The 115,343-nt window shown below is 44.6% G+C and carries 109 protein-coding genes, 1 tRNA gene and 5 pseudogenes (2 of these 115 cut by a window edge); 82 read left to right on the forward strand and 33 right to left on the reverse strand.

Going from position 1 to position 115,343, the window contains the following annotated elements:
- From QUE24_RS10445 to QUE24_RS10480, 8 genes are all read right to left on the reverse strand, one after another.
- Positions 1-3,075 carry the 5' portion of an efflux RND transporter permease subunit gene (locus QUE24_RS10445; RefSeq protein WP_286303775.1) on the reverse strand. 60 nt of this gene lie to the left of the window's left edge, so only the first 3,075 of its 3,135 coding nucleotides appear in the window; it begins with the start codon at positions 3,073-3,075; the stop codon falls past the left edge of the window.
- Positions 3,076-3,084: 9 nt separating this feature from the next.
- The gene (locus QUE24_RS10450) at positions 3,085-4,311 is read right to left on the reverse strand and encodes an efflux RND transporter periplasmic adaptor subunit (RefSeq protein ID WP_286303776.1); all 1,227 of its coding nucleotides are present in this window, start codon (positions 4,309-4,311) and stop codon (positions 3,085-3,087) included.
- A gap of 10 nt (positions 4,312-4,321) precedes the next feature.
- Positions 4,322-5,575 (reverse strand): TolC family protein, encoded by a 1,254-nt coding sequence (locus QUE24_RS10455; RefSeq protein ID WP_286303777.1) that lies wholly within the window; start codon positions 5,573-5,575, stop codon positions 4,322-4,324.
- Between the two features lie 26 nt (positions 5,576-5,601).
- Entirely contained in the window at positions 5,602-5,928 is a 327-nt protein-coding gene (locus QUE24_RS10460; RefSeq protein ID WP_286303778.1) for a hypothetical protein, read from the reverse strand.
- Positions 5,929-6,494: 566 nt separating this feature from the next.
- Positions 6,495-9,575 carry a type I restriction endonuclease subunit R gene (locus QUE24_RS10465; protein WP_286303779.1) on the reverse strand — a complete coding sequence of 1,027 codons (3,081 nt, stop codon included), beginning with the start codon at positions 9,573-9,575 and terminating at the stop codon, positions 6,495-6,497.
- 25 nt (positions 9,576-9,600) lie between these two features.
- The gene (locus tag QUE24_RS10470; RefSeq protein WP_286303780.1) at positions 9,601-10,932 is read right to left on the reverse strand and encodes a restriction endonuclease subunit S; all 1,332 of its coding nucleotides are present in this window, start codon (positions 10,930-10,932) and stop codon (positions 9,601-9,603) included.
- The gene (locus QUE24_RS10475) at positions 10,929-12,890 is read right to left on the reverse strand and encodes a type I restriction-modification system subunit M (protein WP_286303781.1); all 1,962 of its coding nucleotides are present in this window, start codon (positions 12,888-12,890) and stop codon (positions 10,929-10,931) included. The genes QUE24_RS10470 and QUE24_RS10475 overlap by 4 nt, the downstream gene beginning before the upstream one ends.
- A 1,156-nt stretch (positions 12,891-14,046) precedes the next feature.
- Positions 14,047-15,270 carry a site-specific integrase gene (locus QUE24_RS10480; protein WP_286303782.1) on the reverse strand — a complete coding sequence of 408 codons (1,224 nt, stop codon included), beginning with the start codon at positions 15,268-15,270 and terminating at the stop codon, positions 14,047-14,049.
- A gap of 119 nt (positions 15,271-15,389) precedes the next feature.
- Between QUE24_RS10480 and QUE24_RS10485 the strand changes: the two genes are divergently transcribed.
- The 5 genes from QUE24_RS10485 (at position 15,390) to QUE24_RS10505 (ending at position 19,475) form a co-directional block, all read left to right on the forward strand.
- Positions 15,390-15,707 (forward strand): DNA binding protein, encoded by a 318-nt coding sequence (locus tag QUE24_RS10485; protein ID WP_286303783.1) that lies wholly within the window; start codon positions 15,390-15,392, stop codon positions 15,705-15,707.
- 57 nt (positions 15,708-15,764) lie between these two features.
- Positions 15,765-16,685: a restriction endonuclease gene (locus QUE24_RS10490; protein ID WP_286303784.1), complete on the forward strand. Its 921-nt coding sequence runs from the start codon at positions 15,765-15,767 to the stop codon at positions 16,683-16,685.
- 363 nt (positions 16,686-17,048) lie between these two features.
- Positions 17,049-17,411, forward strand: coding sequence for a hypothetical protein (locus QUE24_RS10495; protein ID WP_286303785.1), 363 nt, complete (start codon positions 17,049-17,051; stop codon positions 17,409-17,411).
- Between the two features lie 234 nt (positions 17,412-17,645).
- Positions 17,646-18,068 carry a hypothetical protein gene (locus tag QUE24_RS10500; protein ID WP_286303786.1) on the forward strand — a complete coding sequence of 141 codons (423 nt, stop codon included), beginning with the start codon at positions 17,646-17,648 and terminating at the stop codon, positions 18,066-18,068.
- Positions 18,069-18,476: 408 nt separating this feature from the next.
- A complete protein-coding gene (locus tag QUE24_RS10505) occupies positions 18,477-19,475 on the forward strand; it encodes an ankyrin repeat domain-containing protein (RefSeq protein ID WP_286303787.1) in 999 nt (332 codons plus the stop codon).
- A gap of 585 nt (positions 19,476-20,060) precedes the next feature.
- Here QUE24_RS10505 and QUE24_RS10510 read toward each other — a convergent pair.
- Positions 20,061-21,416, reverse strand: a complete 1,356-nt coding sequence (locus QUE24_RS10510; RefSeq protein WP_286303788.1) for a reverse transcriptase domain-containing protein — start codon at positions 21,414-21,416, stop codon at positions 20,061-20,063.
- Between the two features lie 285 nt (positions 21,417-21,701).
- On the opposite strand from QUE24_RS10510, the gene QUE24_RS10515 reads away from it, so the two are divergent.
- Positions 21,702-21,778, forward strand: a tRNA-Arg gene (locus QUE24_RS10515).
- 413 nt (positions 21,779-22,191) lie between these two features.
- On the opposite strand, the gene QUE24_RS10520 is transcribed toward QUE24_RS10515, so the two are convergent.
- Positions 22,192-23,559, reverse strand: coding sequence for an acetamidase/formamidase family protein (locus QUE24_RS10520; protein WP_286303789.1), 1,368 nt, complete (start codon positions 23,557-23,559; stop codon positions 22,192-22,194).
- Between the two features lie 233 nt (positions 23,560-23,792).
- Entirely contained in the window at positions 23,793-24,023 is a 231-nt protein-coding gene (locus tag QUE24_RS10525; RefSeq protein ID WP_286303790.1) for a sulfurtransferase TusA family protein, read from the reverse strand.
- A 95-nt stretch (positions 24,024-24,118) separates the two neighbouring features.
- Between QUE24_RS10525 and QUE24_RS10530 the strand changes: the two genes are divergently transcribed.
- From QUE24_RS10530 to QUE24_RS10640, 25 genes and pseudogenes are all read left to right on the forward strand, one after another.
- Entirely contained in the window at positions 24,119-25,567 is a 1,449-nt protein-coding gene (locus QUE24_RS10530; RefSeq protein ID WP_286303791.1) for a beta-barrel assembly-enhancing protease, read from the forward strand.
- 5 nt (positions 25,568-25,572) lie between these two features.
- A complete protein-coding gene (locus QUE24_RS10535; RefSeq protein WP_286306109.1) occupies positions 25,573-26,058 on the forward strand; it encodes a thiosulfate oxidation carrier protein SoxY in 486 nt (161 codons plus the stop codon).
- Entirely contained in the window at positions 26,058-26,375 is a 318-nt protein-coding gene (gene soxZ / locus QUE24_RS10540) for a thiosulfate oxidation carrier complex protein SoxZ (RefSeq protein ID WP_286303792.1), read from the forward strand. The genes QUE24_RS10535 and soxZ overlap by 1 nt, the downstream gene beginning before the upstream one ends.
- Positions 26,372-28,090: a PAS domain-containing protein gene (locus QUE24_RS10545; RefSeq protein ID WP_286303793.1), complete on the forward strand. Its 1,719-nt coding sequence runs from the start codon at positions 26,372-26,374 to the stop codon at positions 28,088-28,090. The genes soxZ and QUE24_RS10545 overlap by 4 nt, the downstream gene beginning before the upstream one ends.
- On the forward strand, positions 28,087-28,731 hold the full coding sequence (locus QUE24_RS10550; RefSeq protein ID WP_286303794.1) for a response regulator: 645 nt from the start codon (positions 28,087-28,089) through the stop codon (positions 28,729-28,731). Before QUE24_RS10545 ends, QUE24_RS10550 begins: the two co-directional genes overlap by 4 nt.
- 144 nt (positions 28,732-28,875) lie before the next feature.
- Positions 28,876-28,947 (forward strand): pyrroloquinoline quinone precursor peptide PqqA, encoded by a 72-nt coding sequence (gene pqqA / locus QUE24_RS10555; RefSeq protein WP_081443609.1) that lies wholly within the window; start codon positions 28,876-28,878, stop codon positions 28,945-28,947.
- A gap of 213 nt (positions 28,948-29,160) precedes the next feature.
- A complete protein-coding gene (locus tag QUE24_RS10560; RefSeq protein ID WP_286303795.1) occupies positions 29,161-30,435 on the forward strand; it encodes an ATP-binding protein in 1,275 nt (424 codons plus the stop codon).
- A complete protein-coding gene (locus QUE24_RS10565) occupies positions 30,432-31,076 on the forward strand; it encodes a response regulator (RefSeq protein ID WP_286303796.1) in 645 nt (214 codons plus the stop codon). The genes QUE24_RS10560 and QUE24_RS10565 overlap by 4 nt, the downstream gene beginning before the upstream one ends.
- Positions 31,077-31,260: 184 nt before the next feature.
- On the forward strand, positions 31,261-33,039 hold the full coding sequence (locus tag QUE24_RS10570; RefSeq protein ID WP_286303797.1) for a methanol/ethanol family PQQ-dependent dehydrogenase: 1,779 nt from the start codon (positions 31,261-31,263) through the stop codon (positions 33,037-33,039).
- Between the two features lie 226 nt (positions 33,040-33,265).
- Positions 33,266-35,041 (forward strand): methanol/ethanol family PQQ-dependent dehydrogenase, encoded by a 1,776-nt coding sequence (locus QUE24_RS10575; protein WP_286303799.1) that lies wholly within the window; start codon positions 33,266-33,268, stop codon positions 35,039-35,041.
- Positions 35,042-35,433: 392 nt separating this feature from the next.
- Positions 35,434-37,212, forward strand: coding sequence for a methanol/ethanol family PQQ-dependent dehydrogenase (locus QUE24_RS10580; protein WP_286303800.1), 1,779 nt, complete (start codon positions 35,434-35,436; stop codon positions 37,210-37,212).
- Positions 37,213-37,699: 487 nt separating this feature from the next.
- Complete coding sequence (pqqA, locus tag QUE24_RS10585) at positions 37,700-37,771, forward strand: pyrroloquinoline quinone precursor peptide PqqA (protein ID WP_081443609.1); 72 nt, start codon at positions 37,700-37,702, stop codon at positions 37,769-37,771.
- Between the two features lie 105 nt (positions 37,772-37,876).
- Entirely contained in the window at positions 37,877-38,791 is a 915-nt protein-coding gene (gene pqqB / locus QUE24_RS10590) for a pyrroloquinoline quinone biosynthesis protein PqqB (RefSeq protein WP_286303801.1), read from the forward strand.
- Between the two features lie 30 nt (positions 38,792-38,821).
- Complete coding sequence (gene pqqC, locus QUE24_RS10595; RefSeq protein ID WP_286303802.1) at positions 38,822-39,553, forward strand: pyrroloquinoline-quinone synthase PqqC; 732 nt, start codon at positions 38,822-38,824, stop codon at positions 39,551-39,553.
- Positions 39,550-39,771 (forward strand): pyrroloquinoline quinone biosynthesis peptide chaperone PqqD, encoded by a 222-nt coding sequence (gene pqqD, locus QUE24_RS10600; RefSeq protein WP_434013664.1) that lies wholly within the window; start codon positions 39,550-39,552, stop codon positions 39,769-39,771. The genes pqqC and pqqD overlap by 4 nt, the downstream gene beginning before the upstream one ends.
- Positions 39,732-39,833, forward strand: coding sequence for a hypothetical protein (locus tag QUE24_RS15935; RefSeq protein WP_379008288.1), 102 nt, complete (start codon positions 39,732-39,734; stop codon positions 39,831-39,833). Before pqqD ends, QUE24_RS15935 begins: the two co-directional genes overlap by 40 nt.
- The gene (gene pqqE / locus QUE24_RS10605) at positions 39,805-40,998 is read left to right on the forward strand and encodes a pyrroloquinoline quinone biosynthesis protein PqqE (protein ID WP_286303803.1); all 1,194 of its coding nucleotides are present in this window, start codon (positions 39,805-39,807) and stop codon (positions 40,996-40,998) included. Before QUE24_RS15935 ends, pqqE begins: the two co-directional genes overlap by 29 nt.
- The gene (locus QUE24_RS10610) at positions 40,988-41,398 is read left to right on the forward strand and encodes an ATP-binding cassette domain-containing protein (RefSeq protein ID WP_286303804.1); all 411 of its coding nucleotides are present in this window, start codon (positions 40,988-40,990) and stop codon (positions 41,396-41,398) included. The genes pqqE and QUE24_RS10610 overlap by 11 nt, the downstream gene beginning before the upstream one ends.
- Positions 41,365-41,439: pseudogene (locus QUE24_RS15940) on the forward strand (hypothetical protein); the annotation flags it as partial. The gene QUE24_RS10610 and the pseudogene QUE24_RS15940, both read left to right, overlap by 34 nt.
- A gap of 9 nt (positions 41,440-41,448) precedes the next feature.
- The gene (locus tag QUE24_RS10615) at positions 41,449-41,925 is read left to right on the forward strand and encodes an ATP-binding cassette domain-containing protein (protein WP_286303805.1); all 477 of its coding nucleotides are present in this window, start codon (positions 41,449-41,451) and stop codon (positions 41,923-41,925) included.
- Complete coding sequence (locus tag QUE24_RS10620; RefSeq protein WP_286303806.1) at positions 41,922-42,710, forward strand: ABC transporter permease; 789 nt, start codon at positions 41,922-41,924, stop codon at positions 42,708-42,710. Before QUE24_RS10615 ends, QUE24_RS10620 begins: the two co-directional genes overlap by 4 nt.
- A gap of 144 nt (positions 42,711-42,854) precedes the next feature.
- Positions 42,855-43,511 (forward strand): protein-L-isoaspartate O-methyltransferase family protein, encoded by a 657-nt coding sequence (locus QUE24_RS10625; protein ID WP_286303807.1) that lies wholly within the window; start codon positions 42,855-42,857, stop codon positions 43,509-43,511.
- A gap of 14 nt (positions 43,512-43,525) precedes the next feature.
- On the forward strand, positions 43,526-43,849 hold the full coding sequence (locus QUE24_RS10630) for a rhodanese-like domain-containing protein (RefSeq protein ID WP_286303808.1): 324 nt from the start codon (positions 43,526-43,528) through the stop codon (positions 43,847-43,849).
- A 43-nt stretch (positions 43,850-43,892) separates the two neighbouring features.
- A complete protein-coding gene (locus QUE24_RS10635; protein ID WP_286303809.1) occupies positions 43,893-45,215 on the forward strand; it encodes a TolC family outer membrane protein in 1,323 nt (440 codons plus the stop codon).
- On the forward strand, positions 45,216-45,782 hold the full coding sequence (locus QUE24_RS10640) for a hydrolase (RefSeq protein ID WP_286303810.1): 567 nt from the start codon (positions 45,216-45,218) through the stop codon (positions 45,780-45,782).
- Here QUE24_RS10640 and QUE24_RS10645 read toward each other — a convergent pair.
- The 4 genes from QUE24_RS10645 to hemL form a co-directional block, all read right to left on the reverse strand.
- A complete protein-coding gene (locus tag QUE24_RS10645) occupies positions 45,775-45,990 on the reverse strand; it encodes a DUF1289 domain-containing protein (protein WP_286303811.1) in 216 nt (71 codons plus the stop codon). The genes QUE24_RS10640 and QUE24_RS10645 overlap by 8 nt on opposite strands.
- A 45-nt stretch (positions 45,991-46,035) precedes the next feature.
- Complete coding sequence (locus QUE24_RS10650) at positions 46,036-47,547, reverse strand: B12-binding domain-containing radical SAM protein (protein WP_286303812.1); 1,512 nt, start codon at positions 47,545-47,547, stop codon at positions 46,036-46,038.
- 1 nt (position 47,548) lies between these two features.
- On the reverse strand, positions 47,549-48,997 hold the full coding sequence (sbcB, locus tag QUE24_RS10655; protein WP_286303813.1) for an exodeoxyribonuclease I: 1,449 nt from the start codon (positions 48,995-48,997) through the stop codon (positions 47,549-47,551).
- 102 nt (positions 48,998-49,099) lie between these two features.
- Positions 49,100-50,380, reverse strand: a complete 1,281-nt coding sequence (gene hemL / locus QUE24_RS10660) for a glutamate-1-semialdehyde 2,1-aminomutase (protein WP_286303814.1) — start codon at positions 50,378-50,380, stop codon at positions 49,100-49,102.
- Between the two features lie 72 nt (positions 50,381-50,452).
- On the opposite strand from hemL, the gene QUE24_RS10665 reads away from it, so the two are divergent.
- From QUE24_RS10665 to QUE24_RS10730, 14 genes are all read left to right on the forward strand, one after another.
- Entirely contained in the window at positions 50,453-51,892 is a 1,440-nt protein-coding gene (locus QUE24_RS10665; protein ID WP_286303815.1) for a LapD/MoxY N-terminal periplasmic domain-containing protein, read from the forward strand.
- Positions 51,786-52,421, forward strand: a complete 636-nt coding sequence (locus tag QUE24_RS10670; protein WP_286303816.1) for a response regulator — start codon at positions 51,786-51,788, stop codon at positions 52,419-52,421. Before QUE24_RS10665 ends, QUE24_RS10670 begins: the two co-directional genes overlap by 107 nt.
- 291 nt (positions 52,422-52,712) lie before the next feature.
- Positions 52,713-53,486 (forward strand): DUF3450 domain-containing protein, encoded by a 774-nt coding sequence (locus QUE24_RS10675; protein WP_286303817.1) that lies wholly within the window; start codon positions 52,713-52,715, stop codon positions 53,484-53,486.
- A complete protein-coding gene (locus QUE24_RS10680; protein ID WP_286303818.1) occupies positions 53,483-54,835 on the forward strand; it encodes a MotA/TolQ/ExbB proton channel family protein in 1,353 nt (450 codons plus the stop codon). Before QUE24_RS10675 ends, QUE24_RS10680 begins: the two co-directional genes overlap by 4 nt.
- Positions 54,819-55,343: a MotA/TolQ/ExbB proton channel family protein gene (locus tag QUE24_RS10685; protein ID WP_286303819.1), complete on the forward strand. Its 525-nt coding sequence runs from the start codon at positions 54,819-54,821 to the stop codon at positions 55,341-55,343. The genes QUE24_RS10680 and QUE24_RS10685 overlap by 17 nt, the downstream gene beginning before the upstream one ends.
- Before the next feature lie 9 nt (positions 55,344-55,352).
- Entirely contained in the window at positions 55,353-55,760 is a 408-nt protein-coding gene (locus QUE24_RS10690) for an ExbD/TolR family protein (RefSeq protein ID WP_286303820.1), read from the forward strand.
- 11 nt (positions 55,761-55,771) lie between these two features.
- Positions 55,772-56,071 (forward strand): hypothetical protein, encoded by a 300-nt coding sequence (locus QUE24_RS10695; protein ID WP_286303821.1) that lies wholly within the window; start codon positions 55,772-55,774, stop codon positions 56,069-56,071.
- Positions 56,041-56,430 carry an energy transducer TonB gene (locus QUE24_RS10700; RefSeq protein ID WP_286303822.1) on the forward strand — a complete coding sequence of 130 codons (390 nt, stop codon included), beginning with the start codon at positions 56,041-56,043 and terminating at the stop codon, positions 56,428-56,430. The genes QUE24_RS10695 and QUE24_RS10700 overlap by 31 nt, the downstream gene beginning before the upstream one ends.
- Complete coding sequence (locus QUE24_RS10705) at positions 56,427-56,906, forward strand: tetratricopeptide repeat protein (protein WP_286303823.1); 480 nt, start codon at positions 56,427-56,429, stop codon at positions 56,904-56,906. The genes QUE24_RS10700 and QUE24_RS10705 overlap by 4 nt, the downstream gene beginning before the upstream one ends.
- Positions 56,837-57,658 carry a tetratricopeptide repeat protein gene (locus QUE24_RS10710; protein WP_286303824.1) on the forward strand — a complete coding sequence of 274 codons (822 nt, stop codon included), beginning with the start codon at positions 56,837-56,839 and terminating at the stop codon, positions 57,656-57,658. Before QUE24_RS10705 ends, QUE24_RS10710 begins: the two co-directional genes overlap by 70 nt.
- Complete coding sequence (locus QUE24_RS10715; protein ID WP_286303825.1) at positions 57,642-58,211, forward strand: class II aldolase/adducin family protein; 570 nt, start codon at positions 57,642-57,644, stop codon at positions 58,209-58,211. The genes QUE24_RS10710 and QUE24_RS10715 overlap by 17 nt, the downstream gene beginning before the upstream one ends.
- An 81-nt stretch (positions 58,212-58,292) precedes the next feature.
- Complete coding sequence (gene ovoA, locus QUE24_RS10720) at positions 58,293-60,431, forward strand: 5-histidylcysteine sulfoxide synthase (protein WP_286303826.1); 2,139 nt, start codon at positions 58,293-58,295, stop codon at positions 60,429-60,431.
- Positions 60,431-61,606 (forward strand): pyridoxal phosphate-dependent aminotransferase, encoded by a 1,176-nt coding sequence (locus QUE24_RS10725; RefSeq protein WP_286303827.1) that lies wholly within the window; start codon positions 60,431-60,433, stop codon positions 61,604-61,606. Before ovoA ends, QUE24_RS10725 begins: the two co-directional genes overlap by 1 nt.
- Positions 61,607-61,683: 77 nt before the next feature.
- Positions 61,684-61,884, forward strand: coding sequence for a winged helix-turn-helix domain-containing protein (locus QUE24_RS10730; RefSeq protein ID WP_286303828.1), 201 nt, complete (start codon positions 61,684-61,686; stop codon positions 61,882-61,884).
- On the opposite strand, the gene QUE24_RS10735 is transcribed toward QUE24_RS10730, so the two are convergent.
- The 5 genes from QUE24_RS10735 to QUE24_RS10755 are packed head-to-tail and all read right to left on the reverse strand — an operon-like array spanning position 61,871 to position 65,553.
- A complete protein-coding gene (locus QUE24_RS10735; protein ID WP_286303829.1) occupies positions 61,871-62,461 on the reverse strand; it encodes a Tll0287-like domain-containing protein in 591 nt (196 codons plus the stop codon). The genes QUE24_RS10730 and QUE24_RS10735 overlap by 14 nt on opposite strands.
- Entirely contained in the window at positions 62,461-62,739 is a 279-nt protein-coding gene (locus tag QUE24_RS10740; RefSeq protein ID WP_286303830.1) for a cyd operon YbgE family protein, read from the reverse strand. The genes QUE24_RS10735 and QUE24_RS10740 overlap by 1 nt, the downstream gene beginning before the upstream one ends.
- Positions 62,732-62,836: a cytochrome bd-I oxidase subunit CydX gene (gene cydX / locus QUE24_RS10745; RefSeq protein ID WP_286303831.1), complete on the reverse strand. Its 105-nt coding sequence runs from the start codon at positions 62,834-62,836 to the stop codon at positions 62,732-62,734. Before cydX ends, QUE24_RS10740 begins: the two co-directional genes overlap by 8 nt.
- A gap of 9 nt (positions 62,837-62,845) precedes the next feature.
- Entirely contained in the window at positions 62,846-63,988 is a 1,143-nt protein-coding gene (cydB, locus tag QUE24_RS10750) for a cytochrome d ubiquinol oxidase subunit II (RefSeq protein ID WP_286303832.1), read from the reverse strand.
- Positions 63,989-63,990: 2 nt separating this feature from the next.
- The gene (locus QUE24_RS10755) at positions 63,991-65,553 is read right to left on the reverse strand and encodes a cytochrome ubiquinol oxidase subunit I (protein WP_286303834.1); all 1,563 of its coding nucleotides are present in this window, start codon (positions 65,551-65,553) and stop codon (positions 63,991-63,993) included.
- A gap of 471 nt (positions 65,554-66,024) precedes the next feature.
- Here QUE24_RS10755 and parE point away from each other — a divergent pair, with 471 nt between their 5' ends.
- The 8 genes from parE to lysS all read left to right on the forward strand — a co-directional run bounded on the left by parE (position 66,025) and on the right by lysS (position 75,824).
- On the forward strand, positions 66,025-67,926 hold the full coding sequence (parE, locus tag QUE24_RS10760; protein WP_286303835.1) for a DNA topoisomerase IV subunit B: 1,902 nt from the start codon (positions 66,025-66,027) through the stop codon (positions 67,924-67,926).
- Between the two features lie 20 nt (positions 67,927-67,946).
- A complete protein-coding gene (parC, locus tag QUE24_RS10765) occupies positions 67,947-70,184 on the forward strand; it encodes a DNA topoisomerase IV subunit A (protein ID WP_286303836.1) in 2,238 nt (745 codons plus the stop codon).
- A 158-nt stretch (positions 70,185-70,342) separates the two neighbouring features.
- A complete protein-coding gene (gene surE, locus QUE24_RS10770) occupies positions 70,343-71,089 on the forward strand; it encodes a 5'/3'-nucleotidase SurE (protein WP_286303837.1) in 747 nt (248 codons plus the stop codon).
- 1 nt (position 71,090) lies between these two features.
- Positions 71,091-71,750: a protein-L-isoaspartate(D-aspartate) O-methyltransferase gene (locus QUE24_RS10775; protein WP_286303838.1), complete on the forward strand. Its 660-nt coding sequence runs from the start codon at positions 71,091-71,093 to the stop codon at positions 71,748-71,750.
- Positions 71,750-72,325: a YqaA family protein gene (locus QUE24_RS10780; protein ID WP_286303839.1), complete on the forward strand. Its 576-nt coding sequence runs from the start codon at positions 71,750-71,752 to the stop codon at positions 72,323-72,325. The genes QUE24_RS10775 and QUE24_RS10780 overlap by 1 nt, the downstream gene beginning before the upstream one ends.
- A 4-nt stretch (positions 72,326-72,329) precedes the next feature.
- Positions 72,330-73,130 carry a peptidoglycan DD-metalloendopeptidase family protein gene (locus tag QUE24_RS10785; RefSeq protein ID WP_286303840.1) on the forward strand — a complete coding sequence of 267 codons (801 nt, stop codon included), beginning with the start codon at positions 72,330-72,332 and terminating at the stop codon, positions 73,128-73,130.
- 109 nt (positions 73,131-73,239) lie between these two features.
- Positions 73,240-74,317, forward strand: a protein-coding gene (gene prfB, locus QUE24_RS10790) for a peptide chain release factor 2 (RefSeq protein WP_286303841.1) whose coding sequence is annotated in 2 segments (ribosomal slippage) — positions 73,240-73,293 and positions 73,295-74,317 — 1,077 coding nt in all. Because the reading frame shifts where the segments join, the coding sequence is not laid out codon by codon here.
- Between the two features lie 13 nt (positions 74,318-74,330).
- The gene (gene lysS / locus QUE24_RS10795) at positions 74,331-75,824 is read left to right on the forward strand and encodes a lysine--tRNA ligase (RefSeq protein ID WP_286303842.1); all 1,494 of its coding nucleotides are present in this window, start codon (positions 74,331-74,333) and stop codon (positions 75,822-75,824) included.
- A 126-nt stretch (positions 75,825-75,950) separates the two neighbouring features.
- Here the strand turns inward: lysS and QUE24_RS10800 are convergent, their stop codons facing one another.
- The 3 genes from QUE24_RS10800 to QUE24_RS10810 form a co-directional block, all read right to left on the reverse strand.
- Positions 75,951-76,394: a DUF3617 domain-containing protein gene (locus QUE24_RS10800; protein WP_286303843.1), complete on the reverse strand. Its 444-nt coding sequence runs from the start codon at positions 76,392-76,394 to the stop codon at positions 75,951-75,953.
- An 83-nt stretch (positions 76,395-76,477) separates the two neighbouring features.
- On the reverse strand, positions 76,478-77,005 hold the full coding sequence (locus QUE24_RS10805; protein WP_286303844.1) for an NlpC/P60 family protein: 528 nt from the start codon (positions 77,003-77,005) through the stop codon (positions 76,478-76,480).
- A 129-nt stretch (positions 77,006-77,134) separates the two neighbouring features.
- The gene (locus QUE24_RS10810; protein ID WP_286303846.1) at positions 77,135-77,983 is read right to left on the reverse strand and encodes an HDOD domain-containing protein; all 849 of its coding nucleotides are present in this window, start codon (positions 77,981-77,983) and stop codon (positions 77,135-77,137) included.
- A gap of 94 nt (positions 77,984-78,077) precedes the next feature.
- On the opposite strand from QUE24_RS10810, the gene alaC reads away from it, so the two are divergent.
- Genes alaC through QUE24_RS10830 form a run of 4 tightly spaced genes read left to right on the forward strand, consistent with a single transcriptional unit; the run spans position 78,078 to position 82,281 of the window.
- The gene (gene alaC, locus QUE24_RS10815; RefSeq protein WP_286303847.1) at positions 78,078-79,256 is read left to right on the forward strand and encodes an alanine transaminase; all 1,179 of its coding nucleotides are present in this window, start codon (positions 78,078-78,080) and stop codon (positions 79,254-79,256) included.
- Between the two features lie 8 nt (positions 79,257-79,264).
- Positions 79,265-80,578, forward strand: a complete 1,314-nt coding sequence (locus tag QUE24_RS10820; protein WP_286303848.1) for a homoserine dehydrogenase — start codon at positions 79,265-79,267, stop codon at positions 80,576-80,578.
- Between the two features lie 34 nt (positions 80,579-80,612).
- Positions 80,613-81,755 carry a threonine synthase gene (thrC, locus tag QUE24_RS10825; protein WP_286303849.1) on the forward strand — a complete coding sequence of 381 codons (1,143 nt, stop codon included), beginning with the start codon at positions 80,613-80,615 and terminating at the stop codon, positions 81,753-81,755.
- 4 nt (positions 81,756-81,759) lie between these two features.
- The gene (locus tag QUE24_RS10830; RefSeq protein WP_286303850.1) at positions 81,760-82,281 is read left to right on the forward strand and encodes a hypothetical protein; all 522 of its coding nucleotides are present in this window, start codon (positions 81,760-81,762) and stop codon (positions 82,279-82,281) included.
- A 51-nt stretch (positions 82,282-82,332) separates the two neighbouring features.
- On the opposite strand, the gene QUE24_RS10835 is transcribed toward QUE24_RS10830, so the two are convergent.
- The 5 genes from QUE24_RS10835 to rph all read right to left on the reverse strand — a co-directional run bounded on the left by QUE24_RS10835 (position 82,333) and on the right by rph (position 85,807).
- Entirely contained in the window at positions 82,333-82,599 is a 267-nt protein-coding gene (locus QUE24_RS10835) for a hypothetical protein (protein WP_286303851.1), read from the reverse strand.
- A gap of 35 nt (positions 82,600-82,634) precedes the next feature.
- A complete protein-coding gene (hemW, locus tag QUE24_RS10840; RefSeq protein WP_286303852.1) occupies positions 82,635-83,795 on the reverse strand; it encodes a radical SAM family heme chaperone HemW in 1,161 nt (386 codons plus the stop codon).
- Positions 83,795-84,421, reverse strand: a complete 627-nt coding sequence (locus tag QUE24_RS10845; RefSeq protein WP_286303853.1) for a hypothetical protein — start codon at positions 84,419-84,421, stop codon at positions 83,795-83,797. The genes hemW and QUE24_RS10845 overlap by 1 nt, the downstream gene beginning before the upstream one ends.
- Positions 84,422-84,485: 64 nt before the next feature.
- Positions 84,486-85,091, reverse strand: coding sequence for an RdgB/HAM1 family non-canonical purine NTP pyrophosphatase (gene rdgB, locus QUE24_RS10850; protein ID WP_286303854.1), 606 nt, complete (start codon positions 85,089-85,091; stop codon positions 84,486-84,488).
- Positions 85,088-85,807 carry a ribonuclease PH gene (gene rph, locus QUE24_RS10855; RefSeq protein ID WP_286303855.1) on the reverse strand — a complete coding sequence of 240 codons (720 nt, stop codon included), beginning with the start codon at positions 85,805-85,807 and terminating at the stop codon, positions 85,088-85,090. The genes rdgB and rph overlap by 4 nt, the downstream gene beginning before the upstream one ends.
- A 130-nt stretch (positions 85,808-85,937) precedes the next feature.
- Here rph and QUE24_RS10860 point away from each other — a divergent pair, with 130 nt between their 5' ends.
- A complete protein-coding gene (locus tag QUE24_RS10860) occupies positions 85,938-86,792 on the forward strand; it encodes a YicC/YloC family endoribonuclease (RefSeq protein WP_286306110.1) in 855 nt (284 codons plus the stop codon).
- A 71-nt stretch (positions 86,793-86,863) separates the two neighbouring features.
- Here QUE24_RS10860 and QUE24_RS10865 read toward each other — a convergent pair whose 3' ends face one another.
- On the reverse strand, positions 86,864-87,514 hold the full coding sequence (locus tag QUE24_RS10865) for a VPLPA-CTERM sorting domain-containing protein (protein WP_286303856.1): 651 nt from the start codon (positions 87,512-87,514) through the stop codon (positions 86,864-86,866).
- A gap of 344 nt (positions 87,515-87,858) precedes the next feature.
- Between QUE24_RS10865 and gmk the strand changes: the two genes are divergently transcribed.
- The 9 genes and pseudogenes from gmk (at position 87,859) to QUE24_RS10915 (ending at position 96,257) form a co-directional block, all read left to right on the forward strand.
- Positions 87,859-88,476 carry a guanylate kinase gene (gene gmk, locus QUE24_RS10870; protein ID WP_286303857.1) on the forward strand — a complete coding sequence of 206 codons (618 nt, stop codon included), beginning with the start codon at positions 87,859-87,861 and terminating at the stop codon, positions 88,474-88,476.
- A gap of 45 nt (positions 88,477-88,521) precedes the next feature.
- On the forward strand, positions 88,522-88,782 hold the full coding sequence (gene rpoZ, locus QUE24_RS10875; RefSeq protein WP_286303858.1) for a DNA-directed RNA polymerase subunit omega: 261 nt from the start codon (positions 88,522-88,524) through the stop codon (positions 88,780-88,782).
- 6 nt (positions 88,783-88,788) lie between these two features.
- Positions 88,789-90,944 (forward strand): annotated as a pseudogene (locus tag QUE24_RS15825) (RelA/SpoT family protein).
- Positions 90,945-90,968: 24 nt separating this feature from the next.
- Complete coding sequence (locus QUE24_RS10890; RefSeq protein WP_286303861.1) at positions 90,969-91,355, forward strand: RidA family protein; 387 nt, start codon at positions 90,969-90,971, stop codon at positions 91,353-91,355.
- Positions 91,356-91,381: 26 nt separating this feature from the next.
- A complete protein-coding gene (recG, locus tag QUE24_RS10895) occupies positions 91,382-93,469 on the forward strand; it encodes an ATP-dependent DNA helicase RecG (protein WP_286303862.1) in 2,088 nt (695 codons plus the stop codon).
- 15 nt (positions 93,470-93,484) lie between these two features.
- On the forward strand, positions 93,485-94,027 hold the full coding sequence (locus QUE24_RS10900; RefSeq protein ID WP_286303863.1) for a chorismate--pyruvate lyase family protein: 543 nt from the start codon (positions 93,485-93,487) through the stop codon (positions 94,025-94,027).
- On the forward strand, positions 94,024-94,902 hold the full coding sequence (gene ubiA / locus QUE24_RS10905) for a 4-hydroxybenzoate octaprenyltransferase (RefSeq protein WP_286303864.1): 879 nt from the start codon (positions 94,024-94,026) through the stop codon (positions 94,900-94,902). Before QUE24_RS10900 ends, ubiA begins: the two co-directional genes overlap by 4 nt.
- Positions 94,899-95,396: a hypothetical protein gene (locus QUE24_RS10910; protein ID WP_286303865.1), complete on the forward strand. Its 498-nt coding sequence runs from the start codon at positions 94,899-94,901 to the stop codon at positions 95,394-95,396. The genes ubiA and QUE24_RS10910 overlap by 4 nt, the downstream gene beginning before the upstream one ends.
- A gap of 36 nt (positions 95,397-95,432) precedes the next feature.
- Positions 95,433-96,257: a thermonuclease family protein gene (locus tag QUE24_RS10915; protein ID WP_286303866.1), complete on the forward strand. Its 825-nt coding sequence runs from the start codon at positions 95,433-95,435 to the stop codon at positions 96,255-96,257.
- A gap of 3 nt (positions 96,258-96,260) precedes the next feature.
- Here QUE24_RS10915 and QUE24_RS10920 read toward each other — a convergent pair whose 3' ends face one another.
- From QUE24_RS10920 to QUE24_RS10930, 3 genes are read right to left on the reverse strand one after another with little or no spacing between them, the layout of a single operon-like run.
- Positions 96,261-96,689, reverse strand: coding sequence for a potassium channel family protein (locus QUE24_RS10920; RefSeq protein WP_286303867.1), 429 nt, complete (start codon positions 96,687-96,689; stop codon positions 96,261-96,263).
- Positions 96,690-97,754 carry a GGDEF domain-containing protein gene (locus QUE24_RS10925; protein ID WP_286303868.1) on the reverse strand — a complete coding sequence of 355 codons (1,065 nt, stop codon included), beginning with the start codon at positions 97,752-97,754 and terminating at the stop codon, positions 96,690-96,692.
- A gap of 38 nt (positions 97,755-97,792) precedes the next feature.
- Positions 97,793-98,503: a ComF family protein gene (locus QUE24_RS10930; RefSeq protein WP_286303869.1), complete on the reverse strand. Its 711-nt coding sequence runs from the start codon at positions 98,501-98,503 to the stop codon at positions 97,793-97,795.
- A 42-nt stretch (positions 98,504-98,545) separates the two neighbouring features.
- Here QUE24_RS10930 and bioB point away from each other — a divergent pair.
- The 9 genes and pseudogenes from bioB (at position 98,546) to QUE24_RS10975 (ending at position 107,227) form a co-directional block, all read left to right on the forward strand.
- Positions 98,546-99,558 (forward strand): annotated as a pseudogene (gene bioB / locus QUE24_RS10935) (biotin synthase BioB).
- A gap of 15 nt (positions 99,559-99,573) precedes the next feature.
- Entirely contained in the window at positions 99,574-100,749 is a 1,176-nt protein-coding gene (gene bioF / locus QUE24_RS10940; RefSeq protein ID WP_286303870.1) for an 8-amino-7-oxononanoate synthase, read from the forward strand.
- A complete protein-coding gene (gene bioH, locus QUE24_RS10945) occupies positions 100,739-101,500 on the forward strand; it encodes a pimeloyl-ACP methyl ester esterase BioH (protein WP_286303871.1) in 762 nt (253 codons plus the stop codon). The genes bioF and bioH overlap by 11 nt, the downstream gene beginning before the upstream one ends.
- Positions 101,493-102,386, forward strand: a complete 894-nt coding sequence (bioC, locus tag QUE24_RS10950) for a malonyl-ACP O-methyltransferase BioC (protein WP_286303872.1) — start codon at positions 101,493-101,495, stop codon at positions 102,384-102,386. Before bioH ends, bioC begins: the two co-directional genes overlap by 8 nt.
- Positions 102,383-103,047, forward strand: a pseudogene (gene bioD / locus QUE24_RS10955) (dethiobiotin synthase). The gene bioC and the pseudogene bioD overlap by 4 nt, the downstream one beginning before the upstream one ends.
- Positions 103,048-103,318: 271 nt before the next feature.
- A complete protein-coding gene (locus QUE24_RS10960) occupies positions 103,319-103,591 on the forward strand; it encodes an antibiotic biosynthesis monooxygenase family protein (protein ID WP_350226614.1) in 273 nt (90 codons plus the stop codon).
- 100 nt (positions 103,592-103,691) lie between these two features.
- Positions 103,692-104,297, forward strand: coding sequence for a hypothetical protein (locus QUE24_RS10965; RefSeq protein ID WP_286303874.1), 606 nt, complete (start codon positions 103,692-103,694; stop codon positions 104,295-104,297).
- A 116-nt stretch (positions 104,298-104,413) separates the two neighbouring features.
- Positions 104,414-106,120: a P-loop NTPase fold protein gene (locus QUE24_RS10970; RefSeq protein WP_286303875.1), complete on the forward strand. Its 1,707-nt coding sequence runs from the start codon at positions 104,414-104,416 to the stop codon at positions 106,118-106,120.
- A gap of 117 nt (positions 106,121-106,237) precedes the next feature.
- Positions 106,238-107,227 (forward strand): hypothetical protein, encoded by a 990-nt coding sequence (locus tag QUE24_RS10975; RefSeq protein ID WP_286303876.1) that lies wholly within the window; start codon positions 106,238-106,240, stop codon positions 107,225-107,227.
- 247 nt (positions 107,228-107,474) lie between these two features.
- Here QUE24_RS10975 and QUE24_RS10980 read toward each other — a convergent pair whose 3' ends face one another.
- Entirely contained in the window at positions 107,475-108,119 is a 645-nt protein-coding gene (locus tag QUE24_RS10980) for a helix-turn-helix domain-containing protein (RefSeq protein ID WP_286303877.1), read from the reverse strand.
- Between the two features lie 235 nt (positions 108,120-108,354).
- Between QUE24_RS10980 and QUE24_RS10985 the strand changes: the two genes are divergently transcribed.
- From QUE24_RS10985 to QUE24_RS11010, 6 genes and pseudogenes are all read left to right on the forward strand, one after another.
- A complete protein-coding gene (locus tag QUE24_RS10985) occupies positions 108,355-109,596 on the forward strand; it encodes an FAD-dependent oxidoreductase (RefSeq protein WP_286303878.1) in 1,242 nt (413 codons plus the stop codon).
- A gap of 54 nt (positions 109,597-109,650) precedes the next feature.
- A pseudogene (locus QUE24_RS10990) lies at positions 109,651-109,874 on the forward strand (sarcosine oxidase subunit delta).
- A complete protein-coding gene (locus QUE24_RS10995; RefSeq protein ID WP_286303879.1) occupies positions 109,871-112,801 on the forward strand; it encodes an FAD-dependent oxidoreductase in 2,931 nt (976 codons plus the stop codon). The pseudogene QUE24_RS10990 and the gene QUE24_RS10995 overlap by 4 nt, the downstream one beginning before the upstream one ends.
- The gene (locus tag QUE24_RS11000) at positions 112,782-113,450 is read left to right on the forward strand and encodes an aminomethyltransferase family protein (protein WP_286303880.1); all 669 of its coding nucleotides are present in this window, start codon (positions 112,782-112,784) and stop codon (positions 113,448-113,450) included. The genes QUE24_RS10995 and QUE24_RS11000 overlap by 20 nt, the downstream gene beginning before the upstream one ends.
- Positions 113,451-113,488: 38 nt before the next feature.
- Positions 113,489-114,856, forward strand: coding sequence for a type III glutamate--ammonia ligase (gene glnT / locus QUE24_RS11005; protein ID WP_286303881.1), 1,368 nt, complete (start codon positions 113,489-113,491; stop codon positions 114,854-114,856).
- A gap of 33 nt (positions 114,857-114,889) precedes the next feature.
- On the forward strand, positions 114,890-115,343 hold the 5' portion of the coding sequence (locus QUE24_RS11010) for a class II glutamine amidotransferase (RefSeq protein ID WP_286303882.1). 449 nt of this gene lie beyond the right edge of the window; the window shows 454 of its 903 coding nt (coding positions 1-454); its start codon is at positions 114,890-114,892; its stop codon lies beyond the right edge, outside the window.

Here is a 115,343-nt window from a genome sequence, read left to right on the forward strand (position 1 = left end):
CAGCGTCAGTAATGTTGATGACACGATGCCACCAACCACAACTGTTGCCAGCGGTCTTTGGACTTCTGCGCCAGTGCCAGTATTCAGAGCCATAGGTATAAAGCCCAAACTGGCCACTAGCGCTGTCATCAATACTGGACGTAATCGCTGCATTGCTCCATTTCTGACCGCTATCAGTAATGTTTCATCTTTTTCGCGTAACTGTTTTATAAATGTAAGCATTACAATGCCATTAAGCACTGCTATACCAGACAATGCGATAAAGCCAACTGCGGCTGATATAGATAAAGGCATATCTCTAAATAGCAGTGCTAATAATCCTCCGGTCAATGCCAAAGGTATGCCTGTAAAAATAAGTAAGGCATCTTTGATGGATCGGAATGCACTAATCAACAATGCCAAAATCAGGACTAATGTTGCTGGTACTACAATTGATAGCCTTTTAGTTGCAGATTGAAGTTGTTCGAATGTACCACCATACTCAACCCAGTATCCTGATGGCATGAGCAAACGTTGATTGACCGTATTTTGAATATCCGTGATAAAGGAACCTAAGTCTCGTCCTGTCACGTTTGCTGATACTAGTACATGACGTTTACCACTTTCCCGGTTGATCTGATTGGGTCCCACATACTTTTTGATTTCAGCAATTTCACCAAGTGGCACATACGAGAGGTCAGGATCTTCACTCTTAGTGAGAGCGACAGGTAATCTCGACAGATAATCAATGTTCTGTCTTTTTTCTTCCCCCAGTCTAACGACAAGTCTAAACCGTCTGTCACCTTCGTATATGAGACCCACAGTCTCACCACCAATGGCTGTTTGAATGGTTTGCTGCATATCACTGACGCTCAAGCCTAATAGAGCAAGATGGACGCGATCCGGCTCAATAGATAGCATAGGAAGCCCTGTGATTTCTTCCATTCGAACATCAGCCGCACCATCAACAGCAGAAATCAGTTCTATCGCTGACTGGCCCACTGAATTGAGAGTTTCGAGATCATCCCCATATATCCTCACAGCAACGTCTGCCCTGACACCGGCGATCAATTCATTGAATCGCATCTCAATGGGTTGTGTAAATTCATATTTATTGCCCGGAACAGCTTCGACCGCTTTTCTAAGTTCAGCTAAAAAGTCGTCTTTGCTCTGTGTGGGATCTGACCATTCTGTGCGTGGTTTTAGAATCAAAAAGGTATCAGCCACACTTGGTGGCATGGGATCAGTGGCAATATCAGGTGTACCAATTTTGGCAAAAACACGCTCAACTTGGTCAAACTCTCTGATGATAGCCTCCAGTTGATTCTGCATACCAACTGCTTGTTCAAGCCCTGTTCCACTGATTCTCAGCGCGTGCAAGGCAACATCACCTTCATCTAACTTGGGCAGGAATTCTGTGCCCATGCGAGTTGATAAGCTAGCGATTACCATGACAAAGAACAATGCAGTAATACTGATCAATACCGGTGTTTTGATCGCAATATTAAGAAGTGGACTATAAAGCTTTCTGGCACCGCGCATAAGGATGTTTTCTTTATGTTCAATATTACCTCGAACAAAGATAGCAATAGCTGCAGGCACAAAAGTCATCGCCAGTATCAATGCACCTGTCAGAGCAGCAACAACTGTAAAGGCCATCGGTTCAAACATCTTGGCTTCTACACCCCCAAGCGCAAATAAGGGAAGATACACAAGCATGATAATGAGTACACCAAATACAGCAGGGTTGAATACTTCACGCGTACTATTAGCTACCTCAGCTAATCTTTCTTCTAATGTTAGTAAACGTCCCAGTCTGTCTTGAGCCATCCCAAGCCGGCGGAGTGCATTCTCGACAACGATGACAGCTCCATCGACAATTAAACCAAAATCTATTGCCCCTAAACTCATCAGGTTGCCCGATACACGGTTGCTGACCATTCCAGTCACCGCAAATAACATGCTCAATGGGATAATTAGTGCTGTGATGAACGCTGCTCGGAAATTACCGAGTAAGGCAAACAGAACAACGATAACCAGAATTGCACCTTCTAGTAGGTTTTTCTGAACAGTTGCAATAGTATCTTCGACGAGTGTTGTCCGTGTATAAACAGCTTCTGCCTTGATACCTTTTGGCAGGCTTCGGTTCACCACAGTCAGTTTTTCTGCGACAGCTTTGGCTACGATCCGACTGTTTTCACCCATCAACATAAAGGCCGTACCCAGTACCGTTTCTTTTCCGTTTTGGGTGGCAGCACCGGTGCGTAACTGTTTACCAAGAAAGACCTCAGCAATGTCACCTATTGTGATGGGCATGTCATCACGTTTGCTTATAACGACATTTTCTATATCTTCGAGCGTTTGTAACTGGCCCGGAGAGCGCACCAGCCATTGCTCACCGTTGGGTTCGATATAACCTGCTCCGACATTTTGATTGTTATTTTTTAGGGCGTCAGCCACATCAGCCAATGTCAGCTTATAAGCAAGCAATTTTGCAGGATCAGGAGCGACCTGATACTCGCGTTCAAAACCGCCCACACTATTTATTTCAGTCACTCCCGGCACTTTGACTAACTGTGGACGGATAATCCAGTCTTGTATCGTTCTGAGATCTTCTGCTGTGTAGGGTTGACCATCTTCTTTAACGGCATCTTCTTCAGCGCTGATGGCGTAGGTGAATATTTCACCCAAACCACTAGCGACAGGACCAAGCTGAGGTTCAGCACCCAGAGGTAACTCAGTCCGTATAGATAACAAACGTTCACTGATTTGCTGACGAGCAAGGTAAATGTCCTTGTCATCTTCAAATACGACGGTGACTTGAGATAGACCATAACGCGAAATTGACCGTGTGTATTTCAATTCCGGCAAGCCAGCCATAGCCGTTTCAACCAAGTAAGTGACTCGCTGTTCAGACTCAAGTGGTGAATATCCTGGGACTTCGGTATTGATTTGTACCTGCTTGTTGGTGATGTCAGGCACGGCATCAATAGGTAATTTGTAGGCGTTATATACTCCAAGCCCAGCAATAATCAGCGTCAGGAACATGACCAGCCAGCGCTGGTTTATTGCAAAGCGGATAATGCTATCAATCATGCTCTGCTCCTAGTGTTCGTGACTTGCGCCATCTTTTAAGACTTCCGCCTTGAGAAGATAGCTATTGTTAATGACGTAGTCCGTACCGGCTTCAAGTCCACCAGTCACTTCAACATAATTTTTGTCCTGACGACCTAATTGAACCATTCTGACTTCAAAGACATTCCCAAATCGGCCGAATACTACAGGCATGTCTCGGAATGTCTGTAAAGCCGAGCGATTGACTGCCAGCGGGACCTCAACTCGTTCCACGATAACGTCAGCCATCACATGCATGCCGGGACGCCATTTTCCATCAGGGTTTGTAATGTTAGCTCTGGCTCTCGCTATGTGGCCACCGGTCATCTGTGGTGAGAGGTAATCGAGTTTACTTTTGGCTGTGTGTTCACCATGCAGATCGCTAACGATAACAGTCATACCTTTAGTGATTGCTTCAATGTCCTTGGGGAACATCGACATTTCAACCCAGACAGAAGACAAGTCACTGACTTCTACAAGCGTCCCAATATCTGTGTGATCGCCACGCTTAACTGGACGCAATGTCACTTCACCAGAGGCAGGACTAGTTACTGCATAGGTTTGCAAGGTTTGTTGATTACGAACGGTCAGTAGACGTTGGCCTTTTTTTACTTTGTCACCCGTTTGCACATCCACTTCTTGAACAATACCGGAGTATGGGGCATGAACATGGAAAACTTTATCTTCAGCTTTGCTGACAATCCCATACACGGTGTGAGTGACCGTAATCGTTTTTGCGCCTGCAGTTTCGGTTTCTACCTCAGACAATTCAAGTAAACGAGGTGGAATCTCGGCACGCCCCTCATAACTTTCAAAGTGCCAGTGATAATCATCACCTTTAAATCTAGCATTGACTTCAACCTCGAAAGAATGAGGTTCAACGATTTCAGCGTCACCCAGTAAATAATCGGACTCTGGACTGAAATCAATCAGATCTTGTTGTCCACCAGTACGATTAAGATGAACCGTTAGATTTACATCTTCTGGGTTAACCGTATCACCATTTTTCCAGTATGGATAAATTCGCATTTCTGGTGGAATGCCAGACTCGAAAATAGTGATTTCCAGATTAAGTCCATTACTTTCTAACAGTCTGCCTCCATGAGGTCCTTCAGGAGGTGATTCATGCGCATCGTCATCATGACCATGGCCGTGACCACCGGCAGCAAAAACAGATGAGTTAAAAAACAACGCCAGTATAAATAGATACAATTTCATAAGTTATTCCTTAATATGCCGAAAGTGAGGCTAGATCAGTCCCACTCAGACGTTCTAATTCAAGATATTGGAGATGAAGGGCATGCTGAGCCTCGATACGCTCACGTTCAATATTGAATAGTTCATCTTGAGCATCGACCCACTGAAGTACGTTATAGAGACCGTGTTGATAGCCTCGCTCGACTTCATCAAGTAAAGAATTCGCCACTGGACGTATCTTATTTTCAACGAGTTCAAGTTGTTGAATATTATTCTCCATAGCGGAGGTGATGCGTTTCATCACAACTTCAAGCTGGGTTTTTAAGAGATCCTGATTAGCAAGTCTTGCTTGATGTGTTGAGTATGCGGCTGCAATGTTTCCTTGGTTTTGATTATTCCATTGTAATGGCATGGAAAAGTTGAAAATAAAAGCATTGTCATTATTTGTTTCTAATCGTCTTATGCCTGCGCCCACAGTGATATTCGCCTGACTTTCAGCTTGCGCCAGAGCCAAGTGAGCTTCGCTGACACGCGTTTGTGCTTCAAGTAACAAGTAATCTGGGGTAGTTTGAACGGCAGTGAGTAATGCAGCCATGTTTGGAGCTAATGGGGTTTGACTTAAATCACCGTCAACGTTTTCAAAGTCAGCGGTTCCAGACCAGTTAGAGGCCAGCATATTGAGTGCATTTGAGTGCTGGAATTCCAACTCAGATTTTTTTGCTTCTGACTTGGCTAGTCGTAATTGCATACGAATAACGTCAGCTTTACCAACGACGCCTGCATTAGCTCTACGCTTAATAACGTCTAAGGCCGCTTCTTCTATTTCTATTCTATGATTGTTCCAAATCAGCAAATGTTGAAGACGAAGAGCTTGATAGTAATCACGAAGCACATTTGCAGTGACGTCCAAGCGTTTGACTTTGTATTCTCGCTGAAGAGTAAGGCTGTTTCCTTTTGCAACGTTGATCCGTTTCTCACGTTTCTTACCAAGCTCGATAACTTGGCTCAATGATAGAGTTAATTCATAACCAGATAAAAAGCGGGTGTGACCTGTACCAAACGCATTTTCAAGATCGACGTGTAAAGTCGGGTTGGGTTTTAGCCCTGCTTGGAGTTCGTTCCCTTCAAGAGCTCTAACATGGTAAGGGTAGAGTTGCAGTGTAGGGTTCGTAGCAAGTGTTTTACTCACCGCTGTTGATAAGTCAATAGCAGTAGCCAGACTTGGCGCAACCAATATCAATAGTGCCGAAAAATATCGTGCACGATAATTTAGTAATAATTTCATAATCCATTCCCATAACGAAACTTACGCTAGCGCGTAATAACGATAATTAGTAGAGATGGATTAAGCGTCGGGTGGCGGGATAGGGGAGAGTATTTTCTAGAAATTAGCTGAGATGAGTCATCGCCGCTAGCTATGCTGACAGACTTAATGAGTGAGACTGCCTTGTGTTCGACTAAATCACCAATCACGTGGAGGTTGTAGTGATGTGTATGCTCTGTTTCGGAGTCGTGGTCGTCGTGATGATGTTCATCAATATCATGCTGATGAACAGTGTGAGTAAACCCATTGCTGTGTTCATCAATGTGCAGAAATGCCGATGCACTGGTCGAGAAGACCATGCAGATAACTAGCATTAATGACCATAGGTGATGACGATTCAATATTCTACACTCGCTGTTTGAATATTGAATGCTAGTCGGCTGTAGCAAAATAATCAACTCTTGGATGAAGAATATGAGCGATTCATGACTATCTTTTGCCGATAATTGTGACCCTATTAGCGTTTGGCTGCGCAGTGATAGTGCATGGCATTGCTCTCGTATTGGCATCGGAAATATCTGGCCCTTTTAGAGATGTGACTAGCTTTGTCTCTGGCGCAGGGTATTGTCTTTGCCTTGGCTCTCTATCTAGAGGTCGGAGTGGTATCTGCAATTGCATGGGAAATATATTATCTTGTCACTTGATTGATCGCCGTTCAGTCGCCGTCTGAAAAGTCAGACAACTCGAACCATCTATCACTGCCTGTTATAATGCCAGCCCGATGTCCCCGTAGCTCAGATGGATAGAGCGTCCCCCTCCTAAATCCTCCAGAGCAATATCGAAGATGCCTTCTACCGTAAGGCAATCCCATGATTATTGGGAGTTTTTATTTTAACTGCCGGTTATCTTCCGGCTGCTAGGCGCGGACGCCGTGCAACCGTCAGTCTAATTTCGATGTTGACTGTGACCGATTGTAAACATCATCCAGCAGGGCGGCGATAATGAGGTTCCTCATATCACCATTCGCCATAAATTCATTGACGATCTTCTCGTTACGTCCCTGCCTATCCACGAATGCCTCAATGACTCTGGGTTCAAACACCACCTTGAATTTCTCTTTTGAACCCGCTCGTGCTTGCTCAGCCAGTTTGTCGTTGTTAAGCATATCGCCAGAGATTTGATCGAATAGCAGTTTATCTTCGTCAGTGAAGTCAGTCCCGAATCGTTCGTTGATAACCGTGATGACGGCAGACAGCGGCGATTTAGGATCTTCGTGTTTACCGCCAGTGCCTACTTCCGTTGCGCCATACACCGGCCGAGTCTCGTTCACTTGTAGTGATCCGCTGCCTTCAAATGTCTTCTCGTTACGATAGGCTGACAGCTCAACTTCTTCATCAAGGTCGATAGTGCCACCGCCATCTCGTCTTGGCAGTTTCGTCAGCAAATAACGGCCATATGCATATAATTTTTCGAGTTCAACATCCTGCCAGTCAATGATCTGACTGAGGAAGCTATATAGCCGCACAAAGCCTTGTAGACTGCTTTTAAACTCTTCCCCATCTTCTGTGTATCGCTCATCATAAACGCCTGCTGAAGACTCTCTGAACTCATCCTTGTAGCGTTGTACTGCTGGATCGATCCATTTGTTAAGCTGACCGTGATCTCGCTTAGTTTGGTCCGCCATCGGTTTGAAATACACCGCTGAAAACTCATCCACTTCTTGCGGGCGAATGATATGAAAGCTGTCGATTTTTTGCTGAAGCGTGTAAAGCTGATTGGGGTCAGTCGGCTCATCGATTTCGGTTTCTTGGAAGTAGGGACGAAAGCTCTCCTTGATCTCTTCCATTTCATTGGCGAAATCGAGTACGAATGTGTCGGTCTTGCCGCTGGTCGAACGATTGAGTCGTGATAGTGTTTGTACCGCCTTCAAATCCTTCAGTGGCTTGTCCACAAACATCGTATGCAGCAGTGGCTGATCGAAGCCAGTTTGATACTTCTCGGCGACAATCAGGATATGGTACTCACGGCTGGCAAACTTCTCTGGAAGCTCTTTCTCACCAAAGCCATTCATGCCTGCTTCTGTATATGCCACGGTATCGTCATTTGGATCATTGACTGTGCCTGAGAAGGCCACCAGCGTCTTCACATCGTTGTAGCCATTTTCTTTGATGTATTTATCGAATGCCTGCTTGTATCGAACGGCGTGAAGACGTGAGCGGGTCACGACCATCGCTTTGGCTTTACCGGCGATTTTCTTCGAGGTGAAGCGGCGATAGTGCTCGACCATGATTTCGGTCTTCTGGGCGAGGTTGTGCGGGTGCAAGCTCATGAAGCGAGCAATGGCGCGCTTGGCTTTCTTCTCGTCCACTTCCGGATCGTCATCGACCTTTTTTGATAGCTCGTAGTAGGTCTTGTAGGTGGTGTAGTGCTTGAGCACGTCCAGAATGAAGCGTTCCTCTATCGCTTGTCGCATGCTGTAGAGATGGAAGGGACGCGGTATGCCGCTGCCATCATCGACACCGAACATCTCCAGCGTCTTGGCCTTGGGCGTCGCTGTGAAAGCATAGAAGCTCAGGTTGGATTGCTTACCTTTCTTTTTGATTTCTTCCAGCACCAGGTCTTCGGTAGACTTCTCTTCCGGTAGTTTGTCGTCTTCCGCTTCTGCTGCGGCTAGCGCCTCTTCATCATCATGCTTGCCGAGCACAACACGAAGATTGGAGGCACTGCGGCCACCCTGACTGCTGTGCGCCTCATCGATGATGACGGCAAAGCGACGGTCAGCGAAGTTCTCGACCTTGTCTAAGATGAAGGAGAACTTTTGCAGGGTGGTGATAATGATTTTCGTACCGGCGTTGAGTGCATTTGCTAAGTCGCTAGATGACTTGTCCTCATCTATTTTCTCAACGACGCCCAGCTTGTGGTCAATTTGGTAGATGCTGTCCTGTAGCTGCTTGTCGAGGTTACGACGGTCGGAAATGACGACAACTGTGTTGAACACCGGCTTGTTGTCATCACCATGCAGGCTGGCAAGCTGATGGGCTGTCCATGAAATCGTGTTGGTTTTACCCGAACCGGCACTGTGTTGAATAAGGTAGTTCTGGCCGACGCTGTCCAGCTTGGTTTGTCGTAACAATGCACGTGTAGCCGACAACTGGTGGTAGCGAGGGAAAATGAGTGTTTCCTTGCTGGTCTTTTTGCCCGTGTCCGGGTCGCGTTTCTCTTCCACCTGCAAGTGAATGAAACGGTGGAGGATGTCCAACCAACTATCACGCTGCCAGACTTCTTCCCACAGGTAGCCCGTTTTGTAGCCCGTGACGTGGTTGTGTTGGTCAGGGTTACCCTTGCCGCCGTTGTTACCCTTGTTGAAGGGAAGGAAGAACGTGTGCTCGCCCGCAAGGCGCGTGGTCATAAAGACTTCATCGGTATCCACGGCAAAGTGAACGAGCGCCCTCTTCTTGAACTGAATCAACGGCGTTTTGGCTGTCGGCTTGCGGTCTTTGATGTATTGCTTGATGGCATTGATGGACTTCTGCCCTGTGAAGGCATTCTTAAGCTCGACTGTGGCAATTGGCAGGCCGTTGAGTGACAGCAGCATATCGATGGAGTTGTTGCTGGCAAGGTCATAGTGCACCTGCCGCATCACCGTCAGTTTGTTTTGCTGATAGCGCTTCTCGGTTTCGGGATTCAATGTGGAAGCGGGGCGAAAGAACGCAAGGCGAATCAACTGGCCGCGGTCTTTCACGCCGTTTCGAAGCACGTCCAACAGCCCTCGCTGGTCGCATTCGCTGGCGATACGTTTGACCAGTGCAGTGTCGATTTGGGCACCGTAGGAAGCTTTCAGGGCGTTGTAGACGTCTTCTTGAGTGCTTTTAATGAAGTCGAGCAGGGTGGTGGCGTCCAACGCCAGTTCGGCATCAAACTGCGTGTTCGGGGCGATGTCATAACCAGCGTTGCCAACAAGGTAAGCTTCAATCGCTTCTTCGAAGTCCAGTTCGGATGTAGTTTTACCGGTGACTGCCATTGTTCAATCCTTTCAACGCTGTTGGCTATGAGGCGACTGCTTCGTCGACATCCTGCGGAACTTGGTCACGCACGTCAATTTTGCCTGTGACGGCGGCTGAGATCAGTGTTATCCGACGTTCCATAAGCAAATTAATACACTTTCTTGCCTTGGACTTAATTTCATCTATTTTATTGAGCTTATTCTGCGTATCCGAGATCACAGCTTGTTGCTGCTTTTCTGGCATGACTCTGAAGGGAAAATTCTTAATTTGCTCAGGGCTGATATGTGGAACACTTACACCAGTCAAGTCTGCTTCTATGTACGATTTAAACTCATTACTAGATAAGATGAGGTAAAGATAGGCTTGGCAAAGGCCTCCGAGTGCTCGTAATCGCGCGACTCGCTGAACAAGTAGAGATGGGAGGTCATGTTTACTGACCATGGCCACTCTTGCCCCTGATGAAATCCAAGGTCTATCCATGCCAAATACAATGTCACCCGTTTGTAATATGTATTCACTAAATTCTCGTAGGCAGTCATGGGGCCAGTAAACAGTATCACGCCATTTAACATTCCCAACTCCAACATTTACTCCTCGAAGTAGACGTATGTCATCTTCATTATGGCTAAACTCGGAACTTGGGAAAGCAAAGCCAGTAGTCAAATTGACATAATGGCTCAATCGTGAACTTTGAGAGTCACTACTCAGCTTCACAGCATGTGAAATGACAGCCTGACGCTTCTCTTCCAGTAGCTCAATCAGTCGCTGTTGCTTTTCAATCAGGCGGTCGATTTTGGCAGTTTCACGGTCGAGGAAGACGGCGATTTGGGTTTGTTCGTATCGAGGGGGAAAACAAAACTTCTCAGACAGGTATGCCTCTGAGTCGATATTCTGTATGCCCGTGTTTTGCTTAATCGAACAGGTGTTCAGCTTGGAGTCATAAATGCAAGCAAACATGTAGTTCAAGAACTTCGAGTTATGGCTTTCAAGCGGGGTCATCTTTGCGACGAAGTTAGATGTCACCGCATCAAAATTCTTGTCGAAGAGTACAACTTGTCCGACAGGTGTCTTTTCACCACCACCAGACTTTTCCAGCAGGAGATCGCCATTTTTCAACAGACGATGCTCCCTATCTTTTTGCTCAATCTTTCTCAAAGTGTAACCGGATGACTTGATCGTTAGCTTGGCACGATCAAAATCGGCCACTCTCACTACAACAATGTCATTGTCGTCCATATCTGGGTCAGAACCCCAAAGTCCGTTCTTACAACCGTCAACCGCTCGTTTCAGTTGCATGAAGGTCCAGTGTGAAGGAGCAACTTCCCAGTTGGTATCGATACTCTTCAGGTCACTATATGCTCTGTACTTGCTCACACATGCACCTCTTGCAGTAGCTCCAGAATCTCTGCCGTCACTTGGTCAAGCTCAGCATCAATCTCTTCCAGTGGACGAGGCGGCACATACTTGTAGAAATGGCGGTTGAAGGGAATCTCGTAACCGACCTTGGTCTTGTCATAATCAATCCACGCACCCGGCACGTGCGGGATTACCTCACGCTGGAAGTAGGTGTCGATGTCTTCTTTCAGCGGCACGTTCTCGTAATCGCGTAGCTCGCTGTCTGGCTCTGGATTGCCTTTGTTATCTGTACAAACTTCGGCATTTTCATCGCGTTCGCTGAAGGCCGATAGAATAGCTTTCTTGAGCGGTGCGCCTCCCTTAACCTGCGCCTGTTTGAGCGCTTTTTCCATGTCCTTGATGAATGTGTCGCGGTTTAGGTATAAACCACGCTCAGACAGCGGTTCAAGCGCTCTGGTGATTGCTTGTTGTTCTGTCTCTTTAAGCTTGGTAAATGCCTTGTTATCAGACAGCCTTTCAAGACGCTCCTCATCAACTAGGAAGTTGAGTTTGAGCGGGCGCTCGACGGTGATTCGCTGATAGCCAAAGTCGCTGTTGTCGAAGATTTTGCTTTGCTCGTTTGCTTCGAAGTTGCCGAACAGTTCGGTGATGGTTTTGATTTGCTCTGGAGCAATCTGCTTACGTTTGCTGCCGAGGCTTTTGCGCATGGGGCTGTGGAACTCGGTGGCATTGATGAGTTGCACCTTGCCTTTGCGCTGAGGCTTCTTCTGGTTAGTGATGATCCAGATGTAGGTGGCGATGCCTGTGTTGTAAAACATGTCGGTCGGCAAAGCCACAATCGCTTCCAGCCAGTCGTTTTCAATGATCCAACGACGGATTTCAGACTCACCACTCCCAGCACTGCCTGTGAACAGCGGAGAGCCGTTGAGTACGACAGCCAGCCGAGAGGGGTCACCATTTCGGTTGAACTTGCTAATCATGTGTTGCACAAACAGCAGCGAACCATCACTGACACGTGGCAGGCCAGCACCGAAGCGACCGTTGTAACCAAGCGAGTTAGCTTCTTCCTTGATGGCTTTCTCGACCTTCTTCCACTCCACACCGAAGGGCGGATTGGACAGCATATAGTCGAACTGCTCGTCTTCCAGACCGTCCTGGCTGAAGCTGTTGCCGGGATGGATATTCTTTGCGTTCTGGCCTTTGATAATCATGTCCGACTTACAAATGCCGTAGGACTCGTCGTTAAGCTCCTGACCGTACACTTCAAGGTGGGCGTCTGGGTTGAGTTCTCGCAGATATTCTTCGGCGATACTGAGCATGCCGCCAGTACCACAGGCAGGGTCATACAGCTTGCGGATAACGCCACGCTTGGACAGTACGTCAGCGTCCTCATAGAACAGCAGGTCGACCATCAAGCGAATAACCTCACGCGGGGTGAAGTGCTCACCGGCCGTCTCGTTGCTTTGCTCAGAGAAGCGGCGGATGAGCTCCTCAAACATGTAACCCATTTGCAGGTTGCTGACAGCTTCTGGATGCAGGTCAGCTTGAGCGAACTTGCTCACGACCAGATAGAGCAGGTTGTCTTTGTCGAGCCGCGTGATTTGCTCTGGCAGCTTGAAGCGGTCGATGAAAATTTCGCGGGCATCATCACTGAAACTGTTGATGAATAGATTTAGATTGGCGGCAATATTGTCAGGGTCGTCCAGCAGTTTCTTGAATGTATATGAGCTGGTATTGTGGAAGTTTTGCTTCGCCGCCATGTTCAGCATGGTCTCGCGCATCGTATGGTCGATGTTCTCAGGCAAAGACGCTTGTTTGGCTAGTACATCGTCTTTGGTGGCCTCCAATACACAGTCAAGGCGACGTAGAACCGTGAAGGGTAGAATAACACGGCCGTATTCCGACTGTTTGAAGTTACCCCGTAAAATGTCGGCAATTGACCAAATGAAGCTGACGCTGGTACTGAAATTTTCCAAGATGTTGTCCCTGATGGTGTTTCTCTAAGCACGTCAGGATAGCTGAACTATCGTGAGCTTGACTAGCAGTGATCCGTTTATCGATAGTAAAATTGCTATTTGAAATAACCATTCACGTCAGCAAGGACTTATTTGGTGTTGGAACAACAAGCCTTGTTCGTGATTGATGTAGATATTTACAGGTAGATCGAAAAACTGCTTTTCTATTGATCTCACGTTGACCTCACGTTGATGTCAAAACGAAGTTCTTCTTTGATGTGGGTAGCAAGTCAGCTCATGTTAGAGACATGAAAATTGTCTTAAAGTCAGTTCTGCTAACACTTTCATGAGTTGTCCAAAGGTAATATTGACCGAAGTTCTGTTGAAACACTGCCCTCTATAAGGCTGTTTTTTTGGGAGGCGGTTTTTATTGAAGGTATGGTCTTCAGCTATTTACATTATTTCTAGGACTCTGTTGTTTGTTGGGAGAATAATAGATTTTTGTGGGTTGTTTTTTTTCAACCATTTTCCTTGTTGTTACAAGTGCATATGAACACTTCAAAGCAATGGATTACTTATCTTTACTTCTCTCATAGAAGTATTTAACAAAGAGTCAGTACCAAGTTTATTTTTAATGGTACTTGGTAGTTGTCTGGATCTAACTTCGCTGATAGATTAATTTCTAAACCTCAATGTTTTATCGGTAGCTTGAACGTTCGGACATTGTTGTAAGTAATCAGCAGTATTTACTGTTGATAGTGCCTCAGAAGGGACCAGCAATAGGGCACACAGACGGAGTTGTCTCGAAAGAGATCATCACAGTCGGGCTGGTGAGTTGATTCAGATACCTCATGACTAATCTGTTTCAGCAAGACTAAATGTGGTGAGGTCACGTCCCCTAACTGAACGGATGTCTGTCCGGTAGGGGTATGACTCAACTAACTCTGTATTGGATTATGGGGTTAGGGGAGTTATGCCTACTAACTACCGGATGTATTAATTAAACACTAAAATATACTTTAAGAACCATAGAACCATAGAACCATAGAACCATAGAACCATAGAACCATAGAACCATAGAACCATAGAACCATAGAACCATAGAACCATAGAACCATAGAACCATAGAACCATAGAACCATAGAACCATACCTTCGAACTTATCTTGTGAAGTTACTTAATTAAGTACTGCAACGGCCTCAGATAGATGGGCTGGAGCAAGGTGGGCATAGCGGAGTGTCATCTTAATATCGGTATGACCCAACAGCTCACGGACGCTATTCAAATCGATGCCAGCTGATACAAGCCGGCTTGCAAAGTGGTGACGTAAATCGTGGAGACGGAAGTCTTGGATTTGAGCATCACGGAGAAGCACCTTCCATGCTTTGTCGATGTTAGTGAAGCGTTCACCGTTTTTGCCGACGAATACACAACCGGATGACCGTTTGGTTTGTTTGTGCCAAACATCTAAAACGCGAAATGCTTCTTTGTTTAGAGGTATGTAACGTGTTTGACCCGTTTTAGACGTGTTGCCAACTACAGTAATGCGTTTGTTGATGAAGTCGACATCTTGCCAGCGAAGGTTGAACATTTCGCCTCGACGCATACCGGTATTTATCAGCAATAACACCATAGGATGAACGTGATCCGGAAAACCGCCTAAGATCGCTTCTAAGCGTGTAAAACGACCGCCAGTATAGAATGGGTTAGATTCGGTCAAACGACGATCACGTGATCGCAGGGTGGCTCTCAGACGCTGTTCTTCATCACTTGTAAGGTATCGAATGATGGCACGGCTATCTGACTTTTGTTTCTTCACTTTGCTGATGGGATTTTGTTGAATAATCTCCCACTCAACAGCCCGATTGAACATGGCTTTAATCGTACCTATGTATCGGTTAGAAGTTGAAGCGCTTAGACCTTCTTTGTGACGCTTTGAACGCCAGCTTTCTATGTCCCATGCAGTCACTTTGTCTAGTTGTTTACCAAAGAGATGTTTGAACTGATTGAACGGTAGTTTAGCTTTTGGGGCTTTGTGGTGAGCAGTGAACCAAGGAAGGTATGTGTCGCAGATAAAATCACCGAGCTTTGGCACGGGTTTTATTTCTCGTGCAGCTTGTTTTTCGCGCTGGATGTCACGACCAAGTTTCACTTGTGCGTAGAGCTGCTCTGCTAGTTTACGAGCAGCTGGAACGGAGAGAGCAGGGTAACTACCCATCGTATAACGCAAACGACGGCCATCTGGGGCGGTGTACATCAAACTGAAAGTCATTGTGCCGGAGATGTAGCGCTTCAATTTGAAGCCGGCAATAATGGTGTCTGTGACTTCAAAATGCTTGTCGGTTTGTTGTTGGCTTAGCTTGGTAGCAATGGCGGGTGTGAGTTTGTGTTTGTAGTCCATATAACGGCTCTGTGGCTTGTTTTAAGCCAGTTTAGCAAGCCGAGGTAGGTTGCCAAGGATAGGTAATGTGAAGGATACTTCGGAACATTAAAAAAAAGAGTCAATACAAGCTACTTAATATGGATATTGTAAAACTTAAGCTCAATGAGGCTAACATAAAAAACAGTCATTTCTACTTATCCTCTGTAATGGAATTGATCCCTGATGAGGCTATAGGAGGTTCTAATAAAAAAGCTTTAGCCGAGCGGCTTTTGGAAATTCATTATGGAGCAAAAGGTTCTCCAGTAAAGACTGACGTTGCGGGTGACAAAAAGATTTTCAGAAGTCGTGGATGGGGTCGCACTTTCTTCAGGGCGCATCGACTTAATCCTGGAGACTACATTGTGATAGAGAAAACAGATGATTTTATTCTGCATGTCTATCCCCAAAGAGACTAATACTCAGAAGCCAAAGCGCCAAAAGCGTATGGTTATCTCACAGAACTGTATAGAAATATGACGATACCTACATTTGAACAAATCATGCCCGTTATTCTCGACTTGGCGATAGAAGCTGACAGCATAGCTATTCGTAAGTGCATGGATGTGATTGCCGATCGTTTTCATCTGACTGAAGAAGAACGCGAACAAACGTTACCCAGCGGTAAGCAAAAGGTACTTTACAACCGTACTTACTGGGCATCTTTTGATTTGCTAAAAGCCGGACTCTTGAACAAGAGTCAGCGTGGCATATACGTAATTACTGAGCGTGGTCGGCAGGTTCATGCAACTGATAGAAACAAGCTCGGCAGACAGTACTTAAGTCGCTTCCCAGAATACGCCGAGTACATCTCTCCTAACAAGTCGAACGATTCTGAAAGTCAATCAAGCGATATAGCTGAAACAGTGACGCTCACACCTCAAGAACGTATCGAAAAAGCCCATCGGGAATTGAATCAGATTCTCAAAGCTAACCTCATGGAACGTATTTTGTCTTGCTCACCAGAGTTCTTCGAGAAGTTGATTATCGATCTGATGATCGGTATGGGATATGGCGGCAGTTTGAAAGAAGCTGCTGAGCATGTTGGGAAGGCAAATGACGGTGGTATTGATGGTGTTATCAACGAAGACCAACTTGGACTAGACCGTATCTACCTCCAAGCCAAACGCTATGCAAAAGGCAACACAGTAGGCCGTCAGGCGCTTCAGGGCTTTGCTGGTAGCCTTCTTGGGCGAGGGGCAAATAAAGGTGTATTTGTCATAACATCAAGCTTCACGCAGGGCGCTGTCGACTACGTTGAGAACTTGCCGCAACGGATTGTATTGATTGATGGTGAGCAATTAACAAGTTTGATGGTTAAGTATGGTGTTGGGGTTCGAATGGAGCAGCGTTTTGAGCTGATGAAGGCTGATGAAGACTACTACATTGAGGACTAAGCTTGTGACAGTAAGGAAATTCATACTTGAGGATCGTGTTCACAAGTGGAAGCGTTAATATCAACTATAGTTGACTCTATATCTGACTTGTTCGGCTATTTTTCTAGCTGGCAATGGAGTGTTATAACTCAAAGCATTACAAGTATTGGAATGCTCTACATAGCATACAGAGCCCTCAACTCATGGAAACATCAGCAGAGTACACATCGAGTTATAGATTTTTTGGATCAACTTACGGATACAGTGCATGACTTTGTAAATTCAGTTTCGTTACCAGTTACGAGATTAAAATTCATAAAAATAGGAATTGAGTAGACTAAGTGGGATATAAGTATTGATAAGAAGCTAAAGTATCCTGAGTTAGTGAAATATGTCGAAAAAAATGGTGTTGTGCAGGCAGAAAAACTAATTTCTGCTCTCGACAACTGCAATGCTTCAATCCATCGAATAAGATCATTACTGGTTAAGGGACAAGTCTTAGGAATAAGCAATTATGAGCAGTGTGTCACAGCTTGTGAAAAAGTTATTTGGCAGTTTGAAAGGTTACAGGTTGTTTATGCTGTTTTAAGTAGTCCAAATCTTAATCCGAACCATCCAGAAGTCGAGAAAATGATGGAAGTCATGCTTGAAATTACTCCAGAAAGTATCAATGACTACCTTGCGGAGAATCAACGCCAGTTTCTGACGTTTGTAAAAAATGTCTATGAAGAACAGTTCAAACTATAGTCACTGAATTAAAAGCTACTGTTCAACTACTGAGTTACTGAGTCAATGCTCCCTTAGCTCTCTCAAGCTGGGGTGTTAGCTTGTGATTATAGTCCATATACGGCTATGTGGCTTGTTTTTAAGCTAGTTTATCAAGCCGACGTAGGTTGCCAAGGATGGATGGTCTGGGCCCATATTCGTTGCACTTTTTTGGGAGCTTTGTAGTTTTCACTGAACTACTTGAGAGTATTGAAAATGAAAAAAAGAGTCACTGTTACCATCAAGAAGGCCGGATTCAGAGCAACTAAAACAGAAGTAGGTGTCACAAAAAAAGGAAACAAAATAACTTCTGAAAGAAGTGCTGATATATCTCTCTCAGATGATAAATCTTCAGAAGCTGCAAATACTCAAGCTCATCTAGATCTATCAACAGTATCAAAAGAACAAAGATGTCCAATGTGCGGCGAGACTATAACGAAAAAGTACAGGAAACACACGAAAAGCTGTCAGCAAAGAATTGAGAAAGAGAGAAAAGAGAAACGAGCGATGTTCAATGCTCAGCTAAAAAAGCTGAGGAAAAGTCAGATAAGTTCGACAGGATACAAACCTAAAACCAAGAGCATTACCAGCAAGAAAAAAAGCATGGAGACATTGTCCTCTATTCTCAAGTGGGAGTAAGGAATGATGAGGTGCTTTTTTGTTCATTATGCAAGAAAAAATCATCTACAACATGGCGTTACACTAAGAGCAATAAAGGCCCGGTTGACTTGTGTATAAATTGCAAAGCAGTGGCGCCCAGAATGAAACAGAAATCAAGACGGGAAGGTTTTTTGATAAGACTTCCTGGTTCGTTTGAGAATGGTAAATCTAGTAAATAGATATTGGAGTCGGTTAACTTTGATATGGATGGTATCTCTCATTTTGCCTTAGCTTTTTGCCAAGGCGGCATTAGACTTGATTTATAGTCCACATAGTTAGTTTCTGATAGTTTGGCAAGCCAAGTGAATACGCACAGTACAACGGCTGGACACATGTAATGTACTTGTGTAGTTTTCTCGGTTCTTAAAGTAATACGAAAAGGACTTCATGATGGGAAAGTTGAAAAAAACAGCTGAACTTGGTGTGGGTGCGGGTGGAGCAATCTCAACTGTTTGTGGTCTGGTTGCTGATTTTTTTATGCCAGTTGCTCCGTATGGTATCTATTTAGGCTTCGCTGGCCTTCTACTACTCCTAATTTCGATAGTGTTATTTTTTACTCCGTTCACTAATAAAAGGCTGGCTGTAGCTATGAACGATAGCTGGTATCTGCCTTCTTTTGTCTTATTATTAGTCTTTACTACTTCAATGTTCGGTTTTTACTACTTTGGTAAAAGTGTACAAGGTGGTAGCGGTTATTTAGCTGGTAGTTTTGAAGAACTGAGCCATTTACAATCTCAAATTCTTGCAACTAATCTTCAGATAGAAGCAAACACAAGAGAGACTGCTTCGAATACAAAGCGTACTTCTGAAAATACTGATGCTTTGACTCGATTGGTCAAACGAGAAACTAGTGGCGATCCCCGTAAGGAGCTTGGAAATTTGGGATGGAGTTGGTCTCAGAACTCTTTTTACGATGCCGTATTAACCAATAACGATGTTGTAGTAGACCTCTTTTTGCAGGGTGGAATGAGTCTTAATTCAACAGACTATTACAGCAACAATTTAGTAGCTCTCATATCATCTCCAAGGTCACATACTCAGCTTATAAAGTTGCTCAGAGCAAACAGTATAGAAAAAAATACAATTAATTCCTTGTCTTCATCTGTAGCTGTAATCGAGAACACAGTCCTCAGCCGGCAGCTCGAATCTTACTATCCTTCAATGGATTATAACAACTTAAACAAACCTTTCGCGAATCAAATGCAGATGACCCCATTGATAACTGCTATTTTCATGAATAATAGTGAATTAGCAGAACTGCTGATTCGAAAAGGAGCATCCACAGAGACTTATTGCAGTGCGTACGACGTAAATAATCCTAATTCATGTTTACTTCATACAAACCCTGTGCAGGAAGCTCGTAAAAAGGGGATTTTATTAAATTAAGTATATTCAATGAAAGCTTCTATTCTATAACCTCTTCTCCGTGTGTTTTATAAGCAGCACTATTGCAATTTGTTCCAATAGTGCATGTTTCTTGGGCTTATGCTGCAATGTAAAACATAAAGTCTAAATAACTGTATTTCAGAATAATAGACCCATGTAGTAGTCAAGACTTCGACTCTGTCAGTGACTTCAAAGTGCTTGTCGGAGTGTCCTTGACTTAGCTTGGTAGTAATTGTGGGTATGAGTTTGTGTTTGTAGTCCATATAACAGCTCTGTGGCTTGTTTTAAGCCAGTTTAGCAAGCCGAGGTAATAAGCCAATATTTCTCACTTTAAGCTCATAATTTGATCAGCGATTACGCAAAGATTTAGCCCACCAAACTTATTTTCCTTCTTCGCTACGATCCCAACTACATCGTAGTTAATATCGAAAACAGGACCACCACTGTTTCCACCTTGGAGAGGTTTGTCTACCTCGAAATAATTTACCAAGCTCTTAGTTATGAGGTTGGAAATGCCGCATAAATAGGTCGAGTGAGGGTTTCCAGTGTCGTATGATGGAAAGCCCTTGATAACGAGGCTTTGCATTAATTTGGGGGGTGGGCCGCTAGTTTAACTGAGGATTCCAACTCAGTTACCGGCACATCTTCAATTTGGCAAATCGCTAAGTCTCGATGCCAACATGTCTTTAATGGGGTGAGAGTGTATTTTGTGAAAGGACTACCCTGTCTGAATATTACTAACTTGGAGTAGTGCTGCTTAGAATCTAAATCGCCAATCACATGGGCTGAAGTAACTATTCCTATACCATCCAAATTGAAGCCTGTTCCTTGAGCTTCAATCATTCCATCTCTTGAAAACGCTTCAATTACCCAGAGAGATTTATTCGCGTTTTCTTCTGGAGCTGTAGTTTCAAAAAAAGCGAGTTTTAATTCTGGCTCAACAAGCTTGTTAAATCGCTTGGTTAATTTTGTGTAGATGGGATTCATTACTCCTCGAACTTGGCTCAGAAAAAGTAACTTACCTCGTACGACATGCATAAATGAGACAGGGCTCAATGATGGTCTCTGCTTCGTTCTGAATTTCTCATTGTATTTTTGCTCAGCAGATTCGTATCCAAACTTTTCCCAAGCATAGAGCATGGAGGCAATTTGCTTAACATAGCTACGCTTAACATTAGGAGTGTTATTTACCGTAAGCCCCGTTACCTCCATACGGACTCCAGGGTGAGATAGTCGTGTTTTTGAAGAGTTGAGCTTGAACCCACTGTCCTCGATAATTTCTAGAAGTTTTCTGCCTACTGTGTGTTTGCCGTCAGAGGTTTCAGTGACGATAGAGCTAGGTAACCTTGAGAGTTTGCAAGTAAAAGAGAATGTTATGTCGTCAGCATACCGCGTATAGCGACAGTTATGTTCAGCAGCTAATACCTGAAGCTTGGCGTCCATCTTTCTTGCAATCATGTTAGAAATAATTGGTGATGTCGGAGCGCCCTGAGGGAGCTTGCTCTGACACACACATATCTGGGCCAGGATGGTTGCTACTGAGTGATTAAAGTTGAATGGATCTGCCTGAAAGAGGTTCCGAATTCTGACAAAATGAATTGAGCCGTAAAAGTCTTCCAGATCTATGTTGAAAATAAACTTTCTGTCGAGATGTGCCTGGGCATTCGTGACAATACTCCTGTTATGAATAAAGCCATGAACTGAGGGTTTTGGAATGTATATTTCGTACAAAATATCTTTGAGTTTGCGCTGGATGCTTTTCAAATTTTTTGATGGTGACTTTATTATTCGTTTCCCACCGTTTTTTTTATTTAACTCAAAGGTTGTGTACTGAAAATCATGGTGACGGTACAGAATTCTGGCGAGTGATTTGTAGCTCATCCCAAAAAGACTTGCTACATCTTCTGCTGTCCTTAATTTAAGGAATGCCTCTTTTGTCATAAGTTGGAAGGGAACCTAGTTATTTCTCTTATACAACAACAGCGACCAAGGGACACCCATAGACGCCAGTAAGACCAGAAGAATAACCTTGTGATTTACTACCGCAGATAGACAGCAGAGATTAATACCTCTAGATTCCCTTCCACTAACAGATGATGATTGAAGCCAGTCTATTGTGTCAAGCGTAGTAAGTGGAAAGAAATTAATCGTTATCCGCTCAGCCGCCGGTTGCAAATTCAGGCAGCTCGAACCATCTATCACTGCCTGTTATAATGCCAGCCCGATGTCTCCGTAGCTCAGCTGGATAGAGCGTCCCCCTCCTAAGGGGAAGGCCGCAGGTTCGACTCCTGCCGGGGACGCCATTTAATCTTCATTTTTTCAATGAGTTACATTGCTCTGGTTTCAGCGTCGTATCCTCAAAATACTCATTTGGGACAATTTTGGGACACTCAAAATGCGTATTAGCCAGTGACCATTTATCTGTGGTTCGCTTTCAACCTATCGGCTTACTCTTTTATCCATACTAACTGGTATTCATTTTCCCTTTTTACAGATGATGAATGCACTCTCTGTTTTTCTGCAAGACACAGCAAGAGATCAGTCCCTCTATCAGCATAGATTGATAAATATAGTGATCAGTGGCATCTAAAGTTTAATCAAACTTTGGCGATACGCTCTTTATCACTAACTCATATTAAATTATTCATTAAAAAAGGCTACCCGTGGATAGCCCTTTTTTGCTTATATGACTAAGAAAAATATAAAGCCAATCAGTTTAGTCAGTATCGCCAGCAAATACGCGTTTTTCAATAACGCCATGAACTCCCCAGTTACCGTCAACAACTTGCGTTATACCGAAGTCAGCAGATACCGACATCAGTGAAATGGCTTCATCTTCACTGAGCCCTTTAGCTGTCATCAAAAAGTGACGCATTTTTCTAAAAGCATCACGCATGGCGTTATCAATAGACGATTTTGAGTAAATTTCACTCTGCGCTTTTTCTCCAAGTGCTTCGAGATAGTTAGGATAACTAAAGCCGTGAACAACCCATTCGGTGTCTGTTTCCAGAAGAGGATAATCCAGACCTGCCAAAACCGTCTCTTGCAGCTCATTTTGTTTATGGAGGATTACTTGAACGACGCCTGTCATTGAGGTTTCAATGGCAGTACCAGCAAGTTCAGAGTCACCTTGTGCAGCATGAGGATCGCCTGCACTGAGTAAAGCACCTTCAACAGCAACTGGGTAGTACATGGTGCCACCTTTACCAATACGCCAGTCATCAATGTTGCCACCAAAGTAACCGGGTGGAATAGAGTCGACATAATCTGTTTCGACCGGAGCTACACCCATTGTTCCAAAATGCAATCTGACTGGGACACGAATATTCTCAAGTACTTTTGTATTTTTGGTGATTTTGCTGTGATCAACGGGAACACCGGGGTAGTCAATTTTTTCATGGACAACACCATTGGGATCAGTCTGTGGAACCCATTGATAGTTATAGACGGCTTTTGCCCAGTCTTTCTCGCCTGTTGCATCAAGCTCAAAAATAGTGATGACTTCACGCGGTTTGGGGTCTTCGATCATATCGTTGTAGTGATACCCCCACCATGCTGCAGCATTAACGCCATATGTTTTGCCAGCATACTTAGGATTACCAGAAGGGCGTGGGTACATATCCAGAATACGTACTTCAAGGACATCACCAGGTTCTGCACCACAGACATAGACTGGGCCTGTTAAGACATGGACACCAAACCCTTCTCCGGCTCCACGACCATAGATTGACGCATCCATGGGGCCAGCACCTCGCCTGTCCACACCTTTATCATTTTTTTCCCATTTGAAAACGCTCTCAGCGCCAGGATCACCCTTTATCATTCTTTCTGCATCGTCATTAGCATGATGAGTCAGCGTTTCCAGGGTGACAAAATCACCAGAGTGGACAATGGCTTGTGGCGTTTTATTTTTACTAAAGTAGCCCCAATGAACGGTTTTATTGTTAGCCGGAATATAGTGATGTTTCGCTTCAGTTGATTCTGACTCGCAGCTTATTTCAGCAAATGCAGGGCTACCTAGTAGCGTGGCAAAAATAGAACTGGCAATGAAACCAGTATGTTTGAAAGGACTGACTTTGTTCATTAATAACTGCTCCGTATTTTTTAAAATTAAAAATCATTTTAAAAACAAGCAGATAAGGTGCCATCTTTCGAGATTGAAGAAAAAAGAAGGTTAGTTATTGTTTTTTCTGAATTTTATGTGGATGTAGATGTAGTTCTACGCTATCTTTGCCGGTACTGTGATGGATCATCTTAGAGCAAATGCGCGATATTGATGCGGGTAGATATCTGGTGGCGTGATCGCATGAGCTGGAATTAAGCCTTCTCAAGTACAAAATGATATTTATCATCGACTTCAGATGTGTCTATCAACTGATTACCCGTCATTTTACAAAATGCTGGAATATCTTTATTGGCGCCTTTATCGGTAGCAATTAATAACAGTTTCTGGCCGGATGTCATGTCCGCCAATGCTTTTCGAGCTTTTAATACTGGAAGAGGGCAATTAAGGCCGGATGTATCAATTTCTTTGTAAAATTCTGACATACTAGTTGTCCAATCTATTCTTAAAAATGACGCAATGATAAACGGATTTGTATTCACTGTCTTGCTGGAACCGTGTGCCCACATGATGAGTCTATTTGGCTTATGAGAACACTATATTACATCGTAAGTTTACTTTTTTTAGCCATCTAAGCACAAGCTGGGCGCTGGATATTGCCCTACCAGAGATGGGGGATAGCGCAGGTGAATTAATCTCTCCCCGAGAAGAACAGGAGATTGGTCAGGCTTTTTTCTGGCGCTTACAACAAAGCACGGACTTGGTCGAAGATCCTGAAGTGAATAGCTACATCCAGTCTTTAGGTTACCGCTTGGCCTCGAATAGTAACGAACCTAATTTGAACTACACCTTTTTTGTCGTGCCCGATGGTACGGTCAATGCCTTTGCCACTCCAGGTGGCTATGTGGGGGTTAACTCCGGATTGATTCTTACAGCCGCCAATGAAGATGAGCTGGCTTCTGTCATGTCGCATGAGATTGCCCACATCACCCAGCGTCACATCTTAAGAAGTTTTGAAAATTCGAAACGTATGACCATACCCCGCACAGCTGCCATGATTGCTGCTGCGCTGTTGGGGGCTGCGGATCCCAAAGCCGGTTCGGCCGCTATCATGGCAGTTCAGGCCGGAAGTATTCAGAGCCAGATTGACTATACCAGAGCGAATGAAGCGGAAGCGGACAATATAGGTATGCAGACATTGGTTCGATCAGGCTTCAATCCTGAAGCGATGCCAAGCTTTTTCGAGAAGTTACAGCAAGCCAGTCGGTTTTATGGGGGCGATGCGGTTCCTGAGTTTTTACGAACTCACCCTGTCACGACTTCGCGTATAGCCGATGCCAGAGGGCGAGCTTCTCAATTAAGTGTAAAGCCGAGGTTGTCTGATCATGAGCAGTTTTATCTGATTAAAGAAAAGCTGCGAGTGATGACGGCTCAAGATAGTGGGGAATTGATTAAGTATTATCAACATCAATTGACCAGAGATGATCTAGTCAATAAAGACCCTGTGAATTACGGTTATGTGCTGGCTTTGATTAAAAATGCACAGTACACAGCGGCTCGCCAGCGTTTGATGCCATTAATTGACAAAGAACCTGATCGCTTAACCTATCAACTCGCTTTAGCGGATATCGAATTATCTGTGGGCAGAGTAAAAGCAGCACTCGATATTTACGAAGATAATCAGCGATTGTACCCTGATGATCGTGCGCTGACTTTGAATCAGGTCCATGCTCTGTTAAGAACGGCTAGACCTGCAGAAGCGGCGAAGTTATTACAAACACAAATAGAGCTAGGTGAGGGCGGGCGCCAGATATACAGACTGATGGCGCAAGCGAAAGGGGACATGGGGCAAAAAAGTGAGTCACATGCCTGGCTTGCAGAGTACTATTATGAGTCTGGTTTACTCAAAGCGGCTGCAGACCAGTTGCATTTAGCTGCAGAGGCGGCAGGCAGAAATGAGTATCAACTATCAAAAATTGCTTCAAGGTTGAGAGAAGTTGAGAATGCCATGAGCGAAATGGAAAATTAAACGTGATGGAGAATTCAGACAAAAGCCGGCGAGATTTTTTGAAGAGTGCTATCTCAGCCTCGACATTGGCATTGGTGGCGAGTTCAGGTTTATTAGCTCCCAAGCGTGTTTTAGCACATTGGCCTGCGGATGCTTTTACGGCAGACACGGTTGAGGATGCGTTATTAGCATTGCTAGGTCAGGCCCAAGATATTCCACAAGATAAAGTCAGCTTTAAAGTCGGCTCGCCTCCAAGTTATGCTGTGAATGGTGCTTCGGTACCTTTTGAAGTGCATTCTTCGCTGGAAGATATTGAACGCATAGCTATTTTAGTTGATAAAAATCCTAATCCACTGGCTATGAGTATTGAATTGACGGCCGATGTGAAACTGCCATTCAAGAGCATGATTAAAGTCGCTGAAGATTCAAAAATAATCGCCGTTATCAGAGCGGATGGTAAGTTATATAAAACCTCACGTGATATTTCAGTGGATATTGGAGGCTGTGCTTAATGGCCATTACTGCTAGAGATCGAATTCGTGCGAAGTTGAAAGATGGTGATACCACTGTTCGTTTATTGCTTGCTCACCCAATGCATACGGGAAGAGCTAAAGATGAAAACGGTGAACTGATTCCCGCGGAGTTTATTCAAGATATTCGCTGTTGGCGAAATGGAAATGAAGTCATGGCTTTAAAATGTGGAACCGCTACTGCACGTAACCCGTATTTTTCTTTTCAGTTAGCTGGCGGAGCCGTGGGTGACAAGATCATGATTCGTTGGGTGGATAACCTTGGCGCCAAAGGCGTAACTGAAACTGAGTTACGATGAGTCTTAAATTAAAAGTTAATCTGTTTTTTACCGCATTATTATTGCTTTCATTACTGGCAAGTACAGGTGTATTGATATCCAATGCACGCCAATCAGTGCAAGTTGAAGTCGAAGATACAATGAATGCTGCAGCACGATTGATCACCTTGACTTTGGCTGATAAGCCTCTCAATCGCGAACATGGTATTAACGAACAAATTCATGAAATGGTCAAAGCGTTAAGCCAAATCAGAAGTTTACATATTCTGATGTTCGACACACAGGGCTTGTTATTTGAAGGCGAGCCTGATGAAACGCTTAAAGTTGAGCCACCAGAATGGTTTGTGAAAGTACTGTTTCCTGAAATTACACCATTGTCGAAACGTTTTGGCACTGGACATATGGTCATTTATGCAGCGCCAATGCAGGAAATCAGTGACCGTTGGATGGATATTCGAGGCATCCTGGCTCTAGGATTAGTCGTTTTTGTGTTTGTCAGTATTTTTCTCTATTGGGGGGTAGACTGGTTTCTACGACCATTGCAGAGATTATTACAGGTACTATCGGCGTTTGAAAAAGGTGATCTGCATCTACGTTTACCTGATTTTAGCTTGGGAGAGATGAATCAGATCAGTCAGACATTCAACCGGATGGGACAAGCGCTTGAATTAAGTATGGCTGAAAATCAACGCTTAGCAATGCTGGTAAGACAATCTGGTGATGCTATTTTGTCTTTAGATCACGCAGGCAATATCACCTTTTGTAATTCCACAGCTGAACGTTTATTCGCAAAGCAAACCTCAGTACTGAAAGGTGAGGCACTTGCCAACTTGGGTTTCGAAGAGTCACATCAGCAAATAGCTACCATTCTAGAAAACTGTGAAACCACTGAAAATATGGAAACAACACTGTTGAGACCGGATGGTGAGAAAGTATCACTACTGATGTCAACGGTGCCTTTGTTTGATAAAGAACAGCAGGTGATTGGTCTTATTTGTACGTTACGTGATATTACCGAACTAAAACAAGCCGAAGCCGCCAGAACGCAACTCAGAGAAACGCGTTTACTGACACAGCATATGGATGAAGTTCAGGAAGCGGAGCGACGCCACTTGGCCAGAGAACTTCATGACGAGTTAGGGCAGTGTCTGACGGCGATTAAGACCGATGCCGTATTAATCAGAAACCGTACAGAGCAGACTGAGCCACGTGTATTTAACAGTGCTCAAGCCATTATTGATACAGCCAGTCATATTTATGATGTGGTGCATAATATGATTACGCGCTTGAGGCCGAGTCCTCTTGATGATTTGGGGTTGGTGCCGACGTTGCAGCAGGCCATCACCAGCTGGCAAGAGCGAGAACCTGGCATTCACTTTGATATTCAAGTCTCTGGGCGTCTGGATAATTTGAATGAAATGATGAATATGACGGTATTCCGCGTTGTACAGGAAGCTATAACTAATGCAGTCAGACATGCGGATGCCACTCAGATTCATGTGCTGGTTAAAACACAGAAAAGCAGTGATAGCGAATTAGACAATCTTATTATTGAGATTAGAGATGATGGCAAGGGTATGGTAGTCAAAGACTTGCATTCTGATGTCGATTTTGGATTGTTAGGTATGCGTGAACGTGCGCAGAGTCTTGGTGGTGAGTTTCAACTTATCAGTGAGCCAGGTCATGGCGTCAAGATTAGCGTGATTATTCCTCTTAGAACGGACAGATTATTATGAGTCTGGATAAAAAAACAATATTGTTGGTTGATGATCACGAATTGGTCAGAGCGGGTTTCCGCCGTCTTTTAGAAGATGGTGATAAATTTACTGTTATCGCTGAAGCAGGAAGTGGGGAACAAGCCGTTCAAGATTTTAGCAAGTATCATCCGGATGTGGTGGTCATGGATATTTCTATGCCAGGAATCGGTGGTGTGGGGGCTATTGAAAGAATTATTGCAAGAGAGTCTTCTGCAAAAATACTTGTGCTTAGCGTGCATGAAGATAGCGTGTTTACTACCAGAGCCATGCAAGCAGGTGCTTTAGGATTTATACCTAAACGCAGCGCACCTGAAGAAATGTTGAGAGCTGTAGACATGGTTGCTCAAGGAAAAACCTGTATCGCCCCTGAAATTGCTCAGCAGCTTGCCATGCAGAAGTTAACCGGGTCAGAAAATCCGGTGGATGTCTTAAGCCAGCGGGAGTTTGAAGTGTTTCGACTACTGGCTGAGGGGAAAACCGTAAACGACATTGCGGACATCTTAAACTTAAGCCCTAAAACCGTAGGAACACATCATACGAATATTAAACAAAAATTGAATGTATCTAACTCGGCTGAGCTTGCCAGATTAGCGATTCGCTGTGGTTTGGTCGATGCTTAAGCGTTTATATTGCACAAAGCTGTTATTCAGAAAAATCCTGAGTGTTAACGAGTAAACCTCTCTGCGAATTATTCATTTGTCTGCGTAAACTTATCACCATGGAACTCAACCAATAGTGGCTGAGAGAATTAAGAGGTATTTACTATGTGGACTAAACCAGAATATTCAGACATGCGTTTCGGTTTCGAAGTAACAATGTACATTTGTAACCGCTAAACACCTTTCTCATACAGAGAATACAAAAAAGCCCCGACAACGGGGCTTTTTTTTGTCCCTTACTTTTGTAAAAGGGAATTTCTCCTATCTCCAAGACATCTCGGCAATACTAGAATGATTGTTTTTTTCACATAGTCTTGGTGCATGAATCTCAGATACAGACTCAATCTAATTGTCACAGCTGTTCTATTAATTATATTAGTGATTGGCGCCGTGAAGGCAATCCACAATGCTCGTGAAGATGTAAGAGCTGAAGTTGCCTCTACTATGGACTTTGCATTACATATGCTCGATGCCGAGTTAAGCCATTTCAGATTCAGGGATAAAGTACTTTCTGATGAGTCCCAGTCACCTTTTATGCTCAGTAAATTAGCCGGAGTTCGGCATCTGAGAATAGAGTTCTACGGGCCAACGAATCAGCTTATTGAAAGTAATGAAGATGAAAACAGCAATGAACATCAGCCTTATCCAGACTGGTTTGGCCAGGAGATGTATTCCGCACTTGATGATTTGAAACCTGAAAGACTGCCTGTTTACGTCAATACAAAGAAAATTGGCGAACTGGTTATCAAGCCAAAACCGGACAACGAAATCGCTGAGGCATGGGGGGAAACAAAAACCTTGTTGACCATGATTTCGCTGTTTTTTGTTTTTGTGAATATTCTGGTTTATATGGTCGTGGCCCGTGCGTTGAAGCCCATTGATCAAATTATCGCTGCTCTAACAGATATTGAAACTGGCAATCTGGACAGCCGCTTGCCTATTTTTGAATTACCAGAGATGGCCAGTATTAGTCACAAATTTAATATGATGGCATCTACTCTACAAAGCAGCATTCGTAATAATCACCGTCTAACTCAGCAAATCATCCGTTTGCAGGAAGCAGAGCGGAAAAGTCTCGCTCATGAATTGCATGATGAAATTGGTCAGCATCTGACCGCGATTCATGTCGATGCTTCAGTGATCAAGTCAACCAATGAGCTGGAAGCAGCTAAAAAGAGTGCTTCAGCTATAGATGAAGTGGTGGGGTTGATGATGGACATCCTCCGTACCATGCTTCAACGACTCAGGCCGGGCGGCTTGGATGAGCTAGGGTTTATAGCGGCTATGCAAGAACTGGTCGATAGTTGGCGTGAAAGACACCCCAATATTGAAATGGAATATCATTTTGATGGTGAGTTTTCATCGCTGGAAGAAAATGCGCAACTGACACTTTATCGTGTCATACAGGAATGTCTGACTAATATCAGTCGTCACTCCAAAGCCAATCAAGCTTGGATTGTCTTAAAAGAAGAAAAACAAATGATTCATTTGACCGTCAGCGATAACGGTAAAGGCTTTGACCCCAAACAACATACTCAACGTTTTGGTCTCGCAGGTATGAAAGAGCGATTAGACAGCGTGGGTGGCACTTTTGAAATTTCATCTAATTTAAATCAAGGCGTCACGATAGATGTGACGGTTCCTAAACAAGGAGATAATGCGTGAGCCAGTTAATTAAAGTTATGCTGACTGATGATCATGCCGTCGTCAGATCAGGTTTATGTCGTTTACTCGAACAAAATGCTGAAATCAAAGTGATTGCGGAAGCGGAAAGTGGGGAGCAAGCGTATCAAACTTATCCGGACAATAAGCCCGATGTACTCGTTATGGATATGTCGATGCCGGGTATGGGTGGGCTGGAAGCATTACGTCGAATTCTTCATCGCTGGCCAGATGCACGAGTCATTATGTTTTCGATGCATGAAAATGCGACCTATGCCATTCAGTCGTTAACAGCTGGTGCTATGGGGTACGTGGCAAAATCCGGTAATGCTGAAGATCTGGTCAAAGCCGTAAAAGAGGTAGCATCTGGAAAAAGCTTTTTAAGTGCTGATATGGCCCAAAAGGTGGCATTACAGAGTTTAACCGGAGATGATAATCCCACTCAGAGGCTAACTTCCCGAGAGTTTGAGGTCTTTCGACTATTAGCTGAAGGTAAATTAGTCGAAGAAATTGCCGGTCGTCTGAATATTGGTCAGAAAACGGTGGCTAACTATCAAACCAGCTTAAAACAGAAGCTAGATATTCATTCTCCGGTTGAATTGGTGAGATTGGCAATGAAATATGGGGTAATTACCGAGCAATGAGAATTGCTTAAATAATAGTTATTTCATGTGTTTAGGTTTTAATTCCTTGGTGCCTGTTATTTTGTTCCCGTGAAAATCGGGAATATTTGGTAATGATTCTTGGGCATAACGAGCATAAAGTGTGGGAACCATGTCGTTGTTATTCCTCTCGACATGTTCTGTAATCAAAAACTAGGGATTAAAAATGAAGCTGAAAACTTTGTCATTAGCAATGATGACATTGGCAGTGCCAGGCTTGGCTGCTGCTGATGAGTTGCTAGAAATGCAAAAAGATCCAAATAACTGGGTAATGCCAGCAGGTAACTACAATAACCAACGTTACTCTGAATTAACAGAAATCAATAAAGACAATGTCAAAGATGTGACTATGGCATGGTCTTTCTCAACGGGTGTTTTACGTGGTCATGAAGGTAACTCTCTGGTTATCGGCGATACCATGTATGTTCACACTCCATTCCCAAACATTGTTTACGCGTTGGATTTAAACAACGACGGTGCAATGAAATGGAAATTTGAGCCAAAACAAAACTACGATGAAACAGTACCTGTTATGTGCTGTGACACAGTTAACCGTGGTTTAAGCTATGCAGACGGTAAAATCTTCCTGAACCAAGCAGATACAACACTTGTTGCCTTAAACGCTGAAGACGGCAAAGTGGTTTGGTCTGATAAGCGTGATGATGCTAAACGCGGTGCGACCAGCACAGCAGCAGCTCACGTATTCAAAGATAAAGTCATCGTCGGTATCTCAGGTGGTGAGTTTGGTGTACGTGGTTACGTTCAAGCGTATGACTTTGATGGTAACGTGAAATACAAAGCGTATAGCACCGGTCCTGATGATGAAATGTTAGTTGACCCAGAAAAAACCACCTCTATGCTGAAACCGGTTGGTAAAGATTCATCTTTGAAAACCTGGCAAGGTGACCAATGGAAAATTGGTGGTGGTACCACTTGGGGTTGGTATTCATACGATCCTGATTTAAACCTGTTTTACTACGGCAGTGGTAACCCATCAACCTGGAACCCGGTTCAACGTCCTGGTGATAACAAATGGTCAATGTCTCTATGGGGTCGTGACTTAGACACCGGTATGGCCAAATGGGTTTACCAAATGACACCGCATGATGAGTGGGATTACGATGGTGTAAACGAAGTCATTTTGGCTGATCAAAAACTAAATGGCAAAATGCGTAAAACTGCCGTTCACTTTGACCGTAATGGTTTTGGTTACACCATGGACCGCGTAACTGGCGAACTGCTAGTCGCTGAGAAATATGATCCGGCCGTTAACTGGGCGACAGGTGTCAACATGAAGACTGGTCTGCCAGAGCGTGCGGTAAAATACTCTACTGCTGCAAACGGCGAAGACGTTAACACAACAGGTATCTGTCCTGCGGCGTTAGGGTCTAAAGACCAACAACCAGCGGCATTCTCACCCCGCACGGGTCTGTACTATGTACCAACCAACCATGTGTGCATGGACTATGAACCATTTGAAGTGGAATACGTAGCGGGTCAACCATACGTCGGTGCTACTTTGAATATGTTCCCAGCGCCAGGTGGTACTCATATGGGTAACTTCATTGCTTGGGATGCCCGTGAAGGTAAGATCGTCTGGTCTAACCCAGAGCGTTTCTCAGTCTGGTCAGGTGCATTAGCGACAGCTTCTGATGTTGTGTTCTACGGCACACTGGAAGGTTACCTGAAAGCGGTTGATGCGCAAACTGGTCGTGAACTGTGGCGCTTCAAAACAGCGTCAGGCATCATCGGTAACGTCAACACATACACACATGACGGTAAACAATATCTGTCTATCTTGTCAGGTGTAGGTGGTTGGGCTGGTATCGGTATGGCGATTCCTGACTTAGAAAACAGCTCTGATGGTCTTGGCGCAGTCGGTGCATACCGTGCATTGTCTAGCTGGACTAACCTGGGTGGTATTCTGAGTGTATTCAGCCTGTAAGACCCAGATGATATAGATTACGCTGTAATCTTAATCTGAATAAAAGGCCCGGCATCTTTGTGATGCCGGGCTTTTTTATTCAGCCGAGGTTCACTCGTCACATGCGAAGATACTCAGGCTGGTTAAATCGGGAAGATTTGCCGGTGATTCATTCGTTTATAAAGCATAGAGTTAGTGCTTAACCTGTTTAAAACAAAACACTTTTGTAATGAATAAATTGAGTAATATGACTTTTCTAAGATTTTTAATTGCTTCTGCAATCGGAATTCATGCTGGCACCAGCCAAGCTGATGAATTACAAAAACTTCAAGATGATCCTGCCAACTGGGTGATGCCAGCCGGAAATTATAATAACCAACGATACTCAGCACTCAAGCAAATCAATAAAAAGAATATTCAACATCTGAACATGGCCTGGTCTTTTTCGACAGGTGTTTTACGTGGTCATGAAGGCAATTCTCTAGTCATTGACGATACTCTATATATTCATACCCCTTTTCCTAATATTGTTTATGCACTCGATCTAAATAACGATGGTGCAATGAAATGGAAATATGAACCTAAACAAAGTTACGACGAAACTGTTCCTGTGATGTGCTGTGATACGGTTAATCGTGGACTGGCATATGCAGATGGAAAAATACTTCTTAATCAAGCGGATACGACCTTGGTTGCGTTAGATATGGATACAGGGAAAGAGGTTTGGTCAGACAAGCGTGATGATCCGACTACAGGTGCAACGAGTACTGGAGCAGCTTTTGTGTTTGACGATACTGTCTTAGTTGGGATCTCCGGCAGTGAATTTGGTATTCGTGGTTATGTTCAGGCCTATGATTTACAGGGGAATGTGAAGTATAAAGCCTATACCACAGGACCCGATGATGAGATGTTGGTAGATCCAGTAAAAACCACCTCAATGTTGAAACCGGTAGGTAAAGATTCATCTCTGAAAACATGGCAAGGTGATCAATGGAAAATCGGTGGTGGTGTCACATGGGGTTGGTTTTCATACGATCCTGACTTAAATCTGTTTTATTACGGGACTGCAAACCCTTCTACATGGAATCCTGTGCAACGACCTGGTGATAATAAGTGGACCATGTCACTGTTTGCCAGAGATTTGAATAGTGGAATGGCGAAATGGATTTACCAAATGACTCCACACGATGAGTGGGATTATGACGGTGTTAATGAAGTCATTCTCAGTGATCAGAAAATCAAAAATAAATTGCGTAAAACTGCGGTGCACTTCGATCGTAATGGCTTTGCCTATACGCTAGATCGTAAGACGGGGGAGTTATTAGTGGCGAAGACATTTGATCCCTCTGTAAACTGGTCTAACGGCGTTGATTTGGCAACCGGCAGACATGATCGTGTTCAACAATACTCGCCGGACTATCATGGTGAAGACGAAAATACCACTGGCATTTGTCCTGCTGCACTAGGAACAAAAAATCAGCAACCAGCCGCGTTTTCACCGCGTACAGGTTTGTTTTATGTACCAACAAACCATGTCTGTATGGACTATGAACCATTTGAAGTGGAATACGTTGCTGGCCAGCCATATGTTGGCGCGAGTTTGTCGATGTATGCTGTTGGTGATGATCCCAATCTCGGTAATTTCATTGCCTGGGATGCACGTGAAGGTAAGATTATTTGGTCCAATCCGGAACGGTTTTCAGTTTGGTCTGGTGCATTAGCGACCGCTTCAGACATCGTTTTTTATGGTACGTTGGAAGGATATTTAAAAGCTGTCGATGCTAAGACAGGGAGAGAGCTTTGGCGCTTCAAGACAGCCTCTGGCATTATTGGTAACGTAAACAGCTATGAGCATAATCACAAACAATACATTTCCGTTTTATCTGGCTTAGGCGGCTGGGCTGGTATAGGCATGGCCATGGGCCTAAAAAATGATGCTGATGGTGATGGCGCTGTTGGATTGTATAGATCTGTCTCCAGATGGACTAATCTGGGTGGTGTTTTGAGTGTTTTCAGCCTTTAAACATCTAGTTACAGATAGTGGCGTGTTATTAAAATCACGCTCATGAGAGCGTTTTTGGGCTGCTCACATTGATTGGAGGCATGACACATCTGTATACGTCTCAAGTAGCTTCTATGCCTATTTAAATAAACAACCATACAGTTGCTGATAAGCTTTAATTGTATTTTGGTTGAGTGAACGTGCATTAGACTTTAAAAAAGGAAAATGTATAAATCAAAAAAATATTTCTTTCTCCTGTTTAGTCAATCCCGAGTTTACTGTGATTAACTCCTGTTTATATAGGGAGTTAGTCCTAGTGTGTTGGGGGAAAAATAAGAATAAAGTATTCAGCAGTGGTTATTTATAGATGAGCCACCTATAAAAACAAACCTTCAATACTAGAGGTATATAAAATGAAGCTGAAAACTTTATCAATCGCAATGATGTCATTAGCCGCGCCGGGTCTGGCCGTAGCTGATGAGTTATTGGAAATGCAAAAAGATCCAAACAATTGGGTAATGCCAGCAGGTAATTATGCTAACCAGCGTTACTCACAATTAAGTCAAATCAACAAAGACAATGTTAAAGATTTAAACATGGCATGGTCTTTCTCAACAGGTGTTTTACGTGGTCACGAAGGTAATGCTTTAATTATCGATGGCACTATGTATGTTCACACACCATTTCCGAATATCGTGTTTGCGTTGGATTTAAACAACGATGGCGCGATCAAATGGAAATATGAACCAAAACAAAACTACGATGAAACAGTGCCAGTCATGTGCTGTGACACAGTTAACCGTGGTTTAAGCTATGCAGACGGTAAAATCTTCCTGAACCAAGCGGATACAACACTTGTTGCCTTAAACGCTGAAGACGGCAAAGTGGTTTGGTCTGACAAACGTGATGATGCCAAACGCGGTGCGACCAGCACAGCAGCGGCTCACGTATTTAAAGATAAAATCATCGTCGGTATCTCAGGTGGTGAGTTTGGTGTACGTGGTTACGTTCAAGCGTATGACTTTGATGGTAACGTGAAATACAAAGCGTACAGCACTGGTCCTGATGATGAAATGTTAGTTGATCCAGAAAAAACTACTTCTATGCTGAAACCCATCGGCAAAGATTCTTCTTTGAAAACCTGGCAGGGTGACCAATGGAAAATTGGTGGTGGTACGACTTGGGGTTGGTATTCATACGATCCTGACTTGAACATGTTCTACTACGGTAACGGTAACCCATCAACCTGGAATCCAGTGCAACGTCCTGGTGATAACAAATGGACTATGTCAATGTGGGGCCGTGACTTAGACACCGGTATGGCGAAATGGGTTTACCAAATGACACCGCATGATGAGTGGGATTACGATGGTGTCAATGAAATGATCCTCGCAGAACAAAAAGTGAAAGGCAAAATGCACAAAACTGCCGTTCACTTTGACCGTAACGGTTTTGCTTACACTATGAATCGTGAAACGGGTGAGCTGTTAGTCGCTGAAAAATACGATCCAGTGGTTAACTGGTCAAACGGTGTCAATCTGAAAACAGGTTTACATGATCGTGTAGCGAAATACTCTACTGCACGTAACGGTGAAGACGTGAACACAACAGGTATCTGTCCTGCGGCGTTAGGTTCTAAAGACCAACAACCAGCGGCATTCTCACCACGCACGGGTCTGTACTATGTGCCAACCAACCATGTGTGCATGGACTATGAACCATTTGAAGTGGAATACGTAGCAGGTCAACCATACGTTGGTGCTACATTAAGTATGTACCCACCTGAAGGTGAAACGCACTTGGGTAACTTCATTGCTTGGGATGCCCGTGAAGGTAAGATCGTATGGTCTAACCCAGAGCGTTTCTCAGTCTGGTCAGGTGCATTAGCGACGGCTACGGATGTTGTGTTCTACGGCACACTGGAAGGTTATCTGAAAGCGGTTGATGCGCAAACTGGCCGTGAACTGTGGAGATTCAAAACGCCATCAGGTGTTATCGGTAACGTCAACACTTACAAACATGACGGTAAGCAGTACATCTCAATCCTGTCAGGTGTAGGTGGTTGGGCTGGTATCGGTATGGCGATCCCAAGCTTAGAAAACGAAACAGATGGTCTAGGCGCAGTCGGTGCATACCGTGCATTGTCTAGCTGGACTAACTTGGGTGGTGTTCTGAGTGTATTCAGCCTGTAAGAGCCAAATGATATAGATTACGCTGTAATCTTAATCTGAATAAAAGGCCCGGCATCTTTTGATGTCGGGTCTTTTTTTGAGCAAAAAAACCAGGCACAAGGCCTGGTTAAAATGAAATATAGGTAATGCAATCATGTGGTAAACCACAAAATCATTAAAGAAGCTGAAAAATTCTCTAATGCATATATTGTATAAAGACAGCCAAGGATAGTCGTGAGCATAAATGCATTTTTAACTGGGTGTTTTTTACCTGACACAGGTAAGAAGATCTTCCCGAGCATTGAGCTAATTTTGACGGTTTTTAATACAGCCATTTTTGTGGATTATAGGCAGGTAAAGCTTTTCCCGGCGATCCTTGAATCAGGAAAATCCTGAATGGCAAGGCGGGGAATCCTGACGAAACAAGTTTATTCGCTGTGTACTATCTAATCGTCTTCCAAATAGGTTGGATGACATTAAATAAAACAATTTTAGAGAGGATATAGTTATGTGGACTAAACCTGAATATTCAGACATGCGTTTTGGTTTTGAAGTAACCATGTACATCTGCAACCGTTAATCACGGTTTTGATGTATGCCCGGGACTTTCTGTTCCGGGCAACGTTATACCAGATAAAATTTGTTAAAGTCTTATCTGGTCTAATGCAAGTTTCTAAGGATATTTATGTTTGTACATGTTTTAGGTTCGGGAGCCGGCGGTGGTTTTCCTCAGTGGAATTGTAATTGCACTAACTGTAAAGGTGTAAGAGAGGGCACAATTAAAGCCAGTCCTCGCACACAATCCTCCATTGCTATCAGTGCAAACGGAACAGATTGGATTTTGTTTAATGCTTCCCCTGATATTAAAAAACAACTGGATGACTTCCCTACTTTACAACCAGCTAGACAAGTCAGAGATACAGCCATCACCGCGATAGTCATCACAGACGCACAGATTGATCATGTCACCGGCATGCTTACTCTCAGAGAACATAATAAACCTTGGGATGTATATACCACTAATGCCGTATACGAAGATCTCACCACAGGATTCCCTGTTTTCAACATTCTCGGACATTTCCGTGGCATTAATCATCATGAGATCGCGACGGATGAGTCAAGCTTCACCATTCCCACGGCAGAAGGATTAGTTTTCACTGCCGTGCCTTTGAAGAGTGAGGCACCTCCTTATTCACCGCATCGTCATAACACGGTGCCTGGCGATAACATTGGCATGCGTATAGAAGATACGCGTACCGGTAAAAATTTATTCTATGCACCAGGATTAGGTGTAGCAGAACCGCACGTTATGGAATATATGGCGAATGCTGACGTCGTACTTGTTGATGGTACCGTTTGGACTGATGACGAGATGTCACACGAAGGCATTAGCAATAAACGGGCGCAGGAAATGGGACATCTGGACCAGTCTAGTAAAGGTGGCATTATGGAGATCCTAAGTGGCATGGATAAGCCACGCAAATTCCTGATACATATTAATAATACTAATCCAATACTCAACGAGGAATCACCCCAGCGGAAAACGTTGGAAGCGGCTGGAATAGAAGTGTCGTATGACGGCATGGATATCGAGCTTTAACAGTCTAAGATGATTCTAGAGGAACATGACATGTCAGAAAAACCAGCACCATGGACACGCGAAGAGTTTGAACAAAAATTACGCGAAAAAGAGTCGCTGTATCATATTAACCATCCCTTTCATAAACTGATGCATGCTGGCAAGCTGGACCAAAAACAAGTTCAAGGTTGGGTTGCTAATCGCTTTTATTATCAAACGGCGATTCCAATTAAAGACGCTGCCATTATGGCAAATTGTGAAGATGCTTCTGTCCGTAAACATTGGGTGCAACGTATTCTTGATCACGATGGTTATGATGGAGAAGAGGGAGGCATTGAAGCCTGGCTGCAGCTGGGTGAAGCTGTTGGATTAACAAGAGAAGAACTGGAATCACATCAACATGTGTTGCCAGGTGTTCGTTTTGCGGTAGATGCGTATGTTAATTTTGCGCGCCGGGCTAACTGGCAGGAAGCGGCAGGCTCTTCGTTAACAGAATTATTTGCGCCTAAGATTCATCAAGCAAGACTAGACAACTGGCCTGACTTGTATCCCTGGATTGATGAACGAGGTTACCGCTATTTCCGTAAACGCTTAAGTGAAGCGCGTCGTGATGTCGACCATGGCTTACAAATCACACTGGATTATTGTGATACTCGTGAGAAACAACAACGCGCTGTTGATTTACTGCAATTCAAGCTTGATATCCTATGGACCATGTTAGATGCGATGTGGATGGCGTATATTGAAGGACGTCCCCCTTATTTTATGGAAGTTGAAAAATGACCGATCGCATTTTTAATGCAGACACGATTCCTGTTCTGGCTCTGGGTTACCGTTTCCAATGGGAGCCAGCGCAGGACTGTTACGTACTGCTTTACCCAGAAGGCATGGTGAAATTAAATCCTGCTGCAGGTGAAATCCTGAAGCGGGTAAGTGAAAAAAGCAGACCGTCGGCGAGCTTATCGCTGAACTTAAAGAAGCCTTTAATGGCGCTGACTTAGACGATGACGTCTATCAGTTTTTGGAGGAAGCTCATGACAACGACTGGATCAGACCAGAATAAAGCACCAGGCAGTACTGGTGGTGCTATCGGAATGAATGTCCGTGACAGCATTCGTCAGCCTCTTTGGTTATTGGCAGAGCTTACTTACGCTTGTCCATTGCAGTGTCCTTATTGTTCCAATCCGATGGATTTTGCCAATGTTAAAAAAGAGCTAACAACCGAAGAATGGATCAACGTTTTCCGCCAGGCACGTGAAATGGGTGCAACCCAATTGGGTTTATCAGGTGGTGAGCCATTAACTCGCCCCGATCTGATTGAGCTTATCCGTGAAGCCAGAAACTTGGGTTTTTATACGAATCTGATTACTTCAGGCGTAGGGTTGAATGCTGACAAGGCAAAAGAATTTAAAGAGGCGGGGTTGGATCACATCCAAGTCAGTTTCCAGGCGAGTTCAGAAGATCTTAATAACTTGATTGCTGGTACCGATGCTTTTCAGCATAAGATTGAGATGGCAAAAGCAGTAAAAGCTGCGGGTTATCCGATGGTGCTATGTTTTGTGACACATCGTCAGAATATTGATCAGATCGATGAGATTCTGGATTTAGCTATCAACCTTGATGCCGATTATGTTGAGCTGGCAACAACCCAATACTACGGTTGGGCCATGCATAATCGTGATCAACTATTACCAATGAAAGAACAATTAGTTCGTGCAGAAGCTATTGCGCATGAATATCAGGAAAAGCAAAAAGGTAATATGAAGATCTATTACGTTGTCCCTGATTATTATGAGGATAGGCCAAAAGCCTGCATGAATGGTTGGGGAAATGTATTTCTGACCGTCACACCAGATGGTACCGCTCTACCATGTCATGCGGCTCGTGAATTACCAGGCATGGAACTACCGAATGTCAAAGAACTGAGTGTGAAGGAAATCTGGGAAGGTTCGAATGATTTTAATCGTTTCCGTGGCTTTGACTGGATGAAAGAGCCTTGTCGCAGTTGTGATGAAAAAGAAAAAGACTTTGGTGGTTGTCGCTGTCAGGCCTATATGCTGACAGGTGATCCTGCGATGGCCGATCCAGTCTGTACTAAATCACCGGATCATCACCTGATCCTGGAAGCGATAGAGAAAGGGCGGCAGGAAGCTGAAAAACCAGCTGATACGGCTAAACCGCTCGTATTCAGAAACCCGAAAAACTCAAAAGAAATTTGTGGCTTATAAAAATCAATATGCGATTTTAAGCAAGGGCCTGACCAAGCAATATGGTCAGGCCCTTGCTGTTAATGGGCTCGATCTAAGTATCGAGCCTGGGCAGTTTTATGGTTTGCTTGGTCCGAATGGTGCGGGGAAAAGCACAACCATTCATATGCTAACCACCATGACGTCTGCCTCATCGGGTCAAGCATGGATTGCTGGGCTGGATGTTAGTAAAAACGCCGTTCAAACCCGAGCTGCTGTTGGCTTGGTGTTTCAGGATTCAGCGCTTGATCGGATGATGACGGTGGATGAAAACTTACAGTTTGCCGCCGCTTTGTATCATTTGAATAAACAGCAGGCGGAACAACGTATCGCTGAGTTACTGTCGGTATTTGGCTTAGAAAAAAACGACATCAGAAATTAGTCGCTCTATCTGGAGGGCAGCGACGCGCCGTTGATATTGCCCGAGGTGTCTTGCATAAACCTCAGGTTTTATTTCTAGATGAGCCGACGATTGGTTTGGATTTGCCTAACCGTCGTGCCATATGGCGGTTTATTGAACAACTTCGAAAAGATGAGGGGATGACTGTCTTTTTGACCACGCATTATCTCGAAGAAGCAGAAGCTTGCGACCATGTTGACTTCATACAAAAAGGGCAGCTACAGAAAGGTGGCTCTCCAAAAAAACTGATTAAGAATCTAGCCGCGTATATGCTGGAAATTGATTGTGCTGATACCGAAGCGGTCAGTCAGCAGATGCGCTCAGAATTTGGTGAGCCATTATGGGAAGATCAGCATCTGACATATCGTATCCAAGACAAAGAAACGGATTTTTATCAGCTGCAGAAAACGCTTGGCCATGCCGTTAATGCGATGCAATGGCGTAAACCAAATTTGAATGATGTGTATCTATGGACAGTATGTCCACCTGATTATGGGGTCGTGACATGACACATATGCTTGCGGTTAAGGCTGTCGTAGCAAGAGAGCTGACAAAAGTCTTTCGTCAACGGGCAAGACTACTCAGTGCCATGGTCAGACCCATGATATGGTTGCTGGTGATAGGTTCTGGTGTGGGCAGTATGTTGCAGGGTGAGCAACAAGCGGGTTATCTGAGCTTTCTGGTGCCTGGTATTGTAGCGATGACCTTATTATTTGCCGCTTTATTGTCAGCTTTGACCCTGGTTTATGACAAAGAATTTGGTGTGATGCGAATGATGTTAATTGCCCCTATTCCGCATTATTTAATTGTGATTGCCAAATTAATCGCTGCAGCCATCACGGCGATGGTTCAGGCCATTTTGTTATTAATCATACTGGCAGTGATAGGCTTAATCGAGGTAGAAGTGGCCTTATGGTTATTATTGCCCGCTCTAGCAACAGCGGTATGTTGTGCAGCAATAGGTGGTTTAATTGCTGCATGGTCAAAAACATTAGATAACTTTGCCGTGATTATGAATTTTTTCATCTTCCCGGTATTTTTTTTAAGCGGTGCGCTTTATCCCGTCACCCAATTACCTGAGATGCTGAAGTATATCGTCTTAATCAATCCATTTAGTTATGGTGTTGACTTGATGAAACATGCGGTCCCCAGTGCGACCAGTGATTTTTCTATTATGACGGATGTGATGGTGGTGACAGGATTTTCCATTATGGCGATTAGCCTTGCTTGCTGGCGCTTTTCTCGCGAATCTGTCCACGAGCCTTTATTCCATCGTGTTACTGGTAAAAAATAAAATCACACGACCGTTGCTTTTATAAAGTCATGAATAGGCAAAGTGACTGGATATTTCCCTTATTCTTCTATGGTTGCACCTATATAAGAAAGCACTTATCCTTATTCTCCTAACCAGCTATAGCTCAAAGATAGGGGCAATAATGTGTCGTTGCTAAATCATGCTCATCATAATATGGTCGTTCAGCAAGTTCGTCCCAGTGAAGTGCTTGATAACGCCGTTTTAAGCGTGATGACAGAGGTGTCCAGAGCTGATTTTGTTGATGAGCATTTAGCGATGATGGCTTATGCCGATACAATGCTGCCTCTCTCTCATGGGCAGACCATGTTATCACCGATATTAGAAGGCCGGTTTTTACAGGCTTTACACCTTACTCCTGAAACAAATGTCCTAGAAATCGGAACCGGCTCCGGGTATTTCACCGCTTTATTGGCTAAACTGGCACGCCACGTGATATCTGTTGAGTTTTATTCAGATCTCTCTGAAAGAGCAGCACAACGTTTATCTCATGCAGGTATCGGCAATGTGACCTTAACGGTGGGCGATGCCAGCCAAGGTTGGTCGTTAGTCGAGCGTGTGGACATAATTGTCGTAACAGCAGCTTGCGCCGATATTCCTGATGACTATTTACAAAGTCTGAAAGTGGGCGGAAAACTACTTATCGTGACCGGTAAAGCACCGGCAATGCCTGTTAAATTAATCACGCGAACAAGTGAACGGGAATGGCAAACCATAGTTCTGTTTGAGACCGTTATCCCATATTTGATTAACGCTGAACCCAGCCAACCATTTGAATTTTAAAACAGAGTAACAATATGAAACACATGACCCCCACTGAATTTAGCACCTTATTACTAAGTGATGTCCCTCCTGTCATGATTGATGTCAGAGAGAGTCATGAGCTAATACATGGAATGATTGAAGGGGCAATACATATTCCTATGAATGAGATTCCATCACGCCTCGAAGAGTTAGGCTCTTATCAAGATAAAACAGTGGCTATTATTTGTCGAAGTGGCAAGCGAAGTGCTCAAGTAGGTCAGTTTCTCGAACATGTTGGCTTTAATGATGTGATTAATCTTGAAGGTGGCATGAACAGCTGGGCTGTAGATGTTGATAATTCAATGTCGACTTATTAGTCAATTGAATACCATTTAATTGAATGACTCCTAAGGAAGGAAAATGAAAAAATTTGCGTTAAGCGCATTGATAGCCTCAACATTATTTTCAGGTGTAGTGTGGGCTGAAGATTTACTAGATGTATATAAACTCTCCCTCAACAGTGACCCTCAATTGCTGGCTGAGGCCGCCTCTCGTCAGGCCGTTGGAGAATTAGATGATCAGGCAATTGCTAACTTTTTGCCACAAGTAGGATTAACGGCGAATCAAAATAAAACCTGGCTGGATTCATCATCCCGTCTATTTGCAGGTAAAACGGACTATACCAGTCATGGTTATACATTGAGTCTGAATCAGTCAGTGTATAAACGTGAGAATTTTGTTCAGAAAACGCAAGCTGAAATCGCGATGAAAGGGGCTGATGCCAGTTACGTAGTCGCTGAGCAAGCGCTAACGTTACGTGTAGCTGAGCGTTATTTTGGTGTCTTGGGTGCTCAGGACGATCTCACTTTTGCGCTGGCTGAACGTGAAGCGATCTCCAAACAATTAGAACAAATGCAGCAGCGTTTTGATGTTGGCATGGCAACGATCACTGATATCACGGAGTCACAAGCGGCTTATGATCTGGCCAATGCCCGAGTGATTCAGGCGCAAAACGATCTGGCTAATGCTCAAGAGCAACTTCGTGAGACGGCTGGCAGATATATTGATGACTTGGTTGGTTTATACGGTGAGTCGCCGCTGGTCAAACCCGAGCCAGCCAATATTGATGCCTGGAGTGATACAGCGATTTCACAGAACCCATCATTATTACTCGCCAATATTAATGTTGAAGCTGCAAAACAAACCATTGAACTGCAACGTAGTGGTCACTACCCTTCATTAGGTATTGTGGCTCAGAAGAATTATAACTCTGATAGTGATGGTATTAACGGTCGCAGTAATGCTAGCAATGAAACGATAGGTCTTGAGTTTAATCTACCCATCTATTCTGGTGGTGCAGTTTCTTCCAGAACGCGTGAAGCAGGCCATCGTCTAGATGAGACAATGCAAGTTGAAGAACAGCAGCGTCGAGCGGTGACACGTCAAACTCGCGAGTCATACAATGGTGTGATGTCGGGCATCAGCCGTGTTAAAGCGCTTAAACAAGCGGTGGTTTCGAATGAAAAAGCCCTGGAGTCAACCGAAGCAGGATACGATGTTGGCACACGGACAACGGTAGACGTACTGAATGCGCGTCGTAATCTGTTCAGTGCAAAACGTGATTATGCCCGTTCTCGCTATGACTACATTTTAGATACGCTACGCCTAAAACAAGCGGCAGGTATTTTAAGCGTGAATGATTTAGTCGATATAAATAACTGGCTAGGAAAAGGGACGTCATAAGTGAGTCAGAAACTCACCAAAGCTAATGCAGGGAAGGGTATGCTGATAGTAGTCGATATTCAAGATCGGCTATTGTCAGCGATGCCACAAAAGCAACAAGAACACGTTCAGAAGTCAGTGATGACCTTGCTCAAAGCGGCTGATGCATTAACACTGCCCGTGGTCGTCACCGAGCAGTATCCGAAGGGCTTAGGCCATACAAACTCTGATATACAGGCTCTATTACCTGGCAACACGCCGATACATGAGAAAACAGCATTCTCAGCCTGGCAGGTTGACGCGTTCGTTGAGACCCTAAAGAGCTCGCAATGCCAGCAGGTATTCTTAACGGGTATGGAAACCCATATTTGTATTTTGCAAACAGCTTTAGACTTATTAAAGCAAGGCTATGAAGTGTTTGTGATTGAAGAGGCAGTGTGCTCACGTCATAAGGAAAAACATCAAAATGCCTTAAGTCGTCTGCGGGAGGCTGGGGCCATCATCACCAATGTTGAGTCACTGCTATTTGAATGCCTTGGTGATGCAAAGCATCCCGAGTTTAAAACACTGTCTAAGTTGATTATCTAGCTTTTCGTTTTTGTGCCAGACGTAGTTTTCTTCGCTGCTGGCAAAGGTCTAATGTTTTTAGTCTTTCATTATTATTCATGGCAGACCAGCCAGTAATTTCATCGATTTTACGAAAGCACCCTAAACAGACATCTCGCTCATCCAGGCAGCATTTCCGCAAGCATGGACTCGGAATAACGTTTTTGGATGATGTAGATTGTTTAGCCATAGTTGGAATCTATATTATTGACTCGAAAAGCGGTCAGTAAGCCTTTCATGCATGATAACGCTGGCGTTTATTGGCAATACCTGCTTTGGCCGGCTTATTAATGCTAGGCAAGTTCTCATAATCCGGAACACCCTTGACGCCCGCGCGAGCATAATCGAGCTTTAATTGGTTCTTAACCGTATACTCATCGATCGCTAAATCTTCAGTGAGTACAACAAATAACAATTCAAACAGACGTTTGAGTGCAATTTTCCACGTACTGCCACTAATCTCGAAAAGTCTGTCTGACACCAGCATAAAGCGAGCAAAGGCATCATCAGCAAGTATCAATGGCAACGTATTAATAAAGCGACCTGAGTTGCCAATCATATCCCAAAAGCGAGCAAAGCGATTGACCCGTTGCATCGTCATAAAGTCGACGGTGTTAGTAGATAAAATATTATAGGGTGCTTGCGGGTTATAGTTTAAGGCATAGTTATCATTGTGACGGTTGAGTGGTGCGCCCCTTAAGCGTTTGAGAATGCCTAGTTGAATTTCATGGGGATTGAGTGAGACTAGTTGATTAAAGCTGTCAGCGAAATTATCTAATGTGTCACTGGGCAAGCCAAAAATCAGATCGGTATGTAAATGAGCACCAGTATGTTCGCGTAGCCAGCGGATATTTTCGCGAGTCTTATCATTGTTTTGTTTGCGGCTGATCAGTGTTTGGATATCACTATCAAATGTCTGAATACCAATCTCAAATTGTAGGCTTTGTGGGGGAAAGCGCGTTAATACCTCTTTTAATTTATCAGGTAGATTATCAGGCACGACTTCAAAGTGAAGGTATAAATCATCTGTCATACGCTCCAGAAAAAACTCCAGAATGCGAATGCTGGTGGAGACCTTGAGGTTAAAGGTCCGATCGATGAATTTAAAGTTACGCACGCCGCGTTGCCATAAGGCATCCATTTCAGCCAGGAATGATTCCAGCGGGAAGGCGGTTGCTGTTTTATCTAAGGCCGACAAACAAAACTCACACTTAAACGGACAGCCGCGTGATGCTTCGACATAAATCAGTCGGTTACGAATGTCCTCTTCATTGTAGAGGTGGTAGGGCAGTTGTAATTCAGCTAACTCAGTAGCGATACCATCAATATATTTTGTTTCAGGCCGTGCTTTATCTAAAATTTGGCGGCACAGCTCACGAAAGCTTTTTTCACCCGGACCACTGATCACAAAATCAGCTAACTCACAGATATCTGGTACATCCGGGTAATGGCCGACTTCCGGCCCACCAAGCACGATAACGGTGTCGGGTGATATTTGTTTAATGACGGTAACAATGTCACTGATTTCACGAATATTCCATATATATACACTAAAGCCAATAATTTTAGGCTGATGCTGCAACAGGTGCTCAGCAATATTGAGTGTTTGTTCCTGAATAGTGAACTCGATCACTTTGGTTTTTGATTCAAGTTCTTCCAAGTTGGCAAGTAAATACCTCAACCCAAATGCAGAGTGCATATAGCGGGCATTAAGCGTGGTAAGCAGGATGTCGTATTGCTGAGTCATATTATGTTGTCTGATAACCCAACTCAGCGGCTAATTGCGCACTGTAATGAGCTAAGTCGGTGAGAACCGTTTGCTGTTTTTCAGATAAATCTTGTTGTCTGGCCTCGGCCAGAGCGGCATAAAACGCTGAAAAATTCAGAATAGGGCTGGCTGTATCATCTGCCAAACGTTGTTGACGGTACTGCAGCCATTGTTCTTGCTCATCCGAGCTCAATGACTCAGGCCAGTTTCGTGCACGATAGCGAAATAACATTTCCGCCAGGCGTGGATCTTCAAACGGAATAGATAAGGTCTTTAACATATCAGGTTCAGCTGAACGAATTATCTCCATTTTGCGTTTGTCATTATCACTGAAAAAACCACCGCTATAGAGACTGGCATCAGGATCGGATACGGGATCAAATGGTTTAGGGCTGAATATTTGCGAGAGTTTTTCTGTTAAATCACCAGCTGCATTAAGCATATCCATGTGTTTTTGATGTTGAGCACGATCAATATGCAAGCGCTGGGCTGCAGCATCATTTAACGTGGCTACCGGTACCACCACCGGGCATTTATTGATATGTATTGTTTTCAGTGCAGGACGCTCCACGCCGATAGCCAACTCAGCCGAAGGGGTGAATAAACGTTGTTGTAAGGTCTCAGCATCAAGCTCTATTAAATCGGTAGGATCGTAGCGACAGTCGTAGACAATAACGCCATTAGGATTGGTCGGATCTTTTGCTAAAGGTACCACCATTGCCGCGCCGCAATACTCACTGGGATACATTCTAGATACATGAATGACAGGCGTGCGCTCACGGATGTTCAGTAGGGGGGCAACCGCATTTTTGCGACGATTCTGATAAACATAATCAAATAATTTGGGTTGTGCATTTTTAATGAGCTTAGCAATTTCTATGGTGGCATAAACGTCTACTAGGGCATCATGAGCACCAATTTGTTCAATATTATTGGCTGCGGTTAAATGCTCTAATCGAAAACTGGGTTTGCCGTCTTCGCGATCAGGCCAGTTGATGCCTTCCGGTCTGAGTGCCCGAGTCAGCCTGACCATGTCGATAATATCCCAGCGAGAATTACCGTTCTGCCATTCACGGGCATAAGCATCATAAAAATTACGAAACAAACTAAAGCGGGTGAACTCATCATCAAACCGTAAACTGTTATAACCCACACCGCAGGTGCCTGGCTCTGCCAGTTCAGCATGTATACGCGCCATAAACTCGGCCTCAGTCAAGCCTTCTTTTTCCGCTTTTTGTGGTGTAATGCCGGTGATTAGAGATGCTTGTGGATGAGGTAAAAAATCGTTGGCGGGTTTGCAATAAATCATCAACGGTTCGCCAATGATATTGAGATCTTCATCGGTGCGAATACCGGCAAACTGCAAAGGTCTGTCATAACGGGGATCTGTGCCAGAAGTTTCATAGTCATGCCAGTAAAGCGTATTCATAATTAATTCAATATCTTAGGTTGATTCCGATGATGTGAAGCCATCTTAACGTAAAAAGCCATACACCAGTGAGCGATGTATGGCTTTATCACTGATTGCCGATTACAAAGCGGCGAATGCGGTTTTTGCTGCAGATAAGGTATGTTCAATTTCTTGCTGACCATGGGCCGCAGAGACAAAACCTGCTTCAAATGCTGATGGTGCCAGATACACGCCGTTATCAAGCATCAAATGGAAGAAGTGTTTGAAACGCTCTTGATCACAGGCCACGACCTGTTCGTAAAAATTCACCTCACTATCTTCGGTAAAGAACAGACCAAACATACCGCCGACCTGATTCGTTGTCATTGGAATGCCGGCTTTATCAGCCAGTTCCTGCAAACCTGAGACTAGCGTTTCAGTGGTGCTGGTTAATGCTGCATGAAAGCCTGATTGCTGAATGAGTTTTAATGTGGTTAGGCCCGCTGCCATGGCGATGGGATTACCGGATAAGGTTCCTGCCTGGTAAACAGGTCCCAATGGAGCTATGTGCTCCATGACTTCTCGTTTGCCACCAAAGGCGCCAACGGGTAAACCACCACCGATAATTTTGCCAAATGTCGTTAAATCTGGAGTGACATTGTAATGGGCTTGCGCGCCACCCAAGGCAACACGGAATCCAGTCATCACTTCGTCAAAAATCAGTACAGCACCGTACTCATCGCAAATGGCGCGCAGCCCTTCAAGGAATCCAGGCACGGGTGGAATACAATTCATATTACCGGCAACAGGCTCGATGATAATACAGGCAATCTGATCACCGGCCTCTTCAAAGCAGGCTTTGACAGACTCCAGATCGTTATAACGCAAAGTCAGGGTATGTTCTGCCAATGACGCAGGGACGCCGGCAGAAGAAGGAACACCTAAAGTTAACGCACCAGAACCGGCTTTCACTAGTAGGGAATCAGCATGACCGTGATAACAGCCTTCAAACTTGACGATTTTGTCACGACCGGTATAGCCACGAGCTAAGCGAATAGCACTCATTGTCGCTTCAGTACCAGAGCTGACCATACGGACTAATTCCATTGAAGGTACTATCTCACATACCAAGTCAGCCATCGTCGTTTCGATTTCTGTTGGGGCACCGAAACCTAAACCATGATTTACCGCCTCTTTGACAGCATCAAGTACTTCCTGATGTGCATGACCGACAATCATCGGTCCCCAAGAACCAATGTAGTCAACATACTTTTTGCCTGTCGCATCTGTTAGCCATGCGCCTTTTCCCTCACGGAAAAACACGGGATCACCGCCTACACCTTTAAATGCGCGAACCGGCGAGTTGACGCCACCTGGGATATGTTTTTGGGCTTTTTGGAACAAATCGTGGTTATTTTGCATGCTGTTTCCTAATCGTCTCCGTTGTAACTGTGCGATAATTCTAAACTTATCTCATCTATTGTACTGATGATCATGAGTTTAAAACTACGATTACTGATTATAGTCAGCATCATTTTGCTGATTAACTTTGCTGCCGCCGGTTATTTCATGGTGCAAAACGCCAGATTAGCGCTTGCCCAAGAAATGGCCTCCAGTACGCAATTAGCGAAAGGTTTGCTGGTAAATGCGCTTCCGACATTACGTTTTTCTAATGATCTGAGTGAACGACTGACATTGATTGTCGATAGTGTCAGACATACCCGCCATATACGAGCCTGGTTTGAAGATATGCATGGCCAACCGCTAATTGGTCAGGAAGATCAAACCGGCTTTTTTAATAAACCTGATGCACCGGACTGGTTCATTCGTATGATGGAGCCTGAGGCCGTGGCCTTTAGACGCCTTATTACCAAAGGCAGTAAATCCTATGGTTATTTGGTGGTTGAAGCCGATCCCAGCGATGAAGTCACGGAGGTCTGGCAGGATATTCAAACGTTATTCTGGCTGGGTGTATTCTTCTTATTACTGATTTTGAGTCTGATTTATCTCGCTCTGCGTCAAGGCTTACGGCCATTGTCGCAATTGTCTGATGCCTTAGGCCATCTTGAACAGGGTGACTTTACAGCTCGTGTTGATACTTCCGCCGTAAAAGAGCTTAATCCTATCCAGATTCGTTTTAACCATATGGCCAGCGTGCTAGAAAAGACGATGGTCGAAAACCATGCGCTTGCGGGTAATATGCTCAGCTTGCAGGAGTCCCAACAGCGCGATCTGGCAAGAGAACTACATGATGAGTTAGCGCCGTGTTTATTCGGGATTCGCGTTGATTTAGGTGAAATTGAACGAATTGCTGGCGAAAATCATTTGATCGAGATTGAAGAGAAAGTGGGGTCAGTCAAGACCATCACTAATCATATTCAATCTCTTGTGAGAAAAATGTTAAGTCGATTGCGTCCTATGACATTGGATGATTTGGGGCTAACGGAAGCATTAAGAGATATGTTGCATAACTGGCGTGAGCGCCAGCCAGAGATTGACTGGGAATGGGATTTTGTCGGTGAATTTGAATCCTTACCTGATACCTTACAGGTCACGATTTACCGTCTGGTGCAGGAATGTACGACCAACTGCGTACGTCATGCCCATGCCAGTCATGTAAAAGTTGAAGTACGCCGGGAAGCTGAGACAATTAAAGTCGCTGTGACGGATGACGGAAAAGGTCTGGATGCTAACTTGGTGAAAGGGTTTGGTTTAATTGGTATGCGAGAAAGGGTGTCAGCACTCGGTGGTCGTATAGCGTTTGATACGGAAGAAGGACGTGGTTTACAGGTCCGAGTGTTGATTCCATTAAAGGGTGAAACAAAAAATGAAACAGGCATTAACAATTTTGGTGGTGGACGATCATCCGATAGTCAGAGCAGGTTGTCGTCAACTGATTCAACAAATTCCCTCGGCTACAGTCCTCGAAGCTGAAACAGGCGAAGAAGGGTACCGCCTTTTTCAGGAGTCTCAGCCTGATATGGTGTTGCTGGATATTACACTACCTGGTGTCGGTGGTCTGGAAGTATTAAGACGTATCAGGGCTAACCGTGAAGATGCGAAAGTGTTGATGTTCAGTATGCACGAAGACCCTGTCTTTGCCTCGCGTGCGATGCAGTCTGGTGCCAGAGGATATATCACCAAGAATAATGCCGCGGATCACTTAGTGGAAGCGGTGAGTAAAGTGCTTGATGGTAAAATTTATTTAAGTCCGGATATGGCTCAACAGTTAGCCATGTTGAATATAGATGCTGGCACGAGTGCTCTAAGTGATTTGTCGCGTCGTGAGCTGGAAATATTACGATTGCTAGGTGAAGGCAAGAGTATGACTGAGATTTCTGAAGTGTTAGGAATTAGTTATAAAACGGTTGCCAATAACCTGACGCAAATTAAAAGTAAGCTAGATATCAGTAAAACCGCAGAGCTGATGCGTTTTGCGATAAGTCATGGCATTGCATCGTAAATAATTGATATTGAAGGAAAGAGGAATAGGAATAATTTCCCGAGTTATTAGGATAAGTCGCTCATTTGCAAACGTCGGGCGATTTGTATTATGTATCTCAAGTTTATAGAAATTTCAGCTTCTATAGTCTTATATTTCTCTCTCCTTCTATGAAGGTTTCGCCAGATACAATTTGTATCTGGCTTTTTTTTGCCTGTAATTTTACAGAGAGCTTTCCCCACTTTCCATTCTCTTGTTAATATGCCTCTTTCGTTTACTGCCGTTATGCGGCAAATAAGGGATTTGGAATTTATGCACCTCAAGCAAACCATCAAACGTGGTTGGCAGTTGAGTATTCTTATAGCATTGCCTTTTCTGGCCAATGCTGGCGCCTTAGATGAGGCGATCGATACTCAGGTCAATACCGATATCGCGGCACAAAAGTCTCAAGAAAAGATTGATAATTTGTCTGATGAAACCACGGATATGTTGGCAGAGTATCGTGATGTATTACGACAAACTCAAAGCCTCAAATCCTACAATGATCAGCTCAAAGCTCTGGTTGATTCTCAACAACAAGAAATGGCTTCAATTTCTGAACAGCTCGATAATATTGAAACAACTCAGCATGATATTGTCCCGCTAATGCTGAAAATGGTAGATGTGCTGACTCAATTCGTCGAGCTTGATATCCCTTTTCTACAGCAGGAACGGCAAACACGTTTAGCGGCTCTTAATGCCATGATGGGACGCGCAGATGTATCTTTGGCAGAAAAATATCGCCGCATCATGGAAGCCTACCAGGTTGAAACGGAATATGGCCGCACTATTGAAGCCTACCAAGCCGATCTGCTTGAAGGTGAAACGAAAAAGACAGTCGATTTTTTAAGAATTGGTCGCGTCAACCTATATTACCTCTCACTGGATGGAAAAGAAGCAGGTATGTGGGACAAAGAGGATAAACAATGGATTACTTTATCTGACGATTATATCAAGGCCATTAATGATGGCTTGAAAGTGGCGAGAAAGCAGTCGCCACCAGACCTGATGGTATTACCAGTCAAAACAGTAGGAGAGAAACAATGAAACAGCTAATTTCTCTTTTACTACTCAGCATTTGTCTACCCGCCTTTGCGGCTGATAAACCCGCTAACCTGGATCAGTTATTAGAACAGGTAAAACGGGAACGTGTGCTTGAGCAGCAGCAAAATCAACGGCGTGAAGCAGAATTTGCCCAAGCACATAGTGAACAAGCTAATCTTTTGGCGGAAGCCAAAAGAGAGTTAGCCGCACAAGAAAATCGTACCGAACAGCTCAACACCACTTTTAATGAACAAGAACAACGTTTAGCTGAACAACAGAACTTACTTGATGAAAAATCAGGTTCACTGGGTGAATTATTTGGGACAGTCAGACAGGTTGCTAATGACAGTCGTGGTGTCCTGGAAAGTTCAATGACCAACGTTCAACATCCTGAAAGGGTAGACTTTCTCAATAACTTGAGTGAAAGCAAACAACAACCGACGATAGAAGAGCTACGCCAGTTGTGGTTAACACTGCAAGAAGAAATGACGGCTTCGGGCAAAGTCAAAAAATTTACCACCCCCGTTATTACAACCACCGGTGATGTTGAAGATAAAGACGTCACTCGCATTGGTGTCTTTACGGCTTTTTCTGATGGGACTTTCCTAAGATACCTGTCTGAGACCGGCAATTTAGTTGAGCTGGCAAGGCAACCTGTGGATCGCTTCAGAAACGTCGTATCTGAGTTTGAAGAGGCACAAGCAGGTGAGTTAATGCCAACCGTTGTTGATCCCACCCGTGGTGCGATCATGGCCTTGTTAGTGCAGACACCCACGCTGAAAGAACGTATTCAACAAGGTGGCTGGATTGGCTACATCATTTTAGTGCTGGGTGCTATTGGCCTCATTATCGCACTCATCCAGTTTTTATCGCTGACCAAAGATGGTCATGGCATTGCCAAACAGCAAAAACAAAAAGAAGTCAGCGAAAAGAATCCGCTGGGACGAATTTTGTCTGTTTACAATGATCGCTTAGCACATGATGTGGAAACCTTATCTTTAAAACTGGATGAGGCTATTCTCAGAGAAATGCCTAAGTTGGAGCGCGGTTTGATTACACTAGCTATTCTAGCCGCGATTGCCCCTATGCTTGGTTTGTTGGGGACGGTTTCAGGCATGATAGAAACATTCCAATCAATCACATTATTTGGTACTGGTGATCCTAAATTAATGTCTGGTGGTATATCTCAGGCATTGGTCACTACAGAGCTGGGGCTGGCTGTAGCGATTCCTTTATTGTTGATTCACAGTGGTTTATCAGGCAAGTCGAATCGATTAGTGCAAATTCTTGATGAAGAAAGTGCGGCTATCGTTGCTCGTAATGCGGAAAAACAACATGACCAATCTGTCTGACGGACTTTTTCAGATTGAATTACTGATGGAAAGCGGGGGAACCGTTTTATGGTTGATCCTGTTTTCGTCTGTATTAATGTGGACCTTAATTATTGAGCGTTATTTGTTTGTGGTGTTCACACATCCCAAACAAATGAAAAAGCGAATTCAGGAGTGGCAAGAGCGTCAGGACAGAAATAGTTGGTTTGCTGTTCAAATACGTCAAGGCATGATTACTGAAAGTCGTATTTCCCTGCAACGCTATTTGATGACAATTCGCACACTCACCGTCGCCTTGCCCATGCTGGGCTTACTGGGCACAGTGGGTGGAATGATTCAAACATTTGATGTCATGACTGTTTTCGGTACAGGTAATGCCAGAGGCATGGCTGGTGGGATTTCTGTCGCCCTGATTACGACGATGGGCGGTCTTTTGACGGCATTATCTGGTTTGTATTTCAGCACGCAGTTAACTCAACGTACAGAACGCGAAGTCGATAAAGTGGCTGACGCCCTGCGTAGAGAGTAAAGGATAGACATGAGAAACCGACATTCCCGACGCCAAAGCGGCGGTATCGCTGAAATAAACATGACACCATTGATAGATATGGTGTTTATCTTATTAATCTTCTTTATTGTCACCAGCTCTTTTGTCAAAGAGACCGGAGTAGACGTTAACCGACCTTCGGCCAAAACAGCTGTGAAAAAAGAGCGGGCAAATATTCTGATTTCGATTCGTGCCAATGACGAAATCTGGATGGATAAACGCCAAATTGATCGTCGTGCTGTCAGGGCTAATGTTGAGCGAATGCATGCTGAAAATCCAGAAGGTTCTGTGATCATCTTAGCGGATGAAGAAGCCAAAACCGGTCTGTTAATTGAGGTGATGGACCAGGCCCGGTTGGCGGGTGTGGCCAATGTATCTATTGCTGCTGAACGCGACTAACGGCGGTCTTGATGAGATTAGTAGTAGGTATCCTTCTGGCATTAGTGGTGAACTTTGGTCTGTTCTATTTAATGGAACACATGACCAATAGTAAAAGCATTGATAGACATGAGATTGAAGAAGTCCAGATTCTGGACTTTGTGCGTTTGAAAAAGAAGAAGCTCAACCCGAAACCAAAAAGCGAGAAGTCCCCAAAAAACCACCGCCACCGGAAGAGCCGCCACCACCACCTGAACCGGCCGCCACTCAGGCAGATAAACCTGATGCACCTACGCCACAAATGGATATTCCTGCCATTGATGTGCCCATGAATATTACAGGCGGGCCTTATCTGGGCGATTTTGCGGCTGCTCCCAAAGCAGCGCCAGCACCAGCACCGAATAATGCGCCAATGTTAGATAATGAGGTGGTGCCACTGGTGCGTATTCCTCCTAAATATCCTCGCGTGGCTTCCAGACGGGGTATTGAAGGTGTGGTCACGGTGACATTTATCATCACTAAAGATGGCCGAGTACGTGATCCAAAAGTCATTAAAGCTGAACCTGCTAGTGTGTTTAATGATGCGGCTTTGAGAGCAATCCTTAAATGGAAGTTCAAACCCAAGTATGTGGATGGACAAGCTGTTGAACGTCAGGCCACTCAGGAAATAGAGTTTAAATTGTCACGATGAGTAAGCCATTACTAACCATATTGATTGTGCTGTTTGTCCTAGGGATAGGGACTGTCTCTGCTGCCGAAACGAAAGATGAGCAGTTTCTACTTAGTGAAGACACATATAAAGCCCTGAATCAGGCTCAAGAGCTGATGGAGAAAGAAAGCTATCCTCAAGCTCAACAGCAGCTGAATAACTTGCTCGATAAGGTGGAAAAAGGCAGCTATGAGCAAGCCGTTGTTCTGCAAACATTGGGTTTTTTATACTCCTCCCTTGAACAGTATAAAAAAGCGACGGATACATTTCAGCGCGCGTTGGACTTGGATGCCTTGCCAAAGGATGTAACGCACACGCTACGTTATAATCTGGCACAGCTACTAATTGCGGATGGCCAGTATAAAAAAGGTATTCCGCTGATGGAAGAATGGCTGTCTGCAGAAAAAAACCTGACAACACAGTCTATGTGCTTTTGGCCAGTGCCTATTATCAAATAGAAAACTTTTCAAAAGCAGCGGATAGAATCAACATCGCCATCAAAAACGATAAAACTCCCAAAGAGGACTGGTACCGCTTATTGTTATCCTCGTACTTGTCACTGAAACACTATAAGTCTGCCATTAATGTGCTTGAGGTATTGATTACCCGATATCCGGATAAAAAAGTGTATTGGGAGCAATTGTCTGCTTTATACATGCAACAGAATAAAGAGTTCACCTCTCTTGCTGTAAAAATGCTGGCTAAACGTCTTGACCTGACAGAACCTAAAACCCTGGTCAACTTGTCAGATATGTACCGTTATCTGGCCGTGCCATTCAAAGCTGGCCAATTACTTGAACAAGGTATGCAACAAAAAGTCATCCCACGTAACTATGACAATCTGAATAAGTTAGCTGACAGTTGGTTAGCCGCTCGGGAAAATCAGCGTGCAGCAGAGACATTAAATGTCATGATTACCATGGATAACACGGGTGAAAGCCACTTAAAACTGAGCCAAATCTATATCAGGACTGAGCAGTGGGGTAAGGTAGTAGATACGTTATCCAGTGCCATAAATAAATTAAAAGGCAATAAACTGGGACAAACCCACCTGATGTTAGGAACGGCTTATTACCACCTGGACAATTTAGAGCAGGCAAAGGATCAGTTTATAAAAGCGGCGGCTTTTGATGCACAGAAAAAACAAGCTGGGCAGTGGTTGCAACATATTAACAGTCTGTTAGAGAAGAAAGATGAGCCGGCTGCCTGATCTGCATGAGCAAAAACAGGCACTGGTTCAACATTACAAATGGTTGCGTCAATACGGATGCAATGACTCCCACAGTGGTAATGCTTCTTTTCGCTGGCATAATGATGTCTGGGTGACGCCAACAGGTTGTTGTGCCGATACACTCAGCCCTGATGATTTGGTTCGTTGTCATCTTGATGGCCACTGCGGGGAAGGCGCTTCTCTGGATGCGCCTCTGCATATTGCTGTTTATCAACAAAACGACAAAACCCGGGCAGTATTTCATAGCCATGGACCTCATGCCGTCGCCATGACCTTAACTGGTGATGGTTTTACACCCATCGATTTTGAAGGGCAATACTACTTTCCAGTGGTCCCGATTATTCATATCAATTATGCTGAATATGTCGAAAAGGCACCCGCTGCTGTTGCGCAGACTTTAAAAAAGTATAAGGTGACAGTAGTCAGTGGCCATGGTGTCTATGCCTGTGCCGAAACGATAAATTTGGCCTATAAATGGACATGTTCACTGGAGTTGTCAGCAAAAACAGCATGGTTAGCTAAACAAATCTGAAGTGTGTGACTTATTTTCGCAACAAATTCACAGTTCATTAGTCATAACGACACAATAAAAATACAGAGATGAGGTAGCAATATGACTGCTGAAAGCGCATTGAAAAAATATGCTTCGATGGAAAGTTCTTATTTAAGAACGCCAGTACTAGACGAAGGTAACCCAGCAGAGAAACGTCAAGAAATTGCTGATTACTTTAATTTCACTTTCGAACGTTACGAATCTTTGTTTGCTACCTTAAGCGATGATCAAGCCTACTTTCAGAAGTCGATTCCTCTTCGTCACCCATTGATTTTTTATTTTGGTCACACGGCGACTTTTTTCGTTAATAAAATGCTGTTAGCAGGGCTGATTGATAAACGTATTGATCCTAAATTTGAATCGATGTTTGCGGTGGGTGTGGATGAAATGAGTTGGGATGATCTCAACGATGATCATTATGACTGGCCAGCGGTTGAAGAGGTTAAAGCTTACCGCAAGAAAGTACAGGCGATGGTCAACAAGGTGATTCGTCAGGCGCCACTCAAACTACCTATTGATTGGGAAAATCCATGGTGGTCTATCATGATGGGGATTGAGCATGAGCAGATCCATCTTGAAACCTCTTCAGTTCTTATTCGTCAGCAACGACTGGAATGGGTAAAACCGCATCCTGCCTGGCAACCATTCAAAGAAACAAACCAAGCACCTGAGAATAGCCTGGTCGAAGTGCCTGCTGGAAAAGTGAGTTTGGGTAAACCATATTCGGATTCTATCTATGGCTGGGATAATGAATATGGCACACACGAAGCAGAAATTGAGACCTTTCAGGCTGCTAAGTTTTTAGTCAGTAATCAGGAGTTCCTAGAGTTCGTTGAAGATGGTGGCTATAACACCGATGAATACTGGTCTGAGGACGGTCTGCAATGGCGTCAGTTTACCCAGGCACAGCATCCCACTTTTTGGCTTGAAACCAAGCAAGGCTGGCAGTGTCGTTTGATGACTGAGGTCATTGATATGCCATGGGACTGGCCAGTTGATGTTAATTATCACGAAGCAAAAGCGTTTTGTAATTGGAAGGCAAAGCAAACAGGCCAATCCGTGCGTCTTCCAACCGAAGATGAATGGTATCGACTCTATGATGAGGCTGGACTGCAAGAATTAACCAGCGATCTCGCACCGGCAAATATTCATCTGGACTATGCGGCTTCATCTTGTCCTGTGAATTTCTTTAAACACGGTGATTGGTATGATGTCATTGGTAATGTGTGGCAATGGACTGAAACACCCATTTATCCATTCGATGAGTTTAAAGTACATCCTATCTACGATGACTTTACGACACCGACTTTTGACGGTCGACACAACCTGATTAAAGGCGGATCATGGATTTCCTCCGGTAACGAAAGCCGCAAAGCATCTCGCTATGCTTTTCGTAAACATTTTTTCCAGCATGCCGGATTCCGTTATGTCGTGTCTGAGGCGGAGCTGGAAGAATACAGTTCTAACTATGAAACAGATACGATGCTGTCACAGTATGCAGAGTTCCATTATGGTGATGAATACCTCAATGTAGCGAATTTCCCTAAAGCACTGGCTGAGCTTGCTATTGAAATGATGGCGGGCAAAGAAATGAAAAAGGCGCTGGATTTGGGATGTTCAGTGGGTCGAGCGAGTTTTGAGTTAGCCAAACATTTCGAACAAGTGACCGGCATTGATTTTTCAGCACGTCTTATTAATCTCGGCACGCAAATGGCTGAGCAAGGTGTGGTGCGATACACCATCACTGATGAAGGTGAGTTAGTTCACTACAATGAGCGACGCCTCGACCAACTTGGATTAGAAGACACAGCTGCTAAGGTCGAATTTTTACAGGGTGATGCCTGTAACCTGAAGCCCATATTCAAAGGTTATGACCTGATATTAGCTGCCAACCTGATTGACCGACTCTACAAACCGACACAATTTTTAGCGACGGTACATGAACGGTTGAATCAGAATGGCTTGCTGGTACTGGCTTCGCCTTATACCTGGCTGGAAGAACACACGGAAAAAGCACATTGGTTGGGCGGCTTCAAGAAAGATGGCGAGAGCTTTACCACGCTGGATGGTTTGAAGGCGATTTTAGAACCCCATTTCGAGCTTATTCGTGGGCCGGAAGCAATCCCCTTTGTTATTCGTGAAACGAGCCGAAAATTCCAACATACTTTATCTGAAGTGACGGTCTGGAAACGTAAATAATGACGATAGATTTTGATCAGAAGATAGATCGAAGTTCTAGTCATAGTCTGAAATTTGATGCCAGAGCAGCTTATTTCGGCCGGAGTGATGTGATTCCGATGTGGGTGGCGGATATGGACTTTTCTGCTCCAGAAGCCGTGACAAAGGCGCTCGTTGAACGTGCTAAGCATCCAATTTATGGGTATACGCTGCATCCTGACTCCATGTATGACGCTTTGATTGATTGGAGTGCCAAGCGTTATCAATGGCAGATAAAGCAAAGCGAGATCATAATGTGTCCTGGCGTTGTCCCTTCAATCAATGCCGTTATTGAAGCGATCACAGAGCCTGGTGACAAAGTCATTGTTCAGCCTCCCGTTTACTTTCCGTTTTTTTCATCGGTTGAGAAAAGTGGCAGGGAGTTAGTGTTAAATCCGCTTTATCTCGACAATAATCGCTACTATATTGATTTTGAGCATCTTGAACAGTGTGCACAGCAAGGTGCTAAAACATTACTTTTTTGTTCCCCTCACAATCCAGTTGGTCGGGTTTGGACACAAGAAGAATTAGCACAGTTACTTGAGCTGGCTGAGCGTTATCAGATGACTATTATCTCTGATGAAATTCATGCTGATCTGATTTTTCCTGAACAACAGCATATTGCATTGGCAACGCTGACTCAGGCCAATAATGTCATCACTACATTAGCACCCAGTAAAACATTCAATATTGCCGGTATGGGCTTATCGTCACTGATTGTCAGTGATAAGCAACAGCGCAGAGCGATTAAAGCGGTGTTTGAACAGTGGCATATTAGCCCTTCTAACCCTTTCAGCATCACCGCGTTTGAAGCGGCTTATCGTCATGGTGAAGACTGGTTAGACCAGCTGAATATTTATATTTACAAAAATAAGAAATGGGTAGAAGATTTTCTTCAAACTCATTGCCCTCAGCTCAAGCTGATTGAGTCGGAAGGCACGTATTTATTGTGGCTCGATTGCCGTGCTTTGGGAATGGATAATGAGACACTCAAACGTTTCTTTATCGAGCAGGCCGGCGTAGGTATGAATCCAGGTTATGTCTTTGGTGATAATGGGGGAGGTTTTATGCGTCTTAATATTGGAACACGTCTCGAGATTGTCCAGCAGGCAATGAAGAGAATCGCTAGTGCCATTGATGGTATTAGTGCAAGCTGAAGCATCATCTTGGCTAGCAGTCAGAACCTAATCACTAGCAAGCAAATTAATTCAGTCAGGAAACGGAGTTTACAGCGATGATGAATGATGAAATTGGTGAAGCGGCAGGTGTTGTATGGACGTTCTTAAACGCGAAGGGTGAGACCTCAGCTTCACGTATATGCAAAGAGACCAAGCTTGAGGCAAAGCTGTTTCAGCGAGCTGTGGGCTGGTTAGCTAAAGAGAATAAGCTACTTATCAAGCAACAAGGGCGTACCGAATACCTTAGTTTGCGTTGATTTTTGAGTAACGACGTTTGACTGAAAATGCGCCCCGAATATCACCCATCTTATAGCCGGTAGCCATGTCATTAGGATAGTTCTTGTCTATTATCTTGCTAACAGGTAACGCTATCTTGCTGCCATGACATGACAGACAGACTTTATCCGTTGGGATCGCTTTCATATAACGCCAGTCATACCCTAAATCAGAGTCGACTTTTTCTATGAAGGTCAGAGATTGAATAGCTTCTCCCGTTTTTAGGCGCGTTTCAAAGTTCTGTAGAACACCTGTTTCCCAGCTGTCAGCTTCATTCTCAAGGTTGCGCACTCGCAAGCTTGTTCGATGAATATCGAGCCTGTATTTCTTCGACATTTCATCAGCGATGGTCGGTGCGACCAATTTACAGACAGAAATAGCTTCTACAGGACCGCCGTCTTTTAGCGCTGACATTAATGCTTCTTTCAGATGCGTTGATAGATCTTTGATAGCCGCCTGAGCATCACGCTCGAAAGCCGCTTGTTCATCGCTATCTGCATAGGCGGGTATGCCGAAACCCAGTGCAATAATGAGAGGGAAAAGAAGACCCAGACGCATTAATTGATCGCCATGTGAAAGTAGCCATAGAGCATTATGGGCCAGCATAGATAAGGACTGAGTAAAAAGTGCCATAGAGTCCTTTTTGGAGCAAAGCCCACACCATGAATAAACCCAATGCAGATGCCGACAAGCAACAGCATTAATAAATCATGATCAGATTTACCATTTTCCATTAACAAACGGTTGGGAAAAACTAATATCGCTGCAGACAAGCCTAATGCCATTAACAGGCTAAGCAAACGAATAATAGTTTTATCTAACCAAGATTCAGTCATCCAGCGTATCCATTGGGCAGTTTTCTAACCACATGACATTGATAATACCTAATGCCACAGCTAATAAAATTCCAAGTATCCAGGCAAAATACCACATAACAGGTTCCTAATAGGTTGAATGTTGGTTACCACGAATGAAATTCACATCGAGTCTTCGCCACATACGACGGTAGGTCCAGAAGCTGTAGCAAATAATAATTGGCACCATGACTACCGCCACCCAAAACATAATTTTTAATGTTAACAAACTCGAGGTGGCATCCCACATAGTCAGGCTATGATTCACTGCATCACTTGATGGCATGATGAATGGGAACATAGAAAATCCAGCGGTCAGGATAATGCCCGTCAGTGTGATGGAACTGCTGATGAAAGCCCAGCCAGCACGTGAAAAGTGAGAAAATAAATACACGCCAATCATGCCCAGAAAAGCCAATATGGGCGCCAGCATCATCCATGGATACTGTTGATAATTCAGTAACCAGCCTCCCGCTTGAGTAGTGACTTGCTTCATATCGGGTGTGAAGCTTGAACTTGCCGCAGGCATAGAGCTGACGACATAGCCATCAATACCGAAAGACACCCATAAGCCGGCTAAAGCAAAGGCAATTAATAAGGCGACTGAACTGGCCTTGGCAACTTGTGTGGCTCGCCATTCAAGACTATCCAATGTTCGAATTTGCAACCAGACAGATCCATGCATAACAATCATCAGCAAGCTGACTACGCCCGCTAACAAGGCAAAGGGATTTAATAACTGCAGGAAGCCACCGGTGTAGTTTGGACGCATCATTTCGTCAAAATAAAAGGGTACACCCAGTAATAAATTACCGAATGCCACACCAAAGATAAGTGGCGGGACAAAGCTGCCGATAAATAACCCCCAATCCCAGCTGGAACGCCAGCGTGAGTTATCCAGTTTACTTCGATAGTCAAACCCTACAGGTCGAAGAAAGAGGGCAAACAACGTTAGCATCATCGCTAAATAAAAACCTGAAAACGCCATGGCATAAACCAGGGGCCATGCAGCGAATAAGGCACCACCTGCCGTGACTAACCACACTTGGTTTCCTTCCCAGTGAGGACCGACCGTATTAATCATAATACGGCGCTCTTCATCAGTATGGCCGATAAACGGTAGTAAAATTCCTACGCCCATATCAAAGCCATCAGTCAAGGCAAAGCCAATAAGGAGAATTCCCATCAGCAGCCACCAGATTAATTTTAATGTTTCGTAATCCAGTACCATGATTAGCTCCTCGCTGCTGATGTTTCGTGGTGGTAACGACCCGTGTGTAAACTGCTAGGTCCTTGCCTGATGAACCGGATCATCAGGTAAAGCTCAACAATTAACAGCAACGTGTAAAAGACAACTAACGCTATCAGGCTGTTGTATACATCACCGGCGGACAAGGTCGATGTCGAAATATGCGTTGGTAAAATGCCACTGATGGTCCAGGGTTGTCGACCAAATTCAGCTACAAACCAACCTGTCTCGGCGGCTATCCATGGTAAAGGTAGGCTGAACATCGCCAGACGAAGCAACCATTTTTTCTTGTACTCTTGTCTTTTTGCACAGTGATAGAAAGACAAAAAGAACACAATCAGCATGGCAAAACCACAAGCGACCATGACTCTGAACGCCCAGAACATAGGTGCAACAGGTGGCACAGTATCACGTGCTGCCGCTTTAATTTGTTCGTCTGTCGCGTCGGTGACGTTGTTAGTATATTTCTTCAACAGTAGTCCGTAGCCCAAGTCATCTTTGACTTCATCAAACGCGGCTTTAGTTTCTTCTGTGACAGGACCTTCGCGTAATTGTTTTAATAAGGCGTAGGCTTGCATACCATTACGAACACGGTCTTCATGTTCAGCTACCAGATCTTTAACACCCGTAACAGGTTCAGTGACTGAGCGTGTCGCAATGAGTCCCAGAAGATAAGGGATCTTAACCGCATAGTCGGTTTCCATTGTTTCGTCATTCGGCAAGCCAAACAGTGTAAATGCGGCAGGTGGCTCTGCAGTTTCCCATTCAGCTTCAATGGCGGCTAATTTTGTTTTCTGTACATCACCTACTTCATAACCACTTTCATCACCTAGCAGAATGACTGAACATATGGCCGCCACACCAAAACCTGCTGCGACAGCAAAACTACGACGAGCAAAGCCGATATCACGCTTTCTCAATAAGTAGTAAGCACTGATACTCAGAACAAACATGGCACCAGTGACATAACCGGCAGCCACAGTATGGATAAACTTCACCTGAGCCACAGGGTTGAAAAATACTTCGGAGAAGCTGGTCAGTTCCATACGCATAGTTTCATAATTGAACTGTGCACCGACCGGATTTTGCATCCAGGCATTCGCCACCAGAATCCATAATGCAGAAAGATTAGACCCGAGAGCGACCAGGAAAGTGGTGGTTAAATGTTGTCGTTTGCTGAGTCTGTCCCAGCCGAGGAAAAACATACCTACAAAGGTGGACTCAAGCATGAAAGCCATCAAGCCCTCAATGGCTAGTGGGGCACCGAATATATCGCCAACATAGTGCGAATAATAGGCCCAGTTGGTGCCAAACTGAAATTCCATAGTCAGCCCAGTCGTCACACCAAGAGCGAAGTTGATTCCGAAGAGTTTGCCCCAGAATTTTGTCATGTCTCGGTAGATTTCTTTACCGGTCATAACATAGACGGATTCCATGATCACCAGAATCCAAGAAAGCCCCAGAGTAAGTGGAACAAAAATGAAGTGATACATTGCCGTGATGGCAAACTGCAAACGGGATAGATCGACTAGGTGTTCAGAAATCAAGGTGCTTCTCCATCTGAAGAGTGATTAATAATCACGTCAGCGACGGCGTCATGGTCAATGTCGTCGGGGGCGTTACTAAAAAACAAATGCCAAATAAAAAAAGTAACACGAGCTTGCAGACCAACATAATGCTAAGCTCAATTATCAATTTTCTATCAGTGAATAATTTCTTCGCCACTATTCCACCACAACATTAATTAAGAAAACATGATCTTAGTCAATTTAAGTTAAATCAGGTTGCCAGCTTAGTTAATTTTAAGGTGGAAATCATACGCCAGATATTTTGTTAAGCAGTCTTATCAGGTTTTTATTTACAAAACTTTACAAACTTGTCACCTTTAACACGAGGGAATCACACACTCACTTTATTTAAATCGTGTTTTTTTCACAGATATGTTGTATCTGTGTTGTCTGTTAGGCTTTTATCCTGCTAACCTTCGGTGGGAATAATTTTAGGTAGATATCTCAACAATGACGAATACATACAATGCATCTGCCATTGAAGTTTTGACGGGGCTTGAGCCTGTCCGAAAACGACCAGGCATGTATACAGATACTGCTCGTCCTAACCATCTTGCCCAAGAGGTCATTGATAACAGTGTTGATGAGGCTGTGGCCGGTCATGCTAAACAGATTCAGGTAACACTACACAAAGACAATTCATTGGAAGTGAGTGATGATGGTCGAGGTATGCCCGTGGATATTCATCCCGAAGAAGGCGTGCCTGGTGTTGAGGTGATTCTGACCCGACTTCATGCTGGTGGTAAGTTTTCCAATAAGAACTACCGATTTTCAGGTGGTTTACATGGTGTGGGTGTTTCTGTTGTTAATGCATTATCGTCTCGCCTGGAAGTCAAAATTCGTCGAAATGCGACCGAGTATCAGATTGCTTTTGAAAGCGGTGCTTTAGTCGAAGCTTTAAACGAAATTGGTACTGTTGGTAAACGGAATACTGGTACTACAGTGCGATTCTGGCCAGAAGAGCCGTTTTTTGATTCACCTAAATTTTCAGTACCTAGATTACGACACGTACTTCGGGCGAAAGCAGTGTTATGTCCGGGGTTAGTGGTCACATTTACTGATCTATCCGGAAAGGAAAAAGTTGAAGATCGCTGGTGTTATGAAGATGGATTAAATTCTTATCTTTCCTCTGCCATGACCGATGCTCCCTGTGTCCCTGCCGCGCCTTTTGTAGGCCATATGAGTGAGGAGTCCCAGGAAGTCGACTGGGCAATGATGTGGCAGCTTGAAGCCGGTGACGAGCTGGCCGAAAGTTATGTCAATCTCATTCCCACTGCACAAGGTGGTACCCATGTTAACGGCCTACGCAGCGGTGTTTTGGAAGCACTTAGGGAATTCTGTGAGTTTCGTAACTTATTGCCGAGAGGTGTGAAGTTAGCACCGGAAGATGTTTGGGAACGCTGTTGTTATGTGTTGTCCGTCAAGTTGGAGGACCCACAGTTTTCAGGACAGACCAAAGAACGTTTATCTTCTCGTCAGTGTGCTGGCTTTGTGTCTGGTGTAGTCAAAGATGCCTTTAGTTTGTGGCTGAACCATCACGTGGAAGATGGCGAAAAAATAGCTGATTTGGCGATCAATAACGCTCAGTCCAGATTAAAACAAGCAAAAAAAGTGGTCCGAAAACGGGTACAGTCCGGCCCAGCTCTACCGGGTAAGTTAGCGGATTGTGCTTCACAGGACCCATCCCGTACAGAATTATTTTTAGTTGAAGGGGACTCGGCTGGCGGCAGTGCCAAGCAAGGGCGAAACCGTGAGTTTCAGGCGATTATGCCTCTACGCGGCAAAATTCTGAATACCTGGGAAGTTGAGCCTGGACAAGTCCTGGCATCTCAGGAAGTCCATGATATTGCGGTCGCTATTGGTGTGGATCCGGGGTCTGATGATTTGTCCGGTCTGCGCTATGGCAAGATTTGCATATTAGCCGATGCGGATTCTGATGGTGCTCATATCGCTACCTTGTTATGTGCCCTCTTTGTCAGACATTTCCGTCCTCTGGTGGAAGCTGGCCATATCTGCGTGGCGATGCCACCGTTATATCGCATCGATGTGGGCAAGCAGGTGTTCTATGCCTTGGATGATGAAGAACGCCAGATTATTCTGGATCGAATTGAAAAAGAAAAAATCAAAGGTAAAGTCAGTACGCAGCGCTTTAAAGGGTTAGGGGAAATGAATCCCATGCAGTTACGTGAGACGACTATGGCGCCTGATACCCGCCGTCTAATTCGACTTACCATTAATGCCGAAGACGATACGATGATGACCTTGGACAAACTGCTAGCCAAAAAACGGGCTGGTGATCGTAAGTCTTGGCTTGAGCAACATGGTGACTTAGCCGATTTGGCTGCTTTATAAATGATGAAGAGATATAACCCATGACTACTTTCGTCGATGATTTGGAGAATATGCCGCTACGCGATTTCACTGAAAAAGCGTATCTGGATTATTCGATGTATGTCATTCTGGATCGTGCATTGCCGCATATTGGTGATGGTTTAAAACCTGTTCAGCGTCGGATTATTTATGCGATGTCTGAGCTTGGATTGAGTGCCTTATCCAAGCATAAAAAGTCAGCTAGAACAGTGGGTGATGTATTAGGTAAATACCATCCTCATGGTGACTCTGCCTGTTACGAAGCCATGGTATTAATGGCACAGCCATTTTCTTATCGTTATCCTCTAGTCGATGGGCAAGGTAACTGGGGCTCGATTGATGATCCTAAGTCTTTTGCTGCAATGCGTTATACAGAAGCGCGTCTGGCAGCGTATTCACAGGTTCTGTTAAGTGAGTTAGGACAGGGGACTGCGGACTGGATACCTAATTTTGATGGCACCATGGATGAGCCAGCATTACTGCCAGCTCGATTACCGAATCTATTATTGAATGGTACGACTGGGATAGCGGTCGGTATGGCGACCGATGTGCCCCCTCATAATCTTCGCGAAGTAGTGAATGCCTGCTTACGCTTATTAAAATCACCAAAAAGCACATTAGACGATCTGCTTGAAGATATTCAGGGCCCAGACTTCCCAACAGGTGCCGAGATCGTTTCCGGCCGCGATGAGATTCATAAAATATATGCCACAGGCCATGGTTCAATAAAACAGCGTGCCTGTTATAAAAAAGAAGAGGGGGAAATCATTATTCATGAATTGCCCTACCAGGTTTCAGGCGCCAAAGTACTAGAACAAATTGCCGCACAGATGCAGGCCAAAAAATTACCGATGGTCGCTGATTTACGTGATGAGTCAGATCATGAAAATCCCGTGCGACTGGTGATTATGCCCCGCTCAAACAGAGTGGATATTGAGAGTTTAATGTCACATCTGTTTGCGACTACAGATTTAGAACGCAGCTATCGTGTCAATATGAACATGATTGGAATGGATGGCCGTCCTCAGGTGAAAAATCTGCTGGATATGCTGCAGGAGTGGCTCAGTTATCGGGTTGAAACGGTTCGTCGTCGTCTACAGTATCGCCTGGATAAAGTGCTGGATCGCATGCACGTGCTGGAAGGCTTACTCGTGGCCTACCTCAATATCGATGAGGTAATAGCCATTATCCGCACTGAGGATGAGCCGAAAGCCGTGATGATGGAGCGCTTCGGAATCTCGGACAGACAAGCTGAAGCTATATTAGAACTACGTTTACGCCATTTAGCCAAGCTGGAAGAGATGAAAATCCGTGGCGAAATGGATGAGTTGAGTAAAGAACGGAAACAACTCGAATTATTATTAGGCTCAGATACTCGACTGAAAACACTTATTCGTAAAGAATTGACGGCAGATGCTGAAAAGTATGGTGACGACCGACGATCACGGATTATAGAGCGACAAGCTGCAAAAGCACTGAATGCCACCGAATTATTACCCACTGAACCTTTAACCATTGTGCTGTCTGAAAGTGGTTGGGTGCGTGCAGCCAAAGGTCATGATGTGGATCCGGCTTCATTAAACTTCCGTACCGGTGATCGCTATTTTGCGTCAGTAAAAGCCAGAAGTAATCAACAGATTGTGTTTCTGGATGACAGTGGTCGTAGTTATTCTCTCGGTGCTCATACCTTACCCTCTGCGAGGGGGCAGGGTGAACCATTGAGTGGGCGGTTACAATCACCTCCTGAGGCCAGGTTTGTCGCCGTTCTTACGGTTGAGTCGGAACAATCGGTGCTGCTAACCAATACGGCAGGTTATGGTTTTATTACTCAACTCGATAATTTGATCGCTAAAAATAAAGCGGGCAAGGCCATATTTAATATTCCAAAAGGCGCCTCACTGCTGCCACCGTTATTTATAAACAGCAAGGATACACGCGTTGCCGTGGCTTCCGGAGATGGACGTTTATTGGTTTTTCCTGCAGATGACATTCCAGAAATGAACAAGGGCAAAGGCGTCCGACTCATTAATATTCCACAGGCAAAATTCACTTCGGGTCAAGAATGGATGCAAGCGGTCGTTATTGTACCTAATGAACAGGGCCTGACCTTACACGCTGGCAGACGCCACTTAACCTTGAAAGCCACGGATCTGGAGCATTACCAAGGCAGTCGAGGCAAAAGAGGACATAAACTCCCTCGTGGTTTACAAAAAGTCAGTGAGATGGAAGTCGCTGAATAAACGTCATGATGATGACAGTGCCGTCACATCAGATTAGGTAGGCTATGTAAGATTACCTCACGGCATAGTTGGTTTACCTGAATGTATAATGATCGCAGCTCAATCTTGTTAAGATATGAGTGCCTAAATAACAAGAGCTTAAAGACCAAAACAATCTAATGAAAATCCTGATAAGCAATGATGATGGCTACATGTCGAAAGGCATCCGCACACTGGCAAAGGCTATGGCAGAACTAGGGGAGATAACCGTTGTCGCACCAGACAGAAATCGCAGCGGTGCCAGCAATTCACTGACATTGGAAAACCCGCTCAGACTGGAGAGACAAGAAGATGGCGTATACAGAGTAGAAGGAACGCCCACTGACTGTGTGCATCTGGCCATTACCGGATTACTCGATGATGAACCCGATATGGTGGTATCAGGTATTAATTCTGGCGCTAACCTGGGTGATGATGTGCTTTACTCCGGTACTGTGGCAGCGGCGATGGAAGGGCGTTTCCTAGGGCTACCAGCCATTGCGATATCACTGACATCACATAATGGAACACACTATGAAACAGCGGCCTGGGTCGCCAAAAAGTTGGTCGCTCAGTTAAAACTCTCTGCTTTGCCGGCTGATACCATTCTTAATGTCAATGTGCCCGATTTACCGATAGATGAAATTACAGGTATCGAAAGCACCAGACTGGGCCATCGTCATAAAGCTGAACCTGTTATCAAAGAAACGGATCCTCGTGGTCGTGCAATGTACTGGATCGGTCCGGCAGGTGAAGAGGAAGATGCAGGACCTGGCACTGACTTTGATGCTATTCGCCGGGGAGCTGTGTCAGTCACCCCCTTACAAATTGATTTAACACGCTACGATGCTATTGATGGCGTTGCCAACTGGTTGAAAGATATTTGAGATGAAAACCGACTACCGAGGCATCGGCATGACCTCTCAGCGAACGCGTGATCGGCTGGTGGCCAGATTGCAGGAGCGAGGGATTAAAAATAGTGATGTGTTGTCTGTCATTCGTGAGATGCCAAGACATCTATTTGTGGATGAAGCCTTAGCGAGCCGGGCATACGAAGATACTGCCTTACCTATTGGTCATGGGCAGACCATTTCTCAACCGTATATTGTCGCTAAAATGACCGAGATTTTATTAGAGGGTGGTCCTCGTCAAAAAATTCTAGAGGTCGGTACTGGCTCGGGTTATCAAACCGCGGTGTTATCCAAACTTGTCGAACGGGTATACAGTGTTGAGCGTATTTCGCCGTTACAAAATCAAGCGCGTGAACGTTTTTATCAATTAAAACTCAATAATATTAAACTCAAACACAGTGATGGAAACTGGGGGTGGGAATGGTATGCGCCTTATGACGCTATTATTGTGACCTGTGCACCGGAACACATTCCATTAGAGTTATTAAAACAACTGGCTCCTGGAGGACGCTTGGTGATTCCTGTCGGCAGCAGCCAAGGACAGTCATTGCGTGTGATAGATCGTGAAGGCGACAGGTATGAGGAAACGGAATTAGACCCTGTCAGTTTTGTCCCATTATTGAGTGGTCAGATTTAATGCGATTATTTTCTGGTTTGTATGCACGAGTGATGATTTGGGCTCGACATAAATATGCGACCTATTGGTTAGCGTTAGTCAGTTTCACTGAGTCTTCGTGTTTTCTGGTTCCACCTGATGTGATGTTGGCACCCATGACCTTAGCAAGGCCTGAGCGAGCATGGTTTTTGGCGATGCTGACCACCGTGACTTCGGTATTGGGGGGATTGTTAGGTTATTTTATTGGTTTATTTGCGTTCAATATGGCTGAACCACTCTTGATATCACTAGGCTATATGGATGCGTATATTCATGCGGCAGAGTGGTTTGACCAGTGGGGTATTTGGGCCATATTTCTGGCCGGGTTTACCCCCATACCGTTCAAAATATTCACTATAGCAGCAGGTGCCGCCAATATGGCACTGATACCGTTCTTGCTCGGCTCGTTTGTTGGTCGAGGAATGCGTTTCTTTTTAGTGGCTGGTCTGATGCGCTGGGGTGGGCCTGAATTGGAATCCAAACTCCATCTATGGGTAGACCGACTAGGTTGGTTCACTGTTCTGGGTTTGGTGATAGGTTATTTTATATTCGTATAGACATATGCAATGGATCGGGCCGCTACTGCTGATTTTTTTATTATCCTCATGTGGTGGGGGCAGTAGAGCATTAGCCCCTGTTGGCTCTTATGGTTACGATAGCAGTCAACGGAAAATAACCTCACCTCCTTCTTCATATACCGTAAAAAAAGGCGACACACTGTATTCCATTAGCTGGCGATATGGCATGGATTATAAGGAGCTGGCGCGAATTAATGGTATTCGTTCGCCTTACACCATCTACGTTGGGCAAAAGCTTAAATTCAAACGATCCACTACCAGCACAAGGACAGCATCCAGCTCGACCTCCAATAAAGGAAAAGCGGTCACAAAACCGAGTTCTACGTCATCAAAACCCAAAGTGACAAAACCCACCACATCCACTAAACCGGCCAAATCTTCAACGACGACGTCCAGCTATAGCGGTAATCAGAATTTACAATGGCGTTGGCCAACAGATGGTGTAGTGATTGGTTCCTATTCCAATAGCAGCTCTGGAGGCAAGGGTATCGATATCTCAGGTAAAGCCGGACAGCCTGTTATCGCGGCTGCTTCAGGCAAAGTTGTATACAGTGGGAATGGACTTCCAAGATATGGCAACTTACTGATTATAAAGCATAATGATGTTTACCTGAGCGCCTATGCTCATAATGAAAGTTTGCTGGTCAAAGAAGGCCAAATAGTCAAGTCCGGTCAAAAGATAGCCACGTTGGGGCGCACCGGTACTCAGCGATATCAATTACATTTTGAAATACGTCGAAATGGCAAACCTGTCGACCCACAACGCTTCTTACCTAAACGATAAAAGTGGGGTACGCCATTTTTATGACAAATCAGCTACAATATGGGGCTTGCCGGATTCGCCGGTGTTCAATCAAATTTACTAGAGGTTACCTTTGGAACTAGGCGCAACGATGCAGCGAATCAAAGACCTACGAGATCGTAGTGACGATCTTAGGGGGTATCTTTGACTATGATGAGAAAGCTGAAAGATTAATTGAAGTCACGCGCGAGCTGGAATCTCCCAGTGTTTGGGAAAATCCAGACATGGCTCAGAAATTAGGGCAGGAACGTGCCAGTTTAGAAAAAATTGTCACGACTTTATCTGGCCATCGTGAAATGCTGGATGATGCAAAAGAACTACTCGAATTAGCAGTTGAGGATAATGATCAGGCCACGTTTGATGCAATCCAGGCTGATCTGAATGAATTAGAAAAAGGTTTGGAAAAGCTGGAATTCCAACGCATGTTTTCCGGTAAGCTGGATAAAAATAATGCGTATCTGGATATCCAGTCTGGCTCTGGTGGTACCGAAGCCCAGGACTGGGCAAATATGATTTTGCGTATGTATCTGCGTTGGGGCGAATCACAAGACTATAAAGTCGAGTTGATGGAAGTGTCAGCGGGTGAGGTTGCCGGTATCAAAAGTGCCACTGTCCGATTCGAAGGTGAATATGCCTTTGGTATGTTGCGTACAGAAACCGGTGTACATCGTCTTGTCCGTAAATCACCCTTTGATTCAGGGGCTCGTCGTCACACTTCTTTTGCATCTGTATTCGTTTATCCAGAAGTGGATGAAACTATCGAGATTGATATCAATCCGGCTGATCTGAGAACGGATACTTATCGTTCCAGTGGTGCTGGTGGTCAGCATGTTAATACCACTGACTCGGCTGTCCGTATTACTCACGTACCGACTAATACCGTAGTGCAATGTCAGACAGAACGCTCACAGCATCAGAACAGAGATCGCGCAATGAACCAGTTACGTGCCAAGCTGTACGAACTGGAGTTAATGAAACAAAATGAAGTGAAACAGGCTGCTGAAGAGTCGAAGTCAGACATCGGCTGGGGCAGTCAGATACGTTCTTATGTGCTCGATCAGTCTCGCATCAAAGACCTGCGTACCGGTGTTGAAACCGGTAATACACAAGCGGTGTTGGATGGTGACTTAGACCCATTTATCGAAGCCTCACTCAAATCAGGATTATAAGCTGGAAACCCGAATGACAAATGAAACAGAACTGGATGAAAACCGTTTAATTGCTCAGAGACGTGAAAAACTGGCGGAGTTGAGAGAACAAGGTAACGCCTTTCCAAACGACTTTCGTCGTAATGTCATGAATGCTGAACTGCAGGCAGAGTATGCCGAGTGGGATGCTGAAAAATTAAAAGCGAACCCATTGCGTGTGAAGATTGCTGGCCGCATGATGACCAAACGTGTCATGGGTAAGGCCAGTTTTGCGACGGTACGCGACATGTCAGGTAATATTCAATTGTATGTGGCTCGTGATGAATTACCTGAAGGCGTTTATCCTCAATTTAAAAGCTGGGACCTGGGCGATATCATCGGTGCAGAAGGCACATTATTTCGCACTCAAAAAGGTGAGTTGTCAGTGCATGTTGATAGCATTCAGTTATTAACCAAATCACTCAGGCCACTGCCTGAGAAATTCCACGGATTATCTGATCAGGAAACACGTTACCGCCAACGTTATGTTGATTTAATCATGAACGAAGCCAGTCGTGACGTATTCCGTGTGCGGACTAAAATCGTTGATGGTGTTCGTCGTTATTTGATGGCGAAAGATTATCTTGAAGTGGAAACACCCATGATGCAAGCCATTCCTGGTGGGGCAACCGCTCGTCCATTCACCACACATCATAATGCATTAGACATGGGCTTATATCTTCGCATAGCCCCTGAGCTGTATTTAAAACGTTTGGTCGTGGGTGGTTTTGAGCGTGTGTTTGAAATCAATCGCAATTTCCGTAATGAAGGTTTATCTACGCGTCATAATCCAGAGTTCACCATGGTGGAGTTTTATCAGGCCTATGCTGATTACCATGAATTAATGGATCTGACAGAGGACATGTTACGTACGGTCACTCAAGATGTTTTAGGCTCAACGCAAGTTCACTATCAAGGTCTGGATATTGATTTTGCCAAACCGTTTACTCGTATGACGGTAAAAGAGTCGATTCTGCACTTTAATCCAGATCTAACAGCGGAACAGTTGGATGATATTGAGTCGGCGCGTGCGATTGCTAAATCGTTAGATATCCCACTAAAACAATCATATGGGCTGGGTAAAGTCCAAATCGAGATCTTTGAAAAAACCGTTGAGCACCGTTTGATGGATCCGACATTTATCACTGCCTATCCAACAGAGGTCTCTCCACTGGCTCGCCGTAATGATGATGACCCGTTCGTCACTGATCGATTTGAATTTTTTGTGGGTGGCCGTGAAATTGCTAATGGCTTCTCAGAGTTGAACGATGCAGAAGATCAGGCCGAACGTTTCAAAGCGCAGGTAGAAGAAAAAGATGCCGGTGACGATGAGGCGATGCACTACGATGCCGATTATATCCGTGCACTTGAATACGGTATGCCCCCTACAGCGGGAGAAGGTATCGGTATTGATCGATTGGTCATGTTATTGACCGACTCACCTTCCATCCGTGACGTATTGTTATTCCCGCATATGCGTCCGGAATAGTCGTTCTGGTTTGATCAAAAAAGGCGAGAAGTTTCTCGCCTTTTTTGTTTCTGGTGTGAGTATCATCGCTAGCACTCATTATTGTTAACAAGGCCAGCTTTGATCTGATGCAAGCTTAACAGCCTTTTACTTAGCCGCTGGACATGCACCAATACGCTTTGCAGTAAAGTTCATCGTCATCACCATGGTGCCCATCGGACTATTCATTTCACTGCTCATTTGACCATCCATATGGTCGCCTCGGAAATTAGTGTGGCCGATAAAGTGATTTTTTATCCCCTGTATATCGCAATCCACAGCAAAGTCAGCGGTGTCACGCAATACGTTGACTTTTTGAACCAGGCACTGCTTAGGAATCTCCAACATATCCACGCCTTTATCAATTTGTGCTTGAGTAAGGCATTCCTGATTACTTGATGTTTGTGGCTCGAGAGACATCGGCCCTTGAATCGTTGTCGTGGTCGTATGAGCCCACATTCCTGGTGTTAAATTTGGTTTGTCAGCGTAGGCTGGTAAACAAACAGCCATAAGACTGAAGCATGACAGCATTAAGCAAGCGCGTTGGAACATGATGCGTTCTCCTAAAAATGTACTGATGATTGAATAATCAATCTGGCACATATTGCCGTGAGTCTGACGATATAGCAACGTGCCTAAGGTGAAATGCTGCTTACCGGTTTCACTCTCACTGCTTGCCAGAAATAACGTGCCCAGTAACTATTATGCATACTCGAGATAGTGACACCTATTTTCGTCGAGACGTGAAGAAATTTGTCCTCTTCCAGATAAATACCTACATGACTGCCTTTGCGGAAAAAAACTAAGTCCCCGGATTTAAGCTCAGTGCGTTTGATGTGTTTTCCCTGCAGGATTTGTTGGGAGGTAGTGCGTGGCATAGTGATACCAAACAAGTGTTGATACGTCTGCTGGACAAAGGCTGAACAATCGATACCCGATCGATTATTGCCACCTAAACGATAGGGGGTACCATGCCATTGCTGATACTGACGATATAGCTGGCTGAGAGTGTGTTGCTGATCAATAGTGCCAATAGGTTGTGGTGGAGTGTATACGGGGGGACTTGTCTGACAGGCGGCTATCAGAGACATTAAAGATAATAATAAAAGCCGCAGCGAGTAGTGTTTTAATCGATTAAGCAAAGCGTCAAACTCAGAGTTCATGTGTAACCGTGTATTTTTTTCTGTGACAAACTTACTCTACCTGATTTCGGCTTTTTGCTCCTGAACAATCTCAATGACATAAACAAAAAAGGGCAGAAGATCTGCCCTTTAATAATCAGTATATCAACGCTATGGTTGTATATTGAATAAAGCTAGCGCTTCCAGATACTCTTCACTATTCTCATCGATTTCATAGACTGTGAGACCTGTATCAGCGCCTACTTTCTCAAAAGAAATCACTTTGTTTAATGTGAGGGGATCCAGAGCTTTTTCCGTATCAAATAAGCTTTGCAGATAGGCTACTTGAACCACATCTACCAAATCAGGACCCGCTGGACCACTGTTGCGATTTAGATTTTTATGCTCAGCAGCGACATCAATTAAGCTTTGCGGAAATTCCCATTTGCGAAGAATAGCAGCGCCAACGCGTGGGTAGAGGTTGTCGATAATCTGATCCAAGCGTTTTGGATTGTCTAATAAACCTGCTTCCTCTTCTGCCTGCATCAGAATAGGTAAAGTACCAATCGAATGGATTAAACCAGCCAACATCGCTTCATCCGTATTCATTTTTGGAATTTTGCTGGCGAGCACCTGACTTTGCGCAGAAACCTTGGTGCTATGTTCCCAAAGCGCTTTAAGACGCTTCTCCAATCGTTTATTGGAGGCATTGAACATTTGTTCCATCATCAGGCTGGTGACGATATTACGCACCATGGTCAGGCCTAATCTTGGCACCGCCATGTGGATACTCTCAATCGGAACACGACCACGATATAAAGGACTGTTCGCTACTTTTAATAAGCGCGCCGACAGGGCGGGATCGGTTACAATAATGTCTGCCAATTGCACTGCAGTGGCATCTGGGTCATCAACAACTTCTCTCACCTTGAGTGCCACTTCTGGCAATGTGGGTAAAAGAAGTTTACCGTCCTCAAGATCTTTCAGGATTTTGTTATAAAATAGGTCTTGCTGGCTCATAGTAATCGCTTCTGATAAATGAATTTGAAGTGTTTATTAATTTCAGTTATTTTGCTTAGTTTGCCGACAGTTTTAGCTTATCGCAGGTATTCAGTTGAACGACGAATTTCCAAGAATTAAACGCCTTCCGCCTTACGTTTTCAACATTGTAAATGATTTGAAAGCAAAAGCACGTGCGCGTGGTGAGGATATCATTGATTTTGGTATGGGTAACCCCGATCGCCCGGCACCCGCGCATATTGTAGAAAAACTGGTCGAAGCGGCGCAGCGGCCAGATACTCACCGTTATTCGGTATCACGCGGTATTCCGAGGCTGCGTAAAGCCTGCACTGGCTGGTACAAACGCAAGTTTGATGTTGATCTTGATCCCGAAACAGAATGTATTGTTACCATCGGTTCTAAAGAAGGGCTAGCGCACTTAGCATTAGCGACAGTAGGCCCAGGTGATGCGGTGTTAGTACCTAATCCGGCTTATCCGATTCATCCTTATGGTTTTGTTATCGCTGGTGCAGATATTCGCCATGTGCCGCTTACCCCGGATGTAGACTTTTTTGCGGAGTTAGAAAAGTCGGTCAAAGATTCATGGCCTAAACCTAAAATGCTGGTGCTTAACTTTCCCGGTAATCCCACTACTCAATGCGTGGATTTGGACTTTTTCCAGAAGGTTGTGGATTTTGCTCGCGAGCATAAAATTTGGGTGGTGCATGATTTAGCGTATGGTGAAATTGTGTTCGATGGTTATAAAGCACCTTCCATCTTACAAATACCAGGCGCGAAAGAAGTGGCTGTGGAGTTTTACACACTGTCAAAAACATACAATATGCCTGGTTGGCGTGTTGGCTTTATGTCTGGTAACCCGACATTAATTGCTGCTCTGGCACGGATGAAGTCCTACTTGGATTACGGTATGTTTACACCGATTCAGGTAGCAGCCATCACCGCCTTGGAAGGACCACAGGATTGTGTTGATGAGATTGTTGAAACATACAGAAGCCGTCGTGATGTCTTGTGTGATGGCTTAAATGCGATTGGCTGGCAGGTTGAAAAACCGAAAGCGACCATGTTTGTATGGGCAAAAATTCCAGAGAAATATCGTGAGCTTGGCTCATTAGAATTTAGTAAAAAATTATTGAAAGAAGCGAAAGTGGCTGTCTCACCTGGTATTGGTTTTGGTGAGTATGGTGATGATTACGTTCGCTTTGGATTGATCGAAAACGAACATCGTACACGTCAGGCGATCCGTGGGATCCGTGACATGATGAGAAAACCGTAGGGGGCAGAGTGCAATCAGTAAAAATCGGAATTCTGGGCTTAGGGACGGTTGGTAGTGGTACTGTCAACGTATTAACCCGGAACTCGAGAGAAATCAGTCGTCGTGCAGGTCGTGATATTGAAATATATCGCGCTGCTGATCGTGACCTTGATAAACCTAAAGGCTGTGACACTTCTGCTATCAATTTAACGGATGATGCTTTTGACATCATCAACGATCCTGACATTCAGATTGTGGTTGAATTGATTGGCGGTACCGGTGTGGCGAAAGAGTTGGTGATAAAAACCATCGAAAACGGCAAGCATGTCGTGACAGCCAACAAAGCGCTTATTGCCATGCACGGTAACGAGCTATTTGAGCTCGCTCAGGAAAGAGGCGTCACTATTTCTTTTGAAGCGGCGGTTGCTGGTGGTATCCCTATCATCAAAGCGATGCGTGAAGGTTTGGCTGGTAATCGTATTGAATGGCTGGCAGGCATTATCAACGGTACAGGCAACTTCATCCTGACAGAAATGCGGGAAAAAGGCCGGGACTTTGCTGACGTGTTAGCGGAAGCACAGGCGCTGGGTTATGCTGAAGCAGATCCTACCTTCGATATTGAAGGTATTGATGCGGCGCATAAGCTGACCATCATGGCCTCCATTGCCTTTGGCATCCCATTACAGTTCGATAAATGTTACACCGAAGGCATCAGTCGTATTGCTCAGGAGGACGTGTTAAATGCCAATGAGTTGGGTTATAGAATCAAACATCTTGGCATCGCGAAGAAAACAACATCTGGCGTGGAATTACGAGTTCATCCGACATTGATTCCACAGCGTCGTTTATTAGCTAATGTCAATGGCGTAATGAATGCGGTAGTGGTGAAAGGGGATGCGGTTGGCCCAACGCTTTACTATGGCGCTGGCGCTGGTTCAGAAGCGACGGCTTCAGCTGTCGTGGCTGATATTGTGGATATCGTCCGCGCATTGACTACCGATCCTGAAAACCGCGTACCACACTTGGCTTTCCAACCAGATGCATTGAAAGATACGCCTATTCTGCCGATGTCAGAAGTTGTGACATCATATTACCTACGTATCCACACGCTGGATAAACCGGGTGTATTAGCGGATATCACACGAATTTTAAGCAAGGAAGGCATCAATATTGAAGCTATCTTGCAGAAGCAGCCTGAAGAACATGAGGGAATGGTGCCCATCATCATGCTGACGCAAGCTGTCATTGAAAAAAATATGGATCAGGCGATAGCGCAAATTGAAGCGCTGGACACTGTACCCGATTCCATTATGCGTATTCGCATGGAATCGCTTGGTGGTTAAGCCTGTATAAAGCATTCATTTAGAGGAAATTATTATGTCATTTCGACCACGTTACACTGGATTAATTGAGCGCTATCGCGACCGTTTACCAGTCAATGACGATACCCGCCTGATCAGTCTTGGTGAAGGCAATACCCCGCTTATTAAGCTCAACCACATTACAAAAGAGCTGGGTAAGGATGTCGATATTTATGTTAAGTACGAAGGCCTGAACCCAACTGGCTCTTTCAAAGACCGTGGTATGACCATGGCCGTAACGAAAGCAGTAGAAGAGGGTAGTAAAGCGATTATCTGTGCTTCAACAGGTAATACATCTGCTGCCGCTGCTGCCTATGCGGCACGTGCCGGCATCGCTGCATTTGTACTTATTCCTGACGGCAAAATTGCACAAGGCAAATTGGCTCAGGCGATGATGCACGGCGCAACCGTGATTCAAATCAAAGGTAACTTTGATCAGGGTATGCAGTTAGTTAAAGAAGTGGCTGATCATGCACCAGTCACTATTGTTAACTCTATCAATCCATACCGTTTACAAGGTCAAAAAACAGCCGCTTTTGAGATCGTTGAAGAGTTAGGTCGTGCACCTGATTATCACTGTTTACCTGTTGGTAATGCCGGTAATATCACCGCTCACTGGATTGGTTATTGTGAGTATTCATGTGATTCAGGTGACCATGTCACTGATGCATGTGCGTATTGTGGTGGTAAATGCAAATATGCCGGTGGTGCTATCGTCGGTAACCGTCCTAAGATGATTGGCTACCAAGCCGCTGGTAGTGCACCGTTCATGCGTGGACACATGGTAGACGATCCTGAGACGGTGGCGACTGCAATTCGTATTGGTCACCCACAAAGCTGGGATAAAGCCTGGCAGGTGAAAGAAGAGTCAGGTGGTTGGTTTGATGAATGTTCAGATGAAGAAATCCTGGCTGCACAGAAATTATTAGCTGAAAAAGAAGGTGTGTTCTGTGAGCCTGCATCAGCTACTTCTCTAGCTGGAGCATTGCGTGATGTGAAATCAGGCAAGATTCCCGAAGGCAGTACGATTGTCTGTACATTAACGGGTCATGGTTTAAAAGATCCTGATACTGCTATTAAACAAAGTACTTCTGCTGTCGTCACCGTAAATGCTGAACTTGACGCTGTTCGTGAAGCCATTTTGAATAATATGGTGTAATGATATGACTTATTACGCGGACCCTACCGAAAAGGAAATCGCTCGCGCCAAGTTGCCCCATGATATTTTTCTGAGTAACTTAATTGGTAACCATATTCTTGTGTTTACCGCGATTTCGACGTTCGGTCCGTCGTACATGAAGTATCTATTCCTAGTGCCATTAATTTCATTTATGGCACTGGGATATACTTACTGGCGATCCAGTAAGGTAAAACGTGAAGACGGCGAATTCGTCTGGGCGCATTGGCAAGTAGCACGCCGCTGGAGTCGTTTTTTTATGATGATTCTTATACTGCTTGTTAGCGTGTCGACCTTAGGTGTGCTGGGTCATATGTATCTTGGCATGATGAAAGAAGCCGTCTACGCTATGATTGGTGGTTTAGGTATTCTGCCAACGCTGGTGAGCGTATTGGTATTGATCGTGATTGAATCAGATTCTCTTCATCACGCTAGAATGGGAACGCTGCCGAAATGGGCATTAAAACGTTTCCTGAATATTGAACCTGAGCCCAGTCAGGACGATTAAGTTTTCTGTTATTGAGTTGTCTTAGTTCTTATCTCACGACAACTGAATGAATCACTTTGTCGTATTCAAATACCACTTCAAACTTTTTATATTCCCAACGTGTAATGGGGGCTGGCCAACCGCTGGCTGCGTTGATTGTGGTTCTCCAAACTGTTGTTTAACCTGAGCCATGCTCATGCCTCTGGTCGGCCGGACAATCCCTGTAGGATCATTAGCCACTTCATAGCTGGGATCAGTAATGGAGATCACTTCTGCCTGGCACAGGTTTGTAAAAGAGAATAATGCTGTGCCAATGATAAGTAGAGAACGAGTCGTCATAGACGTTTCCTTAAAGAAGTATGCGAAAAAGCATACTATGCCTCTATAAATAGCTCAATCAGACTATTCAGGTAACGTTGGCCTTTTTCTGTGGGTCGGATTTTCTCGATCGTATGCTCTAATAACTCTAACTGCTCAGCTTGCTGCATAGCTCGTCTTATCGTCGAAATCGGCACACCGGTATGCTGCTGGAAAAGGGGCGTGGGTACGCCATCCAGTAAGCGCATCGCATTAAGCATAAACTCAAAGCCTACCTCATCCGGGCTGACCAGCGTTTTCTCAACTAAGCCCGCTTCTGTGCCTGCCGTTTCCATATACTTCTGTGGTTGTTTTTGTTTAACTCGTCGCTGAATTTGCTGTGGAGAAACACTGCTGATTTTGCCATGTGCGCCAGCGCCGATACCAATATAATCACCAAAGCGCCAGTAATTAACATTATGCCGACATTGATGACCTTTTTGTGCATAGGCCGAGGTTTCATACTGTTTGTAGCCTGCTTCAGCCAGACGCGCCTGATTGGTCAGTTGCCAATCATAGATCGGATCATCATCCGGCAGGCTCGGTGGCTGAGAGTAAAACAAGGTGTTGGGTTCTATCGTTAATTGATAGTAAGAAATATGCGGTGGGGCAAGTGCAATGGCCGTTTCAACATCATGTCGCGCTTTTTTCTCATCCTGTCCAGGCAAACCAAACATCAGATCCAGATTAAAACTATCAAAGCCAGCTTGATGAGCATATTCAACCGCTTTGATCGCTTGCTGACCGTCATGAATTCGGCCTAACGCCTGCAAAGCATTCTGGTCGAAGCTTTGAATACCAATACTTAACCGGTTGATGCCCACATCACGATATTCATGAAAACGACCGGCTTCTACCGTACCCGGATTAGCTTCCAGTGTAATTTCAGCATCATGTTGTAAAGGCAGTAAGGCCCGCAGCGATGAGAATAGCCGATCATAGGCTTCAGCTGAAAACAGACTGGGTGTGCCGCCGCCAATAAATACCGTATTAATTGACCGTCCCCAAATCAGGGGTAATTCTTGTTCCAGATCGCGTATCAGTGCATCAATATAAGCCGATTCTGGCAGAGATTGATGATTATCATGGGAGTTAAAATCACAATAGGGACATTTACGCACACACCAGGGAACGTGAATATACAGACTAAGTGGTGGTAAGGATGTAAAGTTAAACATTAGTTTGATTCCGGTTCCCAGCCTGCCTTCCAATCATCTAAATAAATAATGACAGGCATTTCGCCATTGCCATAAAACCAGGAGTCTACGGCATAACGAGTGTGCGTTTGTGTATCAATGATGGTGGCGGTGTTATGTGGCGCCTGTCCCTGAAAAATACCCCGTGAAGTACGTGAAGCAGAGGTATGCCATTTTAGAACACCGGCTTTCTCAAGCATACGCAGGTAAACACTGGTATTGGTGGCTTCATCCACGCAGTCCAATTGACCAAAGCGATTATTGGCAATCTGGTTACGCGCTAAATCTTTCTCGCTGCCAATTTGTTTTCCGATCAGCGTCTCCAGGTTGGCAATGGCTTGTTGAATGGCCTGTCGTTCTTCATGAGCATTGGTTGTTTTATTGAATAAGTTGAGTATGCCTGACCAATCTTGTTCACTCAGGCTGACTTCACTGATTCTGTAACAGCTCATGCTATGGCAGACGGAGAAAAGTGCTGGATTTGGTTGACCAATAAAAAAACGATAATGATTGTCCCAGATATCACTCAGGTTTTGCCCGCTACGAATCGGCGTGATGGGGCGATCAGAGTCATAAGTCGTGCAGGCCGATAGCGCTAACGTCATCATGAGAAGTGGAAAGGGGAAACGGCACATGGTCAGTTAACACTGTTGAAGCGTGGTATTTGAGTAATCAGAACTGATGACGGCTGTATGGAAACTCTTCTATAAACTGGCGCATAGCCTGGCCGCGATGGCTGATAGCATGTTTCTGTTCTGAGCTAAGTTCGGCTGCACTGCAGTCTGTTTCAGGGACAAAAAAGATAGGGTCATAGCCAAAGCCTCCCTCGCCGAGTGCTTCCGTCATAATCTGACCTTGCCAGCTTCCTTGAAAGATTAAGGGAGTGGGGTCCTCAGCATGACGCATGAAGACAATCACACATTGGAACCGTGCACTTCGTTCCGATGCCGGTACATCTTTCAAGGCCGAGAGCAGGGCGGCAACATTTTCTTCATCACTGGCAGAACTGCCTGCATAACAAGAAGAATAAATGCCCGGCGCACCGCGCAGGGCATCTACTTCAATACCTGAATCATCAGCTATAGCAGCCAAGCCTGTTTGGTGACAGGCATTACGCGCTTTAATGATGGCATTTTCGACAAAGCTTAAACCGGTTTCTTCAGCCTCAATGACATCGAGATCGGCTTGTGAGACGATCTCAATTTTGAGAGGAGCAAGTAATTGTGCAAACTCACGCAGTTTGCCTTGATTGCCGGTTGCTAAGACGATTTTTTTCATGATGCTGCCAGTACTTCCCGTTGTTTTTCCATTAACTGACTAATGCCGTGGCTGGCTAAATCCAACATAGATTGTAACTCTTCAGCTCGGAATGCATGACCTTCAGCAGTACCCTGTAATTCGATATAAGCACCGGCGTCATTCATCACTACATTCATATCAGTTTCAGCAGATGAGTCTTCATCATAGTCCAGATCTAAGACTGGTGTACCGTTATAAATGCCAACAGAGATGGATGCGACCTGACCATGCAGGGGGCTGGATTTTAACTTTTTAGTTTTGATTAAATGACTGATGGCATCATGCAGAGCGACATAAGCACCAGTAATAGACGCGGTACGAGTACCGCCATCAGCTTGAATCACATCACAATCAATAGTGATACTACGTTCGCCTAATGATTTGAGGTCAATTGCGGCACGTAATGAGCGACCGATAAGACGCTGAATTTCCATCGTGCGGCCGCCTTGTTTACCTCTGGCTGCTTCACGTTGCATACGGCTGCCAGTAGAGCGAGGAAGCATGCCATATTCAGCCGTGACCCAACCTTCACCTGAGCCACGTAAAAATTGTGGAATACGTTCTTCAACGGTGGCTGTACAAAGTACTTTGGTGTCACCAAATTCTACCAGTACGGAGCCTTCAGCATGTTTGGTGTAGTTACGGGTGATATTAACCAGTCTTAGTTCATTGGCTTGACGACCACTTGGACGCATATTCGCTTTTCCTCAGTCAAATTCAATCTATTATACCTGCCATAAATCACCGCCGCAGATGCTTTTTGTTACCTGTTTTCGGTAAGATGTCAGATTAACTCAGAAATAGGACATGATTGTGACACGAAGTATGACCGCCTTTGCCCGCCATGAGGAGCAAACAGAGCTTGGCAGCTTGAGCTGGGAAATTCGCTCAGTAAATCATCGTTATCTAGAAGTCTCTTTCCGTTTAGAAGAAAGTTTTCGCCCATTTGAAATGGCAATGCGCAAACTCATCAGCGACACGCTAAGCCGAGGTAAGGTTGAAGTAGCACTTCGTTACCGTGCACCTGAGCAAACGCAGAGTGCATTGCAAATGAATGTCGACTTAGCTAAAGCCGTCATGGAGAACTATCAACAGCTCGCTTCGTTTACAGACAGTGCTGCGCCAATCGATATCTTGCGTGTGATGCAATGGCCTGGTGTCATTCAAACAGAAAGCCTGGATCAGGATGCGTTACAAGCCACGGTGCTCGAGTCTTTAAAACATGCTCTGGCTGACCTGGTAGCGACAAGGGAACGTGAAGGTGCAGCTCTGGAGCAAATGATTATTCAGCGTTGTGAGCAAATAAATGATATTGCAGAACAAACGAAAACACGCTTACCAGAAATTGTTGCCAGTCACCGTCAAAAATTATCAGACCGGATTGCTGAGCTTGAAGTGAATCTGGAGCCGGAACGCCTTGAGCAGGAAATGGTGCTGTTAGCACAAAAAGCGGATGTCGCTGAAGAAATCGATCGCTTACAGAATCATGTGAATGAAGTGAAACATACTCTAAAGCGCGATGAACCTATTGGCCGTCGACTGGATTTTCTGATGCAGGAATTGAATCGTGAAGCCAATACCCTGGGCTCTAAATCGATTGATACCGATACCACACGTTATTCGGTGGATCTAAAAGTGTTAATCGAACAGATGCGTGAGCAGATTCAGAATATCGAGTGAGAAATAACTTTTCACTCAGACATAAAAAAACACGGCTTTTGGCCGCGTTTTTTTGAGCTTTGACGACAAATTTACTTAATCGTTGATTGTTTTCTGCGCAAGCCAACTAAACCAAGTAATGCTGGAGCAAACAGCCATAACGCCGCAGGTACTGGTACTGCTGAAATGTTGGCTGTGTTGAATAAGGCAATATGCGATATGCCTTGTTTAATGAAGCTTTTGAAATACAGTTCAGATACCGCATCGTCAAACAGAGCAACAAATGTTGTGTTACCTGACTTGAGCATAATACCTTCAAATGTCAGACCCAGTGACGTTGTATTCACATAACCCGTCGAGAAGACATCAGATGTGAAAAAGTCTGTATTTTCTGTTGCCGCAGGGTATGAACCCGTGCTGTAAAAATCCAGTACATCGTAACCGACCAGTTCAGCATACTTGCCAGAACCGGCAGCAGCATCAAAAGCGGTATTGAGCTCAGCCTGTTTCACAGCGTTCGTTGTCGCTTTGGGATTTAGCTGATAAGCATAATCAGGGCCGGTACCAGCTGAGAAGCTTCCATCTGTACTCACGTATTGATAAGCCCCGGCGAAATGCTGGATGGTGCTTTCTTTTTTATTCTTGGTTGCATATATCACTTCATCGCTTAAATGTGCAGCCGATGCTGAACTAGCGATGAAAAGTGATAGGGCCACACTGGCAAAAATCTTTAAAGTTTTCATTGTCCTCTCCTAGAGTGAGGAAGTTGTTAATCACGGAGTTCATTTATCTCGAAGAGGTATGTAGCTCCATTGCGATATCAACTCTGTTTTTTATTCTTAAATTTAATTATATGCCTAGACGCATTTATTTCGTATTGTACTTTGGTACTAATGCGCGTAACTAAGTTGCTCGCAACATTATGCTGACATTCTAACTAAATGTGAACTATTCCATTAAACAAAATTATTTAGCCAAATTAATCACAGAATTATGTCTAACTCGCATTCATCAGGATTGATCCTTCATGGTGAAACGGAGGGCTTTTTGTCATAATTACCCAACTATTCCTTACAGCGTTCGAAATATGATGGGTAATCTTTTTATAGTGGCTGCACCGTCGGGTGCAGGCAAAACGAGTTTAGTGAATGCACTTATCTCACAACATGCGGAAATTAAACTATCCGTTTCACACACGACTCGTCCGCCTAGAGAGGGCGAAGTCAATGGTAAAGATTACCATTTTGTCGATCAGCAAACGTTTTCAGCGATGCGAGATGCCGGGAAATTTCTGGAATCAGCAACGGTGTTTGATAATAGCTACGGCACCTCATCTGATACAGTTAAGTCGTTATTAGCTGACGGCTTTGATGTCATCTTGGAAATTGACTGGCAAGGAGCGCAACAGGTCAGAAACAATTTCCCGCAGGCAATAGGCATTTTTATTCTGCCACCATCAAAAGCGACGCTGGAACAACGCTTACGCAATCGAGGTCAGGATAATGAGGATGTCATTGCTAGGCGTATGCGGGATGCAGAGAACGAAATTTCGCACTATGTTGAATTTGACTACATAATCGTTAACGATGATTTTGAGCAGGCATTAACTAGTTTGTCATCAATCATCGTGGCACAGCGTCATTCCTTAGCTATTCAGAAAAATAGTCAAGCAGACTTAATCACTGAATTACTGGCTCAACGCTAAGATATTTCGTAAAATTGATTCTTTAAATTTTAACTGGGAAAAACCATGGCTCGTACTACTGTTGAAGATTGTTTAGAAAATGTTGATAACCGTTTCCAATTAGTCCTGGTTGCCTCAAAACGCGCACGCGAAATTGCCATGGGTGATGACGCTATGGTTAGCCTGGATAATGATAAACCTACCGTTTTAGCGTTACGTGAGATTGCTGCAGGTTTGGTTGGACGTGAAATCTTAGAAAAAACCAGTGCTCGTGAACATGCATCAGAAAGCATCGTTAGCGACGAAGAATTACAAACGGAAGAATAAACTACCGTGAGTGCCAAGCCATCCGTTGCCTCTGAACTGGACTATATCCAAGAGTCAGAACCTAAACTGACAATCGATGACTTGTGCTATGCGACGGCTAACTATCTCGAATCCGGTCAAGTTGATTCGATTCGACGGGCTTATCATTTTGCGGACCACGCACATGAGGGCCAGACTCGTCGAAGTGGTGAACGTTATATCACCCATCCTCTAGCCGTCGCCCATGTTTTGGCCATGATGCATATGGATTATGAATGCATCATGGCCGGATTGCTTCATGATGTGATTGAAGACACCGCGCTAACAAAAGCTGACCTGGCCGCCGAGTTTGGCGAAGAAGTGGGGGAGTTGGTTGAAGGTGTCACTAAATTAGCCAAAGCGGCTTTTGAAACCCAAAAGCATGCTCAAGCTGAAAACTTAAGAAAAATGCTACTGGCGATGTCACGTGATATTCGTGTCATCATCGTCAAGCTGGCCGATCGTCTCCACAATATGCGTACGCTGGGGCATTTGCGCCCTGAAAAACGCCGTCGTATCGCCAACGAAACGCTGGATATCTATGCACCGATAGCCCAACGTCTGGGTATGAATTTAATGCGTTGTGAACTCGAAGATCTAGGGTTCCACGTTCTGTATCCGATTCGTTATCGCGTACTTCAAGATGCTGTTCGGAAATCACGCGGTAACCGCAAAGAAATTGTCACGCAGATCACCGCGTCTATCCTGAATCGGATGGAACAGGAAGGCTTGAGTGCCGACATTCAGGGGCGTGAAAAAACCTGTACAGCCTGTACAAAAAAATGGTCAGCAAACAACTGTCATTCTCTGAAGTGATGGATGTCTATGCTTTCCGTATTATCGTGGATGATGTTGACGCTTGTTACCGGATGCTGGGTGTAGTGCATAACTTGTACAAACCGGTACAAGGTAAATTCAAAGATTATATTGCGATTCCTAAAGCCAATGGTTACCAGTCCTTACATACCGTGTTGTTTGGCCCATACGGTGTACCGATTGAAGTGCAGATTCGGTCTCGTGATATGGACCATATGGCTGAAGCAGGTGTGGCTGCTCACTGGTTATACAAAACCGGTGAATCTGTGGGTAATAACCTAGCTCATCGTAAGGCGCGCCAGTGGCTGCAAGGGATTCTGGAAATGCAGAAAGGATCCGGCGACTCTATGGAGTTTCTGGAAAATCTGCGTATTGATCTATTCCCGGATGAAATTTACGTGTCTACGCCTAAGGGTGAGATTCTCACCTTGCCAAGAGGTGCGACAGCGGTGGACTTTGCCTATGCCGTTCACAGTGATGTTGGTAACAATTGTGTCGCTGCCCGAGTTGGTCGTCATCTGGTGCCTTTGAGCAGTCAGCTGGAAACGGGTGAATCAGTGGAAATCATTACCTCACCAGCTTCACATCCAAATCCTGCCTGGCTCAACTTTGTTGTGACGGCCAAAGCACGAACCAATATTCGTAATTATTTACGACACTTGCAGACGGAAGAAGCCGTGCTGCTTGGTCGTCGCTTGTTAAATAAACATTTGACCGCATTTTCCACCAATCTGGATGAGATCCCGGTTGAACGCTTTAATGAGCTTATCAATGAGTTTGAACTGAAACAGTTTGATGACTTGTTAGAGGATATCGGTTTAGGTAACCATTCTGCCTTGTTAATTGCACAGAAACTGGTGCATGAATCGACTCCGGATACAGAAGCACAAGCGCTGATGATCGCAGGCACAGAAGGCATGGTGGTCAGCTTTGCTCGTTGTTGCCATCCTATTCCTGGCGATCCTATTCATGGATATGTCAGTAGCGGTCGTGGCATTATCATCCATCAACGTGGCTGTAAAAATACCTCTAATCTTCGTGTGCAAAATGAGAAATGGCTCGACGTTGCCTGGTCACCTGATGTATCACGTGATTTCCCGGTCGACATCATGATTCATGTGAAAAACCAACGCGGTGTCCTCGCTACTATTGCGGCGGTGGTTTCCGAATCTGATTCGAATATTGATAATGTTGTCGTCGATGAACGCGATGGTGGTTATTCTGATTTACGTCTGACCATCGAAGTAGCTAACCGACAGCATTTAGCCCGTGTTATTCGCCGTTTACGTCGCCTCGACATGGTAGAAAGAATTACTCGTATTAATTAAAACCAGACTTTGATGGAGAAATGAATGTCTCGCGAAATTATTCATACAGCGGATGCCCCTGAAGCGATTGGCCCATATTCACAAGCTGTGAAAGTAGGTGACATCGTATATCTTTCAGGCCAAATTCCGTTGGTGCCTGAAACCATGACGGTTATCGAAGGTGATTTCAATACACAAGTAAGACGTGTGTTTGACAACTTATCTGCGGTTGCGAAAGCGTCAGGTGGTAGCTTGCAGGACGTCGTGAAGTTAAATATTTATCTGACCGATTTAAGTTATTTCGGTGCGGTAAATGACATCATGACAGAATATTTTGAACAGCCTTATCCTGCTCGTGCAGCGATTGGTGTGGCTTCTTTACCTAAAGATGTGCCTGTGGAAATGGATGCAATTTTGCATCTGAATGCGTAATTATTAAATTTTAGGAGTTTAAGGTTGTGGTGGCGGATAATGGATTATCACAACCAGTCACTTCTTTAAAAGGCGTAGGCGGCAAAGTTGCCGAGCGCCTTCTCAAAATTGGGGTACAGCAGATCCAGGATCTGCTGTTCCACCTTCCTCTCAGATATCAGGACCGAACTCGGTTGATGCCTCTTGGGGCACTCAAATTACAACAAGAAGTGTTGGTGGAAGGCACTATCCAGATTTCACAAGTGAAGTTCGGTCGTCGTCGTTCACTGCTATGCCATATCTCAGATGGCACCGGATCTCTGATCCTGCGTTTCTTTCATTTTTCCAAAGCCCAGCAATTACAGTTAGAAAAAGGCCGAAAAATTCGCTGCTTTGGTGAAGTTCGTAACGGTCCTTCCAGTTTTGAAATGGTCCATCCTGAGTATCAGTTAATTGATTCGACCAACATTGTGCCAGTCGATTCCGAACTGACACCGGTTTATCCGACGACAGAAGGACTGCACCAGCTTTCTCTACGAAAGCTCATTAAACAAGCATTGAGCTTTCTGGAAAATGGATTAATGCCAGAACTGGTTATACCTGAAGCACGCTGTCATGATGTGGCTGAGTTCTCATTGACCGAGGCCTTAAAGTTTGTGCATCAACCGCCACCAGACGCGCCGGTTCAGCAACTGATTGACAGACAACACCCTGCGCAAAAAAGACTGGCTTATGAAGAATTACTGGCACAACAGCTGACGATGAAAAAATTGCGTCAGCAGACACAGCATCATCGTGCGCCTGAACTAAAGCCAGACCGGACTCAACGCGAAGCTTTATTGCGTCAGTTGCCATTTCCGTTAACGGCGGCTCAACAACGTGTGTTGACTGAAATAGAAGCGGATATGACAAAACCGTCTCCCATGCAGCGCCTGGTTCAGGGTGATGTGGGTTCCGGTAAAACTGTCGTAGCGGCGTTGGCGGCTATTGATGCCGTGAGTGCAGGTTCACAAGCTGTGATGATGGCGCCAACAGAATTGCTGGCAGAGCAACATTTCAAAACCTTCACACAATGGCTGACACCGTTGGGAATGACAGTTGGCTGGTGTGCCGGTAAGCAGACTGCAACTGAACGGCGACAGGTGCTGGAGCAGCTCAAATCGGGCGAAATAAAAGTAGCCGTTGGCACTCATGCCTTGTTTCAGGATGAAGTCATATTTAATCATCTGGGACTGGTCGTCATTGATGAGCAGCATCGTTTTGGTGTGCATCAGCGTCTGGCCTTGCGCGATAAAGGTCGTGATGTGGATACCATGCCACACCAGTTAGTGATGACGGCAACACCGATTCCACGTACGTTGGCGATGACAGCATATGCTGATTTAAGTGTGTCTGTGATTGATGAGTTACCACCAGGCAGAACCCCCGTGACGACGGTTGTGGTCTCGGATAGTCGGCGTCAGGATGTGATTGAACGCGTTCATGCCGCTTGTCAGCAGCAGCGTCAGGTGTATTGGGTCTGTACTTTAATAGAAGAGTCTGAACATCTGCAGTGTCAGGCAGCAGAAGATACGGCAACCACTCTGCAGGATTGCTTACCGGATTTGAAAATCGGTCTGGTCCATGGCCGTATGAAATCAGCACAAAAAGAGCAGGTGATGGCGGCATTCAAATCTGCAGAACTCGATATGCTGGTGGCAACCACCGTTATTGAAGTGGGGGTGGACGTACCGAATGCCAGCTTAATGGTCATTGAAAATGCTGAACGGCTTGGACTCGCTCAGCTTCATCAGCTACGTGGTCGAGTAGGACGAGGTCAGGTCGAGAGTCATTGTGTTTTGATGTACCATGCGCCACTGTCTGAAAATGGTCAGGCCAGATTGAAGTGTTTGCGTGAGAGTAATGACGGTTTTGTGATCGCGCAGCGTGATCTGGAAATTCGAGGGCCGGGTGAAGTGTTGGGCACTCGGCAGACAGGTCTGCCACAATTCAGGGTTGCCAACTTGCTCGAGGATCAGGAGCTGTTAGCGGTGATGGAACAGGCGGCAAATACCATGCTGAAATTAGCGCCAGAAAAAGCAGAAGCACTGGTGACCCGTTGGTTTGCTCACAAACTTGATTTCGGTCATGTTTAATTTGTTGGATTTTAAATGAAGCATTGGACACACTGGCTGCCAGCCCGAAAACAATCATTACCCTATGATTTACGTGAGTGGTTGACAGATACGGGGTCACTTACCAAACGACTGCAACATGTCAGTGAGCACGCGGTGAATGTCGAGTTATTACACTACGATTGGCAAACCGCTTTGCCTGAAGAAAGTCTGTTTTTACAGCAACCTTTGCAACGTATTCAGTTGGGTCGTGAGGTATTGTTGTGTGATGGTGATACGCCTGAAATCTATGCCAGAACAATTATTCCTCAATCCACCTATCAAGTCTTGCCGTCTCGGTTCGATAACCTAGGTGTAAAGCCATTGGGCCAAATGTTATTTGATGAACCCTCCCTAAGCCGGAGTGAGATTCAGGTGGCGCAACTCACACCGCAACATTGGTTGTATCAATTGGCTACAGAAGCTTTGGATATTTGTCCTGATGTTTTATGGGCAAGACGATCATGTTTTTATTTGAAAGGTCAGCCCGTACTGGTGTGTGAAATATTTCTGCCTTCAGAAAAATGGAGTCATGTGTGAGAGAGGTTCAACGACGTGTTATGCCTTATATTCAGTTGATGCGACTGGATAGACCCATTGGCATATTACTTTTGTTATGGCCAACATTATCCGCTTTGTGGATTGCTGCAGAAGGCCTGCCTGATATCACGGTGCTGGTGGTTTTTATCTTGGGCGTCATCCTAATGCGCTCAGCTGGCTGTGCGATCAATGATTTTGCCGATAGGGAAATTGATGGCAGCGTCTGGCGAACTCAAAACCGCCCTTTAGCAACAGGTGAGCTGACTGCCCGGCAAGCCATCTATGTTTTTATCGGCATGGCATTGGTGGCGTTTATATTAGTATCGTTGCTGAATACGTTGACCATTTGGTTATCGTTGGGTGGTGTTTTCCTTGCCGCGACATACCCTTTCATGAAGCGTTATACCTATTTCCCTCAGATTTATTTAGGCATGGCATTCGGTTGGGCCATTCCAATGGCTTTTGCCGCACAGACTAATTCTGTGCCGGTGATGGCTTGGTTACTTTTCTTAGCCAATATAATCTGGACAACCATGTATGACACCTTTTACGCGATGGCAGACAGAGAGGATGATTTGCTGGCCGGGGTGAAATCCACAGCGGTATTATTTGGCGATGATGATCTGATTATCCAAGGCATGATGCAGGTGGCTTATATTTTTGTCATGGTGTTGATTGGTGTCCAGTTAGAGATGAGTTTTATCTTTTACTTAGGGCTGTGTGTTGCTGGGGGCTTATTTGCCTATCAACAATTTTTGGCAAAAGATCGACAGCCGCAGCGCTGTTTACAGGCTTTTTTAAATAATAACTGGGTTGGCTTAGCTATCTTTCTAAGTCTGGTCATTCATTACAGTATTTTGTCGGTGGGCAAATGAACGCAATAGCAGAAATCTCTTCTTCGAGTTTGCAGCAGCAAGTCGATGCTTTGGCTGAGGCAATGGATGACCTCAACCCCATGTTAAAGAAAATGCGTTTACTCGCTTCCAATGCGGTCAGCGCAGCAGCAAGGGCAGGTTCTGAAGGTGATGCTTTTCGTGTACTGACTCAAGGAATTCAGGAGTTAGGTCTGGAAATCAAACATGAAATCGATCATTGCAAAGAGCTATTGCAGACACTTGCAGACACCGAGTCTGGTGTAGAAAAGAAAAGAGTATTATTTCAGATTAAAACTACATTAGAAGAGTTACCTGCGGCCGTCGCTAAAGGTGATTATCTGGCGATTTATTGTTCTGTAGAAGCCGCACATGCCGAAACGCATGCGACTCGATTTAACTCAGTTGCCCAAATGTTGAAATCATTAATTTCTGATCTCAGAGGAGAGATTTCTAAGCAGAAAACGCTTATAGACAATATGCTAGAACAAGCATAATTATTACTTACTATCGTTATTCATGGAGGAAAAACGATGCGATGGATCATGGTGTTTATCACCTTCATCATATCCGTGGTTTGTCATGCCACAACGGTTTATCAATCACAGAATGAGCAGGGACAGACGCTTTATTCTGACCAGCCATCTGCCAATGCGACCTTACTCACGCTCAAATCCAGCCCAAATCGTTATAGAGTTAAGCTCAAACGGGTGATTGATGGAGACACCATTGAGTTACAGTCTGGCCAGATTATTCGCTTACTAGGTATCAACACCCCTGAAATCCAGAGCCGTTACCATGACGCTGAGGCCGGTGGCGAACAGGCAAAAAAATGGCTAATCAATACCCTAAGTCATGGCGATTTTTTCATTGAGTATGACCAGCAGCAACGCGATAAATATGATCGTGCTTTAGCCCATTGTTTTCTGCCTGATGGACAATATTTGAATGCCATGTTGGTTGAAGAAGGGCTAGCCTCGCTGACACTGATTCCACCTAATTTGCGATACAGCGATAAACTTATTGAAGCTCAAAGCAGGGCCGAACAAGCCAAAAAAGGGATCTGGTCAATGGCTGACTATCGTGTAAAGCGTTTGTCTGACTTAAAAGCCGGCGTCAGCTATCGTGGTTGGCAACGTATCAGACTGAAACTTAAGGCCATCAAGCAAGGTAAAAACACGACATTCCTACAGGCAAATAAACGGTTCAAACTTGCGATTAAAAAGAAAGACAGCGTTTATTTTGAGGACTGGAAGCATTACCTGAATCAAACGGTTGAAGTGCGTGGCTGGATACATCGGCAGGGTAAACAGTTTTATATGAATGTCAGACACCCTTCAGCAATAATAACCCCATAAAAATTAACGTTTTGGCCAGTATTTTTGCATTTCCAGAAATACAAAAGAAGCCGACCAGGTAATCATCACCAAGCCTGTCAATGACTCCAGTCCGGTTAAAAAGCGGATATATCCTGTGGGTTCGATATCACCAAACCCCAGCGTCGTGTAGGTTGTGAAAGAAAAGTAACTACAGTCCAGCAGGCTGGAGTCAATATTTCCCATCAAATTACCAAAGCCATCTGCATGCAACATCAGGTAATAGCCGATAGCAAACAGCCAAATTTCCACAATATGCGCCACCATGACCACCATCACCGCCAATAAAACCCGGTAACGATGAATAATATGCAGCGCAGGAAGACGTTTCGCTAACTGGTATAGGGTTTCGTAGTGGATCAAAATGGTGGTGACGAAAATAACTGTATTAATAGCAAAGGTGGTGAGTAACATTTAACGTGCCTGTTTGACTTGGTTTCGGCCCGATAACTTAGCGGCATAAACGGCTTGGTCAGCCGCCGCAACCAGCGATTTGGTGTCATGTATGTGGCTATGTTGAGCCAGCGTTGCGGTACCGATAGAAAGGGTGGCATGAATCATTTTGCCGGAAGGAATGGTGAAGTCTGTTTTTTCTACTCGATGACGAATTTGTTCGGCAATTAAGCCTGCATCTTCCGCGCTAGTGTCAGCGAGCAAAATAACAAATTCTTCTCCACCATAGCGAGCGAGCACATCGCTATTACGCAAACGATCATTTAACAGTTGTGATACTTGCTTGAGAACAGCGTCTCCCGCTTGGTGACCATAGTGATCATTGATGCGTTTAAAAAAATCCAGATCAATAAACAGGCAGGATAGTGGGCTATTGATACGTTTGGCCCGACTGACTTCTTCACTGATACGTTGATCAAAAAAACGGCGGTTGTTAATGCCGGTTAATGGGTCACGTAAACCGACTAATTTAATGTGTTCATGTAACCGTGCGTTTTCCAGGCAGGCAGACATGACGGCCGCCAAATGTTCCAGAAACTGCGTGCCGATATTGCTTTCAAAGCGATTCGGATTACGGCTGCCCAAATTAAGACTACCGATTAATACGTTATGTCTGATTAACGGCAGTAAGGCAATTGAGCCAAGTTCGGCTTGGTCTGGAAATAAGAAAGCATGTTGATGTGGTGAATAACGGATAAGGCGAGTTTTACGTAGCGGGCTGAAATACTGATTTAACAAATGGGCCGATTCAGTAAATATCAGTTTATCGAGCCACGAGGATTTGACGGGCTGCGCTTCAACCAAGCGCTGAAATTCATATTCAGGATCGTGTAACAGCAATGTGACATCAGTCAGTTGAAAACGCTCTTTATGCTCTTCAAGCACAATCCCCAGTAGTTCATGAAGATTGTTACTAGCAAGCAACGCCAGTTCATATTCCTGGAAATTGGTTTGTTTTCGCTCATTGCTTTTAGCGATGCGAAGTAGTTCGTCCAAACGTGCTTGTAAGGTGGCGATATCTTGCATCCAAACGCCTTATGAGCCTAAGTGTTATTTAGTGAATATTAATAATGGCTTATTGCACGTGCAATTGTCCATACTTCTATGATTTTTACACCTGCTCGCTTTAATTCACGTGCTGCTTCATGTGTTGTCGCACCGGATGTCATGACATCGTCAATAATGGCCACATGTTCAGGCACGAACTCTGACAAATACTGAAAAGCATGTCGCATGTTTTTATGTCGCTGTTTCGCATTAAGTTGGGTCTGGTTGGCGGTTTTTTTGATACGCTTCAGTAAGTTTGGCTGGCAGGAAATGTTCAATAGTGCAGCCAGTTTTTCCGCAAATAATAATGATTGGTTATACCCACGTTGACGAAGGCGACTAGTATGAAGAGGTATGGGAATCAATACTTCCGGTAGTGAATTCAGTGAATGCTGTTTTATAAATTCTCGTGCACAGAGATCAGCAATCTGAACTTGCCGGTGATACTTCAGGGCAGACATCATTCTGGGAACGGTTTGCTCGTAACGATACAGACTGAGACTGATATCCTGTACCGGCGGCTTTTTCAGACATTGTCCGCAAATATGTCCAGATGCCAATGGTATGGCGCAACGAAGACAATGTTGTTTGATAAGCGGTAATTCATTGATGCAACCCTGACAAAGGGCATGTTCTTCTGTCGGCAGTCCACAGAGTAAACACGGAATTGGAAATACTTTCCTGTATAATTGTCGGAATTGTTGTGTCAGTGAGAGCAGATTTGCCATGACATGACCTAATTTAATCCTTTAAATCAGTAAAGAGTCATCATGCCTGAGAATGTAGCAGAAACCCAAGCAACAATCCGCAACGACTGGAGCCAGCAAGAGGTTGAAGCCTTATTTGCTATGCCCTTTAACGACCTGATGTTTAAAGCACAAACCGTTCATCGTGCTAACTTTGATGCCAATGCGGTGCAGATTAGTACCTTATTAAGTATCAAAACTGGTGGTTGTGCCGAAGACTGTGGTTATTGCCCACAAAGTGCACACCATGAATCAGCCGTCAAAGCAGAACCTTTGATGCCGCTTGATGAAGTCATGAAATCAGCCAATGAAGCGAAAGAGGCGGGTGCTAATCGTTTTTGTATGGGCGCTGCATGGCGTAGCCTGAAAGACCGTGATCTGGAACGCGTTGCAGAAATGGTCGAAGGTGTGAAAAGTTTAGGTCTGGAAACTTGCGTCACACTGGGCATGCTGGAAGAGCATCAAGCCAAGCGCTTAAAAGATGCGGGTCTGGATTACTACAATCACAACCTGGATACCTCACCTGAATTTTACGGTGAAATTATTACTACCCGCACCTATGAAGACCGTCTGAATACCTTAAGCCATGTCCGTGATGCCGGTATTAATGTATGCAGCGGCGGTATTGTGGGCATGGGCGAAGGTCGCAATGACCGTGCTGGTTTATTAATCAGCCTGGCAAATCTGCCAACACAACCACAAAGCGTGCCGATCAATTTATTAGTTCAAGTTGAAGGTACACCATTAGATGGTGTGGATAATCTGGATCCTATCGAGTTTGTTCGTACCATTGCTGTTGCCCGTATCATGATGCCGAAATCATTTGTGCGTTTATCAGCCGGTCGTGAGCATATGACTGATGAGTTACAAGCCATGTGTTTCTGGCTGGCGCTAACTCAATTTTCTATGGTGAAAAACTATTAACCACTGACAACCCAGATACCAATCATGATCAGCAATTGTTCAAACGTTTAGGTATCACACCTTGGGTTGGTGAAGAAAAAACAGAAGAACGCAGCTGTTCTTCAGCAGCCTAACGTCTCCAGTTTCGAGTGGCCAAACTCCCTTGGCATAATGAACTGACCGCCGCTTTAGCTGAACGCAAAGCGGCGGGTCGTTATCGACAAAATCGTCTCAGAGTCGGTGAGCAGGGTGTGCATATTCACCTTGCAGATAAAACCGTATTGTCTTTTTGCAGTAATGATTATCTCGGTCTTGCTGCCCATCCTGATATCAAACAAGCTTTCAAAGAGGCGGTAGACAAAGAGGGTGTCGGCAGTGGTGCTGCCCATTTGTTGACCGGTCATAGTTATTATCATCAGGCGTTGGAAGAAAAACTGGCCGACTTCACGGGGCAACAACGTGTGTTGTTGTTTTCGACGGGCTATATGGCCAATCTGGGTGTGATCGATGGTTTACTGAGCCGTGGTGATGCGGTAATTCAGGATAAATGGAATCATGCTTCGTTATTAGACGGTGGTCGTCTCACCGACGCCGAACAGTTACGTTACCCTCACGCGGATATGAGTCTATTACACAAACGACTCCATAATGCCGCCACAGCAAAACACCGACTTATCGTCAGTGATGGCGTATTCAGTATGGATGGTGATATCGCGCCATTACCCGAGATTATGGCTTTGTCCGAGCAACATCGCGCAGCCGTTCTTATCGATGATGCGCATGGTTTTGGTGTCATTGGTGAAGGTGGTCGTGGCACGGTATCGCATTATCAAATCACAGCCGATAAGGCGCCGATTGTAGTGGGGACCTTAGGTAAAGCTATTGGTACAGGCGGTGCTTTTGTCGCTGCTGATGAACTGGTCATTGAAACCTTAATTCAACAAGCGCGTAGTTATGTCTATACCACGGCACAGCCGCCGGCGATTGCCGCGGCAACACTTGCAAGTCTGGAGCTGGTGGAAACTGAACAATGGCGACGTGACAAACTTCAGCAATTAATTCAGCAATTCAGACAAGGTGCTGAACAACTCGGTCTGGAACTGATGTGTTCGGAAACGCCAATACAACCAGTTATTATCGGTGAAGATAAAAAGGCACTGGAGATAGGGGCGAAATTAGAAGAACAAGGCATTCTGGTTGGGGTTATCCGCCCACCAACGGTGCCAAAAAATACTGCCAGATTGAGAATTACCTTTTCTGCTGCCCATACAGAACAGGATGTAGACAGACTGCTTGTCGCTTTGGAGCAAGCGTATGCACATTAAAAGCATAGGTCAGGGACCCGACTTAGTATTGGTTCACGGCTGGAGTATGCATAGCGGTGTTTGGTCACCTTTGCTTGAATTACTCTCCGAGCACTTTCGCTGTCATCTGGTCGATTTACCCGGACATGGTCAAAGTGAATGGCATGAAGGGGATTTTGAGTTAAAGCGGCTTTTAGACAATTTGTCGTTGGCTCTCCCTCAAGAAGCTATCTGGTTAGGGTGGTCCTTAGGTGGCATGGTCGCTTTGGCTATGACGCATAATTACCCTGAGAAAGTCAAAAAACTGATTTTACTGGCAAGTAATCCATGTTTTGTGCAAACAGACGACTGGCCTTGTGCGATGGCTGCTGAGGTGTTTAATAACTTTTCAGCGAGTTTAGCTGAGGATCAACAGCTGACCTTGCAGCGGTTTATTATGTTGCAAGCAAAAGGCGCGAATCAGCCCCGACAAGTGATAAAGCAATTAAGCGAACAACTGGCTCAACAGCATGAACCCGAACCAGAGGCATTAAAGGCAGGCTTAAAGTGTCTGGCTGAATGGGATTTACGAGATACGCTTGCCAGCGTAAATTGCCCCACACAAATGATCTTGGCAGAGAATGATCACCTTATTCCCGTGTCATTAGCGGAATATGTACAGAAGTTGCAGCCAAAACTGCGTATTGATGTCATGCCGGGATTAGGCCACGCGCCGTTTATTTCGCAGCCTCAGCAATGCCAATTAGTGATAGAACAATTTATCCATGAGTGAATATCGTCCCGATAAAAAAAGTGTGGCTCAGTCATTTTCTGCCGCCGCCGAGCATTACGATGATGTGGCTGTGTTGCAAAGACAAACAGCCGATGAATTATTAGAGCGCTTGTCGTACATCACTATCGAACCACAAACGATAGTAGATCTTGGGGCAGGGACGGGACGCAATTTATCGTTATTGCAAAAGCGTTATCCTCATGCCCAATTAGTTGCTGTCGATATCTCACCACAAATGTTAAAGCAGGCTGACAAGCGTTATCGGCATGATCAAGGCATTAAACGCTGGTTACCAAAACACAAACGTTTACAGGTATTAGCGGGTGATGCCGAAGCTATCCCGTTAGCTGATAACTGCGTCGACCTTATTTATGCCAACTTGTCGTTGCAATGGTGTGATCCTAAACGTTGTTTCAGTGAAATATTTAGGGTGCTCAAACCTCAGGGGCTATTGATGTTTACCAGTTTGGGGCCGGACACCTTGACGGAACTACGTCAGGCTTGGGCTGAAGTCGATACCTACCCACATGTTAATTTATTCTATGACATGCATGATGTGGGTGATGCCATGACAGCCAGCGGCTTGGCGGACTGTGTGCTGGATATGGAGCCTTACACGTTGAGCTACAACGATGCGATGAGTGTGATGCGCGACCTGAAAATCCTTGGTGCACGTAATGTGAATGAAGGCCGCCGTCGTGGCCTGACAGGCAAACAATTGATGCAAAAAGTGGTTTCCGCCTATGAAACATTTCGCCAAGCTGACGGTTTACCTGCCAGCTATGAAGTCATTTTTGGCCATGCGTGGAAATTAGCTCAATCAGGCCAATGCCGAACGGATGACGATAGTGTTTATATCCCGATCAGTGAGATCAAACGATTATGACCAGCACACATTTTTTTATAACAGGTACAGATACTGAAGTAGGCAAGACCTTCATCAGTGTGGGCTTGGTATCTCTACTGCAACAACAAGGCTATAAAACAGTTGGCATGAAGCCGATTGCCAGCGGTTGTGAATGGTTAGATGGGCAGTGGAAAAATGAGGATGCACTCGCTCTAATCAAACAAAGTCAGACAGATTTAGATTATTCACTGATTAATCCCTATGCCTTTGAACCAGCTATTGCGCCCCATATTGCAGCTGAGCGAGAAGGAGTAACACTCTCTCTTGCCAACATTAAAAGCAACTATGATTTGATCGCGGAACAAGCAGACGCAGTCATTGTGGAGGGGGCGGGGGCTGGTATGTACCACTAAACGCAGAAAGCACCATGGCCGATCTTGCTGTTAAACTTCAATTGCCTGTGATTTTGGTGGTGGCAATTAAACTCGGTTGTATTAATCATGCCTTATTAACCGTGGCAGCCATTGAACAACATGGTCTCAAACTGGCTGGCTGGGTGGCGAATCATGTGGCTGAACAATCAGAATCAACGGAAATGATAGAGACCTTAACGAGCCGAATTGATGCCCCCTGCTTGGGAGTGGTCCCTCATCTTAACGACCATCAGTCGGCAGCCAGTTTCCTGCGACTACCTGAATAAAATCATTAAATTACTTTATAAAACCGCCTTCCCAAAATAAGTAATGTCAGGCACTATTTTTCATTACTAGTTCAAAAAATTGGCCTCATAATTCAAAAGCAATAAATAAAAATTGATTAATAATCAATTTATCATATTTTTTAAAATGAATTATAAAGCCGCCTGTTTAATATTTATTATGAGGCCAGCGGCCTCATAAAATAGACTTTTAAATGCCTAGAGGTATCTATGTCAGAGATAGCCAAAACTACTGGGCCGCCGTTATGCGGTCATTTTCAGTAGCCATCTCTCCGAGAGCGACAATGGTTACGGGGAAATGGCAGACAGGATGGTTAAGTTAGCAGCTATACAACCTGGCTTCTTGGGTATGGAGTCCATCCGAGAGGATTTGGGTATCACCGTATCCTATTGGAAAACCTTGGAGTCCATTACCAATTGGAAAAAGAACGTAGAGCATCGAGAAGCTCAGCGACTTGGCCACCAAAATTGGTACTCTACGTTTCGAGTTCGTATTGCGAGGGTGGAGCGTGAGTACGGCATTTAACCAGTCAATTAAGTACGTTCCCGGCCTGGCGGCTGCTCACCGGAGGCCCTAGTCGGACGCCGCTTATCATTAGCTTTGAAAACCAAAATGGAGTTTGTTAATGGAGAAAGAAATAGTTGGAGCCGCAGCAACGATAATAGCTGCTTTAGTGACGCTGCTTGGTGCAATTTATACCCACAGAAAAACGGCGGAAAATGCCAAAGTTTCTGAGTCGTCCAGGGATGAGCTTGTTAGAATCTCAAGAGAGTCTGAGGAAAGACATAGTAGGAGCTTGTCATTGCTTAATTCCCGGTTGGAACAGGCCGTTCATAAGGCGAATAGTATATACTCGAGAAAGTTAGAAATACTCAGTGGTGCGTTTAATATTCTTGGAGAAATAAGTTTTTTAGTTGAGAGCTATTTGACTCCATACATTGAGCACTCTGGCTCCGGGCGAGCAGAAAAAATGGAACAGGCATGTGCCAAGTTTGAAGACCTCAGAAAATATCATATGGCGAATTCGATATTCTTTGACTCTGAGGATGTTCTTGGTGAGTCAATGGGAAAAATTATGGAAGAGCTAAACCGGATCAACAACCTAAATACCAGTAGCGGGACGAACCAAAACTACTGGCTTGAGCAAGTTGATGCCTTCCAAACTGTAATCAAGCCAGCAGTCGAATCAGTCAAAGAACAGTTCCAACGAACCCTTGAGCTATCAGATTGATTTTTAACAAGTGGCTGTTGTCGGACGCTCATACGCTGGCGCTCCACTGGGCCGCTAAGCCAAAATGTAATGCCTAATCAAATTTCCAGCGAACCAATTAGATTTGGAACTTAAAAATGACGGAAAAAGCCTATCTCTCCATCAAGAACGTTAAAGATTGTCTTATAAGATTTTTAGAGTCTGATCAAGCTTCGGTTGTTGCGATACGCGGCGCATGGGGTGTAGGGAAAACGCATTTTTGGAATGAACTAGTTACCGAAGTTGCAAATAGTAGGATTCACTCAAGTATAAAATCATACTCTTATATTTCGCTTTTTGGAGTAGATTCACTAGAAGGCTTTAAATACTCAATATTTGAAAATACAGTTCCAAAAAACATGATAGGGAAACCAATTACTCTTGAATCTTTTTCAGAAAATGTTGCAACGGTTTCACAGATTCTCGGGAAGAAGGCGCTGAAGTCCATTTTTAGTACCAAACCATTAAGCGGGTTTTCAAGAGCAGTCGATTCGGCCTCCTTTTTGTCTGTAAGAAACTCATTAATTTGCGTGGATGATTTGGAGCGAAAAGGTGAGAAGTTATCAGCGAAAGACTCACTTGGCCTGATCTCATACTTAAAAGAGAATCGTTTTTGCAAAATTGTTCTGCTACTAAATGATGGTGAAGATGGAATGGAGGACTATTTAAAGTACAGAGAGAAAGTTGTAGATATTGAGTTGAAATACTGTCCGAGTGTCAAAGATAATGTAAGCATTGCTTTTAATTCTGACGAAAATGTTTTCAGTATTGCGAGTGAATATGCTTGCAATCTTGGCTCATCAAACATTAGAACACTTTTTAAAACGAAACGTTATCTTCTAATTTTATCGCCGATATTAAATGATGTTGAAGTCGAGGTACAAAAAGAAATTGTGAGTTCAGTGGTGCTGTATTGTTTGTGTTTTTATCGAGCGGGTAATCCATCAATTCCACCATTAGATTATGTCGTTAATCTGGGGAATAAATTGTTCGGGCTAGGGAATAATAAAGAAATCACCGATCAAGAAAAGCCTTGGCATAGATTACTGCTGAATTTTGGCTATCGGTCTACGAATCAACTTGATAAAACGCTTGCTCAGGGTATTGAAGCAGGCTTTTTTGACTTGGAAGAAGTGAATAGATTGGCGGTTGCTCGAAACGATGAAGTTCGTCAACAGAAGTCAGCACAGGAATTTCATGATGCCTGGGACCTTTATCATAATACGTTCGAGGATAATGAGGATCAGCTTGTTGAAGCTTTGCAGAATAGTTTGGTTAAGAATGCCCAAACAGTCAGTCCGACTAACTTAAATGGTACTGTTGTTCTCTTGAGGGATTTGGGTCATGAAGAGGCCGCAGACAAACTTATTCAGCAATACGTATTGGCACGTAAAGAACAGCCACAAATTTTCGATCTTAATAACTACGCTTTCGGAGGAGATGTTACTGACGAAAAAATCCGAGATATTTTCACATCAGAGCATGAAAAAATTGATAACCGTCCCTCACTTATTGATGTCCTAGAGCGATTGTCATCGACAAATGGATGGTCACCTATTGATGAAGAGGTTCTAGCTGAATCGGCTCCTGAAGATTACGTTAAAATATTCGATAGTGAAACAGGTGAACATCTTGATCGATACGTCAGGGTTGGACTGAAATTCAAGGAATGGTCAAACGGTAATGATGTTAGAGAAAAAATCGGCTCTAATGTCGAAGAGGCCCTTAGAATCATTGGGCGACGGTCTCGTTTAAATCAGCGTAGGGCTAAGAAGTTCGGAGTTGTAGTAGAAAATGACGCATAAAAATTTGCAGCAGTTCACGCTTGTGGCGTCAGACGCTCGTTCCTCGCGCCGCTGTGCAAGGCGTTATGAGAGTTAAGCCATTGAGACTGATTACCGAATAAGGTTTATGGAGAAGTTTTGAAAGAGTCTGAGTTGGTTGAACTATTGAATCCTCCCGAAGGTGCTAGTCGCCATTGGCTTCAACAGCGTGGCAGAACCTTCGAGCGTGTCCTAAATCGGATGTTGTTGATAGAAAAAATGGAGCCGCGCACCAGTATGCGGCCATCTGGTGAAGAAATAGATGGTTCCTTTGCAATGGGCAATAGCTTCTATTTGCTTGAAGCTAAATGGCATGCGTCTCCTATTCCTGCTTCAGCTTTATATTCGTTCAAAGGAAAGGTTGATGGAAAACTCATCGGAACAATCGGAGTATTCTTTTCGATGTCTGATTATAGTAAGGATGCTGTGGACGCATTATTAAATGGAAAAGAGTTAAACCTAATCCTCTTTGGGCATAAAGATCTTCTGCTTGTAGATTCGGGGAAAATAACTCTACGTGAGGCAATGCGTATAAAGTTGCGCTATGCTGCTGATTATGGTCAGCCTTTCTATCCATTGGAAACATACCTTTCGGAAACGGAACAAGTTGATCAGTTCTCTGTTGATCAAGGCACAAGCCAGAAGTGGAGCATAATTGTTGAAGGTGAAGACGATGGCCGCACAATTAACGTCTTGCTAGAGCGCTTCGATGTTGCAAGAGATTACATTGTAATACCTGCTGGCGGTCATTTGGCTGTAGCGCAACTCGCAGAGTACCTTATTTCAAATAATTCAAAGAATGTGGCAGCAATAATTACTCCTCTATCTGATCCTGATGTTCAGAAAGATCAGCTAAATAGACTTTCAAAGGTTGGTGCGCACACCATTGTTTTAAATCAGGATATTGAAAATTGGCTTAATAATTATGTCTCTGTGGAATATCACAATGCGACTTTCGGGCTTACTAATCGCAATGGAAAGATGGCTCGCCGATATGCCAGAAATGCAGACATAAAAGAGCTTCTAAAGAATAATCCATCATTTTCCGATTTAATGGTAAAGCTTAACGCTAACCCAAAGGCTCAATAGTTTTTAATAAATATTGCAAAGATGCATAACACAAGACCAATGGGGTCAGACTCGATTGGTATGATTGATGTAGGGGGATTAAGTTATTTAGACTCAAATTCTTCTCATTATTCAAGGATTGAACAATGGCCCGCTTACCTAGATATTTGGCGTCAAGTTAGAATTTATCAAGAATAGCCTCATCACACTGCGGCCAATATTAAAAAGTAAGCTATTTTTACACTGACTCTAAATACTTAAAAACAGGCTAGTTTTTGTAACTATCGTCTTCAAAGTCATCCAGACTATCGTAGTAGATGATAGCTAAGTACTGAATCGGCATTTGTACTTTGGTTTCAGGTCGATGAGGCTGCTCTGCCTGGAATGTCAGTGAATCGCCCGGTTCGAGTACAAAGCGCTCATCACCCACGGTGTATTCGAGTTTACCTTCCAGCATGTAGATGAACTCTGTACCGGCATGTTCAAACGGATCAAACACTTCACTTTCTTCAGTTAGCGTAATCAAAAACGGTTCAAACAGTTTTTTCGGACCGGTGTCATACGCTAATAATTGATAGGTATGACCACTTTTTGTGCCACGACGAACGACTTCCATTCCTTCGCCATTCTTCACATATTGAGCGCCGCCAATAGGGGTGTCGTAATCATGAAACAAGCGTGAGAGTTTAACGCCGAGAGCATTGGCTAAATGTTCTAGTTTTTCCAAGCTGGGTGAGGTCAGTCCATTCTCGATCTTACTCAACATACCGCGACTGACATTGGCTCGCATAGCGACATCCGCAATGGTTAATCCATTTTCAGTACGAATATGGCGCAGCGTATTTCCCAGATGTTTATCTAACGACTGATGTGTCGCAGTTTCAGTCGTCACTATCGTTTGCTGTTTGCTCACGGCAAGAATACTCCGTCTTCTTTTAGGCTGTTCTGCCTGATTATACCTGAGGTTTTTTTATTTATCCGGCTTAAATGTTTCCTATTGTGAAAAAAAGTTTACAAGACTATTGACATGTTTTTTTCGACATGAGTAAATAGAACCATGTTTCATCACATGAAATTTTGTTTACTTAATAAGGGGTAGATTGAACTACCCCTTTAGTAGTAGAGCATCACACGAGTGGAGGTTAAGAATGCCATTAGGGCTATTAAAATATGGTCTGAGTAGTGAACACCCGGCACCACGCTTTTTTAGGGACTGTACTGAACCTAAAAAATCCTACGATGCCGTGATTATCGGTGGCGGCGGACATGGTTTGGCGGCGGCGTATTACTTAGCCAAAGACTATGGCATTACCAATGTAGCCGTATTAGAAAAAGGCTATATCGGTGGCGGCAATACTGGCCGTAATACCACTATCGTACGTTCAAATTACCTGACACCAGAAGGCGTTAACTTCTACGATGCCAGCGTTAAATTGTACGAAGATTTATCAGAAGAATTAGACCTGAACCTGTTTTATTCAACTCGTGGGCACTTCACTTTAGCTCACACCGAATCTGCAATGAGAACCATGCGCTGGCGTGCAGAAGTGAATAAACATGTTGGGGTTGAGAGTTATGTCGTCGGTCCTGAGGAGATATCCAAAGCGTGTCCGCAACTGGATATCTCCTGCAGTGGCCAAGCACCGATCTTAGGCGCTTTGTATCACGCGCCGGGCTCAGTCGCTCGTCATGATGCTGTGGCATGGGGTTACGCCAAAGAAGCAGACCGCATGGGCGTAGAAATATTCCAAATGACGGAAGTCACGGGTATTGATACTAAAGGCGGCAAAGTCGTTGGTGTGAACACATCTAAAGGCTATATCAGTACAAATCGTGTTCTATCTGCAGTGGCAGGCTTTACACCACGCATCACTGAGATGGTGGACTTACAAACACCGATTGTGATTCATCCTTTACAAGCGTGTGTATCAGAACCGATGAAACCTTGGCTCGACACGATTTTGGTTTCAGGTAGCTTGCATGTGTACGTGAGCCAGTCGTCCCGCGGTGAACTGGTTATGGGGTCCTCATTAGATCCTTATGAATTCCATTCAACACGGTCATCACTGGATTTTGTTGAAGGACTCACCACGCACATCACCGATATGTTCCCGTTTTTATCGAATGTGAAAGTGGTGCGTCAATGGGCGGGTATGGCTGACATCACGCCTGACTTTGCACCGATTATGGGTAAAACACCATTAGAAGGGTTTTATCTGGATGCCGGATGGGGCACATGGGGATTTAAAGCCACACCGATCAGTGGCAAAACCATGGCCGAGACAATAGCCAAAGATATGGCTCCTGATCTTATTAAATCATTCCGTTTATCACGTTTTGAAGACTATGAGCTGACCGGTGAAAAAGGCGCAGCTTCGGTTGGTCACTAAGTTAAGAGTAAGGCTATGAAATTACTTGAATGTCCCGTTAATGGTATCAGGCCGATGAGTGAGTTCACCTACGGCGGAGAATATCGAAATATGCCCAACCCTGACACATGTTCAGATTCTGAGTGGGCAGCTTATGTGCACTATCGTAATGGTGCACCTGGTTTGAAAAAGAATGGTGGTATCACACCCCCAGCGGTACCTGGTTTATCGCTGAACGTAACACGATGACTGATAAGGTCAACCGTACTTATCTTCTGGGTCAGGAGGAAGCTAAATGACCAGCCGTATTGCTAAGAAACGAGGTGAGTGGATCAACCGTGACAAGCCGCTGACTTTTCAATATGAAGGTCAGACTGTGCAAGGTTACGAAGGCGATACCATTTCAAGTGCGCTGTGGGCGGCTGGTATTAATGTGCTGGGTCGTAGCTTTAAATATCACCGTGCACGTGGTGTATTGAGTTTTGCTAATCATGATGTCAACGCCATGATGACGGACGGTGTGGATACCAATATCCGTGCTGATATCTGGCCTGTGGCTGATGGTATGGATATCAAAGCCGTTAATACCATTGGTGGTGTATTAAAAGATAAAAACAAATATATCGATTATTTATCACCTTTCCTGCCGGTCGGTTTTTATTACAAAACATTTTATAAACCAAAAAGCCTGTTTCCTTTCTGGGAAGACAAAATCCGTAAGGCAGCTGGCTTGGGTGAAGTGAATTTTAATTACCCACGCATCATTAAACCGAAAAAGTTTGCACACTGTGATGTGTTAGTTATTGGTGCCGGTCTGTCTGGTTTATCGGCTGCTATCAAAGCCGCAGAACAAGGTCTGGATGTGATCGTCGTTGACGAAAATAAGCAAGCCGGTGGCAGTCTCTCATATGACTATGCGGGTGAACAGACGACAAGCGATACTTTGGTCAGCCTGCTAGGCAAAGTGGAGTCGAATCCGAATATTCGTTTGATTACCGATGCTTATGCTGGCGGTTTTTATGGCGATAAATTAGTGCCATTAGTCGGTAAAGACGGCATCACTAAAGTCTGGGCGAAAACGGTCATTGTGGCTTCTGGTGCGTTCGAGCAACCACCTGTATTCCGTTACAACGACTTACCTGGCGTGATGATGGGATCGGCTGCACAGCGTCTGATTCACCGTTATGCCGTTAAACCTTTTAATAAAGGTGTCGTGGTTACGGCCAATGACTATGGCTACCGCACAGCACTTGACCTGGCTTCTATTGGTGTAGAAGTGGTAGCAGTTATTGATATGCGTCGAAACGGCGCGCCACGTGAATTGGCTCAGAAAGTCAGAGACAAAGGCATTTCCGTTCATATCTCCAGCTGTATTTATGAGGTCATCCCAACCGCCGATAAAATGGGCGTAAAAGCAGTTCTGATAAGCCCTTATGATGATATCAGTGCTGGCGCTGACAGTGGTCACACTGTGCGTTTGCCATGTGATGGTGTTGCGATGAGTGCTGGCTGGGCGCCAGCCGCTGCCTTGCTGTATCAGGCGGGTACCAAAATGCGTTATGACTACAGCGTCGAGCAGTTTGTACCTGACGAGCTACCGGAAGGGGTGTTTGCTGCAGGTAAGGTTAATGGCGTATTTGATTTTAAAGCGCGTCAACTGGATGGTCAGCGTGCTGCAGCAGAAGCCGCCGCTTTCTTAGGTAAAACGGTCGATGTGGTGACTGTGCCAAAAGTGGAGATGGCATCACCTAGCCACCCTTATCCAATTGTTGAGCATCCAAAAGGCAAAAACTTTGTCGACTTTGACGAAGATATTCAGGTCAAAGATTTCATCAATGCTGCCAAAGAAGGTTTTGACAATATTGAGTTGATGAAACGCTTTACCACGGTGGGTATGGGCCCAAGCCAGGGTAAACATTCCAATATGAATGCCATTCGTATTCTGGCGAGAATACGTGAGTTACCGGTTGAGAAAATTGGTACTACCACAGCACGTCCATTTTTCCACCCAACACCGATTGGCCATCTGGGCGGACGTGGTTTCCATCCTCATCGTTATACAGCGATGCATGAATGGCATGTTGATAATGGTGGCGTAATGATGGAAGCGGGTGTGTGGATGCGTCCTGCGTATTACCAATATGGTGGTCGTTCAATGACGGCGATGGAAGCCATACAACAAGAAGCCTTAGCTGTTAGACAACAGGCTGGCATGATTGATGGCAGCACCTTAGGAAAAATTGAAGTCTACGGTGCAGATGCAACGGAATTTCTGGAACGCTTTTATACAGGCAAGTTCAGCAAACAAAAAATTGGTGAAAGTCGTATCGCTCTGCTGTTAGATGAAGCGGGTGTGATGTTGGATGACGGCCTGGCAGTTCGTGTCGAAGCAGAAAAATTCTATGTGTCGACCAACTCATCAAATGCGGCAACGGTTTACCGTGAAATGCAACGTAATGTTCAGGCTTGGGGAATGCAGGTCACATTGGTCAATCTGACCGGTGCTATCGCCGCTATGACACTGGCTGGACCTAAGTCACGTGAGATTTTAACCTCACTGACCCAAGCTGATCTGAGTGATTCAGCATTACCAGATGGCAATATGACTCAAGCTCAGATTGCTGGTGTGGATGCCAAAATTATGCGAGTCAGCTTTGTCTCTGACCTCGCCTTTGAAGTTCATGTCCCATACAAAGCGGGCTTACATGTGTGGAAACAAATCATGGCAGCAGGGCAGGCACACGGTATCCGCCCATTTGGTACCGATGCTCAACGTCTACTGCGTCTGGAAATGGGTCATCACTTAATTAGTCATGACACCGATGGTCTGACCAATCCATTCGAAGCGCATTCAGAAGCGTTACTCAAAATGGATAAACCGTTCTTTATCGGCCAACGCAGCTTGAAAATCATCGCTAAGAAAACACTCAACAAGAAGTTGGTGAACTTTGTGCTGGAGAAAGGCTTTGCCAGTGAAATGCCGAATGAATGCAATCTGGTGATTGAAGACGGCAATATCAAAGGTCGCGTTACCAGTATTGCTTATAGCAAATACCTCAACAGAGTCATTGGTTTTGCGTTTGTTGCACCAGAACAGGGCAGTCCGGGCTCAACGTTTTCTATTCGTACCGATAGCGGTGCAATGGTTGAAGCGACAGTCGTTGAAGCGCCTTTTTTCACCTACTTGATAACGACGGAGAATAAGCATGCAAAACGACATTTTTAAAAGCCCGGTCGCTTTTGCTCAAGCCCCTTTGAAACCCATCAATGGGATCGTGAATGGCATGGAGACTGCAATAGCTATGGCTGACAAGGCCATTGAAGCTTCACGTCACGAGTTATTAAGTATTTGTGATGTGAGTGCATTAAATCGCTTTGGTGTGAAAGGACCCAATGCAGCTGAGTGGTTAGCTGCTGCCGGCCTGACACTGCCAGAAGCAAAAAATAGTTGGACACTACAAGGAAAACGCGAGTTAGTTTTAAGGTTGGGTGGCAGTGAGTATCTGATTGAGGAGCCGCTTAATTCACAAATGGTCGCTCAGTTAAATGCCTTGCCTTTAAACAAAGCAGGTGTTCACAAGGTAATACGCAACGATGCGTCATTTATTGTCAGTGGCAAGCTGGCAACAAAATTATTTTCTGAAGTCTGTGCTATCGACCTGTCGGGAGATGCACTTGAAGACAATCGTCTTGTCATGACTATCATCGCCGGTGTATCGGTAACGGTGCTGAGACAGATGCTGAATGGCCAATCTGTTTATCGCATTTGGTGTGATGGTACGTATGGACCCTATTTGTGGAAAACACTATTAGGCATCACCGAAGAATATGGTGGCGGTGCCATTGGGTTCAGTTTTTATCACGATATCAATTAATACAACCAAGTGTTGATTATTCGAACAGAGGATATGTTATGAAGTATGAATATGACCCTAAGGCATCGCCAGCAGAACAATTAGCTCATGCACAGAAGTTCCTGGCTGAAAACAATGTGAAATATGTATTAGCTCAGTTTGTTGATATTCACGGTGTGGCCAAGGTCAAATCTGTGCCAGCGGATCATCTGGAAGACATTGTTAAAACCGGTGCCGGTTTTGCTGGTGGCGCTATTTGGGGCATGGGTATTAAACCGAATGGGCCAGATTACATGGCTATGGGGGACTTAAGCACATTGAGTTTACTGCCATGGCAGCCTGGATACGCACGCCTTATTTGTGATGGTCATGTTAACGGTGAGCCATATAGCCATGACAGTCGTGTTGTACTGAAAAAACAAGTTTCTCGTCTGACAGAAAAAGGCTGGGTTTTATATACCGGTTTAGAACCTGAATTTTCATTACTGAAAAAAGATGAGTTTGGTCATCTGCATCCATTTGACCCGACTGATACGCTACAAAAACCATGTTATGACTACAAAGGCATCACTCGTCAAAGTGCCTTCCTGGAAAAATTGACTGAGTCATTAATTGATGTTGGTTTAGATATTTATCAAATCGATCATGAAGATGCGAATGGTCAGTTTGAAATTAACTACACCTATGCGGATGCACTGAAGAGTGCTGATGACTATGTCATGTTCAAAATGGCAGCCAGCGAAATTGCGAATGAAATGGGCATGGTTTGCTCATTTATGTCTAAACCATTCAGTAATCGTCCTGGTAACGGCATGCATATGCATATGTCGATTGGCGATGGTGAGAAAAGTTTGTTCCATGATGACAGTGATGAAACAGGTCATGGTTTATCCAAACTGGCTTATCACTTTATGGCAGGTATTTTGGCTCATGCGCCAGCCTTATCTGCGATTGCCGCACCGACCGTTAACTCATACAAGCGTTTAGTTGTGGGTCGTTCATTATCGGGTGCGACTTGGGCACCAGCTTATATCTCATACGGTAACAACAACCGTTCGACCATGGTTCGTATTCCATACGGTCGTATCGAGTTACGCCTACCAGACGGCACATGCAACCCATACCTGACGGCAGCAGCAGCGATTGCCGCTGGTTTAGATGGTGTGGAACGTCAACTGGAAGCAGGTCCAGGTTATGACATCAATTTATATGACTTAAGCCCTGAAGAGCTGGAAGAAAAAGGCATTGGCATCCTGCCACAGAATCTTCATGAAGCACTGACTGCGTTAGAAAAAGATGACGTGATCAAAGGAGCATTAGGCGAAGAGTTTGTTAAAGAGTTCTTAGAACTTAAACACATGGAATGGGTGGAATACATGCGTCATGTATCTGATTGGGAAATCAATCGTTACGTTGAATTTTATTAAAAGTCCCTAGGGAATGTTGTTAGGAGAATAGTTATGTGTGGAATCGTTGGCCTGTATTTGAAAAACGATAAGTACGAAAACCGTCTAGGTGAACTGTTTGCACCAATGTTAATTGCTATGACAGAGCGCGGCCCCGACAGTGCTGGTTTTGCAGTGTACGGTGATGAAGTAGACGACGGTGTTAAGTTAACGCTTCGTAATGAAGATGAGGACTATGATTGGTCAGCGTTGGCAAAAGACATTGAAGCCAAACTGGATACAAAAGTCGAATGGTTCCAAAACAGCAAGGTAGCGGTATTTAAAGTGGATATCGATGCTGAAGCGGTTGAGAACTATCTGATGGAAAATCATCAGGACGTGCTGATCATGAGCTCAGGTAAATCAATCGAAATCCTGAAAGAAGTCGGTTTACCAGAACGTATCGTCAACCTTTTCCACCTGGAAAACATGAAAGGCAGCCACATCATTGGTCATACACGTATGGCGA

It is taken from the genome of Methylophaga marina (genome assembly GCF_030296755.1).
Taxonomy (GTDB): domain Bacteria; phylum Pseudomonadota; class Gammaproteobacteria; order Nitrosococcales; family Methylophagaceae; genus Methylophaga; species Methylophaga marina.

Bases quoted from the DNA above. Each gene is read 5' to 3' on its own strand.
- QUE24_RS10490 (WP_286303784.1), top strand. From the start codon at position 15,765: ATGACGATACCTACATTTGAACAAATCATGCCCGTTATTCTCGACTTG.
- QUE24_RS10890 (WP_286303861.1), top strand. From the start codon at position 90,969: ATGTCTCGCGAAATTATTCATACAGCGGATGCCCCTGAAGCGATTGGC.
- QUE24_RS10675 (WP_286303817.1), top strand. From the start codon at position 52,713: ATGCACCTCAAGCAAACCATCAAACGTGGTTGGCAGTTGAGTATTCTT.
- hemW (WP_286303852.1), bottom strand. From the start codon at position 83,795: ATGTTTAACTTTACATCCTTACCACCACTTAGTCTGTATATTCACGTT.
- thrC (WP_286303849.1), top strand. From the start codon at position 80,613: ATGTCATTTCGACCACGTTACACTGGATTAATTGAGCGCTATCGCGAC.
- rph (WP_286303855.1), bottom strand. From the start codon at position 85,807: ATGCGTCCAAGTGGTCGTCAAGCCAATGAACTAAGACTGGTTAATATC.
- QUE24_RS10710 (WP_286303824.1), top strand. From the start codon at position 56,837: ATGGCTGTCTGCAGAAAAAAACCTGACAACACAGTCTATGTGCTTTTG.
- cydB (WP_286303832.1), bottom strand. From the start codon at position 63,988: ATGGTACTGGATTACGAAACATTAAAATTAATCTGGTGGCTGCTGATG.
- QUE24_RS10810 (WP_286303846.1), bottom strand. From the start codon at position 77,983: ATGAGCCAGCAAGACCTATTTTATAACAAAATCCTGAAAGATCTTGAG.
- QUE24_RS10925 (WP_286303868.1), bottom strand. From the start codon at position 97,754: ATGCAAGATATCGCCACCTTACAAGCACGTTTGGACGAACTACTTCGC.
- QUE24_RS10970 (WP_286303875.1), top strand. From the start codon at position 104,414: ATGACGGAAAAAGCCTATCTCTCCATCAAGAACGTTAAAGATTGTCTT.
- QUE24_RS10865 (WP_286303856.1), bottom strand. From the start codon at position 87,514: ATGAAAACTTTAAAGATTTTTGCCAGTGTGGCCCTATCACTTTTCATC.
- QUE24_RS10780 (WP_286303839.1), top strand. From the start codon at position 71,750: ATGCGATTATTTTCTGGTTTGTATGCACGAGTGATGATTTGGGCTCGA.
- rpoZ (WP_286303858.1), top strand. From the start codon at position 88,522: ATGGCTCGTACTACTGTTGAAGATTGTTTAGAAAATGTTGATAACCGT.
- QUE24_RS10985 (WP_286303878.1), top strand. From the start codon at position 108,355: ATGCCATTAGGGCTATTAAAATATGGTCTGAGTAGTGAACACCCGGCA.
- QUE24_RS10860 (WP_286306110.1), top strand. From the start codon at position 85,938: ATGACCGCCTTTGCCCGCCATGAGGAGCAAACAGAGCTTGGCAGCTTG.
- QUE24_RS10695 (WP_286303821.1), top strand. From the start codon at position 55,772: ATGAGATTAGTAGTAGGTATCCTTCTGGCATTAGTGGTGAACTTTGGT.
- QUE24_RS10535 (WP_286306109.1), top strand. From the start codon at position 25,573: ATGGAGAATTCAGACAAAAGCCGGCGAGATTTTTTGAAGAGTGCTATC.
- pqqD (WP_434013664.1), top strand. From the start codon at position 39,550: ATGACCGATCGCATTTTTAATGCAGACACGATTCCTGTTCTGGCTCTG.
- QUE24_RS10725 (WP_286303827.1), top strand. From the start codon at position 60,431: ATGACGATAGATTTTGATCAGAAGATAGATCGAAGTTCTAGTCATAGT.
- pqqE (WP_286303803.1), top strand. From the start codon at position 39,805: ATGACAACGACTGGATCAGACCAGAATAAAGCACCAGGCAGTACTGGT.
- QUE24_RS10510 (WP_286303788.1), bottom strand. From the start codon at position 21,416: ATGACAAAAGAGGCATTCCTTAAATTAAGGACAGCAGAAGATGTAGCA.
- parE (WP_286303835.1), top strand. From the start codon at position 66,025: ATGACGAATACATACAATGCATCTGCCATTGAAGTTTTGACGGGGCTT.
- QUE24_RS10550 (WP_286303794.1), top strand. From the start codon at position 28,087: ATGAGTCTGGATAAAAAAACAATATTGTTGGTTGATGATCACGAATTG.
- QUE24_RS11000 (WP_286303880.1), top strand. From the start codon at position 112,782: ATGCAAAACGACATTTTTAAAAGCCCGGTCGCTTTTGCTCAAGCCCCT.
- QUE24_RS10690 (WP_286303820.1), top strand. From the start codon at position 55,353: ATGAGAAACCGACATTCCCGACGCCAAAGCGGCGGTATCGCTGAAATA.
- QUE24_RS10505 (WP_286303787.1), top strand. From the start codon at position 18,477: ATGATGGGAAAGTTGAAAAAAACAGCTGAACTTGGTGTGGGTGCGGGT.
- QUE24_RS10995 (WP_286303879.1), top strand. From the start codon at position 109,871: ATGACCAGCCGTATTGCTAAGAAACGAGGTGAGTGGATCAACCGTGAC.
- QUE24_RS10500 (WP_286303786.1), top strand. From the start codon at position 17,646: ATGAAAAAAAGAGTCACTGTTACCATCAAGAAGGCCGGATTCAGAGCA.
- QUE24_RS10730 (WP_286303828.1), top strand. From the start codon at position 61,684: ATGATGAATGATGAAATTGGTGAAGCGGCAGGTGTTGTATGGACGTTC.
- QUE24_RS10575 (WP_286303799.1), top strand. From the start codon at position 33,266: ATGACTTTTCTAAGATTTTTAATTGCTTCTGCAATCGGAATTCATGCT.
- QUE24_RS10900 (WP_286303863.1), top strand. From the start codon at position 93,485: ATGAAGCATTGGACACACTGGCTGCCAGCCCGAAAACAATCATTACCC.
- QUE24_RS10485 (WP_286303783.1), top strand. From the start codon at position 15,390: ATGGATATTGTAAAACTTAAGCTCAATGAGGCTAACATAAAAAACAGT.
- QUE24_RS10685 (WP_286303819.1), top strand. From the start codon at position 54,819: ATGACCAATCTGTCTGACGGACTTTTTCAGATTGAATTACTGATGGAA.
- QUE24_RS10805 (WP_286303844.1), bottom strand. From the start codon at position 77,005: ATGAACTCTGAGTTTGACGCTTTGCTTAATCGATTAAAACACTACTCG.
- QUE24_RS10830 (WP_286303850.1), top strand. From the start codon at position 81,760: ATGACTTATTACGCGGACCCTACCGAAAAGGAAATCGCTCGCGCCAAG.
- QUE24_RS10735 (WP_286303829.1), bottom strand. From the start codon at position 62,461: ATGCGTCTGGGTCTTCTTTTCCCTCTCATTATTGCACTGGGTTTCGGC.
- QUE24_RS10450 (WP_286303776.1), bottom strand. From the start codon at position 4,311: ATGAAATTGTATCTATTTATACTGGCGTTGTTTTTTAACTCATCTGTT.
- soxZ (WP_286303792.1), top strand. From the start codon at position 26,058: ATGGCCATTACTGCTAGAGATCGAATTCGTGCGAAGTTGAAAGATGGT.
- QUE24_RS10525 (WP_286303790.1), bottom strand. From the start codon at position 24,023: ATGTCAGAATTTTACAAAGAAATTGATACATCCGGCCTTAATTGCCCT.
- QUE24_RS10740 (WP_286303830.1), bottom strand. From the start codon at position 62,739: ATGACTGAATCTTGGTTAGATAAAACTATTATTCGTTTGCTTAGCCTG.
- pqqC (WP_286303802.1), top strand. From the start codon at position 38,822: ATGTCAGAAAAACCAGCACCATGGACACGCGAAGAGTTTGAACAAAAA.
- QUE24_RS10465 (WP_286303779.1), bottom strand. From the start codon at position 9,575: ATGGCAGTCACCGGTAAAACTACATCCGAACTGGACTTCGAAGAAGCG.
- QUE24_RS10570 (WP_286303797.1), top strand. From the start codon at position 31,261: ATGAAGCTGAAAACTTTGTCATTAGCAATGATGACATTGGCAGTGCCA.
- QUE24_RS10920 (WP_286303867.1), bottom strand. From the start codon at position 96,689: ATGTTACTCACCACCTTTGCTATTAATACAGTTATTTTCGTCACCACC.
- glnT (WP_286303881.1), top strand. From the start codon at position 113,489: ATGAAGTATGAATATGACCCTAAGGCATCGCCAGCAGAACAATTAGCT.
- sbcB (WP_286303813.1), bottom strand. From the start codon at position 48,997: ATGAATACGCTTTACTGGCATGACTATGAAACTTCTGGCACAGATCCC.
- QUE24_RS10775 (WP_286303838.1), top strand. From the start codon at position 71,091: ATGAAAACCGACTACCGAGGCATCGGCATGACCTCTCAGCGAACGCGT.
- QUE24_RS10835 (WP_286303851.1), bottom strand. From the start codon at position 82,599: ATGACGACTCGTTCTCTACTTATCATTGGCACAGCATTATTCTCTTTT.
- QUE24_RS10845 (WP_286303853.1), bottom strand. From the start codon at position 84,421: ATGATGACGTTAGCGCTATCGGCCTGCACGACTTATGACTCTGATCGC.
- QUE24_RS10910 (WP_286303865.1), top strand. From the start codon at position 94,899: ATGAACGCAATAGCAGAAATCTCTTCTTCGAGTTTGCAGCAGCAAGTC.
- QUE24_RS10965 (WP_286303874.1), top strand. From the start codon at position 103,692: ATGGAGAAAGAAATAGTTGGAGCCGCAGCAACGATAATAGCTGCTTTA.
- QUE24_RS10930 (WP_286303869.1), bottom strand. From the start codon at position 98,503: ATGGCAAATCTGCTCTCACTGACACAACAATTCCGACAATTATACAGG.
- hemL (WP_286303814.1), bottom strand. From the start codon at position 50,380: ATGCAAAATAACCACGATTTGTTCCAAAAAGCCCAAAAACATATCCCA.
- QUE24_RS10620 (WP_286303806.1), top strand. From the start codon at position 41,922: ATGACACATATGCTTGCGGTTAAGGCTGTCGTAGCAAGAGAGCTGACA.
- QUE24_RS10785 (WP_286303840.1), top strand. From the start codon at position 72,330: ATGCAATGGATCGGGCCGCTACTGCTGATTTTTTTATTATCCTCATGT.
- QUE24_RS10715 (WP_286303825.1), top strand. From the start codon at position 57,642: ATGAGCCGGCTGCCTGATCTGCATGAGCAAAAACAGGCACTGGTTCAA.
- ovoA (WP_286303826.1), top strand. From the start codon at position 58,293: ATGACTGCTGAAAGCGCATTGAAAAAATATGCTTCGATGGAAAGTTCT.
- QUE24_RS10800 (WP_286303843.1), bottom strand. From the start codon at position 76,394: ATGTTCCAACGCGCTTGCTTAATGCTGTCATGCTTCAGTCTTATGGCT.
- bioH (WP_286303871.1), top strand. From the start codon at position 100,739: ATGCACATTAAAAGCATAGGTCAGGGACCCGACTTAGTATTGGTTCAC.
- lysS (WP_286303842.1), top strand. From the start codon at position 74,331: ATGACAAATGAAACAGAACTGGATGAAAACCGTTTAATTGCTCAGAGA.
- rdgB (WP_286303854.1), bottom strand. From the start codon at position 85,091: ATGAAAAAAATCGTCTTAGCAACCGGCAATCAAGGCAAACTGCGTGAG.
- parC (WP_286303836.1), top strand. From the start codon at position 67,947: ATGACTACTTTCGTCGATGATTTGGAGAATATGCCGCTACGCGATTTC.
- QUE24_RS10915 (WP_286303866.1), top strand. From the start codon at position 95,433: ATGCGATGGATCATGGTGTTTATCACCTTCATCATATCCGTGGTTTGT.
- QUE24_RS10545 (WP_286303793.1), top strand. From the start codon at position 26,372: ATGAGTCTTAAATTAAAAGTTAATCTGTTTTTTACCGCATTATTATTG.
- QUE24_RS10700 (WP_286303822.1), top strand. From the start codon at position 56,041: ATGGATATTCCTGCCATTGATGTGCCCATGAATATTACAGGCGGGCCT.
- QUE24_RS10630 (WP_286303808.1), top strand. From the start codon at position 43,526: ATGAAACACATGACCCCCACTGAATTTAGCACCTTATTACTAAGTGAT.
- QUE24_RS10635 (WP_286303809.1), top strand. From the start codon at position 43,893: ATGAAAAAATTTGCGTTAAGCGCATTGATAGCCTCAACATTATTTTCA.
- QUE24_RS10645 (WP_286303811.1), bottom strand. From the start codon at position 45,990: ATGGCTAAACAATCTACATCATCCAAAAACGTTATTCCGAGTCCATGC.
- surE (WP_286303837.1), top strand. From the start codon at position 70,343: ATGAAAATCCTGATAAGCAATGATGATGGCTACATGTCGAAAGGCATC.
- pqqB (WP_286303801.1), top strand. From the start codon at position 37,877: ATGTTTGTACATGTTTTAGGTTCGGGAGCCGGCGGTGGTTTTCCTCAG.
- QUE24_RS10480 (WP_286303782.1), bottom strand. From the start codon at position 15,270: ATGGACTACAAACACAAACTCACACCCGCCATTGCTACCAAGCTAAGC.
- gmk (WP_286303857.1), top strand. From the start codon at position 87,859: ATGATGGGTAATCTTTTTATAGTGGCTGCACCGTCGGGTGCAGGCAAA.
- QUE24_RS10650 (WP_286303812.1), bottom strand. From the start codon at position 47,547: ATGACTCAGCAATACGACATCCTGCTTACCACGCTTAATGCCCGCTAT.
- QUE24_RS10680 (WP_286303818.1), top strand. From the start codon at position 53,483: ATGAAACAGCTAATTTCTCTTTTACTACTCAGCATTTGTCTACCCGCC.
- cydX (WP_286303831.1), bottom strand. From the start codon at position 62,836: ATGTGGTATTTTGCCTGGATACTTGGAATTTTATTAGCTGTGGCATTA.
- QUE24_RS10520 (WP_286303789.1), bottom strand. From the start codon at position 23,559: ATGAACAAAGTCAGTCCTTTCAAACATACTGGTTTCATTGCCAGTTCT.
- QUE24_RS10580 (WP_286303800.1), top strand. From the start codon at position 35,434: ATGAAGCTGAAAACTTTATCAATCGCAATGATGTCATTAGCCGCGCCG.
- QUE24_RS10455 (WP_286303777.1), bottom strand. From the start codon at position 5,575: ATGAAATTATTACTAAATTATCGTGCACGATATTTTTCGGCACTATTG.
- QUE24_RS10670 (WP_286303816.1), top strand. From the start codon at position 51,786: ATGAAACAGGCATTAACAATTTTGGTGGTGGACGATCATCCGATAGTC.
- QUE24_RS10460 (WP_286303778.1), bottom strand. From the start codon at position 5,928: ATGCTAGTTATCTGCATGGTCTTCTCGACCAGTGCATCGGCATTTCTG.
- bioC (WP_286303872.1), top strand. From the start codon at position 101,493: ATGAGTGAATATCGTCCCGATAAAAAAAGTGTGGCTCAGTCATTTTCT.
- QUE24_RS10665 (WP_286303815.1), top strand. From the start codon at position 50,453: ATGAGTTTAAAACTACGATTACTGATTATAGTCAGCATCATTTTGCTG.
- QUE24_RS10705 (WP_286303823.1), top strand. From the start codon at position 56,427: ATGAGTAAGCCATTACTAACCATATTGATTGTGCTGTTTGTCCTAGGG.